Source organism: Aminobacter sp. MET-1 (assembly GCF_026521175.1).
Taxonomy (GTDB): domain Bacteria; phylum Pseudomonadota; class Alphaproteobacteria; order Rhizobiales; family Rhizobiaceae; genus Aminobacter.
In genome coordinates, this window is record NZ_JAMSHL010000023.1 from 1 (window position 1) to 82,014 (window position 82,014).

71 protein-coding genes, 1 tRNA gene and 2 riboswitches are annotated in these 82,014 nt (G+C 64.7%); of the genes, 42 read left to right on the forward strand and 30 right to left on the reverse strand.

Annotated elements, in window-relative coordinates; all coding sequences use genetic code 11:
• The coding region (locus tag NDO48_RS24150; protein ID WP_267322566.1) for a formate--tetrahydrofolate ligase at nt 1–168 on the forward strand (168 nt) is incomplete at its 5' end.
• Nucleotides 169–340: 172 nt separating this feature from the next.
• On the opposite strand, the gene NDO48_RS24155 is transcribed toward NDO48_RS24150, so the two are convergent.
• Nucleotides 341–1,510 carry an acyl-CoA dehydrogenase family protein gene (locus NDO48_RS24155; RefSeq protein ID WP_051091977.1) on the reverse strand — a complete coding sequence of 390 codons (1,170 nt, stop codon included), beginning with the start codon at nt 1,508–1,510 and terminating at the stop codon, nt 341–343.
• A gap of 165 nt (nt 1,511–1,675) precedes the next feature.
• Here NDO48_RS24155 and NDO48_RS24160 point away from each other — a divergent pair, with 165 nt between their 5' ends.
• Nucleotides 1,676–2,368 (forward strand): winged helix-turn-helix transcriptional regulator, encoded by a 693-nt coding sequence (locus NDO48_RS24160; RefSeq protein ID WP_018429079.1) that lies wholly within the window; start codon nt 1,676–1,678, stop codon nt 2,366–2,368.
• Here NDO48_RS24160 and NDO48_RS24165 read toward each other — a convergent pair.
• The 3 genes from NDO48_RS24165 to NDO48_RS24175 all read right to left on the reverse strand — a co-directional run bounded on the left by NDO48_RS24165 (nt 2,365) and on the right by NDO48_RS24175 (nt 4,280).
• On the reverse strand, nt 2,365–2,826 hold the full coding sequence (locus NDO48_RS24165) for a GFA family protein (RefSeq protein ID WP_018429080.1): 462 nt from the start codon (nt 2,824–2,826) through the stop codon (nt 2,365–2,367). The genes NDO48_RS24160 and NDO48_RS24165 overlap by 4 nt on opposite strands.
• A gap of 143 nt (nt 2,827–2,969) precedes the next feature.
• Nucleotides 2,970–3,443: a 6,7-dimethyl-8-ribityllumazine synthase gene (locus tag NDO48_RS24170; protein ID WP_267322533.1), complete on the reverse strand. Its 474-nt coding sequence runs from the start codon at nt 3,441–3,443 to the stop codon at nt 2,970–2,972.
• Nucleotides 3,444–3,519: 76 nt separating this feature from the next.
• Nucleotides 3,520–3,666, reverse strand: a riboswitch (FMN riboswitch).
• 59 nt (nt 3,667–3,725) lie between these two features.
• The gene (locus tag NDO48_RS24175) at nt 3,726–4,280 is read right to left on the reverse strand and encodes a sugar O-acetyltransferase (protein WP_026227416.1); all 555 of its coding nucleotides are present in this window, start codon (nt 4,278–4,280) and stop codon (nt 3,726–3,728) included.
• A 153-nt stretch (nt 4,281–4,433) separates the two neighbouring features.
• On the opposite strand from NDO48_RS24175, the gene NDO48_RS24180 reads away from it, so the two are divergent.
• Nucleotides 4,434–4,898: a DUF4126 domain-containing protein gene (locus NDO48_RS24180; RefSeq protein WP_267322534.1), complete on the forward strand. Its 465-nt coding sequence runs from the start codon at nt 4,434–4,436 to the stop codon at nt 4,896–4,898.
• Nucleotides 4,895–6,277 carry an FAD-containing oxidoreductase gene (locus NDO48_RS24185; RefSeq protein WP_267322535.1) on the forward strand — a complete coding sequence of 461 codons (1,383 nt, stop codon included), beginning with the start codon at nt 4,895–4,897 and terminating at the stop codon, nt 6,275–6,277. The genes NDO48_RS24180 and NDO48_RS24185 overlap by 4 nt, the downstream gene beginning before the upstream one ends.
• 103 nt (nt 6,278–6,380) lie before the next feature.
• On the opposite strand, the gene NDO48_RS24190 is transcribed toward NDO48_RS24185, so the two are convergent.
• Together NDO48_RS24190 and NDO48_RS24195 are read right to left on the reverse strand one after the other, a co-directional pair.
• Nucleotides 6,381–7,148 carry an isocitrate lyase/PEP mutase family protein gene (locus NDO48_RS24190; protein WP_267322536.1) on the reverse strand — a complete coding sequence of 256 codons (768 nt, stop codon included), beginning with the start codon at nt 7,146–7,148 and terminating at the stop codon, nt 6,381–6,383.
• Nucleotides 7,149–7,358: 210 nt separating this feature from the next.
• On the reverse strand, nt 7,359–7,814 hold the full coding sequence (locus NDO48_RS24195) for a MarR family winged helix-turn-helix transcriptional regulator (protein WP_267322537.1): 456 nt from the start codon (nt 7,812–7,814) through the stop codon (nt 7,359–7,361).
• Nucleotides 7,815–7,984: 170 nt separating this feature from the next.
• Here NDO48_RS24195 and NDO48_RS24200 point away from each other — a divergent pair, with 170 nt between their 5' ends.
• Nucleotides 7,985–10,447 (forward strand): membrane-bound PQQ-dependent dehydrogenase, glucose/quinate/shikimate family, encoded by a 2,463-nt coding sequence (locus tag NDO48_RS24200; RefSeq protein ID WP_267322538.1) that lies wholly within the window; start codon nt 7,985–7,987, stop codon nt 10,445–10,447.
• A gap of 48 nt (nt 10,448–10,495) precedes the next feature.
• Here the strand turns inward: NDO48_RS24200 and NDO48_RS24205 are convergent, their stop codons facing one another.
• Nucleotides 10,496–11,401: a DMT family transporter gene (locus tag NDO48_RS24205; RefSeq protein WP_267322539.1), complete on the reverse strand. Its 906-nt coding sequence runs from the start codon at nt 11,399–11,401 to the stop codon at nt 10,496–10,498.
• Between the two features lie 96 nt (nt 11,402–11,497).
• On the opposite strand from NDO48_RS24205, the gene NDO48_RS24210 reads away from it, so the two are divergent.
• The 8 genes from NDO48_RS24210 (at nt 11,498) to NDO48_RS24245 (ending at nt 20,701) form a co-directional block, all read left to right on the forward strand.
• Entirely contained in the window at nt 11,498–12,355 is an 858-nt protein-coding gene (locus NDO48_RS24210) for a LysR substrate-binding domain-containing protein (RefSeq protein ID WP_018429089.1), read from the forward strand.
• Nucleotides 12,356–12,489: 134 nt separating this feature from the next.
• Nucleotides 12,490–13,656: an MFS transporter gene (locus NDO48_RS24215; RefSeq protein WP_267322540.1), complete on the forward strand. Its 1,167-nt coding sequence runs from the start codon at nt 12,490–12,492 to the stop codon at nt 13,654–13,656.
• Nucleotides 13,657–13,688: 32 nt separating this feature from the next.
• Nucleotides 13,689–13,896, forward strand: a riboswitch (cobalamin riboswitch).
• A gap of 107 nt (nt 13,897–14,003) precedes the next feature.
• On the forward strand, nt 14,004–14,819 hold the full coding sequence (locus tag NDO48_RS24220; protein WP_267322541.1) for an ABC transporter ATP-binding protein: 816 nt from the start codon (nt 14,004–14,006) through the stop codon (nt 14,817–14,819).
• 18 nt (nt 14,820–14,837) lie between these two features.
• Nucleotides 14,838–15,782: an ABC transporter substrate-binding protein gene (locus NDO48_RS24225; RefSeq protein WP_267322542.1), complete on the forward strand. Its 945-nt coding sequence runs from the start codon at nt 14,838–14,840 to the stop codon at nt 15,780–15,782.
• Nucleotides 15,783–15,835: 53 nt separating this feature from the next.
• Nucleotides 15,836–16,843, forward strand: coding sequence for a FecCD family ABC transporter permease (locus NDO48_RS24230; protein WP_267322543.1), 1,008 nt, complete (start codon nt 15,836–15,838; stop codon nt 16,841–16,843).
• A gap of 243 nt (nt 16,844–17,086) precedes the next feature.
• A complete protein-coding gene (locus tag NDO48_RS24235) occupies nt 17,087–19,276 on the forward strand; it encodes an anthranilate synthase (RefSeq protein ID WP_018429094.1) in 2,190 nt (729 codons plus the stop codon).
• A gap of 68 nt (nt 19,277–19,344) precedes the next feature.
• Nucleotides 19,345–20,301, forward strand: a complete 957-nt coding sequence (locus tag NDO48_RS24240) for a cation diffusion facilitator family transporter (RefSeq protein ID WP_018429095.1) — start codon at nt 19,345–19,347, stop codon at nt 20,299–20,301.
• Between the two features lie 100 nt (nt 20,302–20,401).
• Nucleotides 20,402–20,701, forward strand: a complete 300-nt coding sequence (locus NDO48_RS24245) for a putative quinol monooxygenase (RefSeq protein ID WP_267322567.1) — start codon at nt 20,402–20,404, stop codon at nt 20,699–20,701.
• A gap of 115 nt (nt 20,702–20,816) precedes the next feature.
• On the opposite strand, the gene NDO48_RS24250 is transcribed toward NDO48_RS24245, so the two are convergent.
• On the reverse strand, nt 20,817–21,806 hold the full coding sequence (locus NDO48_RS24250; RefSeq protein WP_267322544.1) for a Bug family tripartite tricarboxylate transporter substrate binding protein: 990 nt from the start codon (nt 21,804–21,806) through the stop codon (nt 20,817–20,819).
• A 182-nt stretch (nt 21,807–21,988) separates the two neighbouring features.
• Here NDO48_RS24250 and NDO48_RS24255 point away from each other — a divergent pair, with 182 nt between their 5' ends.
• From NDO48_RS24255 to NDO48_RS24275, 5 genes are all read left to right on the forward strand, one after another.
• Nucleotides 21,989–23,071, forward strand: coding sequence for an AbrB family transcriptional regulator (locus NDO48_RS24255; RefSeq protein WP_051091914.1), 1,083 nt, complete (start codon nt 21,989–21,991; stop codon nt 23,069–23,071).
• Nucleotides 23,072–23,428: 357 nt separating this feature from the next.
• Nucleotides 23,429–25,096, forward strand: a complete 1,668-nt coding sequence (gene leuA / locus NDO48_RS24260; protein ID WP_018429100.1) for a 2-isopropylmalate synthase — start codon at nt 23,429–23,431, stop codon at nt 25,094–25,096.
• A 193-nt stretch (nt 25,097–25,289) separates the two neighbouring features.
• On the forward strand, nt 25,290–27,032 hold the full coding sequence (locus tag NDO48_RS24265) for a hypothetical protein (protein WP_040456298.1): 1,743 nt from the start codon (nt 25,290–25,292) through the stop codon (nt 27,030–27,032).
• Nucleotides 27,033–27,162: 130 nt separating this feature from the next.
• Nucleotides 27,163–27,963 (forward strand): alpha/beta fold hydrolase, encoded by an 801-nt coding sequence (locus tag NDO48_RS24270; RefSeq protein ID WP_267322545.1) that lies wholly within the window; start codon nt 27,163–27,165, stop codon nt 27,961–27,963.
• Between the two features lie 165 nt (nt 27,964–28,128).
• Nucleotides 28,129–28,737, forward strand: coding sequence for a hypothetical protein (locus tag NDO48_RS24275; RefSeq protein WP_018429103.1), 609 nt, complete (start codon nt 28,129–28,131; stop codon nt 28,735–28,737).
• Here the strand turns inward: NDO48_RS24275 and NDO48_RS24280 are convergent.
• Nucleotides 28,727–29,656, reverse strand: coding sequence for a metallophosphoesterase family protein (locus NDO48_RS24280; protein ID WP_018429104.1), 930 nt, complete (start codon nt 29,654–29,656; stop codon nt 28,727–28,729). The two genes, NDO48_RS24275 and NDO48_RS24280, sit on opposite strands and share 11 nt — an antisense overlap.
• A gap of 53 nt (nt 29,657–29,709) precedes the next feature.
• Between NDO48_RS24280 and NDO48_RS24285 the strand changes: the two genes are divergently transcribed.
• The gene (locus tag NDO48_RS24285; protein ID WP_026227421.1) at nt 29,710–30,210 is read left to right on the forward strand and encodes an NUDIX domain-containing protein; all 501 of its coding nucleotides are present in this window, start codon (nt 29,710–29,712) and stop codon (nt 30,208–30,210) included.
• Nucleotides 30,211–30,238: 28 nt separating this feature from the next.
• Here the strand turns inward: NDO48_RS24285 and NDO48_RS24290 are convergent, their stop codons facing one another.
• A complete protein-coding gene (locus tag NDO48_RS24290; RefSeq protein WP_267322546.1) occupies nt 30,239–31,228 on the reverse strand; it encodes a glutathione S-transferase family protein in 990 nt (329 codons plus the stop codon).
• Between the two features lie 271 nt (nt 31,229–31,499).
• Here NDO48_RS24290 and NDO48_RS24295 point away from each other — a divergent pair, with 271 nt between their 5' ends.
• The 5 genes from NDO48_RS24295 to NDO48_RS24315 all read left to right on the forward strand — a co-directional run bounded on the left by NDO48_RS24295 (nt 31,500) and on the right by NDO48_RS24315 (nt 35,063).
• The gene (locus tag NDO48_RS24295) at nt 31,500–32,036 is read left to right on the forward strand and encodes a GNAT family N-acetyltransferase (RefSeq protein ID WP_018429107.1); all 537 of its coding nucleotides are present in this window, start codon (nt 31,500–31,502) and stop codon (nt 32,034–32,036) included.
• A 66-nt stretch (nt 32,037–32,102) separates the two neighbouring features.
• Nucleotides 32,103–32,864, forward strand: a complete 762-nt coding sequence (locus tag NDO48_RS24300; protein WP_018429108.1) for a 3-hydroxyacyl-CoA dehydrogenase — start codon at nt 32,103–32,105, stop codon at nt 32,862–32,864.
• 146 nt (nt 32,865–33,010) lie between these two features.
• Nucleotides 33,011–33,775, forward strand: a complete 765-nt coding sequence (locus NDO48_RS24305; RefSeq protein WP_267322547.1) for a HugZ family protein — start codon at nt 33,011–33,013, stop codon at nt 33,773–33,775.
• A gap of 129 nt (nt 33,776–33,904) precedes the next feature.
• Nucleotides 33,905–34,201, forward strand: coding sequence for an ArsR/SmtB family transcription factor (locus tag NDO48_RS24310; protein WP_018429110.1), 297 nt, complete (start codon nt 33,905–33,907; stop codon nt 34,199–34,201).
• A gap of 58 nt (nt 34,202–34,259) precedes the next feature.
• Complete coding sequence (locus NDO48_RS24315) at nt 34,260–35,063, forward strand: TrmH family RNA methyltransferase (RefSeq protein ID WP_267322548.1); 804 nt, start codon at nt 34,260–34,262, stop codon at nt 35,061–35,063.
• Nucleotides 35,064–35,130: 67 nt separating this feature from the next.
• Here the strand turns inward: NDO48_RS24315 and NDO48_RS24320 are convergent, their stop codons facing one another.
• Nucleotides 35,131–36,258: a hypothetical protein gene (locus NDO48_RS24320; protein WP_018429112.1), complete on the reverse strand. Its 1,128-nt coding sequence runs from the start codon at nt 36,256–36,258 to the stop codon at nt 35,131–35,133.
• Between the two features lie 192 nt (nt 36,259–36,450).
• Nucleotides 36,451–37,032: an EipA family protein gene (locus NDO48_RS24325; protein ID WP_026227422.1), complete on the reverse strand. Its 582-nt coding sequence runs from the start codon at nt 37,030–37,032 to the stop codon at nt 36,451–36,453.
• 440 nt (nt 37,033–37,472) lie between these two features.
• On the opposite strand from NDO48_RS24325, the gene chpT reads away from it, so the two are divergent.
• Entirely contained in the window at nt 37,473–38,102 is a 630-nt protein-coding gene (chpT, locus tag NDO48_RS24330; RefSeq protein ID WP_018429114.1) for a histidine phosphotransferase ChpT, read from the forward strand.
• 218 nt (nt 38,103–38,320) lie between these two features.
• Entirely contained in the window at nt 38,321–38,689 is a 369-nt protein-coding gene (locus NDO48_RS24335; protein WP_018429115.1) for a response regulator, read from the forward strand.
• A 147-nt stretch (nt 38,690–38,836) separates the two neighbouring features.
• On the opposite strand, the gene ctrA is transcribed toward NDO48_RS24335, so the two are convergent.
• Nucleotides 38,837–39,532: a response regulator transcription factor CtrA gene (gene ctrA, locus NDO48_RS24340; RefSeq protein WP_018429116.1), complete on the reverse strand. Its 696-nt coding sequence runs from the start codon at nt 39,530–39,532 to the stop codon at nt 38,837–38,839.
• A 448-nt stretch (nt 39,533–39,980) separates the two neighbouring features.
• On the opposite strand from ctrA, the gene NDO48_RS24345 reads away from it, so the two are divergent.
• Nucleotides 39,981–40,358 carry a hypothetical protein gene (locus NDO48_RS24345; RefSeq protein WP_018429117.1) on the forward strand — a complete coding sequence of 126 codons (378 nt, stop codon included), beginning with the start codon at nt 39,981–39,983 and terminating at the stop codon, nt 40,356–40,358.
• Nucleotides 40,359–40,407: 49 nt separating this feature from the next.
• On the opposite strand, the gene NDO48_RS24350 is transcribed toward NDO48_RS24345, so the two are convergent.
• Nucleotides 40,408–40,812, reverse strand: coding sequence for a winged helix-turn-helix transcriptional regulator (locus tag NDO48_RS24350; RefSeq protein WP_267322549.1), 405 nt, complete (start codon nt 40,810–40,812; stop codon nt 40,408–40,410).
• A gap of 91 nt (nt 40,813–40,903) precedes the next feature.
• On the opposite strand from NDO48_RS24350, the gene NDO48_RS24355 reads away from it, so the two are divergent.
• Nucleotides 40,904–41,830, forward strand: coding sequence for an NADP-dependent oxidoreductase (locus NDO48_RS24355; RefSeq protein WP_267322550.1), 927 nt, complete (start codon nt 40,904–40,906; stop codon nt 41,828–41,830).
• A 91-nt stretch (nt 41,831–41,921) separates the two neighbouring features.
• Nucleotides 41,922–42,383 (forward strand): paraquat-inducible protein A, encoded by a 462-nt coding sequence (locus NDO48_RS24360; protein ID WP_267322551.1) that lies wholly within the window; start codon nt 41,922–41,924, stop codon nt 42,381–42,383.
• A 107-nt stretch (nt 42,384–42,490) separates the two neighbouring features.
• Here NDO48_RS24360 and NDO48_RS24365 read toward each other — a convergent pair whose 3' ends face one another.
• The gene (locus NDO48_RS24365; protein WP_026227425.1) at nt 42,491–42,766 is read right to left on the reverse strand and encodes a DUF1153 domain-containing protein; all 276 of its coding nucleotides are present in this window, start codon (nt 42,764–42,766) and stop codon (nt 42,491–42,493) included.
• 265 nt (nt 42,767–43,031) lie between these two features.
• On the opposite strand from NDO48_RS24365, the gene mnmA reads away from it, so the two are divergent.
• Nucleotides 43,032–44,222: a tRNA 2-thiouridine(34) synthase MnmA gene (gene mnmA, locus NDO48_RS24370; RefSeq protein ID WP_267322552.1), complete on the forward strand. Its 1,191-nt coding sequence runs from the start codon at nt 43,032–43,034 to the stop codon at nt 44,220–44,222.
• An 11-nt stretch (nt 44,223–44,233) separates the two neighbouring features.
• Nucleotides 44,234–44,611 carry a YkvA family protein gene (locus NDO48_RS24375; RefSeq protein WP_267322553.1) on the forward strand — a complete coding sequence of 126 codons (378 nt, stop codon included), beginning with the start codon at nt 44,234–44,236 and terminating at the stop codon, nt 44,609–44,611.
• Between the two features lie 55 nt (nt 44,612–44,666).
• On the opposite strand, the gene NDO48_RS24380 is transcribed toward NDO48_RS24375, so the two are convergent.
• Nucleotides 44,667–45,623, reverse strand: a complete 957-nt coding sequence (locus tag NDO48_RS24380; RefSeq protein ID WP_267322554.1) for a Gfo/Idh/MocA family protein — start codon at nt 45,621–45,623, stop codon at nt 44,667–44,669.
• A 232-nt stretch (nt 45,624–45,855) separates the two neighbouring features.
• On the opposite strand from NDO48_RS24380, the gene NDO48_RS24385 reads away from it, so the two are divergent.
• A tRNA-Met gene (locus NDO48_RS24385) sits at nt 45,856–45,932 on the forward strand.
• A gap of 110 nt (nt 45,933–46,042) precedes the next feature.
• Here the strand turns inward: NDO48_RS24385 and NDO48_RS24390 are convergent.
• From NDO48_RS24390 to NDO48_RS24410, 5 genes are all read right to left on the reverse strand, one after another.
• Entirely contained in the window at nt 46,043–47,122 is a 1,080-nt protein-coding gene (locus NDO48_RS24390) for a glycosyltransferase 61 family protein (protein WP_018429125.1), read from the reverse strand.
• A 151-nt stretch (nt 47,123–47,273) separates the two neighbouring features.
• Nucleotides 47,274–48,092, reverse strand: coding sequence for an ABC transporter permease (locus NDO48_RS24395; protein ID WP_267322555.1), 819 nt, complete (start codon nt 48,090–48,092; stop codon nt 47,274–47,276).
• The gene (locus tag NDO48_RS24400) at nt 48,089–49,333 is read right to left on the reverse strand and encodes an ABC transporter permease (RefSeq protein WP_267322556.1); all 1,245 of its coding nucleotides are present in this window, start codon (nt 49,331–49,333) and stop codon (nt 48,089–48,091) included. Before NDO48_RS24400 ends, NDO48_RS24395 begins: the two co-directional genes overlap by 4 nt.
• Before the next feature lie 88 nt (nt 49,334–49,421).
• A complete protein-coding gene (locus NDO48_RS24405) occupies nt 49,422–50,420 on the reverse strand; it encodes an ABC transporter substrate-binding protein (protein ID WP_416377221.1) in 999 nt (332 codons plus the stop codon).
• Between the two features lie 104 nt (nt 50,421–50,524).
• Nucleotides 50,525–51,604: an ABC transporter ATP-binding protein gene (locus NDO48_RS24410; RefSeq protein ID WP_267322558.1), complete on the reverse strand. Its 1,080-nt coding sequence runs from the start codon at nt 51,602–51,604 to the stop codon at nt 50,525–50,527.
• A gap of 244 nt (nt 51,605–51,848) precedes the next feature.
• On the opposite strand from NDO48_RS24410, the gene NDO48_RS24415 reads away from it, so the two are divergent.
• Together NDO48_RS24415 and NDO48_RS24420 are read left to right on the forward strand one after the other, a co-directional pair.
• Nucleotides 51,849–53,255 (forward strand): PLP-dependent aminotransferase family protein, encoded by a 1,407-nt coding sequence (locus tag NDO48_RS24415; protein WP_267322559.1) that lies wholly within the window; start codon nt 51,849–51,851, stop codon nt 53,253–53,255.
• A 1-nt stretch (nt 53,256) separates the two neighbouring features.
• On the forward strand, nt 53,257–54,591 hold the full coding sequence (locus NDO48_RS24420; protein WP_018429131.1) for an NAD(P)/FAD-dependent oxidoreductase: 1,335 nt from the start codon (nt 53,257–53,259) through the stop codon (nt 54,589–54,591).
• A gap of 93 nt (nt 54,592–54,684) precedes the next feature.
• Here NDO48_RS24420 and NDO48_RS24425 read toward each other — a convergent pair whose 3' ends face one another.
• The 9 genes from NDO48_RS24425 to NDO48_RS24465 form a co-directional block, all read right to left on the reverse strand.
• Nucleotides 54,685–63,834, reverse strand: a complete 9,150-nt coding sequence (locus NDO48_RS24425) for an autotransporter-associated beta strand repeat-containing protein (protein WP_267322560.1) — start codon at nt 63,832–63,834, stop codon at nt 54,685–54,687.
• Nucleotides 63,835–64,557: 723 nt separating this feature from the next.
• Nucleotides 64,558–65,463 carry an ABC transporter ATP-binding protein gene (locus NDO48_RS24430; RefSeq protein WP_018429133.1) on the reverse strand — a complete coding sequence of 302 codons (906 nt, stop codon included), beginning with the start codon at nt 65,461–65,463 and terminating at the stop codon, nt 64,558–64,560.
• Entirely contained in the window at nt 65,460–66,263 is an 804-nt protein-coding gene (locus NDO48_RS24435; RefSeq protein ID WP_018429134.1) for an ABC transporter ATP-binding protein, read from the reverse strand. Before NDO48_RS24435 ends, NDO48_RS24430 begins: the two co-directional genes overlap by 4 nt.
• Nucleotides 66,260–67,150 carry an ABC transporter permease gene (locus tag NDO48_RS24440; protein ID WP_026227429.1) on the reverse strand — a complete coding sequence of 297 codons (891 nt, stop codon included), beginning with the start codon at nt 67,148–67,150 and terminating at the stop codon, nt 66,260–66,262. The genes NDO48_RS24435 and NDO48_RS24440 overlap by 4 nt, the downstream gene beginning before the upstream one ends.
• 1 nt (nt 67,151) lies before the next feature.
• Nucleotides 67,152–68,132, reverse strand: a complete 981-nt coding sequence (locus NDO48_RS24445) for an ABC transporter permease (RefSeq protein WP_026227430.1) — start codon at nt 68,130–68,132, stop codon at nt 67,152–67,154.
• 52 nt (nt 68,133–68,184) lie between these two features.
• Nucleotides 68,185–69,834: an ABC transporter substrate-binding protein gene (locus tag NDO48_RS24450; RefSeq protein ID WP_018429137.1), complete on the reverse strand. Its 1,650-nt coding sequence runs from the start codon at nt 69,832–69,834 to the stop codon at nt 68,185–68,187.
• A gap of 40 nt (nt 69,835–69,874) precedes the next feature.
• Nucleotides 69,875–70,360 carry a GNAT family N-acetyltransferase gene (locus NDO48_RS24455; protein ID WP_018429138.1) on the reverse strand — a complete coding sequence of 162 codons (486 nt, stop codon included), beginning with the start codon at nt 70,358–70,360 and terminating at the stop codon, nt 69,875–69,877.
• A 59-nt stretch (nt 70,361–70,419) separates the two neighbouring features.
• On the reverse strand, nt 70,420–72,441 hold the full coding sequence (locus tag NDO48_RS24460) for a beta-N-acetylhexosaminidase (protein ID WP_267322561.1): 2,022 nt from the start codon (nt 72,439–72,441) through the stop codon (nt 70,420–70,422).
• Nucleotides 72,442–72,477: 36 nt separating this feature from the next.
• On the reverse strand, nt 72,478–73,986 hold the full coding sequence (locus NDO48_RS24465) for a M81 family metallopeptidase (protein WP_267322562.1): 1,509 nt from the start codon (nt 73,984–73,986) through the stop codon (nt 72,478–72,480).
• A gap of 567 nt (nt 73,987–74,553) precedes the next feature.
• On the opposite strand from NDO48_RS24465, the gene NDO48_RS24470 reads away from it, so the two are divergent.
• The 8 genes from NDO48_RS24470 to NDO48_RS24505 all read left to right on the forward strand — a co-directional run.
• Nucleotides 74,554–75,417, forward strand: coding sequence for a MurR/RpiR family transcriptional regulator (locus tag NDO48_RS24470; protein WP_018429141.1), 864 nt, complete (start codon nt 74,554–74,556; stop codon nt 75,415–75,417).
• Between the two features lie 136 nt (nt 75,418–75,553).
• Nucleotides 75,554–75,793 carry a hypothetical protein gene (locus NDO48_RS24475; protein ID WP_018429142.1) on the forward strand — a complete coding sequence of 80 codons (240 nt, stop codon included), beginning with the start codon at nt 75,554–75,556 and terminating at the stop codon, nt 75,791–75,793.
• Nucleotides 75,794–75,800: 7 nt separating this feature from the next.
• The gene (ligD, locus tag NDO48_RS24480) at nt 75,801–78,257 is read left to right on the forward strand and encodes a DNA ligase D (RefSeq protein WP_267322563.1); all 2,457 of its coding nucleotides are present in this window, start codon (nt 75,801–75,803) and stop codon (nt 78,255–78,257) included.
• Between the two features lie 25 nt (nt 78,258–78,282).
• A complete protein-coding gene (locus NDO48_RS24485; protein WP_267322564.1) occupies nt 78,283–79,155 on the forward strand; it encodes a Ku protein in 873 nt (290 codons plus the stop codon).
• Complete coding sequence (locus NDO48_RS24490; RefSeq protein ID WP_267322565.1) at nt 79,152–80,252, forward strand: tetratricopeptide repeat protein; 1,101 nt, start codon at nt 79,152–79,154, stop codon at nt 80,250–80,252. Before NDO48_RS24485 ends, NDO48_RS24490 begins: the two co-directional genes overlap by 4 nt.
• Nucleotide 80,253: 1 nt before the next feature.
• On the forward strand, nt 80,254–80,895 hold the full coding sequence (locus NDO48_RS24495) for an alpha/beta fold hydrolase (RefSeq protein ID WP_018429146.1): 642 nt from the start codon (nt 80,254–80,256) through the stop codon (nt 80,893–80,895).
• Between the two features lie 10 nt (nt 80,896–80,905).
• The gene (locus NDO48_RS24500) at nt 80,906–81,688 is read left to right on the forward strand and encodes an exodeoxyribonuclease III (protein ID WP_018429147.1); all 783 of its coding nucleotides are present in this window, start codon (nt 80,906–80,908) and stop codon (nt 81,686–81,688) included.
• Nucleotides 81,689–81,876: 188 nt separating this feature from the next.
• A partial coding sequence (locus NDO48_RS24505; protein ID WP_323848126.1) for a gamma-glutamyl-gamma-aminobutyrate hydrolase family protein occupies nt 81,877–82,014 on the forward strand: 138 nt, incomplete at its 3' end.

Below are 82,014 nucleotides of genomic sequence, written 5' to 3' on the forward strand. Positions count from 1 at the left end.
GCCCCCGTCGACCATGTGGTGCCGGTGCGTGAGGTCAGGCTGTCGGCCGGCGCCGGCTTCGTCGTCGCCATCTGCGGCGAGATCATGACCATGCCGGGCCTGCCCAAGGCGCCGTCATCGGAAAAGATCTTCCTCAACGAACAGGGACAGATCGAAGGCCTGTTCTGAGGCGAAACCAACATTCCAAGACGAAGGGGCGAGGCCGCAAGGCCCCGCCCCTTTTCATTTCAGAAGGCCAAGGTTGGTGTCTACGGCCCACCCATCTGCAAACCGCACCCGCCACGGGTGCCCGTGGCGGACGCATTTCAGGAACAACCTGGCATCAGCCGGGAGGCTGCCTTCAAAAGATCGTATCGACCGGCAACCCCAGCGCCATCGCTCCAGTGTAGCGGGCCTGCGGGCCGGCCTGCAGCGGGTGGAAACGCGCGGCCTGCATGTCGCGGAAGCGGCGCTCGAGGCCCTTGTCGCGGTAGAAGGAGGCGCCACCGGCGAGTTCCATGGCGAGCTCGACCACCTCGAGGCCATGGCGGGCGACCAGCGAGCGGCCGATCATCACCTCGTTGACGCTTTCCGCCGATGGCGTGTTGCGCTCGGCCGTCTCGATCATCGAGCGATGCGCCATCTGGGCCGCGCGCAAGGCGGTGTCCATGCGTCCGGCAAGGGTGAGCGTGGTCTCGCCTGCCTGCTTCTTCCTGGTGATCTCGACAGCGATGTCACGGGCGCTTTCGGCGACCCCGAGATAGACCGCATAGATCAGCGGAAAGGCGATGGTGGCGATGATCTGGAACACCGGATGCCAGTGGCCCGGCGCGCGTGAGAAGGCAACGGAAGCATCCGGCACGAACAGCCCGTCGATGACGACGTCGTTGGAGCCGGTGCCGCGCATGCCCAATGTATGCCAGTTGTCCATGACGCTGACCTCCGGCGCCCGCATCGGCACGCCGAAATGGATGACCTTTTCGGTGCCGTCCTCGGCGCAGGCGATCGCCCCGGTCATCAGGATGTCGCCGGCAGCCGCACCCGAAGTGAAGACCTTGCGCGCGGTGATGCGATAGCCGCCCTCGACCTTCTCGGCCTTGCCCGAGCCGCCGATCCAGTCGGACCCGCCGCTGGAGAGCAGGATGATCCTCTCTGTTGCGACGCGCTTGAGCAAGGGTTCGACGGCGGCGACATTCTGGTAGCGCCAGCGCCAGGCGGGGATCGCCACCTGGTGGGTGTGCATGGCAAAGGCCAGCGCGGTCGAACCGCAGGACTGCGCCATGATGCGCAGCATTTCCGAGAGTTCGCGCAGGCCGGCCCCGCCGCCGCCCAGTTCGAGCGGCACGCCCGCCTGAACCAGGCCGGCTTGCTTGAGAAGCGCATAGTTGTCGGCGACGAAACGGTCGCCCTCGTCGAACTTGGGAGCACGTTCGCCAAGGACGGAAGCGAGGTCGTGGGCCACGCCCACGACGTCGGTCGGCACTGCATGTCCGCCGGCGGTTGCCAGCGCGGATTCTGCTACATTCCTCATCATGCTGTCTCCAGTTGAAACGGCAGGCGGGCGGAGAATTGCGCCTGAGACGAGCGCGGTCCAGTTCAGGAACTGAATCGCCGTCTGGCCGGTCAGACTTATGGGCTAGATGCGGGAAAGCAGCTTTTGCGCTATAAGACGCACGTTGCCTGCGCATGGTGCGAGATGAGCGATCGCGGCGGTTACGGCCAGTTTTGCCCGGTTTCGATGGCGTCGGAGGTGCTGTGCACCCGCTGGACGGCTTTGGTCGTGCGCGAAATGCTGATGGGATCGAGCCGTTTCAACGATCTGCGCCGCGGCGTGCCGCGCATGTCGCCGGCACTGCTGTCCAAGCGGCTGAAGGAACTGGAGCGTGCCGGCGTGATCCACACCGAGCGCGGCGGCTCAGGCAGTGTCGAATACCGGCTGACCGAAGCCGGCGAAGACCTGCGGCCGATCATCCTCGGCCTCGGCGAATGGGGGCACCGCTGGGTCGAAAGCCAGCTAACCCTCAGGAATCTCGACCCTTCGCTCTTGATGTGGGACATGCGGCGCAACCTCAATCCCGAGCCTTTGCCGCCGCAGCGCTGCACGATTCACTTTCTGTACCCCGAAGTGTCGAAATCCCAGCAGAACTGGTGGCTGGTGGTCGATGACGGCACGGTCGACCTGTGCAATTCCGACCCCGGCTTCGAGGTCGACCTGCAGGTCACCGGCTCGCTGCGCAGCATGACGGCGGTCTGGATGGGGCTGGCGCGGCTGAGCCAGGAGATCGATTCCGGCCATCTCGAACTCGACGGCGACGACCGCATCGCCCGCGCCATGCAGGCATGGCTGGGCCTGAGCAGCTTCGCGCCGGTGGCGAGGCGGGTCCCCTAGCTCGCCGCCCAGGCCTGGTATTCGTGCATCAGCGGCTCAAGCTCTTCCATTCCAGGAAACTCCGGGAAGCTCCTGACAGCGCCGGTTTCGGCAAACGACATCCTGGTCTTGGTGAAGGTTTCCATGAACGGCCTGAACCAGGCCGTGTCCTCAAGCATGGTCGGCCGCACATTGACGAACCAGTCGACGCCGACGACGCGGGTGAACATCCACGTCTTGCAATGGTCGCAGAACTGGTGGTGCAACTGCTCGCCATGCGCCCCGCCGACGACGGTTTCGCCCTTGGTGACGGCAAAGCCGTCGGCAGGCACCATCGCCGTCAGCGAATAGGCCGAGGACGACATCTTCTGGCAGCCGGGGCAATGGCAGGCCGCGGTGCAGATCGGCGCCTTCGACACCTCGATCTCGACTCGCCCGCAGCGGCACGCGCCCTTGAGCGGCAGTGGAATGGACGGCATGGCGAACTCCCCTGATGATGCAGCGCGATCATGCGATGCGGGGGCTTGGAAGCCTAGGCCTACAATCGTCTTTTCGGTGCGGCGTGCCATCGCAGGGGCCGTCGGCCCTCCCCAAAAAGGGGAGAGCCGGGTGCGCGTTCGCGTCAGGCGGCGATCAGCGCACGCGCCTTGAGCAGCTCGACGCAGGCATTGGCGGCTTCCTTGCCCTTGACCTTGAAGTGGTCGAAGAAGAAGCGGTGATGCTCGGCGCTGTCATGGTAGTTGTGCGGGGTCAGCACCGCCGAGAGAACCGGCACCCCGGTCTGCAGCTGTACGTTCATCATGCCGTCGAGCACGGCATGCGCCACGAAGTCGTGGCGGTAGATGCCGCCATTGACGACGAAGGCAGTGCCGAGGATCGCCTGATGGCGGCCGGTTTCGGCCAGCGTCTTGGCAAACAGCGGGATCTCGTAGGCGCCGGGCACGTCATAAATGTCGACGGCGATACGGCCGTCCGACAGCTTCTCGATCTCGGAGCTGAAGGCCTTGACGCATTCGTCGACGATGTCGGCATGCCAGCGCGCCCGGATCACGGCAACGCGGGTCGTATCGAAGTCTTTCGGGGATTGCTGATTCATGGGTCCATCCTTCCGTTTCGAACCAGAATCAGGACGCACGAGACGGAATCCCGGCGGCTCGCGCCTCCGCTTTCCCGTTCGTTCTCTTCCATCCGGACTGTGACCGTCGGCTCCGGAGTCGCACCGGATCTGCTGACCCTCCAGTTGCCTGGAGGCGCTCGCGGGCTTGGATTCGAAAACCCTTACCGCCGGTGGGGACTTTCACCCCGCCCTGAGAACATTAACGCCATCCGATATGGCGGCGACCCGGCCCACTGTCAACGTCAGGAATAATAGTTTCCGCTATCTGGCGAGCGGACGTGCCGGATTGCCGACGACTGTCGCGCCCGCCGCAACGCTCTTCGTCACCACCGAGCCGGCGCCGACGATGGCGTTGTCGCCGATCTCGATGCCGCCAAGCAGGATGGCGCTGCCGCCGACCCATACGTTGCGGCCGAGGGTGACCGGCCTGCCGATCTCAAGGCCGACCCGGCGCAGCACCGGGTCCTTGTGATGCTCGGGGCAGTAGATCTGCACGCCGGGGCCAAACATCGTGCCCTCGCCTATGCGCACCGGCGCCGTATCGAGGATGGTGCAGCCGGCATTGAGGAACACGCCCTCGCCCAGATGGATGTTGAAACCATAGGCACAATGGAACGGCGCCTCGATGCGGCAGCCGGCGCTGGCCGCGCCGAGCAGCTTGCGGAGAGCGGGCGCGATGTCGCCGCGCGCTGACGGCGGCAGCGAATTGTGCTCGAAGATGGCGTTGGCGGCGGCAAGGCGCAGCGCGTCGAGTTCGGCGTCGACGCAATTGTACCACGCGCCGGCGGCCATCTTGTCGCGTTCGCTCGTTGCCATGTCAGCGTTCCTTTCCCGTTCGTCCAGCCAAACCACAGAAAGGCTCATGCTGCAAAGGTTGAAGCCCTGCTGCTCTGGCGAAACCATGTGGCTGTGCTAGCCTCCGGCAAAGTGCACTTTTGGTACCGGCCATAACCACCAGGGGGACAACGTATGGCAATCTACCTTCTCGCACTGCTCATCGGGTTGGTTGCCGGCCTCAGGGCCATGACCGCCCCGGCGGCTGTCGCCTGGGGCGCCTGGCTCGGCTGGCTGCCGGTCGCCGGTACCTGGGCAAGCTTCATGGGCCACTGGATCACGGTTGCGATCTTCACGCTTCTGGCGCTGGTCGAACTGGTGACCGACCAGTTGCCCTCGACGCCCAGCCGCAAGGTGCCGCAGCAATTCGGCGCACGTATCGTCATGGGGGCGCTTGCCGGCGCCGTCATCGGCACGCTGGGAGGGGCTGCGATCGGCGGACTGGCCGCCGGCATCATCGGCGCCATTTTGGGTACGCTCGGCGGCGCGGCTGTGCGGGCGAGCCTCGCAAAATCCTTCGGCAAGGACCTGCCGGCGGCGCTGATCGAGGATGCCGTGGCGATACTCGCCGCACTGCTGATCGTAAGCATGGCAGCATGAGCCCCGCCCAGAAATTCGACGCCATCATCATCGGCTGCGGCCAGGCCGGGCCGCCGCTGGCCGGACGTCTGGCGGCAGCGGGGCAGACGGTGGCGCTGATCGAGCGCAAGCTTGTCGGCGGCACCTGCGTCAACACGGGCTGCAAGCCGACCAAGACCATGGTGGCGAGCGCCTACGCCGCCCATCTCGCCCGATCAGGCGCCGACTATGGCGTTTCGACCGGCCCCGTCTCGGTCGACATGAAGGCGGTGAAGGCACGCAAGGACAAGGTGACGGTCGATTCCCGCGCCAGCCTGGAAGGCTGGATCGCCGGCATGAAGGGCTGCACGCTCTATCGCGGTCATGCCCGTTTCGAGGGACCGCATGAGGTGCGCGTCGGCGACGACCTGCTCCATGGCGAGCGCATCTTCATCAATGTCGGCGGCCGCGCCAACATCCCCGATATGCCTGGTATCGACGACGTCACCTACCTGACCAACACCTCGATGATGGAGGTCGACTTCCTGCCCCGCCATCTCGTCGTGGTCGGCGGCAGCTATATCGGGCTGGAATTCGCCCAGATGTTCCGCCGCTTCGGCGCGCAAGTGACCGTCGTCGAAAAAGGCCCGCGACTGGTCTCGCGCGAAGACGAGGATGTGTCGGACGCGGTGAAGGGCATACTCGAGAACGAGGGCATCGCACTCAGGCTCGACGCTGAATGCATCAGCTTCGCTCCTCACCCTGATGGCGTGACCGTCGGCGTCGACTGCACGTCAGGCGACCGCGCGGTGACGGGTTCGCATGTGCTTCTGGCCATCGGCCGCAAGCCCAACACCGACGACCTTGGTCTCGACCGGGCGGGCGTCGCCATGGACAAGCGAGGGTACATCGAGGTCGACGACCGGCTCAGGACCAATGTCCCGCACATCTGGGCGATGGGCGACTGCAACGGCAAGGGCGCCTTCACCCACACCTCCTACAACGACTTCGAGATCGTCACCGCCAACCTTCTGGACAACGACCCGCGCAAGGTCAGCGACCGCATCGAAGCCTATGGGCTCTACATCGACCCGCCGCTCGGCCGCGCCGGCATGACCGAGGCGGCGGCGCGCAAGAGCGGCCGCAAGGTGCTTTCAGGCCAGCGGCTGATGACACGCGTCGGCCGCGCCGTCGAAAAGGGCGAGACGCAAGGCTTCATGAAGATCCTTGTCGATGCCGACACAAGGCAAATTCTCGGCGCCTCGGTGCTGGGCACCGGCGGTGACGAGGCGATCCATGCGGTGCTCGACCTGATGTACGCCAAGGCGCCAATCGAGACGCTGCAGCGCGCGGTGCACATCCATCCAACGGTGTCGGAGCTTCTGCCGACGATTGCCATCGAGCTGAAGCCGCTGGACTAGAGCAATTCCAGGAAAAGTTCGCAGCGGTTTTCCCAGGAATTGCGCAAGCAACCTCTAGGCCAGGCCCGTCCCGACAACTCCGGGACGGGCCTTTCTCTTCGGTCTACTCGAAGGCAGCCCGCGCCTTGGCCTCCAGCCATTCGGCCATCTGGCGATAGGGCACCGGACCGTAGCTGATGCGGGCGACGCCGAGCTCGGCGAGCTTTGCCTTCGGCGGCACGTGGGCGAGCGCGATGATGTTGACGGGAAGCGGCACGGCCGCACACAGCCTGCCGATCAACCGCTCGACGCCGAGACCGGGAGCAAAGAAGCCATGCGCGCCGGCCTTGGCGTAGGCCTGGGCACGTTCGATCGCCGCGTCGACATGCGCGTCGTTGTGATCGTCGTATTTTTCCTTGAGGAAGATGTCGGTGCGGGCGTTGATGAAGGCAGGGATGCCCGACGCCTTGACGGCTTCCGCCACGGCCGAAATCCGTTCGGCCTGAAGCGCAATGTCGTGCAGGCCGCTGCCACCGACGACCTGGTCCTCGAAATTGAAGCCGATGACCCCTTCGGCCAGCGCCCGCGTCACGGTCGCGGCGACCGCCTCGGGCTCGATGCCATAGCCACCTTCGAGGTCCATGGTGACAGGCAGGTCGGTGGCGGCGACGATGCGGCGGATGTTGTAGAGCGCGAGGTCGAGCGGGATCTTTTCGCCATCGGCAAAACCAAAGGCGGCCGCCACCGGCCAGCTGCCCGTGGCAATCGCCTTGGCGCCGGCCTTGGCGACGATGTTGGCGCTGCCCGGATCCCAGATGTTGTAGAGCACCACCGGGTCGCCCTTCACGTGCAGGGCATGGAAGGCCTTGGCCTTGTCGATCTGGCTGGTCATGGAATTCGCCTCTTTGGGTGATTGAGGGCCGAAACCTATCAGCGTGAGGCATTCTGGCCATAGCACAGAACACGGTAAGTGAGTTGCCAGAAACAGGGGTAATCGCTGCTGACTGGGTCGAAGACATCGCGTCAGCTCTAACGGCATGGCCGCAACCGCCGCGACCCAAGTCCAGGTCGAGGAACACCCCTTGATCCCGGATGACGGGCGTCAGCTCTCGTCGGGTTCCGCCGCGAGCAGCCGCGCCTCGAGCCGTTCCAGCAGCGTGACGGCGATTTCCAGTTCGTGCTCGTCTTCGCCGGCAAGGAGATCGTTGCGCAGGCGCTCGAAGATCCGCTCGATCTTGATGACGCGGGCGCGCCCGGCATCGGTGAGCGACAGGATCTTGGCGCGGCGGTCGCCGGGATCGCCGACACGCACGATCAGCCCGTCGGCGGCAAGGATATCGACGATGCGCACCAGCGACGGCCCCTCAAAACCGAGATGATCGGCAATCACGCCCTGGCGGATGTTGTCGCCCAACCGCGACAGCGTCACCAGCGGCATGGCGGTGGCGTGCGACAGCCCGCAATCGTCGAGCGCATGGTCGGCCGCGCGCCGCCACAGCCGGGCGACCGATGTGACATTCTTGGCGAAATTGGCGCGTGCGGCGGAGGCATTGGACATTCGAGAAAGATAGCATATTATCTATTAGGATGCGATTAGATTCTTGAAGATAGAAAAAGCGCGACGGCCGGGCGAGGAGACGTACGCGCAAGACCTGCAAGAGCAATCGCAGCCGACGTCACCCATCCGGGCGGCGTCGAACCGTCCGATAATCTTCGCAGGTAACCAAAATGGCAGAACAACAGAAAAGCGGGAGCGGCGGCAGCTGGCTTCTGGTTCTATTCGGCCTGCTCATGGTCATCATCGGGGCACCGCTCGTTTATGGCGGCGTCCAGCTGATCGGCCTGGGTGGATCGTGGTATTACGCGCTCGCCGGCCTCGGCGTCATCGCTTCAGGCATCCTCTACATCATGCGCCGCAAGGCAGGCCTCTGGCTCTACGGCTTCGTCTTCCTGGCGACCGTCGCCTGGGCGCTGTGGGAATCCGGCCTCGAATTCTGGCCGCTGATCCCGCGCCTGGTGGCACCCGCCGTCATCGCCATCCCGGCGCTGTTGCTCGCCCCCCTCTTCCCGACCCGCGCCGGCACCCCCCGCCCCGGCAAGGCTGCTCCTTTCGCGCTCGCAGCCCTTTTGGTCGCGGCACTTGCGGCAACCGCCTTCTATGGCTTTACCCCGCATGGCGTTGTCAGCAACACGCTGGCTTCAGCCGAGCCCAAGCCGACGGTGCCGCCGGCCGCCGCAAGCGCCACCGACTGGCGCCACTACGGCCGCACCCCGGCGGGCACGCGCTATGCGCCGATCGACCAGATCAACCGCGACAACGTCCACAAGCTCGAGGTCGCCTGGACCTTCCGCTCGGGCGACACCCCTCAGGGCAGCGCGCAGGACCAGAACACGCCGCTGTTCGTCGACGACACGCTCTACACCTGTTCGCCCAACAACATCGTCCATGCGCTGAACCCGGATACGGGCGACGTGAAGTGGAAGTTCGATCCCAAGGCGAAGTCGCCGCTGTGGCAGCGCTGCCGCGGCGTGAGCTACTACGAGCCGGGTCCGGCGACGGCTGAGGCAGGAGCCGCCGCGCCGGCCAATGCGGCTGCCCCCGCCGATCCGCTGGCGCCGGCAAGCCCGGTCGCGCAGACAACGCCGGTCGCCCAGGCCAACGCCTGTGCCGCCCGCATCGTCATGACCACCATCGACGCCCGCCTGATCCAGCTCGACGCCAAGACCGGCGAGCTGTGCCAGGATTTCGGCACCGGCGGCATCGTCGATCTCAAGCAGGGCATGGGCGAGATCAAGGACGGCTTCTACTTCCAGACCTCGGCGCCCACCGTCATGCGCGACCTGATCATGGTCGGCGGCTGGGTGTGGGACAATGTCGAGACAGGCGAACCCTCGGGCGCAGTGCGCGCCTTCTCGGCCCGCACCGGCGAGCTGGTCTGGGCCTGGGATCTCGGCAACCCCGCAATCACCAAGCTGCCGCCGGAAGGCGAAAGCTACACGCGCGGCACGCCCAACGTCTGGTCGACGCCGGCCTATGACGAAGCCCTTGGTCTCGTCTACCTGCCGACCGGCAACGCGACGCCCGACTTCTTTGGCGCGCATCGCTCCAAGGCAGCCGAAGACTACACCGCCTCGGTCGTAGCGCTGGATATCGCCACGGGCCGCGAGCGCTGGAAGTTCCAGACCGTGCATCACGACATCTGGGACTACGACGTTCCTGCCCAGCCGGCACTCTACGACGTGCCCGATGGCAAGGGCGGCACCGTTCCGGCGCTGATCCAGATCACCAAGCGCGGGCAGATCTTCATGCTCGACCGCCGCGACGGCAAGCCGATCGCCGAGGTCGAGGAGCGCCCAGTACCGCAGACCGGCGGCGTGCCGGAGGACTTCCTGTCGCCGACGCAGCCCTATTCGGTCGGCATGCCCGAGATCGGCACCGCGCCCTTCACCGAGGCGAGGATGTGGGGTGCGACGCCCTACGACCAGCTCTACTGCCGCATCGAGTTCAAGAAGATGCGTTACGAAGGTGAGTTCACGCCTCCCGGCCTGACACGCTCGATCATCTTCCCAGGCTATTACGGCGGCATGAACTGGGGCAGTGCGGCGATCGACGAGGCGCGTGGCCTGCTGATCGTCAACGACATCCGCATGCCGCAGTTCGCCCAGCTGATGCCGCGCGAGGAGACCGACAACTATGGCGGCTCGGCAGCCCATGATGGCCTGTCGCAGCAGAAGGGCACGCCCTATGGCGCCATGAAGAACGGCTTCATGTCGCCGCTCGGCGTTCCCTGCCACCAGCCGCCTTACGGCACCTTCACCGGCATCGACCTGAAAACCCGCCAGATCGCCTGGCAGGTTCCGGCCGGCACGCTTGAAGATACCGGTCCGCTCGGCTTGAAGATGGGCCTGCAGATCCCGATCGGCATGCCGACGCTTGGCGGCCCCATCGCCACTTCGGGCGGCGTCGTCTTCTACGCCGGCACGCAGGACTACTATCTGCGCGCGCTCGACGTGGAGACCGGCAAGGAACTGTGGAAGGGCCGCATGCCTGTTGGCGCGCAGTCGACCCCGATGACCTTCGTCTCGCACGAGAGCGGAGCGCAATATGTGGTGATTTCCGCCGGCGGAGCGCGCCAGTCGCCCGACCGCGGCGACTACATCGTCGCCTACCGGCTGCCCAAGCAGAACTGATTGCTCAGGGCATAGATATTGAAAGGGGCGCCTCAGGGCGCCCCTTTTTCATTTCTGGCTGGCGAAGGCCGTGCCGCCCCGGCGCACAGGCAACCGCCAGCCGAGCCGCACGCCCAGCGTGGCGACCGCGATCAGGACCATGCCCAGTCCCTGGGCGATGCCGATGGGATGGTCGTAGATCGCCCAGTCGATGATGATGGCGACGACCGGATAGACGAAGGTGAGCACGCCGATGACTGGCGTCGAAAGCCTGGGATAGGACGAAAACATCATCACATAGGCGATGCCGGTATGAAGCACGCCGATGCCGACAAGCCAGCCCCATGAGGCGGGCGCGATGTCACCGGCAAAATTGGCGAAGGGCGCGAGCATGACCACGCCGACCACCGTCTGGCACAGCACCGTGATCTCGGGCCGCTGCTCGCCCAGGCCCTTGGCCAGGATCGTGACGACCGCGTAGAGGAAGGCGCCGCCGAGCGCCATGGCGATGCCGATCATCCAGGTCGTCGTGACCGGATTGTCCGAGACGACGAGGCCGCTGGCCAGCACGACACCGAAGAAGGCAGCCGCCATCCAGGCGATCTGGTCGGCGGTGATGCGCTCCTTGAGGAACAACACGCCGATCAGCACCACGAAGAACGGCTGGATGTGGTAGACGATGGTCATCACCGCAATCGAGGTCTTGGCGAAGCCGGCGAAGAAGGCCGTCCAGCTGAACACCATGCAGACGCCGCACAGCGCGGCGCGCGCCAGGCGGCTCCAGGACAGCGAATTGTCAGGCAGATAGCCGCGCAAAAAACACCAGGCGCCGAGAAACAGCGAGCCGAACAGGCAGCGCCAGAAGACCGTCGTGACCGGGTCGACGCCCGCCTCGGTGACGAAGGCGCCGACAGTGCCTGCAATCGCCATGGCGACAGTGAGGTTGAGGGCGGGAAAGCGGGAGATGTTGGTCATGCTGGTCTTCCTTGGCGACACCCAAACAAGCCCTGATTGACGATTTCATTCAAACGAATAGATTTGGCGAACCCTATTCGAAATGCTGATACCGCCATGGCAATGCCGCTCGACCTCGACCTGCTCAGGACCTTCGTCGCCGTTGCCGACAGCGGCAGCTTTTCCAATGCCGCCGCGCGCGTCGGCCGCAGCCAGTCAGCGGTCAGCATGCAGATGCAGCGGCTGGAGCAGAGCGTCGGCAAGCAACTGCTCGTCCGCGGGCCGCGCGCGGTGACCACCAATGCGATCGGCGAGGAGATGCTGGCCTATGCCCGCCGCCTGCTGAAACTGTCGGACGAAGCCTGGGCCAGCGTCACCCGGCCCGAGGAAGCCGGCAGCGTGCGGCTCGGCGTGCCTGATGATTATGCCGCCTTCCTGCTGCCGCCGGTGCTGTCCCGCTTTGCCGCAGCCCACCCGCTGGTCAATGTCGAACTTGTCTGCGAGCAGTCGACCTCGCTGATCAAGACCTTCGCCGACGGCAAGCTCGACCTTGCCATCATCACCCGCAGCCCCGAACAGGCCATCGAGGTGCTGCAGCGCGAGCGCCTGGTCTGGGTCGCCTCGCCCAACCATGTCGCCTGGGAGATTGATCCCCTGCCCGTCGCCCTGTTCGAGCCGGGCAGCTTGGCGCGACGCATCGTGCTGCAGGTGCTGGGTGCCGCCGACCGCTCGTTCCGCAGCACCTATTCCAGCGCCAGCCTGCTTGGGCTGATCGCCGTCGTGCAGGCGGGACTGGCAGTCGCCGGCCTCGCCCAGCGCAGCGTGCCGCCCAGCTTGCGCATCATCGGCGAAGCCGAAGGCCTGCCGCCCCTGCCGGAGATGGAAATCGGCATCCTGCGCAACCCGCAGGCCGGCAATTCGGCCGTCGAGCGGCTCTACGAATTCCTTCGCCGCGACCTGACGCAACAGTCCTGACCTAAGCCGGATTGCTGCCGCCAAATGGCTGCCATGCACGGTACGCATTGCTGCAATGCACCAACATCGCTTGCGCCGTGGCCGGCATGAGGAAAAAGTAGACCTAAATCGTTTCAGCTCCCCCGAGTCCGCCCATGCCCTTGCCGATCCTCGCTCTGGCCGTTGCATCCTTTTGCATCGGCACCACCGAATTCGTGATCATGGGGCTGTTGCCTGAGGTCGCAGCCGACCTCGGCGTATCGATCCCGGCCGCCGGCCTTCTGGTCACCGGCTACGCGCTCGGCGTCGTCATCGGCGCCCCGATCATCGCCATCGGCACGGCGAAACTACCGCGCAAGCCGGTGCTGATCGGCCTTGCCATGCTGTTCGTGCTCGGCAACCTGCTCTGCGCCGTAGCTCCCACCTACTGGACGCTGATGGCGGCGCGCGTCATCACCGCGCTTGGCCACGGTGCCTTCTTCGGCATCGGCTCGGTCGTGGCGGCAAGCCTTGTGCCTGCCAACAAGCGCGCCAGCGCCATCGCCCTGATGTTCGCCGGCCTGACGCTCGCCAACATTTTGGGCGTGCCCGGCGGCACCGCGCTCGGCGAGGCCTTCGGCTGGCGCATGACCTTCTACGCCGTCGTCGTCATCGGCCTGATCTCGGTCGCGGCCATCGCCTTCATGGTGCCGGCCGGTGTCGCCCCTCCCGGCAAGGGCGGCGTGGCGGGCGAGGTCAAGGTGCTGGGCAAGCTGCAGGTCTGGCTCGCCATGATCATCTCGGCCTTGGCATCGGGCAGCCTGTTTGCCGTCTTCACCTACATCAAGCCGATCCTGACCGACGTCACCGGTCTGTCGGTTGAATCAGTCACCTGGATCCTGCTTTTGTTCGGCGGCGGCATGACTATCGGCAACATCATCGGCGGCAAGCTGGCAGACTGGAAGCTGATGCCGACGGCCATCGGCGCACTGGTGGTGATGGCGGCGATCCACGTCGCCTTTGCCGAACTCAGCACTTCGGCGCCGGCGGCGATCCTGCTCGTCTTCATGTGGGGCGTCATCACCTTCGTCATCGTGCCGCCGATGCAGATGCGCGTCGTCGAAACCGCATCCGAAGCGCCGAACCTCGCCGCCACCCTCAACCAGGGCGCCTTCAATGCCGGCAATGCCGCCGGCGCCTGGGTCGGCGGTGCGGCAATTTCGATGGGCGTAAGCTATGCCGACCTGCCGCTCGTCGGCGCCGCCATCGCGCTCTCCGCCTTCGGCGTCGCCGTGTTTTCCTTCGCCATCGAGCGCCGTGACGCAATTCAGCAGGCGGCATGACGCTTTAGCGATTGTCAGCATCCCGTCGCTGCTGTAGCGACGACAGTGATGGTTCCTGCCGTCTCCAGGCGGCAGGTTAAATGGGAACACGGTGAGACGTCCTCGACGCGAAACCGTGGCTGCCCCCGCAACTGTGAGCGGATAGCAATTCGGAAAACTGCCACTGGTCGTCAGGCCGGGAAGGCTCCGAGGCGCGATCACCCGCAAGCCAGGAGACCTGCCATCATCCGATTAACTCAACCGGCCGGGGTGTGCCGCGGAGATGATGATGGTTGCGACTGCCCTTTTCGGTACCGGCGCGCTGACCGGATCGTTCTGCCTGCTCCGCCTGATCGCGGAGACAGGGCATGCTCGATCGCGTCCACGCCGCTAGCCGCCTTGTCGGCTCGACCCCGGCACTTCTCGAACTCGACGGCGTAAGCTGGGGGCCGCGCGCTTCCAGGCCCATCCTCGAACCGGTGACGTTGTCGGTCGCGCCTGGCGAGTTGCTGGCCATCGTCGGCCCCAATGGCGCCGGCAAGTCGAGCCTGCTGCGCTGCCTCTACCGCTACCACAAGCCGGTTACGGGCACTGTCCGGCTCGACGGCGCCGACATCTGGAAAATGAGGCCGCGCGATTGCGCCCGCCGCATCGCAACCGTGCTGCAGGAAAGCGCCTCCGACTTCGGCCTGACGGTCGCCGAGATCGTCGAGCTTGGCCTGACACCGCATGCGGCCGGCTTCGGCACCAACGGTGACGACTACGAAAAAGTCGAGGCCGCTCTTGCCCTGCTCAGCCTGACCGCCCTTGCTGCGCGCGATTTCAACTCGCTGTCCGGCGGCGAAAAGCAGCGCGTCATGATTGCCCGTGCGCTGGTGCAGCGGCCCGATCTTCTGATCCTCGACGAGCCGACCAACCATTTGGACATCCGCCACCAGCTCGAGGTGCTGGAACTGCTCGGCACTCTCGGCTGCACCGTCATCGTCTCGCTGCACGATCTGGCGCTCGCCTCCGCCCATGCCGACCGCGTGCTGGTGATGGATGGCGGCCACGCGGTCGCCTGCGGCAAACCTGCCGAGATCCTGACGCCCGAGCGCATCCGCCGGAGCTTTGCCGTCGGCGCCACCCTCGACGACCATCCCGTCACCGGCCGCCCGCGCTTTTCCTTCCATCTCGAACGCTGACAAACCAAAGGAGCCCCAATGCGCCTGCCCCTCATCGCCGCCGCCCTGTTCGCCACCTGCGCCTCCTCAATGGCCAGCGGCTTCCCCGTCACCGTCAAGAGCTGCAACCGCGACGTGACCTTCGAAGCCGCGCCCAAGCGCGCCGTCTCGCACGACGTCAACCTGACCGAAATGATGCTGGCGCTCGGCCTCGCCGACCGCATGGTCGGCTATTCCGGCATATCGGGCTGGAAGACGCTGGACGAAAACCTGCGCAAGGGTGTGGGCGAACTGCCCGAGCTCGCGCCGAAATACGTCACCAAGGAAGTGCTGCTCGGCGTCGACACCGATCTGTTCTTCGCCGGCTGGAATTACGGCATGAAGGTTGGCGGCGACGTGACCCCCGAGACGCTCGCGCCCTTCAACATCGCGGTCTACGAGCTGACCGAGAGCTGCATCCACATCATGAAGAAGGACAAGTCATCGCTTCAGGACATGTATGCCGACCTGCTCAATCTCGGCGCGATCTTCGGCGTGCGCGAGAAGGCCGATGCGCTGGTATCCGGCTACGAGAAGGAGCTCGCCAACTTCCAGGCGACGCTGCCCAAGCTCGACAAGCCGGTGAACGTGTTCCTCTACGATTCCGGTGAGCAGAAGCCCTTTACCGCCGGTCGTTACGCCATGCCGACGGCAATCATCGAGGCTGCCGGCGGCAGGAACATCGCCGACGACGTCGAGTCGAGCTGGGCCGAGATCGGCTGGGAGCCTGTCATCGAGCGCAACCCCGACATGGTGGTGATCGTCAACTATGGCGAAGTGACCGCAGAGCAGAAGATCGAGTTCATGCGCACCAACCCGGCCTTCAAGGACATCGCAGCGGTGAAGAACAACCGCTTCTTCGTGCTCGAATACAACGAGGCGACGCCGGGACCGCGCAACATCGCAGCGATCAAGCGACTGGCCGCCGCGATGCGGGCCGGCTGACCGTGTCGCACCGCCACCTCGTCGTAGGGCCGCGACATGTCCTGATCCATGCCATGCCGGCCCTGATCCCGGGGCTGGTGGTCGTGCTCGTCATCGCCATGGTCATCGCCGTCGGCGTCGGCCCGGTGGCGATTCCGCTCGAGACCGTGTGGGGCGTGATCGCCAACAAGCTGATGCCTGGCAGCGTCGAGGTGGTCTGGTCGAGCGGCCGCGAAAACATCGTCTGGGACGTGCGCGCGCCGCGCGTCATCCTGGGAGCTGTCGTCGGCGCATCGCTGGCACTGGTCGGAGCGGCACTGCAATCGGTGACGCGCAACCCGCTTGCCGACCCGCATCTGCTGGGCATTTCGTCGGGCGCGGCCTTCGGCGCCATCATGGCGCTGATCCATGTCGGCATGGTGTTCGGCACGGCAACCGTGCCGGTCTTCGCCTTTGCCGGCGCAATGGCAGCGACGGCGCTGGTGCTGGCGATCGCCAACCTGACGCGGGTGCAGTCTGCCGGGCAGCTGATCCTTGCCGGCGTGGCGGTGAGTTTCATCATCTCCGCCGCTGCCAACCTGTCGATCTTCATCGGCGACCCAAAGGCCGCCCATGTGGCGATCTTCTGGATGCTCGGCGGCCTCGGCCTGGCGCAATGGAGCCACCTGCCCTACCCGCTCATCGCCCTGCTGCTTGGCGGCGCCTGGCTGCTGATGCAGACCCGCAACCTCAACGCCATGACGCTCGGCGACGAGAGCGCGACTGCGCTCGGCATCCCGGCTCGTCGCTTCCGGCTCAAGGTCTTCGTCGTCTGCGCACTGCTGACCGGCTGTGCGGTCGCCTATTCGGGCGTCATCGCCTTCGTCGGCCTGATGATCCCGCACATCGTGCGCTTCTTCGTCGGCGGCGACTACCGCCGGGTTCTGCCGCTGTCGGCGCTGGTCGGAGCCATATTCCTGATCGCCGCCGACATGGCCGCCCGCACCGTGATGCCGCCGCAGGACATGCCGCTCGGCATCGTCACCGGACTGATCGGCGGCGTGGCTTTCGTGGTGCTGATGCGCCGCCGGACAACAAATTGACGGACAGTTGGTAATGCAATGCAACACGACGCAAATCCGGTTGCGCCGCCGATTTTTCGCCGCTATGCATTTGCCCATGAACACGACTTCGCTCCAGAACACTTGGTGGCGGGCCAGCTGACAGCGGCCTCTTGAAGCGCGTGCGCGTGAAAATTGTGGTGGCCGCAACGGGAATTCCGGGCGGCCATTTGCTTTTTTCGAACCAGGCTCCGGAACCTCCAGCGGCAAGAGATGGAGACGGGAATGACGGTGGAAATCCTCGAAAATGGCGCTGAGCGCTTTGTCACCGGAGGTGGCATTGCGATCACGAGAGAGCGCCACGAGACCGCCTATGCCGGGGCGATCGAGACCTATCTCGACGGACTCAACAGCCGGCGTGGCGCGGTCTTTTCCTCGAACTACGAATATCCTGGCCGCTACACCCGCTGGGACACCGCCATCATCGACCCGCCGCTGGTGATCTCGGCCCGCGGCCGCGCCATGAAGATCGAAGCGCTCAACGCGCGCGGCGAAGCCCTGTTGCCCGTCATCGGCAAGACGCTGGCTGCCCTGTCGGAAGTGACAATCGGCGAAACCAGCGCACGCCTGATCAAGCTCGAAGTCGAAACGCCCGGCCGCGTCTTCACCGAGGAAGAGCGCTCGCGCGTGCCTTCGGTGTTCACCGTGCTGCGCGCCATCACCGCCCTGTTCAAGACCGACGACGACAGCAATCTCGGCCTCTACGGCGCCTTCGGCTACGATCTCGCCTTCCAGTTCGACCCCGTCCAGCACAAGCTCGAACGCAAGGAAAGCCAGCGCGACCTGGTGCTGTTCCTGCCCGACGAAATCCTTGTCGTCGACCACTATTCGGCCAAGGCCTGGCACGACCGCTACGACTATGCCGGCGCAGACTTCTCGACCATTGGCGTCGCTCGCGACAGCGTCGTCGAACCGTTCAAGACCTCCGACCGCATTCCGCCGCGCGGCGACCATGAGCCGGGCGAATACGCCCAGCTGGTGCGCCGGGCGATGGACAGCTTCAAGCGCGGCGATCTGTTCGAGGTCGTGCCCGGCCAGATGTTCTACGAGCGCTGCGAGACCGCACCTTCGGAGATTTCGCGTCGGCTGAAGAACATCAATCCCTCGCCCTACTCGTTCTTCATCAACCTCGGCGAAGGCGAATACCTGATCGGCGCGTCGCCCGAAATGTTCGTGCGCGTCAACGGTCGCCGGGTCGAGACCTGCCCGATCTCGGGCACCATCAAGCGCGGCGACGACGCCATCTCCGACTCAGAGCAGATTCTCAAGCTGCTCAACTCGAAGAAGGACGAATCCGAGCTCACCATGTGCTCCGACGTCGACCGCAACGACAAGTCCCGCGTCTGCGAGCCGGGCTCGGTGCGTGTCATCGGCCGCCGCCAGATCGAGATGTATTCGCGCCTGATCCACACCGTCGACCACATCGAGGGCCGCCTGCGCGAGGGCATGGACGCCTTCGACGCGTTCCTCAGCCACGCCTGGGCGGTGACGGTGACGGGCGCGCCCAAGCTCTGGGCCATGCGCTTCATCGAGAACAATGAAAAGAGCCCACGTGCCTGGTATGGCGGTGCGATCGGCATGGTGCATTTCAACGGCGACCTGAACACGGGCCTGACCCTGCGCACCATCCGCATCAAGGACGGCATCGCCGAGGTGCGCGCCGGCGCCACCCTGCTCTACGATTCCGTTCCCGAAGAAGAAGAAGCCGAAACCGAACTGAAGGCCTCAGCCATGCTTTCCGCCATCCGCGACGCCAAGACCGGCAACTCCGCAGGCACCGAGCGCACCACCGCGCGCGTCGGCGAAGGGGTGAAGATCCTGCTCGTCGACCATGAGGACTCCTTCGTCCACACGCTCGCCAACTACTTCCGCCAGACCGGCGCTGACGTCTCGACCGTGCGTTCGCCGGTGCCGGAGGAAATCTTCGACCGCATCAAGCCAGATCTCGTGGTGCTGTCGCCCGGACCCGGCACGCCCAAGGATTTCGACACGGCGGCGACGATCAAGAAGGCGCGCGACCGCGATCTGCCGATCTTCGGTGTGTGCCTGGGCCTGCAGGCGCTGGCCGAAGCCTATGGCGGCGAGCTGCGCCAGCTGGCGGTGCCGATGCACGGCAAGCCGTCGCGCATCCGCGTCTCCAAACCCGGCATCGTCTTCTCCGGCCTGCCCAAGGAAGTGACCGTCGGCCGCTATCACTCGATCTTCGCCGACCCGGTGCGGCTGCCCTCGGACTTCGTCGTCACCGCCGAAACCGAGGACGGCGTCATCATGGCGTTTGAACACAAGAAAGAGCCGATCGCGGCGGTGCAATTCCATCCCGAATCGATCATGACGCTCGGCCATGACGCCGGCATGCGGATGATCGAGAACGTCGTCGCGCACATGCCGCGCAAGGCCAAGGAAAAAGCGGCCTAGCCCGAAATCAAGACCTTTCGCCTCGTGGCCACGCGCCGCGGGGCGAAGCCAGTTACCGAAGCGAGATCATGATCCAGACCGAAACCCAGAGTTCGTCAGCCACCGTTGGCAAGTCGACATCGGCCAAGCAGCGCATCGCCAAGCTTGCCTTCTGGTCGATCATCATCGGCTCGCTGGTGATGGGCCTGAAGTTCCTCGCCTGGCAGCTGACCGGCTCGGTGGCGCTCTATTCGGACGCGCTCGAATCCATCGTCAACGTCGTCGCCGCCATGGCCGCCTTCTGGGCGATCAAGGTCAGCCACAAGCCGGCCGACATGGATCACCAGCACGGCCACCACAAGGCCGAATATTTCTCGGCCGTGCTCGAAGGCGTGTTGATCGTCGTCGCCGCCCTGCTCATCCTGTTCGAGGTCTGGCGCAGCTGGGGCCACCCCATGGACACCCAGCAGTCCTGGCTCGGGCTCGGCATCAACGGCACCGCTGCCGTCATCAACGCGGTGTGGGCAAGCATGCTGATCCGTGTCGGCCGCGCCGAGCGTTCGCCGGCCATGGTCGCCGACGGCCATCACATCATGACCGACGTGGTGACATCGGCCGGCGTGCTGATCGGCCTGGTCGGCGCCATCGCCACCGGTTGGACGATCCTCGATCCGGTTCTCGCCGTCATCGTGGCGCTCAACATCCTGTGGCAGGGCTGGCACGTCATCAGCTCGTCCATGGACGGGCTGATGGACCGCGCCGTCGAACTGGACGAGCACATGCGCATCCGCGACATCATCTCGTCCAACTCGAAGGGCGCCATCGAGGTCCACGACCTCAAGACCCGCATTGCCGGCCGCGCCACCTTCATCGAGTTCCATCTCGTGGTCGACGCCGACATGAGCGTGGGCGACAGCCACGTCATCTGCGACCGCATCGAGGACGCGCTGAAGGAAGAGATCCCCTCGGTGCGCGTCATCATCCATGTCGAGCCCGAGGACGAGGCCAAGCTGCCCAAGGGCACGGTCGCGGTGCCGTTCGCGTAACTGTCAGCAATGACGGCCTCGCTTGTCCCATACGGCTGGACAAATCCGTCAAATGGAAGCTCCATCCCGTCGAACGGATAGGCATATGCGAGGTCCAGAAATGTTCGGCCTGATCGGAAAGATGCGGGCGCAGCCCGGCAAGCGCGACGAGCTGCTTGATATCCTGCTCGCCAGCATCGACGCCATGCCGGGTTGCCTGAGCTATGTGATTGCAAGGGATCCTTCGGATGCCGACGCGATCTGGGTCACGGAAGTCTGGGACAGCAAGGACAGCCACAAGGCGTCGCTGCAGCTGCCCGCGGTGCAAGCCGCGATCAAGCAGGCGATGCCGCTGATCGCAGGCTTCGACACCAGCATCGAGACGGAGCCGGTCGGCGGTTTCGGCCTCGCATCGGTCTGACCCGGGCAAACCAGCCGTTGAATCGGATTGGCAGGCGATTGAGCCAACCGCCTGCCGGACAAGAACAATTCGAGCGGCCATGCCTTCAAGGCTCGAGCATGGCCGGCCCGCAGCATCACTCCATGCTGATGTTGGCGTTCTTGACCACCGGCGCCCATTTGGCGAGCTCGGCCTTCACATGAGCGGCCAGTTCCTCCGGCGTCGAGCCGACGATCCTGGCGCTGAAGCCGTTCATCTTTTCGATGACAGCAGGGTCCTTCATCGCCTTGTTGGCCGAGGCGTTCAGCCGGTCGATCACCTCCTTGGGCGTGCCGGCCGGCGCAAACAGCGCATTCCACGTATAGGTCTCGTAATCAGGCACGCCTGATTCAGCGATGGTCGGAATGTCGGGAAAGGACGCCGCCCGCTCGGCAGTCGTCACGCCCAGCGCCCGCAGCGTGCCGCCCTTGATGTGGGCCGAGGACGACGGCAGGTTGTCGAACATGATCGGCACCTGGTTGCCGACGACATCGTTGAGCGCCGGCCCAGCCCCCTTATAGGGAATGTGCTGTATGTTGACGCCGGCCATGGCCTTGAACAGTTCGCCCGACAGGTGCAGGGGCGTGCCGTTGCCCGACGAGGCATAGGAGTATTTCTCCGGGTCGGCCTTGAGCAGCGCGATCAGTTCCTCGACGTTCTTGGCCGGAAGCGCGGGATTCACCACCAGCACGTTCGGCACCACGACCAGCAGCGACACGGGGGCGAAATCCTTCTCCGGATCGTAGGGCTTGGTCTTGAGGATCAGCGGGTTCAGCGCATGCGTCGCAACCGTGCCCATCAGGATGGTGTAGCCGTCGGGATCGGCGCGGGCGACACGGTCGGCGCCGATGTTGCCGCCGGCGCCGGCAACGTTCTCGACCACCACCTGCTGACCGAGATCGTCGGACATCTTCTGCGCGATGATGCGCCCGACAACGTCGGTCGACCCGCCGGCGGCGAACGGAATGACAAGGGTGACCGGACGGTCGGGGAACTGCTGGGCACCGGCGCCAGGGGCCATGGCGAGCAGCGAGGCAGCGGAAAGCCCGAGGGCCAGCGCCGCACGGCGAGTGAACTTCGAAGTCATCAGTGCGCATCTCCCATCTTTGCGGCAGCACCTCCTTGCCACCGCCTGGACTGCCGAACGTATGAGCTTCGCATACGCTGTCAATTCAACGTTGGGGGCAGATCGAAACACAGCTTTCGATCGCCATCATTCGGCGCCGGCCGGGCCTGACATTTCCGAGCGAATGGGTCTAAGAGGGCATCATGAAGCCCGAACCGCAGCCATCAGCCCCATTGTCCGCCATCAGGCCCTGGCAGCAATGGCTTTTGCTGCTTGCCTGTTCGGTGCTGCTCGCCGGTGCGCTGGAAATGGTCCATCTGCCGGCTGCACTTCTGGTCGGGCCGATGCTGGCGGCGATCGCGCTCGGCAGCAATGGCGCGACCGTCAGGGTGCCGCGATCGCTGTTCATCGCAGCACAGGCGTTGATCGGCTGCCTGGTCGCCAATTCGATCTCGCCGGGCATCTTCTCGACCTTCCTGTCCGAATGGCCGCTGTTCCTGGGATCGGCGATCGCCACCGTCGTTGCCTCGAGCTTCCTCGGCTGGTTCATCTCGCGCCTCAAGGTGCTGCCCGGCACGACCGCTGTGTGGGGTTCGGCGCCGGGCGCGGCCACCGCCATGGTGCTGATGGCAGATGCCTTCGGCGCAGACGCCCGGCTGGTTGCCTTCATGCAGTATCTGCGCGTCATCATGGTTTCGGTGGCGGCAGCCCTGGTGGCGCGCCTTTGGGTCGACACGTCTGATGTAGAGCTCGCAGCCATCGAATGGTTTCCCGCCATTCACTGGCAGGCGTTCGGCGCGATGATTGGCGTTGCCGTCGTCGGCGGTGCGCTCGGCCATGTCCTGCGCATCCCCTCGCCCTATTTCGTCGGCGCGATGATCCTGGGCACGGCACTGCATCTCGGCTTCGGATTGGAGCTGCAATTGCCGGAATGGCTGCTGGCCGTCGGCTACGGCCTGATCGGCTGGTCGATCGGGCTCAACTTCACCCGGCCGATCCTGCGCCACGCCGCGCGCGCCCTGCCCCAGGTGGTAGGCTCCATTGCCGCCCTGATGGCCTTCTGCGGCATGCTGGCCTGGGGCCTGCACCACCTGCTCGGCGTCGACCCACTAACGGCCTATCTGGCCACCAGCCCAGGGGGCATGGATTCGATTGCGATCATCGCCGCTGCCGCCTCCAACGTCGACCTGTCCTTCGTGCTGACGCTGCAGATGCTGCGCTTCCTGCTCGTGCTCATCTTCGGCCCCGCATTGGCGCGGCTGGTGGCACGGACGATCAAGACGTGAGAACAACAGGTCTTCCCCAGCTTGCCCTTGCGCCAGCCGGTGCCCTCCTGTAAGGAAGCGCCATGACTTCGCGCCAGGTTAACAACACCTCCCGTCCGGCCGCTTTTGCGGGCGAGACGCTGCGCGCCCTTTCTTCGGCTCTTCTTCTTCTCGGCCTTATCGGCGATCGCCGGGCTCGTTAAGGGAGCGTCCGGCGGTCGAATTTGCCGCCGAGGCATGTGCTCCTTTGCTCTTCACAACAGAACCGAATTTCTGATTTAAGACCGCTGAAGCATGTGCGCTCTGTCGTGCATGGCGGCCAAGAGAACGAGACCGACAATGAGCAAGACCACTCCCGCGTCCAGCCGCAGCGCCGGCATGCCGTCCGCCGCAGTCAAGTACCAAGCCTATCACAAGATCGACCTGCCGGACCGGACCTGGCCCTCCAGGATCATCGACAAGGCCCCGATCTGGTGCTCGGTCGACCTGCGCGACGGCAACCAGTCGCTCGTCGACCCGATGGGCCACGACCGCAAGGCGCGCATGTTCCAGCTGCTGCTCGACATGGGCTTCAAGGAAATCGAGATCGGCTTCCCATCCGCCTCGCAGACCGACTTCGATTTTGCCCGCTGGTGCATCGAGGAAGGCAACATCGCCGACGACGTGTCGCTGCAGGTTCTCGTTCAGTGCCGGCCGGAACTGATCACCCGCACCTTCGAGGCGCTCGACGGCGCCCACAAGCCGATCGTGCATTTCTACAACTCGACCAGCGAGTTGCAGCGCCGCGTGGTGTTCGCCAAGGATGTCCAGGGCATCAAGCAGATCGCCACCGACGCCGCCAAGATGATCACCGACATGGCCGCCAAGGCCGGCGGCGGCTATCGCTTCGAATATTCGCCCGAGAGCTTCACCGGCACCGAGCTGGAAGTCGCGCTGGAGATCTGCAACGCCGTTGCCGAAATCGTCAAGCCGACGCCCGACAACAAGCTGATCATCAACCTGCCGTCGACCGTCGAGATGGCGACGCCAAACATCTATGCCGATCAGATCGAGTGGATGTGCCGCAACCTCGACAATCGCGACAACCTGATCATCTCGCTGCACCCGCACAACGATCGCGGCACCGGCATCGCCGCCACCGAACTCGGCCTGATGGCGGGCGCCGACCGTGTCGAAGGTACGCTGTTCGGCAATGGCGAGCGCACCGGCAACGTCGACGTCGTGACGCTGGCGCTCAACATGTTCACCCAGGGCATCGACCCCATGCTCGACTGCTCCGACATCGAGCGGATCAAGCAGGTCTACGAATATTCGAACCAGATGGTCATTCCGGAGCGCCACCCTTATGTCGGCGAGCTGGTCTACACCGCCTTCTCCGGCTCGCATCAGGACGCCATCAACAAGGGCATGAAGGCGATCAAGGTTGCCAACAAGCCGTTGTGGGAAGTGCCTTACCTGCCGATCGACCCGCAGGACGTAGGCCGCAGCTACGAGGCGATCATCCGCATCAACTCGCAGTCCGGCAAGGGCGGCATCGCCTATGTGCTCCAGGCCGATTACGGCCTCAATCTGCCGCGCTCGCTGCAGGTCGAGTTCAGCCAGGACATCCAGGCGATCACCGACAGCGAAGGCAAGGAAGTCTCGCCCAAGCGCATCCATGAGCGTTTCCTCGAGGTCTATGTCGACCAGCCGGCCGCGCGCCTGAAGTTCGTCGATCACCAGACCTTCCCCGACACGGTGCTCAAGGGTCGCCGCGTCGTCGAGGCGACCATCACCGACAACGGCAAGGAAATGGTGATCTCCGGCACCGGCAACGGCCCCATCGACGGCTTCGTCGACGCCCTTTCCCGCCACCTCGGCATCGACCTGTCTGTGCTCGACTATTCCGAGCACTCGATCCAGCGCGGCTCGAACGCCGCCGCCATCTGCTACATGGAGGTGGAATATCCCGGTGGCCGCCTGTTCGGCGCCGGCATCAACACCAACATCGTGGCGGCCTCGCTCGAAGCGGTGGTATCGGCAGCCAATCGAATCCTGGCGCGCTGAATGCAGGCACGGCAAGCCGTCGGGAAATCGATCCCGGCTTTCGGACAGGCTTGTTAAGGTTAATGCCAGATCAAATGCGCCTCGCCCGTGGATAACGGGCGGGGCGTTTGTCCATCTGGTGCCGGCGCGCTTGTGCCCAAGCGCCAGCCGACTATGATCTGGCTGTTCGTACCGGTTCGAAAAGGGTCGATACTTGGTTGCCTCCACGCCTGCTGCCCCCGCAGTGCGCGAAGCGCTTGAGCGGCTTGTTGCCAGCGAGACCTTTGCCCGGTCCGATCGGGCACGCAAACTGCTACGCTATCTCGTGGAAAGGGAGCTCGCCGGCGACGCCGAGCGGCTGAAGGGCTTTGCCATTGCCGTCGACGTGTTCGGCAAGGACGCCGAGTTCGATTCCGCCACCGATGCCGTGGTGCGCGTCCAGGCAGGTCGCCTGCGCGAACTTCTCGCTCAGTATTACGCAGCCGAGGGAACCAGCGACCCGATCCGCGTCTCCATCCCGCGCGGCAACTATGTGCCGACCTACGAGGCCGTGGTCGAATGCCCGCCCGAAACGACCGAGACGCCCGCGGAAGAGCCGGCAGCGGCCGAAATAGCCGAACCCGAGCATCGACACAGCGATGAACAGGGCCTGGACCCTGCCCTGCAGGGATCGAGCGTCACCCGCCAGCTGCGCTATTTCTGGGCGGCGATGGCGCTCGTCATCGTCATGCTCGGCATCCTTTTGTTCCGCAACATCGGCGGTCCCATCGGCGCCGAAATCGCCGGCATGACCGATTTCCGCAATGCCACCTCGAGCATCAGCAACGCGGTCGACCAGCTGCCCGCGGTGCATATCCATCCGGGCTCGGAAGGCGGCGATACGGCAAGGGTAGCGACCGTGCTGAGAACCGCCCTCTCCGGCTTCGACACGATCGACCTGATTGCCCGCGACCAGACCGACCGGCAGCGCCGCGTCGATCCGACCGACTTCGACTTCACCGTCAATCCAGGCCCGAGCGCCGGTTCGGTACTGATCGAACTCCAGCATATGGCCAGCGGTCGCATCCTGCTGTCGCGGGTGCTGACGCCTCAGGACATCAGGCCCGACGCCATCGACGACCGCATCGCCGAGATCGTCACCTCGGCTGTTCCCGTCTCCGGCATGATCTATGCCTATATCGAGCAGAACGGCCTGCAGCGCGGCCTGATGACCTGCCTGCTGCTGAGCGACGACTATTATATGGACCAGAGCTCGGCCAAGCACCGCGCCGCCTACCAGTGCCTGGAAGACCTGTCGAGGCGCGGCGCCAAGTCGCCGGTCATCTATTCGGAAATGGCGTCCCTGCAGCTGGAGAGCGTGACCGACAACTACACCTATCCGCCCGACGCCACCGCCGAGGGTGCCTTCGCGCTCGCTCATTCGGCCGTGCAGACCGGCGCCACCAGCCCCTTCGCCCACCGCTCCTACGGCTACCTTCAGTCGCGCGTCGGCGATCCCGCGGAATCGATCCGCTGGATGCGCAAGGCCTATGAACTCAACACCTACGACCTGACGATGGCGGCCGCCTATGGCTATGCCCTGGTGCTGTCAGGCAGCTACAGCGAGGGTGTGCCGATCATCAAGCGCGCCGTCGAAAGCTCGAGCGCCCATCCGAGCTGGTGGGATTATGGTCTGTTCCTCGGCGAGTTCATGCTCGGCAATCGTTACGCAGCAGCACGCTCCGCCAACGCGCTGACCACCGCCAAGCGGCCGCATTACCTGGCCGCCCGGCTGATCGCCGCGAATTTCGTCAACGACAAGAAGACGGCCTCCGATCTCGCCAAGGAGATTGCCGCGACCTATCCGGCCTTTGCCACGGACCCCGCCGCCGCCTTCGCCAAGGGCAGGTATCCGGAGGAGCTGACCAAGTCGCTGACGAAAGCGTTGCGCGCCGCGGGTCTGGGCCAGCAAAGCTGAGTTAACGGTCTTTTAATCGGACCCATTTTCTGCATAATAACGCCCGAATACGCTCATACAGCGTATTGCATTTGCATACTTCATATTTAAAGTTTCTAACCGGGGTCGGGCTTAGGTTTTTTCAAGGAAGATGAATTACTCCATCCATGCGGCCGTTCGAGGGGACGGCAAGAATGTGGTGGTCTTGCTTCACGGTTTCGGTGGTTGCTGCGACATCTGGAAGGATGTCGTCGATTGCCTGGACGGTGCATTCACGACAATCGCTTATGATTTGCCGGGACACGGCCTGTCGATCGACTATCCCAAGGCTGGGTCGGCGAAGGTCGCAGCCAATGCCGTGCTTGCCGATCTTGCCGAGCGCGGCATCGAGCGCGCCCATTTCATCGGCCATTCCATGGGCGGAGCAGTCGCAACCCTTGCAGCCCTCGCCCAACCCTCACGCGTCGCGTCACTGACGCTCTTGGCGCCAGGCGGCTACGGCCCGGACATCAATGCCCCCCTGCTCCGGCGATTTGCGGCCGCCACCGCGCCCGAGGATATCCGTGCCTGCCTCGCCGAAATGTCGAGCCCGGACAGCCGCGTCAACGAACACGCCGTTGCAACGCTGGCCAAGATGCGCAGCCGGCCCGGCCAGTCGGAAAAGCTGATTGCCTTCGCCGACACCATGACCGCGGGCAACCGCCAGGGGGTCATTCCGCGTGAAGCCATCGCCGCCCTGCCGATGCCTGTCATGGTGGTGTGGGGCACCGACGATGCAGTGCTGCCTTACAGCCAGGCCGACGGGCTACCGGCCCGCTTCATGATCCATCACGTGCTCGAGGTCGGGCACATGCTGCCGGAAGAAACGCCTGAGCTGGTAGCCGAGATCATCCGCCGCATGAGCCGCCGCCGGCAACGCGCGGTGCCGATTGCGACCGGCTGCGAAGCCTGAATCAGTTCATGCAGGACAGCGGCTAAGCGCCTGCGCAGAAAACCTTTTGCACGCTCGGCGATTGACCGCGTCGGATACAATTCCGCCGCGATCGCAACTATGTTAACTCTTGCTTAACGAGGTGACGCCGGCGAAATTCGGCGCGCCGTGCAAGGAACCGGAGCGATGAAGGACGACAACGTGAGCGCGATCCGGACAGCACATGCGCTGTCGGATGCCATTCGCGACGTCAAGAACGCCGCGGCCGACCGCACCGATGTGGTGGTCGACCTGCGCGACGCCCATCGCATGCGGCTGGAACTGCTGGCCGCCGAGCTCGAGCAGGTGTTTGCCGACGTTCCCAAGGACATCGACAATTTCGACTTCGCGATTTCGTCCGGCCTGCAGCCGAGATTGTGGATCGACGCGGTCAGCCACGTCGCGCTCGGCCGCGACCGCCGCACCTTCCGCTTCGTGCGCGACACCCGCATTGGCCGCGTCGTCCTGGCCGAGACCACCGACGTCAAGCGCGTTGCCGAGCAGGTGACGCGTTACATCGCCGAACGCATCGTCGAGCGCCAGCAGATGATGGAGGGCGGCGCGATGCCGGCGACGCAGGGCTTTGCCCGCGAGCCGGTGATGGAAGCCGAACCGGCGATGCGGCGCTTGCGCCACCCCGCCTGGCCGGGCCTGCTGTCCGGTTTCGGGCTGCTGGTCGCGGGTGCTGCCGCAGGCATTGCACTCATGGCCGCACTCTACTGGCTGCGGGTCGCCGCGACCGGCGTCAGCTTCTGACCAGCGCCTCCGGGCGCGCGGCGGAACTCAGATCCACCGTCGAAATCTGAACCGGCGCGGCCGCCGACAGCAGGCCACGCCGGGTCAGCGAGACGTTCCATGCATCGGGCTCGCCCGAGATGTCGATCAGGTTGAACTGCGCCGCCGGCTTGAGCGCGCCGGGCGCCTGACCGGCTGCGGCGACGCCGACCACCGGCACCGCACCCTTGGTCCCCGGAATCCAGTACAGCGTCGGCAGGTGCGAATGGCCATGCACCACAAGCTCGGCGCCATGCCCCCTGACCACCTTCTGGAACTTGCCGATGCCGAACAGCCGCTTGTGCGGGCCGACCGCTCCGCGCACCGGCGGATGATGGATCATGATGACCCGGAACAGCCCCTGCCTGCCGGTTTCGTCGAGGATCGTTGCGAGCCGGTCGGCCTGGCCATCGCGAAAGAAGCCGCTTGCCATGAAGGGCGCCGTGGCGCGCGCGGTCGACACGCCGATCAGCGCGACATTGCCGCGTATGCGAAGATAGGGAAAGCTGTGCTGGTTGACCGGCCCCACGGCATTGTCGCCGCGCATCCACGGCGCCCAGGCCACGCAGGCCTTGTCGAAGGCTCCGGGCACATAGGCATCATGGTTGCCGGGCACGACGGAGACATCCTCCGGCACGCCCAGCGTTTCGAGCCACATCCGGGCGAGCCCGATCTCGCCGTCGAGCGCCAGATTGACGAGGTCGCCGGTGACGGCGAGATGGCTGGGCGACTGCGCCTTGAGGTCGGCGACGATGGCGTCGACGACGCCGTCATGATGATGGCGACGACGGTTGCGTTGCCAGTTGACGTAGCCCACCGCCCGCTTGGAGGCGAGTTCGCGATAGGTTACATCCGGAAGCGGACCAAGATGGGCGTCGGAAATATGCGCAAGCCTGAACATTACTCCCTTGTAGGTCAGGCGATGGCCGCTTTCCACCCATGGCGGTGGCGCTGATGGCAAATGCTGCAAGGCAAGATCAGCCGCGCCAGAGTATGTGGTCACGGCTGCGCGGACGCCTCTTCCACGTCTATTTCCTGATGCGGCGACCGATGACGCTTGGCGTGCGCGGTCTTGTCCACGACACGGCGACCAACTCCGTCTTCCTCATTCGCCACACCTATGTGCCCGGCTGGCAGCTACCCGGCGGCGGCGTCGAGATCGGCGAGACTTTTGCCGAGTCACTTGCCCGCGAACTGGAGGAGGAAGGCAACATCGCGCTTGCCGGTCCGCCCGTTCTCAGGTCGATCCACCTCAACAACAAGGCGACGAAACGGGATCACGTCGGCTTCTATCTGATCCAGGCCTTCCGGCAGGACAGGCCGAAGCTGCCCGACCACGAAATCGCCGAGGCCGGCTTCTTCCCGCTCGATGCGCTGCCGGAAGGGACGACGCCGGCGACGCTGCGACGGATCGCCGAGGTGTTCGAAGGCAAGGAAGCGTCGCCCTATTGGTAAGTTTTTGGCGACGCGCGCGCCAAGTCCCTCACGCCGCCTTCAGCAACTTCCCCCTGTTGTGCGGGGCGTCGAGGTTCAGCTCCGGCCCGAGCGGGATGATGCCGGTCGGGTTGATGGTGGCGTGGCTGCCGTAATAGTGCGCCTTGATGTGCAGCATGTTGACCGTCTCGGCCACACCGGGCACCTGATAGAGCTCGCGCAGGTAGTTCGACAGGTTGGGATAGTCGGCGATCCGGCGCAAATTGGTCTTGAAGTGGCCGACATAGACGGCATCGAAACGCACCAGCGTGGTGAACAGCCGCCAGTCGGCCTCGGTCATCCGCTCGCCGACCAGATAGCGGTGGCGCGACAGCCGATCCTCAAGCGTATCGAGGGCGGCAAACAGCTCGTTGAACGCCTCCTCATAGGCCACCTGGCTGGTGGCGAAACCGGCCCGGTAGACGCCATTGTTGATCGAGCCGTAGACGAGTTCGTTGACCGCATCGATATCGCTGCGCAGGCCTTCCGGATAGAAATCGACCGATGCGTCGCCCCATTCGTCGAAAGCCGAGTTCAACATGCGGATGATCTCGGACGATTCATTGGAGACGATCGTCTTTTCCTTCTTGTCCCACAGCACCGGCACGGTCACGCGGCCGGAATAGGTCGGATCGGCCATGGTGTAGATCTGGTGCAGGTAATCCAGGCCATAGAGCGTGTCGCCGGTCGCGCCGTCGTCGGTGCGGAAGGTCCAACCGTTTTCGCCCATATAGTGGTGGACGACTGAAACCGAGATGATGTCCTCGAGCCCTTTCAGCGCGCGGAAGATCAGCGTGCGGTGTGCCCACGGACAGGCGAGCGAGACATAGAGGTGGTAGCGCCCCGGCTCGGCCCTGAAGCCGCGCGTGCGGCCCGCCGCCGGCTTGCCGTCGACGGTGATCCAGTCGCGCCACTGCGCATGCGAACGCACGAATTTGCCGCCCGTCGACTTGGTGTCGTACCAGCGGTCCTGCCATTTGCCTTCAACCAGCAATCCCATCGCGAAATCCTTTCGTTTGCCACGATGTAGGACACCAAGGGCGCAAACCGAAGGGCAACAGTTTGAACGGATCGTCAACGCCGGACGCACATCGGCCAAATGCACGATGGACGGACGCGAAAAATGATGGTAGCGGGCTTTTCATGTCGCAGACCTTTGCACAGATCCGGATCGACCGACGACGAATGAGCGCACGCGCTTGAAGCGCTGACTTGCGACTGCTGCGGCATGCCCGCGGCACCTCATCCTCGGATACCGGACTGCAAAGACCATGAAACTCTCCGACGTCACCTACATGCCGGAAGCACCGGCGCACGATCTCGAAATCGACGAAATCAACGCTGAGGCCTTCGGCCCCGGTCGGTTCACGCGCGCTGCCTACAAGATCCGCGAAGGCGGCCCGCATGATCGCTCGTTGTCCTTTGTCGCCATGCAGGGCGGCCAGGTGATCGCCTCGGTCCGGATGACGCCGATCGCCGCCGGCGCCGGCCGTGCGCAGATGCTGGGCCCTCTCGCGGTGCGGCCCGATTTCAAGAACATGGGCATTGGCCGTAGGCTTGTTGCAATGGCGCTTGCCGCAGCGGCCGAGGCCAGCGAACCGGCCGTGATCCTTGTCGGCGACGAGCCCTATTATGGCCCGCTCGGCTTTGTGCGCATCCCGCGCGGCCAGATCGAGATGCCCCGCCCCGTCGACCTCAACCGGCTGCTCGCACATGAGATCGTGCCGGGTGCCGTGGCCGAACTTTCGGGCGAGGTCTGCCACGCCAATCTGGCAAAGACCCCGCGACGCACGACCGAGCCGGCCTAGCCGCCGATGACTTGCCCGTGCCGCCCATCTTCCTAATTCATCAACAGTAGAAGAGGACAGGCTGACATGAATCCAAACGGGCAAATCGCAGCAGTCACCGGCGCCGGCTCCGGCCTTGGCGAAGCAACCGCACGGGCACTTGCAGCCAAGGGCGCCAAGGTTGCGATCCTCGACCTCAGCCTGGAGCGCGCCGAAAAGGTCGCCAATGAAATCGGCGGCATCGCCGTGCGCTGCGACGTCTCGAACGAGGAAAGCGCTGTCGCAGCCTTCGCCGAGATCGAAGCCAGGCTCGGCACGGCGCGCATGCTGGTCAACTGCGCCGGCATCGCCGTCGGCGTGAAGACCATCGGCAAGGACGGCCCGCACCCGCTCAGCGTCTTCCGCCAGGTGATCGAGGTCAACCTGATCGGCTCGTTCAACATGATCCGCCTGTTTGCCGACGCGGCAGCCAAGCTCGAGCCGCTGGCCGGCGGCGAGCGCGGCGTCATCGTCAACACCGCCTCCGTTGCCGCCTATGACGGCCAGATCGGCCAGGCCGCCTATTCTGCCTCCAAGGGCGGCGTCGTCGGCATGACCTTGCCGATCGCGCGTGACCTCGCACGCTCGGGTATCCGCGTCTGCACCATCGCGCCCGGCATCTTCAAGACGCCGATGATGGCCGCCATGCCGCAGGAAGTGCAGGATTCGCTCGGCGCTGCCGTCCCCTTCCCGCCGCGCCTGGGCGAGCCGTCCGAATATGCCGCCCTTGCCACCCACATCGTCGAGAACCAGATGCTGAACGGCGAGACCATCCGCCTCGACGGCGCGATCCGCATGGCGCCGAAATAACGGCCGCCTGTTGCCCGGATCGATTATTCTGCAGCCCCGGCAGCGCAAGCTTCCGGGGCTGTTTCGTTTGCGACAATGCTGCCTCTTGCCAAACGGCGGCGACCTGACTGATAAGTGGATTTCAACAGTCATATTTTGGTGATGCCGTGGAAGAGCGCAAGAAGGATGTCATTCGCGAGACCGATGCCGAGGCGATTGCCCTGGCACGGTCACTGATGCGGACGGCGCGCTACGGCGCACTGGCCGTCATCGAGCCCGAGACCGGCGCCCCTCTCGCAAGCCGGGTCGGCACCGCCACCGACGTCGACGGCACGCCGCTGATCCTGATCTCGGGACTTTCGGCCCACACCAAGGGCATCACGGCCGATCCCCGCTGCTCGCTGCTTGTCGGCGAGATCGGCAAGGGCGATCCCCTCGCCTATCCGCGCATCACCCTGTTCTGCCGTGCCCGCCGCCTCGAGCGCGGCACGCCGGAACAGGCCCGCGCCGAGCGGCGCTACCTCAACCGCAACCCGAAGGCCAAGCTTTATGTCGGGCTCGGCGACTTCGCCATCTTCCGCCTCGAACTGGAACGCGCCAACCTCAACGGCGGCTTCGGCAAGGCGTATCTCCTGACGCGCGATGATCTGCTGCTGCAGGGGCCGGCGGTGGAAGCGATCGCGGCTGCCGAGCAATCTGCGCTCGACCACATGAATTCGGACCACCGCGAGGCGATCGACATCTATGCCGCGCATTTCGGCCGCCTGCAGGGCACCGGCTGGTCGCTTACCGGCTTCGACCCAGAAGGCATGGATCTTACGTTGGGGGATGAGGCCGGACGCGTGCTTTTTCCTCAGATACTTGGCGAATCTGCCGATCTTCGCCGGAGCCTCGTCGAAATGGCCAAACAGGGGCGCGCAGCAAGGTCTTGATTTTTTGAAGGAAAGCTGATTTCTCCTTGAATTGCTAATTCGTCAAACGATTCACTGGCGAATTGGTATCGTGATCTGGCGTTATTGCCCCCATGGCGCCGGAGAGCATTGCGGATACACGGGGTACCCATGAAACCGAAGAAACTGACGGCCAATGCGGAAGCCGCTGCCTCTTTGCTGACGCTTATGGGCAACGAAAAACGGCTGTTGATAATGAGCCACCTTCTCGACACGGAGATGTCGGTGGGAGCTATCGCCGAGAAGGTCTCTCTGAGCCAATCGGCGCTTTCGCAACACCTTGCACGCCTGCGAAACGAAGAGCTGGTCGAGACCCGTCGCGACCGGCAAATGATCTACTACACCTGCAAGTCCGAAGCAGTGCGTAAGCTGCTCGGCACGCTTGAAGGTATTTTCGAGGACGCCTGACACACGACCAGGCTTCTCAGGGCTCCCATGGCGGCCTGCCCTCCGCTATGGAGCATGGATGAACATTATCCGCATAGACGACCCGGCCGACCCGCGCGTCGCGCCTTATCTGGACATACGCGAGCGTGATCTCGTCGGGCGCGAGGGCCGCTTCGTGGCCGAAGGCAAGGTTGTCCTCAACGTGCTGTTTTCAGCACGCCGCTTCGAGGCGGAGTCGGCGCTCGTCCTGGAAAACCGCTTGGACGGGCTGGCGGCGACGCTGGCGCTCGCTCCAGATCACCTGCCTGTCCATATCGTGTCTGGCGCGGTAATGGATGCCATCGCCGGCTTCCACATGCATCGCGGCATCCTTGCCATCGGTCGCAAAGGAGAGCCCGCCACTGTCGACGGCCTGCTGGCCGCCCTGCCCGAGCGCGCGCTCGTGGCGGTGCCTGTCGGCATTTCGAACCACGACAATATCGGCTCGATCTTCCGCAACGCGGCTGCCTTCGGCGCAGATGCCGTGCTGCTCGACGAAACCTGCTGCGACCCGCTCTACCGCAAGGCAATCCGTGTGTCGGTGGGGGCCGTGCTCAAGGTGCCCTTTGCCGTCGGCGGTTCGGCGGGCGAGATCGCGGACGCGCTGTCGCGCCACGGCTTCGGCCAGCTGGCGCTGTCTCCGGCGGGACAGGCCGACATCAGGGACATCGCCCGCCCGGCACGGCAGGCGCTTTATCTCGGCACCGAAGGCGAAGGGCTGCCGGAGGCGCTGATGGCGCGGCTGACCACGGCGCGGATCAGGATGGCGCCCGGCTTCGACAGCCTGAACGTCGCCGCCGCCTCGGCAATCGCCCTGCACCACTTTACCGACGCGACCGACTGAGCCGCCGCACGCCGGTACATCCCCTCGGACGCAGGGCGGCCTGGACGACGCAACTGCCTGGATTTGCCTATTCGGCCGCCGGTGCCTTTTGCAGCGCCCGGACGCGGTCGGCGAGGCTGACCACGGTGCCGCGGTCGCTTGCGGCCGGCACAGGCGCTTCCACGACCTTGTCCAGGGCCTTTGAAATCGGCGATTCCGGCCCTTCGAGGCGCGCAGTCAGCGCCACGACCTCGGCCGCCAACTCATGCATCTGTTCACGCAGGACGGCGTCCTGGCCGGCGCTCGGCACGGCATCGCCCGAGCGCGAAAGTTCGCCCTTCAGCCGCTTGTTCTCGCGGATCAGGGTGGCGATGCGCCCCTCGAAGCGCTCGCGCTCGGCCGTCTGGCCGCTGCCATTGGCCGTCGGCACCGCTGCCGGCTGTTGCTGCGCGGCCTTGGCCTGCTCGCGCAGGCGGGCGAGTTCTCTTTCGCGCCGTTCGATCTTTTCGTCCCGGTCGCTCAGCGTCGACACCATCTTCTCGATCTTCTTGTCCAGGTCGGAGGCGCGCTTGGTTTCTGCCTTCAGCGCATCGCGCACCGCCTTGTTGTCGGCCTCGATCTCCGCCACGCGCTTGTCGAAGACCTTGCGCTGCTGGCGCAAGCTCGACATGTCGTCCGTCAGCTTGCCGAGTTCGCTTTCGCGGCTGACCAGCTCGATCTGGCGATTGGAGGAGGACAGGCTGGCCTCGTCATAGAGGCGGCCAAGCTCCTCGAATTCCACGGCGCGCTTGTCCAGCAGGCTTTCGGCCTCGGCAAGCTGGCCCGCGAGCGCCTTGATCTGTTCGTCGCGCTTTCCGACCTCGTCATGCAGGCTGCCGTGCCTGGCTTCCAACTCGTTGACCGTGCGGTCCTTGTCGGCATGTCCGTCGGAAAGCAGCTTCTGCGCCTCGTGCAGGCGGCTGAGTTCCACCGCCTGGGAAAGCGCCTTTTCTTGCGAGGCCTTGAGCTGAACCTCGACCTTGCGCAGCGCCATCGCATGTTCGGCCCGGAGGCTGTCCTTGTCGGCGCGGATTTCCTCGAGCGTCATGGGCAGCTTCGCCTCGACGCGCTGGCGCGTCACCGAGACCGTGCGCCGCCACACCGCCGGTGCGATCAGCAGCACGAGGAACCCTGCGGTCAGGAAGCCAAGAACGAAAAACAGGATCGACTGGACCAAGGCACTTTACCCGTTACGGACAGGTGCGAGTTTGCCATGATCCCATGGCAGGAATCCAGCACCGCTGCAAATGCTCCACCGCACTTGGCAGGCCTTCGCGCGGTTTTCTCACAAGATCGTGCACAGCTTTTGCGTGTATGCGCTCCGACAGGCGAGGCATTGCCGGGCGGCGCGGACGCCGCCCGGACAGGCTCAGAAGGGATTCCAGGTCGGCTGCTGGGTCAACTTCAGGTAGCCGACATTGATACCGAGACGCGCGCCGACACCGGTGCGCACCGGCACCAGCAGGATGTTGCCGCGCTTGAGCACGTTGAAGCCGACGCCGGCGATCACATAGGCCGAACCGGCGACACCGGCATAACGGTCATAGAGATTGTTCACGTCGTCGAGATTGTAGACCAGCATCATGATGCGCGAGCCCTGGCCGCCAAAGTCCCAGCCCAGCGACGGACCCTGCCAGAACACCTTATGGTCGCCGGCATTCTTGGTGTAGAGCGAGCCTTCGCCATAGGTCAGGCCGCCGACGAAGGCGCCGGAACCCTCTTCGCCCAGCACATAGCCATTGGGCAGGCCATAGGACGCGAAAATCTTCTCGACGACGCTGGCCAGTCCGCCCGAGGTCGAACCGAAGAAGCGATGACCGGAATCGAGGATCTCCTGCGCAGTGTATTCCTGTGCGCGAGACGCGGATGTCGAAAATGCCAGAACGCCGGCCAGGACGAACATCGCGGCAAAAAGCCGGGTAAACGCCCGGCTATAGAATCGGGAAATCATGCTTCCAAATCTCCGTCAGGGAGCACACTTTCTCCGACGCCCCGGACCCGCTGCCACTCTTTTTGGTGGCTCGCCTGTCCAACTCGGCAAACTATGCCGTAATCCTTTTTCAACCATTAAACTGCCTTAAGAAGATGGCATATCGAAGGCGACATGAGGCCGTAAAAAGGCCTGTTATGCGCCAAAGTGCGGGCATTTTAACCATCTTGCGCCCCCTGTTTCTTGCCGCGTTAACCAGCCCTGTGTAACCAAGGGTACAGTTGGCCAGCCCTGATTCGCGCAAGGGCGCCGTGCGTCCATGAGGACACACAAAAGGCGTCCTAGCCTGTTGAGTCGGCGCATCGTGATTTCCGAAAACCGGTCGCGGCTTTCGGGCCGATACGCTCCGGGGTCCTGGTCTCGGAATTGAGCTTGAAGCCACCGCTCTAAGGGATGCCCACATGGCCGAATTGTTGTCGCTTTCCGCCCCCGATCTCGCGGCGCTGCTGTGCAGCAGGGTCTGCCACGACATCATTTCGCCGGTCGGCGCCATCAACAACGGCCTCGAACTGCTCGATGAGGGCGGCGCCGACGAAGACGCGATGCGCCTGATCCGCACCAGCGCCCGCAACGCCTCGGCGCGGCTGCAATTCGCCCGCATCGCCTTTGGCGCGGCAGGCTCCGCCGGCATGCTGATCGACACCGGCGACGCCGAAGCGGTCGCCACCGCCTTCCTCAAGAACGAAAAGCCGGAACTGACCTGGACCGGCGGCCGCGCGCTGCTGCCCAAGAACAAGGTCAAGCTGCTGCTCAACCTGCTCCTGGTCGCCAATGCCGCGATCCCCAGGGGCGGCAAGCTGAACGCCACGCTCGAAAACCTCGAGACCGCGCCGAAGTTCACGCTGTCGGCCTCGGGTCCGATGCTGCGCGTGCCGCCGAAGTTCCTCGAGCTGCACTCCGGCCAGAAGCCCGAAGAGCCGATCGACGCCCATTCGGTGCAGCCTTACTACACCCTGCTTCTGGCCCGTGAGGCCGGCATGACCATCTCGGTTCACGCCACGCCGGAAGAGATCCTGTTCACGGCCGAATAAATCCGGCCGGACGTCGAATATTCCAGACGTTTCCGACAGTCCCGCCAGCATCCGGCGGGACTGTTTTCGTTTGGGCACAGTCTTCGCCGGCAACTGGCGGCCCGAATGTTTCCAAGAATTTTACCATCCGGCTTTTCGGCTTCTTTACCGGACCGCACTACGGTCCGCAGACAACGCCGAACGCCCTTGTGTCCGGCTCCCGCAGAGAGGTCCGGGATATGAAGCGCTGCCTGTTCGTCGATGATTCCAGCGTCATCCGCAAAGTCGCCAAACGCATCCTGAACGGCCCCGACATGCTGGTGGTCGAGGCTGCCACGGGCGCCGAGGGCCTGGATGTCTGCGCTTACGACATGCCGGACATCATCGTCGTCGACGGCGCGCTCGAAGACATCACCACGGTCGACTTCATCCGCCGCGTGCGGGCGATGCCGAGCCCGGTCAAGCCGCAGATCGCCATCTGCCTGACCGAGGTGGACATCGGCGCGATCATGCGCGCCAAGCGCGCCGGCGCCCAGGGCTATCTCTTGAAGCCGTTCACCCGGCCGCAGCTGCTCGACCGCTTCCGCGCCTTCGACGTGGCCGCCTGAGCGCAGCCGAAAACCGGAACCGGTTTCCGGGAGACAAGCGCGTCGATTCAATAGGTTAGTGCATCCAACGGGCGCAGGGCGCTCCATTCGGCACAAAAAAGAAAGCCCGGCACAGAGGCCGGGCTTTGACTGAAGGTAAAGCAGATATCAGGCGATTTCGCGCAGCTCTTCCGGCTCGCGCAGCACATAACCGCGGCCCCAGACCGTTTCGATGAAGTTCTGGCCGCCGGATGCAGCGTCGAGCTTCTTGCGCAGCTTGCAGATGAAGACGTCGATGATCTTCAGTTCCGGCTCGTCCATGCCGCCATAGAGGTGGTTGAGGAACATTTCCTTGGTAAGCGTGGTGCCCTTGCGCAGCGAGAGCAGCTCCAGCATCTGGTATTCCTTGCCCGTCAGGTGCACGCGCTGGCCACCGACCTCGACCGTCTTGGCGTCGAGATTGACGATCAGGTCGCCGGTCATGATGACCGACTGGGCGTGGCCCTTCGAACGGCGCACGATGGCGTGAATGCGCGCCACCAATTCGTCCTTGTGGAACGGCTTGGTCATGTAGTCGTCGGCGCCGAAGCCCAGGCCGCGCACCTTGTCCTCGATGCCGGCCATGCCGGAGAGGATCAGGATCGGCGTCTTGACCTTGGACAGGCGCAAAGTGCGCAGAACCTCGTAACCCGACATGTCGGGCAGGTTCAGGTCGAGAAGGATGATGTCGTAGTCATAGAGCTTGCCGAGATCGACGCCTTCTTCGCCGAGGTCGGTCGTGTAGACGTTGAAGCTCTCAGACTTGAGCATCAGTTCGATGCTCTGTGCGGTTGCACTGTCGTCTTCTATCAGCAGAACGCGCATTCAAAATCCCCTTTTCTGCTGCCGGATGCCTTCGCGGTCCTATCCATCCCGGCCCAGTGCTTACCTGAATCGCAGGCTGCCACCGAATGGTTAACAAAACCTAATTTCGTATGGAAGACCATATCAGAAATTTTAACCGGCGCATACACCCACTTGAATCCAAACATGAATCACAAGGTCAACATCTTAACGCGCTGCATTAACTAGGTTGCCTAAGCGACTCTGGAAACGGACCCGCAGGTTCACAGCGAAAACTGGAATCTTTACCGGGTCTTAAGTCTCGGTAGGTATGATTAACGATGCCCGTAAACGAATGGTTACCAACGGTGAAAAACTTTAAAAGTTTGTTTTCCATCATTGGGGATCAGGGTCCGTTCGGTTGCGGCAGGTCCTTCGGGGCCAGAGTGACAGTAAGAGTGCGTTTTTCGGTGTTCGGGAGTATCGGGTCATGAAGTCACGGGAGAACCTGGTCAGGCTCAAGCAGTTCCAGGTGAACGAAAAGCGCCGGCAACTGATGCAGCTTGATTCGATGATCGCCGAATTCGATCGAATGGCGAACGAACTGGAATTGCAGATCGTCGCTGAGGAGAAGAAGGCTGGGATCACCGATCTCAATCATTTCGCTTATCCGACATTCGCCAAGGCCGCGCGCCAGCGGCGCGACAATCTGAAAAACTCCCAACACGATCTGGCGCAACAGCGCGCCGCAGCAGAAGCCTTACTCGCTGAAGCTGAAGCGGAGCTGTCCAAGGCGGAAATGCTGGAATCGCGCGATCGCACCAACCGCGAGGCCGAAACCGGCGGCCGCAGCGCAATGATCGGCTGAAAAGCCTGATTTCAAGGCAACCGGCACGCCGGCGTCAGCCGGCAAGGCCTCAGAGTTCGGCGAACTGCCCCTCGCCGGCCTGCGAACGTGCGCGCGCTTCGCGAATCTCGGGCGCATGCCTCTCCGACCAGACCCTGATCTGATTGAGCAATTCGGCGACGTTCTGGCCGAGTTCGGTGAGCTCATATTCGACGCGCGGCGGAATGACGGGAAATATCTCGCGCCGCACCAGGCCATCGCGCTCCAGAACCCGCAGGGTCTGTGTCAGCATCTTCGGCGTGATGCCTTCCACCTTGCGCGACAGGTCGCCATAGCGACGCCTGCCCGTCTTCAAAGCCCCCACGACAAGATAGACCCACTTGCTCGCCAGCATCTCGAGCACGGTGTGCGACATGCATGTGCGCTTGAAGGCGTCATAGCCGAAGGGGGTGTCGGGGGCGCAATCACTATCCATGGGGTACCTATATATCGAAAAGGTACATACTGGACAAGATACCTATACTATCCAAATGATAGTGGAACATCGTCCCAAGGAGAACATCACGATGCGAGCCATTACCCAGAACACCGTCGGCGGCCCCGAAGTGCTGACGCTTGCCGACCTGCCCGCCCCGCAGCCGAATCCCGGCGAGGTGCTGATCCGCACCAGGGCGGCGGGCGTCAACCCGGTCGATGCCGCCGTACGCGGCGGCTACTACCCGCTGCTCGGCGAGCCTCCCTTCGTGCTCGGCTGGGACGTTTCCGGCACGGTCGAAGCCATTGGCGCCGGCGTCACCGACCTTGCGCCGGGCGACGAGGTCTTCGGCATGCCGCGTTTTCCCGCCGGAGCGGCCGCCTATGCGGAACTGGTGGCGGCGCCCGCGTCGGAAGTCGCCCGCAAGCCGGCGAGCCTCGACCATCTCGACGCCGGCGCATTGCCGCTGGCCGGCCTGACCGCCTGGCAGGGACTGGTGACGTTCGGCCGCATCAAGGCCGGCGACCGCGTGCTGGTCCAGGCCGCGGCGGGTGGGGTCGGCCACCTCGCCGTGCAGATCGCCAAGGCGCGCGGCGCTTACGTCATTGCCACGGCCAGCCCCGGCAAGATCGACTTCGTCCGCTCGCTCGGCGCCGACGAGGTGATCGACTACACCAGGGACGACTTTGTCCAGAAGGCGGGTACGGTCGATCTCGTCTTCGAAGCGCTCGGTGGCGAACATCCCGAAAAGTCGCTGAAGACGCTAAAGACGGGCGGCACGCTCGTCGTCCTGCTCGGCACAAGCGACAAGGTGGCGGCCGAGGCTGCCGAGCGCGGCATCAGGATCGAGCGCATTTCCGTGCGCCCCGACCGCGCCGGCCTGGAAGAACTGGCGAAGCTGATCGACGCGGGCAAGCTCAAGGTGCATGTCGCCAAAAGCTTCCCGCTGGCGGAGGCTGCCGCTGCCCACGACTTCCTTGCCGGCAAGCCCATCGGCAAGGTGGTGCTGACGGCCTGAGGGCAACGCCCTCAAGCGCGATGATGAAGAAGCCGGACAGCAGGCGGCTGCCCGGCTTCTCTGCTGTTCACCCGTCCGTTATAGCTTGGCGATGCGATCGCTTCTGCCACTGATCCTGTTTGCAGCCTCCATCTGCTTCTCGCTCGGCATCGTCCTGCCGCTGATCCATGTCGACCGGCTGTATTTCTTCTCCGACGAACCTTCGCTGATCGGCATGATCGCAGCACTGTGGAGCGGCGGCGACTGGCTGCTGGCGGCTGTCGTGGCGCTGTTTTCCGTGGCGTTCCCCTCCATGAAGCTCGGCCTGCTGCACAACGCAGCCTATGGCCGATCGGGCGCAGGCATTCCCGGCTGGTTTCGCGCTTTGTCAAACTGGTCGATGCTGGATGTGATCCTGGTCGCGCTCGTGATCTTCGCCGCCAAGACCTCCGGCCTGGCAACTGCCTTCACCAAGCCCGGACTGTGGTTCTTTGCGGCGTCGGTGGTGCTGACGGCCACCGCCTCCGCCATGATCAAGCGCGCGCCGCGACCGGAAGACCGGACGGCTCACTGATAACCGAGCTCTCCGCCCTCAAAGCCAGGGCTCGGAAAACCCCGCCGAAAAGCAAAAAGGGTGCGGTTTCCCGCACCCTTTTCTTTGATTGGCCCTAACGGCCGGTGTCAGTGACGATACTGCTGGATGCGCGTGGTGCGCAGGCCAGCAAGACCGTATTCGTCAATGGATGCCTGCCAGGAGAGAAACTCCTCGGTCGTCAGCTTGTAGCGCTGGCAAGCCTCTTCGAGGCTGAGCAGCCCACCCCTGACGGCGGCAACCACCTCCGCCTTGCGGCGGATAACCCACCGGCGCGTGTTGCTCGGGGGCAGATCGGCAATCGTAAGCGGGCTGCCGTCCGGCCCGATAACATATTTGACACGCGGTCTAACCAGATCGGTCATCGTACTCTCTACTAAAAACTCAAAGACCCAATCATCCGCCACACTAACGCCACAGCTTTAAAAATTGCCTAAGCGTTCCCTAAGGGGTAAGTAACGAACGTGAATGGATCGTTAGACTCTTGATCCGCAATTTAACCACCTGCCCAGAGCTTTGTATTTGCAGCGCAAAAAGCGCGCACACGGCGCGGGTGGCACTGCGGCCGGGGTTGACCTATATTGCAGCCATTGGCATGCAGCCGACCAAAGACAGCGGAACGCAATCCCGATGAACAGCCTGGACCTGCCCGGACGCCCCGAAGACACCCGCGTGGTTGTAGCCATGTCGGGTGGTGTCGATTCTTCAGTGGTCGCGGGCCTGCTCAAACAGGAAGGCTACGACGTCGTCGGCGTGACGCTGCAGCTCTATGACCATGGCGCCGCCACCCATCGCGCCGGCTCGTGCTGCGCCGGCCAGGACATCGCCGATGCCCGCCGCGTCTCCGAGACGCTCGGCATTCCGCATTATGTGCTCGACTATGAGGAGCGCTTCCGCAAGGCCGTGATCGACCCGTTTGCCGAGAGTTATGTCGCCGGCGAAACGCCGATCCCCTGCGTGTCGTGCAACCAGACCGTCAAGTTCGCCGACTTGTTGGCCACCGCCCGCGAGCTCGGCGCCGATGCGCTGGCCACCGGCCACTACATCCGCTCGGGCCAGAACGGCGCCCACCGCGCCCTTTATCGCCCTGTCGATGCCGACCGCGACCAGAGCTATTTCCTCTTCGCCACCACGCAGGAGCAGATCGACTATCTGCGCTTCCCCCTCGGCGGCATGTCCAAGCCCGACGTGCGCGCCGCCGCCGAGCGCATGGGCCTGACGGTCGCCGCCAAGCAGGACAGCCAGGACATCTGCTTCGTGCCGCAGGGTAAGTACACCGACATCATCGCCAAGCTGCGTCCGTCGGCCGCCAACCCCGGCGACATCGTCCACATCGACGGCCGCGTGCTCGGCCGCCACGAGGGCATCCTGCGCTACACCATCGGCCAGCGCCGCGGTATCGGCATCGCCTCGGGCGAGCCGCTCTACGTCGTCCACATCGACGCCGAGCGGGCCCGCGTCATCGTCGGCCCGCGCGAGGCGCTGGAGACGCACAAGATCTTCCTGCGCAACATGAACTGGCTGGGCGACGGCTCGCTTGCCGATGTGCCCGCAGGCGGCCTCGAAATGTTTGCCAAGGTGCGCTCATCGCGCCCGCCGCGCGCTGCCGTCCTGCATCACCAGAACGGTGCGACCTGGGTCGAGCTGTCGGACGGTGAGTCGGGCATCGCCCCCGGCCAGGCCTGCGTGCTCTATTCCGATGACGGCAACGAAGCGCGTGTCTTCGGCGGCGGCTTCATCGAGCGCTCCGAGCGGCGCGCCGATGCCGAGGCCATGCTGACCAGGCTGGCCGCCATGCCGGGCCCGATCGCAGCCGAATAAGCCTGGACACCATGCTGGAAGCAGCCAAGCGCTGGGCGCGGCTTCTGAAGCGCGATGTCGTGGCGCTCTATCTTGCCGCGCGCAGCCCGCTGACGCCGTGGCCTGCCCGCGTGGCGGCTGCCTGCGTCGCCGCCTATGCGCTCAGCCCAATCGATCTCATTCCCGATTTCGTGCCGGTGCTCGGCTATCTCGACGACCTGCTGATCGTGCCCCTGGGCATCTGGCTGGTGATCCGCATGATCCCGGCCGAGCAGATGGCGGGCTTCCGCGCCGAGGCGGCAGACATTACCGCCAAGCCACGCAGCATGGCCGGCCTCGCCTTCATCGTGGTGGTGTGGCTGGCAGCAATTGCGCTTGCCGGCTGGTGGGTGTTGACCAAGCGAGGGTAATAGCGAAAAAGCCGGGGAGCACGACGCATCCCCCTATTCGCTATTCCCTACTCACTCAGTCGTGCGTCACCGTGCCCGCCGTCAGGATCCTCAGCACCCCGATCGCCTCGTCGCCGCCCGTGCGCGGCTCTTCGCGCATCTCGATGCAGTGGATGAAATGCTCGAGCTCGCGCGTCAGCGGCATCGCGTTCTCGATGGCAATGTAGGTCGGATCCTTCATGGTCGACGTCCACGACCCGCCATCCTCCTGCCAGACAGCGTGGCGGTAGACGGCGAGCTTGCGCTCCTGCGGCTCGACATCGTCGAACACGGCCATCGCCTTGGTGCCGACCACCGACAGCCGGCGCTCGCGATAGGGATTGAGGCGCGAGGCGAAGAGATGGCCGCGCAGGCCATTGGGAAAGCGCATGTGCAGATGCGCGAAATCGCTGAGATGGTTGAGAAGCGCGGCCCCCTCGCCCCTGACCTCGACCGGATCGGTGCCGGTGATCGCCAGGATCATCGACAGATCGTGCGGCGCGAGATCCCACAGCGCATCGTTCTCGGCGTGGAACTTTCCAAGGCCGAGGCGGTGCGAATGAATGTAGCCGACCTCGCCCAGCTCGCCGCTGTCGACCAGCGCCTTGAGGCCTTCGAAGGCCGGATGAAAACGCAGCACATGGCCGGTCATGAACACGCGGCCATTGTCGCGCGCCGCCTGCACCGCGCGCTCGGCATCGGCCACCGTCAGCGCGATCGGCTTTTCGACCAGCACGTCCTTGCCCGCCTGGACGGCACGCACGGCGAAATCGGCATGGAACTGTGGCGGCAAGGCCATGACGATGGCATCGACATCGTCGCGTGTCATCAGTTCGTCCGGGGTGAGCGCGATACATCCATGTTCGCCGGCAAAACGTGCGGCGCGGGCCGGATCGACGTCGGAGACGGCATGGAGAGCACCGAGCGACTTCAGGGTGCGGATGTGGTTACCGCCCCAATATCCGCATCCAAGGACAGCAATACGCGGTTTCATCAGGCTCTTTCCCGGGAAAAATCTGCGGCAGACATAATGGCCAAGGGGTGCGAACTCAACCCCGCAGCCTGTGTCCTAACGGCTCAGGACGGGCTGAAACAGCAACTTGCGAATTTCGCAAATGAAGGTGTTGACAGGTTCGCCCTGCCAACCTTATATCCGCCCGACCTTGGCGAACGCTTCGACGCCCGCCCCGAAATCGGGACAGAAAGTCGAACATTTTGCCGGCCCTGGCGGGGTAGCTCAGTTGGTTAGAGCACGGGAATCATAATCCTGGGGTCGGGGGTTCAAGTCCCTCTCCCGCTACCACTTCCATAGATGATTTTATGTGAAGCCCGCAGAGCAGTCTGATGGGCCGATCTCGTTTGCACGAGATGATGCCGGCCTGGCACATCAGGAACTGCGCAGGGATGCCTCGATCACCCGCGCTGCAGGCTTTCCCCCGTTCGGGCCATGTCGTCCTGCGCTCGGTCTATCAGCGCCAGAAGGCGTTGGACATCGACATGATATCCATCTTCCGCCTTGTCGGCGACGATGGTCGCCATGCGCTGGCCAAGCGCCGGCACCATATCGGCGATCAGGGCATTGAAGCGGTCGGCAGGATTGATCACCACGATCAGCGCTCCAAGCGCGGCGCCAAAGTGGCCATGCACCCACTGGCTGCCTTCGACGGTCACGACGACAGGCACCTGCGCCAGCGCTGCCAGCAGCTCCGGCAATGGCGAGGTGACATCGCAGACAACATAGCCGCGGGCAGCCAGAGCCTCGGCCACCTCGTCTTCATTTTGCAGGCTGCGGCTGGCGCCGGTTCCGCCCCGCCGCAAGAATACCCCGGCGTGCCCTGATGGCGCCAACTCTGCATGCAGCCTTCCATGCAGGTCCCGCGTACGGGCGCGGCGGTGCGTGTTCATTCCACGGTCGTCGGTCAGCCACATCTCACGGGCATAGACCAATGGAGCGGGTGCCGGCGACAGGCCGAGCATCTCGCAATAGCCGCGGGCGTGATGCCAGAACGGGTTGTAGGGCAGGCAAAGGATCTCGTCTGGCCGGGCAAGCAGGGAGGCTGGCAAGGAATCGTTTGCCAGGTGGCCAAAATAGGCAAGCGCCACCGAAGTCATCGCGAAAAATGCCTTGTCCACATGCAGCATGGGCTCGGTCAGCACGGCTTGCAGAGGTGCGGGACCATGGCGCTGCAGGCTACGCAACAGGCTGAACACCCCGCGAGGGGTCGCCAATGCATCGCCGAGTCGATAGCGCGTGGTCGCACCATGTTGTCGCAACCCGCCCGCGATCCGCAGCCTTTCATTGTCGAGCGTCGTCGACTGCTCCGCGCCCCGGACGCGATCCCAATCGGCTGGGTCCATGTAAGCAGGCGCCTGTTCGAGCGTTTCAGCTTCGGCAACAAGCTCGGACGGAAGCCCTGCCAGCGTGCCCCGCACTTTGCGGAGCCGCTCGAAAATCGAGCCTGAAAGAGGATAGAGCCGTGAAATGGCCGACATGCACCCGCCTCTCTGACAAAGAGCTTGGGCATTTATAGACGCATGGACTGCTCATCTCCATCGTTGTTCGCACCATCTCTCCGCCGAACGAACACTATCCGAAGCCGAGGCAAAACCGTGCGGTGCCGAGGCCTGGACGAACTCATCCGGTCTAGGCCGTGACTTTCTGCCGCTCGGCGCGCCGCTGCAGCCATTGCACGGTCATCAGAAACACGGTCGAGAACAGGATCAGGAGCGTGGCGACAGCCGCAATCGTCGGCGACAGCGTTTCGCGCACGCCGCTCCACATCTGCCGCGGCAGGGTGCGCTGTTCGGAGCCGGAAATGAACAGGGCGATAACCACCTCGTCGAATGAGGTGACGAAGGCGAACAGCGCGCCTGACACGACGCCTGGCGCGATGATCGGCAGCATGACGCGCATCACCGCCTCGACCGGGGTGGCGCCCAGGCTCGCTGCCGCCCGCATCAGGTTGTGGTCGAAGCTCGCCAGCGTCGCCGTCACCGTGATGACGACGAAGGGCGCGCCGATGGCGGTGTGGGCAAGCACCAGCCCCGTCAGCGAGTTGAGCAGGCCGACGGCTGCGAACGCGTAGTAGATGCCGACCGCCGAGACGATGACAGGCACGATCATCGGCGAGATCAGGATCGCCGTCAGGGTTGCCCTTGCAGGGCAGTCGGGTCGCGTCAGGCCGATGGCGGCGAGCGTGCCCAGAACAGTCGACAGGATGGTGGCCAGGACGGCGACGATGATGCTGTTCTTCAGCGCCAGTTGCCAGACCTCGGAGCCGAAGAACTCCTGGTACCAGCGCAGCGACAGGCCCGGCATCGGATAGGTGAAGAACGGCTCGGCATTGAACGACAGCGGCACGATGGCCACGATCGGCGCGACCAGGAACAGGATGACCAGGCCGCCGGCGAGCCAGAGCAGGATGGGAAAGAGGTGGATCGGGGAGCGCGCGTTGATCATCATCCAATCCTCAGGCGGTCGATACCGACCAGGCGGTTGTAGACGGCATAGAGGATCAGCACGGCGACCAGCAGGATGCCGCTCAGTGCCGCCGCCATGCCCCAGTTGGTCACCTGGTTCGAATAATAGGCGATGAAGTAGCTGACCATCTGGTCGCGCGGGCCGCCGACAAGGGCTGGTGTGATGTAGTAGCCGAGCGCCAGGATGAAGACGAGCAACGCGCCGGCGCTGACGCCCGGCAGGCTCATCGGCAGATAGACCCGCCAGAACGCCATGAACGGCGGCGCGCCCAGCGACGAGGCAGCGCGCAGATAGACAGGCGGGATGCCGCGCATGACGCTGTAGATCGGCAGCACCATGAAGGGCAGCAGGATGTGGGTCATCGCCACCAGCACGCCGATGCGGTTGTAGATAAGCTCGAGCGGCTGGGCGGGATCGATGATGCCGATCCACGCCAGCGCCGAGTTGACCACGCCGCGGCTCTGGAGCAGCACCACCCAGGCGCTGGTGCGCACCAGCAACGACGTCCAGAACGGCAGCAGCACGAGCACCAGCAGCGTGTTGGCAACGACCCCTTTCGAGCGCGCGATCAACGCGGCAAGGGGGTAGCCAAGCACCAGGCAGATCAAGGTCACTGATGCGCTGACGACGAAAGTGCGGTCCAGGACATCGAGGTGGACGGCGTTATCCGGCGACACGCTTGCCACATTGCCGCTTGCGTCGCGGGTCAGGTCGAGCGCGCCGAGCAGGTAGAAATCGGTGTAGCGGGGCATCGCCTGCTGCAGAACCTGCCAGGCGCGCTGCGTGCCCCACATCTCGTCGATGTCGACAAAGGCCTGCTGGAAAGGCGCTTCGGCATTGCGGATCGTGCGTGCCGTCTTCAGCAGCCTGGAGCGCATGCCCGTTTCGTGATAGTTGAGCCGCTTGGCGATCTCGGCGACATCCTCACGCGACGCCGCCTTGAGATCGGCGGCGAAGGCCGCGAACACGGCTTCGCCGGGCACGCTTTGCCCGTCCCAGCCCGCCAATGCCGAAACCGTCGCCGGCAAGGTGCGCGAGACGTCGCTGTTGTCGACGCTCCTGGTCAACAGCATGCCGATCGGCAGGACGAAGATCGCCAAGAGGAACAGCATGAGCGGGGCGACAAGGAGCAGCGCCTTCACCTGCCCCTTGCGCCTGAGGCCACGCAGGCGACGCGCCAGCGCTGCCCCGTCGACATTCGTCCTGGCGGTGTGATCCGTCATCGCTATCGTCATTGTCCGGCTGCCTTCCGAGCTGGTCCCGGAGAAAAATGCGGGCGAGTCCGGAGAGGCGACCCGCCCGCCAAGGGGACTACTGCGCGAGCCACTTGTTGAAGCGCTCGGTCAATTCCTCGTCATGGTCGGCCCAGAACTCGGCATTCACGACGAAGGCCGTCTTGGTGTTTTCGGGCGCGGTCGGCAGGTCGGGCAGGATTGCGGCCGGAACCTTGGCGATCGCCGCCTTCAGCGTCGGACCATAGGAGATGTATTGCGACTGCCGCGCCATCACGTCGGGGTTCATCGTATAGGCAATGAACTTGTCGGCGGCCGCCTTGTTCTTCGAGCCCTTGGGCTCGGCCCAGAGGTTGAAGTCCATGCCCTGGCCGTCCCAGACGATCTTGAAGTTCTTGCCGCTGTTCTTGACCGCGTCATAGATGCGGCCGTTCCAGGCGGTGGTCATCAGCACTTCACCGTCGGCCAGGAGCTGCGGCGGCTGCGCGCCGGCCGACCACCAGACCTTCACGTCCTTCTTGATGGTGTCGAGCTTCTTGAAGGCACGGTCGACGCCTTCTGGCGTTCCAAGCACCTTGTAGACGTCGGCAGGCGCCACGCCGTCGGCGATCAGCGCGAATTCAAGCGTTGTCTTGGGCGACTTGCGCAGCGCGCGCGGCCCAGGGAACTTCTGCGTGTCGAACAGGTCGGCCATTGTCTTGGGGCCGCCGTTCGGGAACTTGTCGGCATCATAGGCAAAGATGGTGCCGAAGACGATGGTGGCGGCAGCACAATCCATCGCTGCGCCGTCGATGAACGCCCCCTTGCCGCCGAGTTTCGAGTAGTCGATCTCCTCGAGCCAGCCTTCGTCGCAGCCCTGCAGCGCATGTCCAGGTTCCACATCGACGACGTCCCAGGTCACCTGACCGGTCTCGACCATGCCCTTCAGCTTGGCGGTCGACCCGTCCCACTCATCCTGGAGGATCTTGACGCCGGTCTCCTTGGAATAGGGCGCCATGAACGCCTGCTCCTGGCTCTTGGTGTAGGCGCCGCCCCAGGAGGTGACGGTCAGCGTTTCCTCGGCCAGAGCCGGCATCATCAGAGCGAGGGAAAAGGCAGAAGTCTGAAGCAGCAAGGCAATGCGTGTCATGTCGGTTCCCCTGTTGTTGTTGGTCTGCGTTGGACGAGCGGCGGCCTTTGTCCTCAAGACAGCGCCAGCGCCCGGCAATCTTCCTGCCGCCAGCCGATGGCGATCTCGCCGCCCGGTGCGGGGGTGACGCCTGTATGAGCCGGCACCTTGATGCGGATGTCGGTGCAGCCGCAGGTCGCCACTCGGAGGCGGATATGGTCGCCGTGATAGATCAGCTCCTCGACCCTGGCGGTGAAGCGGTTGGCAACATCGGTCGTTGGCGCCAGCACGATACGCTCTGGCCTGAGCACCAATGTCGTCTTCGCCCCCTGCCGCAGCCCCTCCCCGGCAAGCGCCGAAATTGTGGCTCCATCCGAAGTCCTGATGCGGCAGGCGCCGGCGCCAAGGTCCACCACGTCGCCCGCAATGGCGTTGTTCTCGCCGATGAAGGTGGCGACGAACGGGTTGGCCGGAGCCTCGTAGAGCGCTGCGGGCGGCGCCACCTGCTGCAGCGTGCCGTCGTTGAAGACGCCCACCCGGTCGGACATGGTCAAGGCTTCGCCCTGATCGTGCGTGACGTAGACGACATTGATGCCAAGCCGGGCATGCAGGTGCTTGATCTCGAGCTGCATATGCTCGCGCAGCTGCTTGTCGAGCGCGCCCAGCGGTTCATCCATCAGCACCAGCTCGGGCTCGAAGACGAGCGCCCTGGCGAGCGCTATGCGCTGTTGCTGGCCGCCGGACAGCTGGGCCGGCCGTCTCGCCTCGAAATTGCCCATACGCACCATGTCGAGCGCGCGTCGCACGCGTTCGGCGACTTCCGCCTTGCCCAGCCGACGCATCTTCAGCGGAAAGGCGACGTTCTCGCCGACCGTCATGTGCGGAAACAGCGCGTAATTCTGGAACACCACACCGATGTTGCGGCGATGCGGCGGAACGCTGTCGATGCGCCGGCCGCCGAGCGTGATGCTGCCTTCGGTCGGCATCTCGAATCCGGCGAGCATCATCAGCGTGGTCGTCTTGCCCGACCCCGACGGCCCGAGAAGCGTCAGGAACTCGCCCTGGGCCACATCGAGATCCAGCCCGCGCACGACATAGCTCGCGCCGTCATAAGATTTGCGCACGCCTTCGAAAGCGATGAAGCGCTCGTTCATGTCGTGATCCTCCGTGCGCCGGAAGGCTTCAGCCTCTTTTTTGTCCCGGCACGCCCTCATATTGTCTTGGTCAATAATTTGTTGTCAAGCCACACAAATACATTGCCTCAAAAATCATCGAATGACACTCGATCATCGCCAGAAATGATGATACGTGGATAAATATGGCTCGGCCGGGCTTGCCCCCACTCTTTCCGAGAACGCTGGCCAAGAACGCTGGCAATGTGTGGTGACGGTTATTTGTATGGATGACAACGAAAGCCAGAGCGAGACAAAAGCGGAGACGGACAGGAAGACCGTCCGTGTACCGACCTATCTCGAACTGGCAACCGAGCTCGAGGCCAAGATCCGCTCCGGCGAATTGCAACCCGGCAGCCAGCTGCCGCCGCAACGCGACCTGGCGCGCGAGCGGGCACTCAACGTCTCGACAGTCACACGCGCATATCGCGAGCTGCAGAACTGGAGCCTTGTCACCGGCAGCACCCGGCGCGGCACCATCGTCAATGCCGAGAGTGCGATGCCGCGTGTCGACCGGGCATCCAATCCCTCGGGGATCATCGACCTCACGGTCAACAGGCCTGCCGTTGACGACTTTCAACAACGCCTGGCCGAAGAACTGCCGAAACTATCGTCCGACAAGCGCTTCCGCGAGCTGCAGGAGTATCAGCCGCCGGAAGGCCCGGCCTGGGCCCGTGCGGCCGGGCGACGCTGGATAGGCCTCAACGGCTTCGACCCGGCCGCCGAGGACATTGTCGTCACCTCGGGCGCACAACATGCACTGCTGGCCGTCATCAGCGCATTGATAGAGCCCGGGGATGTCGTCGTCTCCGACCGCCTCACCTATTACGGCCTGAAGGCGCTGGCGCAGATGTACCGGTTCCGGATCGTCGGCGTCGATGCCGACGACGAAGGCATGTCGGCCGAGCAACTCGACAGCGTCTGCAGGCAGGAACGGGTGAAGGCTGTCTTCACCGTGCCGTCGATGCACAATCCGACCGTCGTCACCATGAGTGACAAGCGGCGGCGGGAGCTGGTGGATATCGCGGCCCGCTACGATCTCGCCATCATAGAAGACGACGTCTATGGCCCGATGCTCGGCAACCGCCAGGCCGCCATCATCACGCGGGCACCGGAACGCACCTACCACATATCAGGGCTTTCCAAGGCGCTCGCGCCGGGCCTGCGCGTCGGCTACCTTACCTGCCCGCCGGGCAAGGCGGTGATGATGGCAGAGGCGGTCCGCACCACCGCCTGGATGCCGGCACCGCTGCCGCTGCTGATCGCCACGAGGTGGCTCGAGAACGGCACGGCCAATTCCATCCTCAAGGCCCAGCTGGCCGAACTCAGGGCGCGCCATGCCCTGGTCATGTCGATCCTGGCAGGCCATTCCTTCAATGCCGATGCACGCTGCATGTTCATCTGGCTGCGCCTTCCGCCGCCCTGGCGCGCCGAGGATTTTGCCACGAATGTCCGTGCCCATGGTGTCGCCGTGATGCCGTCGACTGCCTTTGCCAGCGACCGCGAGGCTGTCGAGCACGCGGTCCGCGTCAACATCGGCTGCGCCACCTCGCGCGAGGAACTGGCGACGGCGCTGCGCATCATCGCCTCGACGCTGGCCGACCGACCGCGTTCGCTGTTCGGGAGCGTCTGAGATGAGCGAGCTCGACGTGGATCTCGAGGTCGCCCCCCTCCCCGAGGCCGAACGGCGCGACGTTGTCGTCATTGGCGCCGGCCTCGTCGGGCTGTGCTCGGCGATGTGGCTACAAATGGCCGGACACAAGGTGACGCTTGTCGACCGCGAGCCGCCGCTGCCGGGCAATGCATGGGAGCAGGCCTGTTCCTTCGGCAATGCCTGCACCGTTGCCCCGCAGAGCATCATTCCTGTCGCGACCCCGGGCATTGCCCGCCAGGTGCCGGGCATGCTCGCCGATCCGCTTGGCCCGCTGGCAATCGTCTGGCGCTACCTGCCGCAATTGGCACCATGGCTGCGCGCGTTCCTGGCCGTCAGTTCCAAAGCCGAGGTCGAGCGCATTTCAGCAATCCTTGCCGGATTGCTTGGACAGGCCGACGCGGCATGGCGCCCGCTCGTCCGGCAGGCTGGTGCCGGGCATCTGGAACAGCGCAAGGGGGTTCTCTACCTCTACAAGAGCGAGAAGGAAAAGCTTGGCGCAGAGACCTTCAACCGGCTGCGTGAGCGGCATGGCGTCAGGCTCGAACGGGTCGACGCCAGCACCATCCGGGAGCTCGAGCCCAACCTCGCGCCGCATTACCACAGCGGCACCCTCTACAACGACGCCTACACATTCTCGAACCCGAGAGCGCTGGCTCAGGCACTCGCACTGGACATCGTCGGCCGTGGCGGGCACTTCGTCAGCGGTGAGGCAGCGCTGAAACCGCTGGCTGACGGTGTCGAAATCCGTGTCGCCGAACAGACGATCAAGGCGGATCACGTCGTTGTCGCCGCCGGCGCCTGGTCGGCGCAGCTCGCGCGCCAGATAGGCGACCGGATTCTGCTGGAAACCGAGCGCGGCTATCATGTGCTGTTCCCGGACGCAGGCGAACTGCTCGGCCGACCGGTCTGCTACACGGCCCATGGCTTCTACATGACGCCGATGGCCGACGGCCTGCGCGCCGCAGGCACGGTCGAACTCGGTGGCCTCAAGGTGAAGCCGAACCGTGCCCGCGCCGACGCCATCGCCCGCACCGTCGAAACCCTGCTGCCGGGCGCCGGACATGCCGGTTCGCGCTGGATGGGTTTCCGCCCGTCCCTGCCCGATTCATTGCCTGTCATAGGTCATTCGCCCCGGGCCAGGCGTGTCACATATGCATTCGGCCACGGTCATGTTGGCCTGACGCTCGCAGCAATCACCGGCCGGCTGGTTGCAGGGTTGGTCGGGCGCGAGCAGGTACCCGACCTCGATGCGTTTCGGCCGGACCGGTTCAGCTGGCTGGGCGGCCGCAACACCCCGGTCGACCGCTCCCGATAGCGGCTGCAGCGTTGCAGCCTTGTTCATAAGGCCGCGCTCCGGGGGCTTGGAGCGCGGCCTCGTGCTGTGCGTTGTTGTCGTGCTTGCCCCACGTCAGAAACGCACTGCGAGATCGGCCTTGAAGCTCTGGTCGACGGCGCCGCCGCCGAGCTGGCCTGTGTAGGAAAGTCCGAGCGTCGCTGCCGGCGACAGGTCGAAGTCGACGCCGGCCTCGACCACGACTGCATCCCTTGCAACCGGGGCGCCGGCGATGGTGAATGCGTTGCCGCCGGCAAAGGCGACCGACGTCAAGGGCGTGATCTCGCCGAAGGCATGCCGCCAGCCGACCATGCCGCGCAGCGTGGCTTTGGCATCGCCCAGCACGACATCCCTGCTGGCCCTGACGCCGAGCGTCGCAAAAGTCGTCTCGGTGGTCGAAGCGGATGCGGTCAGCGCCGCCGGACCGCCCTTCTCGGTGAAGCCGTCAGTCCTCACATTGATATAGGCAAGGTTCGCAAACGGCTCGACGATGGCGTCGCCGCGCTCCAGGCGATAGCCGGCTTCGGCGAAGACCTGGGTGGTGGCCGCGTCATATTCGGCAGTCAGGTTGTCCGAGAAGCCGCCGAAGGCGACCTTGCGGCTGGTGTCGATGCTGTTCCAACTGTAGGCGGCACCGCCGCGCAGGCCGAACGCGCCCCACTGCCCACCGGCGAAGACGCCGGCATGATAGCCGTCGCTGCTGCCATTGGACTTCAGGGCATCGGTATCGAACGAGCTGTGGCTGTAGCCGCCGAAGACGCCGAGGCGGATGTTGTCGCCGAACGCCGCATCGGCCCCCGCAATGAGGCCGCCGGTGGTGCTGTCGAAGCCCGACGCATTGCCGTCGCTGCTTATGTTGCTCCAGGCGCCATAGGCCTGCGACCAGAACGCCATGCGCTCGGTCGCCGCATCGGCGAGCTCCAGACCGCCGGGTCCGTATGCCATGACCGGCAGCGCCGCCGGCACGACGTCGCCGAAGGCCGCGCGGATACGGTCATTGGCGGCATTGGCGAGGAAGCGGCTGTCCTCGGCCAGCATGCCGCTCACCGAGCCATGGATTTCGCCCGACAGTGAATCGAGCGCCCTGCGGGCACCGTCCTCGTCGAGGTTGACCATCGCCTTGTAGATCGCATGCTTGTTGTCGAGCGCCTCGGTTGCCTTGCCGGTGGCGAACTGATTGCGGGTCAGCGCGATGTCAGAGAACTTGATGTCGTTGCGGTCGAGCGACAGGCCGACGGAGTTGGCGGTGTAGGTCAGCGTCGGCGTCAGGAACGCCAGGTTGGTGGTGACCGAGGCAAACTGGCCAAAGACGCCGGATGCCGCGGTCAGGATCGTATACTGCGTCGACGGTGCGTAAGTGCCGCTGCCCGCGAGCACCCGCACGGCGCCGCCCGACATCGTGGCCTTGCCCTCGACCTCGAGCCTTCCCGACTTGGTGGTGTCGACGTCGACCTGGAAGGTCGAGCCCGAGGCGAAGCTGGCGTCGCCCTTGATGGTGAGCTTGCCGAGATTGCTGCCGGCCGCGACCGTCGCCCCCGAAAGCGCCGTGATCTTGCCGACCGTGCCGTTGCCGCCAAGCGCCGCGCCCCCTTCTACCGTGACGCTCGACGCCGCCAGCGAGCCATCGACGGCGAGCTTGCCGGCACTGACCGTGGTGGCGCCGGAAAGCAGGCTGATCCCGGTCAGGGTCAGTGTTCCCGTGCCCGACTTGGTGAAGGTGCCGGTGCCGTTGATGACATTCGCCATGCTGGCATTCGTGCCCTGGTCGACGATGAGGGCCGCATCGTTGAGGATCGTGCCGGTGCCGAAGCTCGTCGCCGAGCCCGACAGCGTGCCTGCAGAGATGGTGGTGCCCCCGGTGTAGGTGTTGGTTCCCGTCAGCACGGTCTTGCCGGAGCCGACCTGCCTGACCGACCCGCTGCCGGAGATCGCGCCGGCAAGGGTCATGAGGTTCGACCGGTTGAGGGCAAGCACGGCATTGTTTTCAATGGCGCCCGATATCGAGCCGCTTGTGCCGCCGCCACCCAGCTCCAGCGTGCCGGCGCTGATCCTGGTGCCGCCTTCGTAGGTGTTGGCGCCAGTCAGGATCAGCTTGCCATCACCGGTTTTGGTAAGCTTGCCCTGGCCCGAAATGACACCCGAGGCCGTAAGGTCGTCCTCCGTGTCGAAGGTGCCGCCCGCCAAGCGCAGCTCGATGCCGCGCGCGGTCGTCATCTCGGCCGTGTTGGTAAGGATGCCGCCGAGAAAGACCAGGCCGCCGGAGGCAGCACCGAGATTTGCGTCGGACGAAATCGACAGCGTGCCGCCCTTGATGACCGTGCCGCCGGTGTAGGTGTTCGCACCACTCAGGACCAGGGTGCCATAATCGTCCTTGACCAGACCGCCCGATCCGGTGAGCTCGGACTCGATAGTGGCGGTGGTGCCGGCGCTGGAGACGGTGCCGTCGCCGACGCGGATGGTCGTCGCCGCATCGGCAAGACCGATCGCGTCGCCCTTGATGGTGTAGCCGCTGGTGACAAACTGCATGCCGGTGACGGCGATGTCGCCCTCATCGTCTTCGACGGTCACCGTGCCGGCAGTGCCCTGGAAGATGGCATAGCCGGGCCTTGGCGCCATCGCCGCGTTGTAGGCGCCGTCCTGGCGCGTCCAGTTGCCGCCGCCGGCACTCCATGTGCCGTCGCCGCCGTCGATGATGCCGTTGTTGAGATTGGCATTGGCGCCGCCGTCCCAGAACGACAGGGCCGTGCCGCCGGTGTTGATCAGGTTGACCTGGCTGGCCACCTGCGTCTGGATGCTGAGGTCGCTGGCCTGGAAGGCCCCGGGCACCGTGCCAATCACCAACCCGTTGTCGACAAGCGTGCCGCCATAGTTGATCAGTCGGTAGATGCCGGCGCCGAAATCATTGCCGCCGCTGACGTTGAGCGTGCCATCGAGCGTCAGGTTGCCGTCGACGTCGATGCGGTCGCTGTCTTCGCCCAGCTCGAAGTCGAGATTGGCGCCGCTCCGCAGCAGGAGCGAACCGACTGACAGTGTGCCCTTGCCGGCGCCGGGCGCGATATGGCCGCCATCGGAGACCGTGACGCTGCCGGCGATGGTGCCCGAACCGGACAGTGTCGCCCCGCTGTCGACAGTGACGGCGGTGCCACCAAGCTTGCCGTTGACCTGGAGCTCGCCTGCATTGACCGAGGTGTCACCCGTGTAGGTGTTGTCGCCGGACATTGTCTGCTTGCCCGTTCCCTGCTTGGTGAAACCGCCGGTGCCCGACATGACGCCCGAGAACTCGGTGTCGTTGCCGTTGCCTGCCGTCAGCGTGCCGCTGCCGAGCTTGACGTTGCCGGCCCCGGCCAGCGAGGCAATGGCCTGGTTGTGGCCATTCAGGTCGAAGGTGGCCCCTGAGCCGACGCTGACGGCGCTGGCCGAGTCGATCGTGTTCGCTGCCCCGGCCCTCAGCGTGCCGGCATCGACCTTGGTGGCGCCCGTATAGGCGTTCGCGCCCGACAGGGTGAAGGTGCCCGTGCCTTTCTTGATCAGCCCGCCCGTGCCGTTGATGATGCCGGAAAAATTGGTCCAGCTGTCGTCTCCGCCAGTGGTCAGGGTGCCCGCGCCCAGCGCCACTCCGCCCGCGCCGGTGAGCGATCCGATGATCTGGTCGTAGCCGTCGAGATCGAGCGTGGCGCCGGAGGCGACGTCGATGGAACTGCGCGAGGAGAAACTGTTGGTCGCGCCGGCCTTGAGCCTGCCGGCGTCGACCCAGGTGGGACCGGTGTAAGTGTTGGCGCCGCTGAGCGTGAAGACGCCGGTTCCCGCCTTGCTGAGGCCGCCGCTGCCTGAGATGACACCCGAGAATTCCGTGGAGCCGTCATTGCCGCCCGTGGTCAGGTAACCTGCGCCGAGCGTGAGCGAACCTGCCCCGGCGAGCGACCCGATGGTCTGGTCGAAGCCGTCGAAATCGAGCGTCGCGCCGGCCTTCACGGTTACGGCGCTGTCGAGATCAAGCGCGCCCGAATTGCCGGCCTGGAGCGTGCCTTCACTGACCACGGTGTCGCCGCCATGCTGCATGGCCTTGACCACGAGCGTGCCGTCGCCGGTTTTTTCCACGGCGCGCGGTTCGCTGCCACCGCCGAGAATGTAGCCCGAATGCGTCGCCGTGCCCGACGCGACCGACAGCACGGTGTTTTCCTGCTGCAGGATCATGGTGTTGGCGAGGTCGACATCGGCGCCGTAATCGAGGCCGCCGCCGAACATCATCAGATAACCGGTGCCCGCGGCCGAGCTGTTTTCGACGCGCAGCGTGCCGGCGTTCATGTAGACGATGCCGTCGAAACCGCTGCTGTCACCCGAAAGCGTAAGCTTGCCGGCACCATACTTCTTGAGATCGCCTGAACCGCTGATATCGCCGCCGAAGGAGGAGTCGTCGGAGCGATCGAACACCAGTTGCCCGGAGTTGCTGACGTCCCCCGACAAGGTGCCGCTGGTCTCGGTGTCGCCGATCTGCAGGACACTGCCGCTGTCGATGGTGGTGCCGCCTGAGTGGCTGACATCGCCGCTCATCACGACGATGCTGTTGCCGGTGACCAGAACCGTTCCGGTACCGGAGATGTCGCCTTCGAACTCGCCATTGGCGACCGTGTCGTTGAAGACGAGCGCGCTGTTGTTGAACACGTTGCCCTTGATCGAACCACCATTGCCGATCTGCAGGGTGCCGGCGTTGATGTAGGTGCCGCCGGTGTAATAGTTGTAGCCGGTCAGCGTGGTCGTGCCGGTGCCGTTCTGCTCAAGACGGCCGGTGCCCGCGATGTAGCCGTCGAACACCAGGGCGTCGTCGGAGCGGTTGAACGCCAGCACGCTGTTGTTGATGATGTCGCCGGCCACCGAACCCGACGTGCCGCCATTGCCGATCTGCAGGGTGCCGGCCGAAATGGTCGTCTTGCCCGTGTAGGTGTTGTCTGCTGCCAGCACCAGCGTGCCGAGGCCGAGCTTGTCGAGACTGGTCTTGTCGCCGTCTGCGATTACCGACGAAATGACAGCCTTCACGCTGCTGTCGGTGTTGATGAAGCTCGCATCCTCATTGTCGTAGGGATTGCCCGACAGGGCCAGGATGCCACCGGTCAGTGAATAGCCGTTCGTCGCGAACTGCAGCCCCTGGAAGGCAAGCGTACCGCTGACCGTGACCGTGCCGGCCGTGCCCGCGAAGACGCCGACCTCGCCGCGCCAGCCGTCGTTGAAGTTGGCCTCACCCGGAGCGCCGGTCCAGTTGCCGTTCGAGGCATTCCAGGTGCCGCTGCCGCCATCGACGGTGCCGTTGCCGGTCAGGTCCGAGCCATCCCAGAACTGCAGCAACTGGTCGCCGTTGCGGATGAGCAGGTTGACCTGGTTGGCGACCGCCGTGCTGATGAAGGCGTCCGTCGGCAGCGTGTCGAACGAGCCGGTGACCGTGCCCGAGACGTTGAACAGTCGGTAATAGCCGGTCACGGCATCCGGCGTTTCCAGCGTGCCGCCGAGGGTCAGGTCGCCGTTGACGATGACGAGGTCGTTGGTCGGACCGCCGGCCACGCCCGATGTGCCGAGCTCGAACACGCTGGTCGAGCTGGCGTCGAGCGTGAGGTTGCCATCGACGGTCAGCGTGCCCGGGCTGTTGCCGGCCGAGAGCGTGCCGTAGACATAGGTGCTGCCGATCGTGCCAGCGCCGCCGATCGCGCCATTCGCCCCGACGGTGATGCCGGAGGACGAGGCGATGGACCCGTTGACCACCAGCTTGCCGCTCGTGACGCTGGTCGTGCCCGTATAGGTGCTGGTCCCTGTCAGGACGGTCGTGCCCGAGCCCTCCTGCCTGAACTGGCCGTCGCCCGAAATGAAGTCGTCGATGGTGACGACATCGGAGCGGTTGAAGGCGATGGTGCCGTAGTTCTCGATCTCGCCGCTGCCAAGCGTGCCCGACGTCGCCCCGTCGCCGACGACGAGCGTGCCGCCGGTGATGGTCGTGCCGCCGGTGTAGCTGTTGGCCCCGGTCAGCGTCATCTTGTTGTTCTGGCTCTTGACCAGCGAGCCACTGCCGCTGACGACGCCGCCATAGGTGGTTTCGTCGGAGCGATTGAAGGCAAGCCGGCCGTTGTTTTCGACGTCGCCTGCGATCCAGCCGGTGGTCGAGCCCTGGCCGATCTGCAGCGTGCCGCCCGAGATTTTGGTGCCACCGGTGTAGGTATTGTCAGCGGCCAGCGTCGTGGAGCCGGTGCCCTTCTGCTCGAACCCGCCGCTGCCGCTGATGACGCCGCTCAGCACAGTCGATGCGGCACGGTCCACGACCAGCTTGCCGTTGTTGGTGACAGCGCCGGCCAGCGCCCCACCGGCGCCGCCATTGCCGACCTGCAGCGTCGCGCCGGTGATGGTGGTGCCGCCCGTGTAGCTGTTGGTTCCTGCCAGGACGAGCGTTCCAGTGCCCGTCACGTTCAGCGCGCCGGCGCCGCTGAAGCCGCCCATCCAGGAGGTCAGGCTGTTGCTGCCGAGCGCAATCGTGCCGCCGCCTGCCCCGATCGTACCCGAACGGGTCATGTTGAAACTCGACCCGACGTCGAGCGTGCCGCCGTTGAAGTTAAGCGCACCGGTGCCCAGGTTATCGTCGGCGACGACGGACAGCGTTCCACCGGCAAGCGTGGTGCCGCCGGAATAGGTGTTTGTACCTGACAGCGCCAGCTTGCCGCTGCCGCCGACGGTGAGGCCGCCTGCGCCACTGAGCACGCCAGAGAGCGACAGTGTCGTGTCGGCAGCCGTGGTGATCGTACCCGAACTCGACAGGCTGACCGCCCGGCTGATGGTCGAGGTGGTGGTCGAGGCGAGCGTGCCGCCGGCGAACGTCAGCCCGCCGGTGCCCAGCGTGCTGTCGCCGGCGATCTCCAGCGTGCCGGCGCTGAGCGTGGTGCCGCCGCTGTAGCTGTTGGTTGCATTGGTGAGCTTCAGCGTGCCGGCGCCGTTGACGTTGAGCGCGCCGGTGCCGGTGATCTGGCCTGCCTGGGTCAGCGTCGTTCCCGAGGCAGCCGCCAGTCCTCCGCCCGGGCCCGCAAGCACGATGCTGCGGTTGGCGGTCGTGGTGCCGCGCGTCTCGAGCGTCCCGCCCTGCAGCGTGAGCACGCCGACGGCATCGCCAAGGCTGGAGTCGTCGAGGATGGAGAGCGTTCCGCCAATGAGCCTGGTGCCGCCGAGATACGTGTTTGCGCTGCTGAAGACGACCTTGCCGACCCCGGACACTGTGAGCGCGCCAGCTCCGCTGAGCAGGCCGTTATAAGTCAGCGTCGCCCCCGCCGACGCCGCGAGCCCGCCGCCTCCGGAACCGAGCGTTGCGTTGCGGCTGGTCGTCAGCGTCGATGTCGCCTGCAGGGTGCCGCCGTCGAAAGTCAGGTCCCCGCTGCCGAGGCTCGCATCCGACGATATGGCGAGGGTGCCGGCGCTGATGACGGTGCCGCCGCTGTAATCATTGGTTCCGCTCAGCGTCGCCGTGCCGGTGCCGGTCTTGTAAAGCGCTGCCGCGCCTCCGAGTTTCGCTGCGAAGGAGCCGGTATCCAGGTTGAAAGCGCTCGACGCCTCGATGGTTCCGGCGCCGGTCGCGCTGCCGCCCAATGCGGTGAAGGTGCCGACGGAGAGCTTGCGTCCGGCAGCGATGTCGACCGTGGCGCCGGTGCGATTGACCAGCTCGCTGATGCCGGACAGGCTGCCGCCCGACAGCGACAGCGTGCCGCCATCGTTGTTGAAGATGCCGGCGCCAATCACATCGCCATTCTTGACGTTGAACTGCCCGAGATTGGTCACCGCCCCCCAGCTGGACTTGACCGTCGCGGTGCCGTTGAGATTGAGAACCGATCCGGCATAGTTGAAAAAGCCGGTTCCCGCGTCGATGATGCCCTGATCGGCAACGTTGATCGTGCCTCGGTTGTTGAATTCGGCATAGGTGGTTTCGAGTTTCGCTCCAGAGCCGATATTGATCGTTGCGTAATTGGTGCCGGCGCCGAGGCTCAGCCACCTCGATGCACCGAGCGTGACCAGGCCATAGTTCTGCAGGTCGTGGATCGCCTTGGCATCGTTGGCAGCCGTGCTGCCTTCGACCTTCATCTCGGCCCCGCCGTCCACCAGTATCCAGGTCGGGCGCGTGCCGCCCGAATAGTTGCCCGAAATCGTGGTCGTGCCGGCGCCCAGGTGGATCGCGCCCTGTACGGTGCCCTGGTTGGGTGCGGTGCCCAGGCTGTTGACCCTGTTGGTGCCGCCTGTGATGTAGATCGCGTCCTGACCGTTGTCGGCTCGCCGGATCGCCCCCGCAGTACCGATGGTGATGTCGAGATTCTGGCCGCGAATACCGACGCCCGCGCTGCCGTTGGCGGCCTTGTTGGAGCCCCAGCCGCCGCCGGAGCCGCCACCACCGGGAGCAACATCGCCATTGACGATAATCGTTGCGCCATTCGGATCGGTGACGGAGATGCCGTGGCCGCCATGGCCGCCGGCGCCCATGTCGCTGGCTCGCAGGGCGCCACCCGGCCCGCCATTGGTATTGCCTTCGGTCCCGTCGCCGCCGGCTCCTCCGCGCACAAACACGCCGGCGCCTACGGTTATGGTCGCAGCGCCACTGGTGCCGCCGACGAGAATACCGCTGCCGCCACCGCCGCCACCGCCGCCACCGGCAATCGAAGTGCCACCGATCTGGACACCACCGTAACCACCCTTGCCGCCAATGCCGCCAGACGAATTCTGGCCGACAGTGACGTTGCCGGAGTTGATGACCAGCCCCGCGCCGCCGCCGCCTCCGCCACCGCCGCCGCCCGCACCGTTGTAGCCGGCGCCACCGCCGCCGCCGCTGTCGGCAGCACCTCCACCGCCGCCGCCAAACCCCGAAGTACCGCCGTTGCCGCCGCTGCTGCCGGAAGGTTGGCCGTTGCCGGACTGGCCGCCGCCGCCGCCGCCGCCGCCAGCAGCCAAGACCGCCGGGAGGCCGGTACCTCCGGCCCTGGTGCCGGAACCATTGCCGCCAGCTCCGCCATCATTGCCCCGTGTCTGCGCCGATGCGGACTGGATTGCGGGCGACAGCACCAACGGCGCGACAAGCGCCGTGCAGGCAAGCAAGGCGAAGCGGTAGCGGCCGTAACAGGAAGGCCCTGCCGCCCTGCCGGCGGCCTGGCTCCGAGGCTCCGGCGCGACACGTTCGTCATGGCCGGCGTTCGGTCGGCGGCTGCGGATGCTGCTCACGTGGTCTTCCCTGGCTCGCGGACGCAGACCGTCAGCCGGCGAAGCGCAAAGCTCCGCCACCGCCGAAAACAGCAGGGCTGTCGGTCGCAGGTCACACTGATTTCAAGTTCACTGCGGCGCTCGCCCCAAAACCCCAAGCACCGACGCGCCGGACCCTATGCCTGCCCAAAAATGCGGTCAATTGTTAGAGGTTGACTATTATTGGGGCCATTTTTGCCAGCATTCCTAGATGCTTAAGCAAAATCTAATGCATCGAATACAGCGGTCGCCGCGATGCCTACCAGTTCCCAAACAAGGTGACTCTTGGCGTCGATGCCGATGCTGCGTGGAGCGATGCAGACTACAGAAGCACGGTTTTCAACCCGGCAGGACTTACCGGTCGGAAATCCAGATGCGCTGGATATCGACGCGGTCGGAGCTGCCAGAATTCGGCTTGGTTATGCTGTTGAGCGGTTCTGCCCTATGTCGCCGACGGTGTCGCTTTCGCGGGCGCATAAGACGATATTCGCATAGGCGTAGCGTACAAGTTTTGATCGGATCATCGGGCGCGACCCGATGATCGGCCGGAGAAAGCTGTCGAACCGATCCGCGCCGAATGCTCGTGCGGCTGCCGCGACATCGGCAGTTCAATAGACATTCGCCGGCAGCCAGACTCAGCCATGGATGTCCCGGCGACAACGACCAAAGCGCGGCTTCGGGCGGGCGCCCGGGCGAAATCCCACGCTATCCCGCACTCGCCAGTGCAAAGTGATTGTCGCCGGCCCTCAGGACCTCGCGCCCATCCATGGCAGCAGCACGGCGGACGGCGTCGGCCTCTTCAGGATCGAGCCGCGAGGCCATGTCCGTGAAGCGACGCTCCGGGTCGGGAACGGCCGACAGCAGAAGCCTGGTGTAGGGATGCTGCGGGTTGTCGATGATCGAGCCGCAATCGCCCCACTCGACGATCTGGCCGCTGTACATGACCGCGATGTCCTCGGCGACATAGCGCGCGGTGGCGATATCGTGGGTGATGTAGAGGATGCCGAGGTTGCGGCTCGTCTTCATCTCGTTGAGCAGGTTGAGCACGCCGAGGCGGACGGAGACGTCGAGCATCGACGTCGGTTCGTCCGCTACCAGCACCTGCGGCTGGGCCGAGAGCGCGCGCGCAATGTTGACACGCTGGCGCTGGCCGCCCGAAAGCTCGTGCGGATATTTCGCGGCGACGATGGCAGGGTCGAGCTTCACCGCTTCGAGCTGCTTGTTCACCTCCGCGTCGATGTCACGGGAAGCGATGTCGGGGCGGTGCAGGCTCAGCGTGCGCTTGAGGTGATAGGCGATGGTGTGGACCGGGTTCAGCGAGGCGAACGGGTCCTGGAAGATCATCTGCACGGCGCGCCGGTAGGCGGCGAGATCGCGGCCGCGCAGGCCCGCGGTCGGCGCGCCCTTGAACAGCACCCGGCCGGCGCCGGGCATGTATTCCAGCATCGCCATGCGCGCGCAGGTGGTCTTGCCGCTGCCGGATTCGCCGACGATCGCCAACGCCCGGCCGCTGTTGAGCGAGAAGTTGATCGAGCGCGCCGCATGGACGGCAAAGCTGCCGTGACCGAACGACTTGCTGACGGCATCGAAGCGCAGAAGCGGTTCGCTCATCCCAGCACCCCTCCCTTGAGCGATGGGAACGACGCCCACAGCTTCTTGGTGTAGTCATGTTGCGGGCGACGGAAGATCTCGTCCGACGGACCCTGTTCGACGAGCTTGCCCTGCAGCATCACGCCGATGCGGTCGCAGAACTGCACCATCAGCCCGAGGTCATGGGTGATGAACAGCACCGAGAACCCCATCTGTCGCCGGAGTTCGTCGATGCGCTGCAGGATCTCGCGCTGGACGACCACGTCGAGCGCCGTCGTCGGCTCGTCCATGATCACGAGCTTCGGATTGAGCGCCATGCAGATGGCGATGACGATGCGCTGGCGCATGCCGCCTGAGAACTGGTGCGGATAGTCGCGCATGCGCTCGGGCTTGATGTCGACCAGCCTGAGCATCTCGGCGGTCCGCTCGCGCGCCTGCTTGCGCGTGCAGCGGTTGTGGGTGGCGAGCACGTCGTAGAACTGCTCTTCGATGCGCAGCACCGGGTTAAGCGAGTTCATGGCGCTCTGGAACACCATCGCCACCTCGCGCCAGCGGAAGTCGCGCAGCGCCTTGTCGTCGAGCCCGAGCACATCGCGGCCGGCGAGCCGGATTTCGCTGCCCTTGCGGATCAGCGCCGGCGGCCCGTGCAGGCGGCTGACGGCGAAGGCAACCGTGCTCTTGCCGCAGCCGGATTCGCCGGCGAGACCGAACACCTCGCCCGGGGCCACGTCGAAGGACACCTGGTCGACGGCGCGGAAGTCCTTTTCAGCGCCGATATAGTCGATGGTGAGGTTCTTCACCGAGAGCAGAGCTTCATTCACAGGCGGCCCTCCCCCGACTTGACCAGGCTTGCCCAGCGGCCGAGGCTGCTGCCGGTGCGCAGGCGCGGATTGGCGATCTCGTCGACGGCGAAGTTGAGCAGCGACAGGCCGATGCCCAAAAGCGCGAGCGCGATACAAGGCGCAAGGATATCCCACCAGGCGCCGACCGACAGAGCCGAGGCCTTCTGCGCGTTGTAGAGCATGGTGCCCCACGAGATGACGTTGGGGTCGCCGAGGCCGAGGAATTCGAGCGTCGCCTCGGTGATGACGGCGAAGATCACGCTGCCGATGAAGTTGATGCCGACAATGGACAGCACGTTCGGGAAAATCTCGAAGGCCATGATGCGCCATTGCGGTTCGCCCATCATCTCGGCGGCCTTGACGAAGTCGCGCTGCTTGACCGACAGCGTCTCGGCGCGCGTGACGCGCGCGCCCCAGGCCCAGGACGTGATGCCGAGGATGACGGCGATCACCATGGGGCCGGCCTGGCCGACGAAAGCTGCGATGACCAGCAGCAGCGGCAGGTTGGGCACCACCAGCACCATGTTGGTGAGGAAGCTGATGACCTCGTCGGTCTTGCCGCCGCGATAGCCGGCGATGATGCCGAGCGCGGTGCCGACGACGGTTATCAGCAGGCCGGCGGCGAAGCCGACAGCAAGCGAGGTGCGGGCGCCGTAGATCAGCCGCGCCCAGACGTCCTGGCCGAGTCGCGTCGTGCCGAGTATGTGGTCGGCAGACGGCGGCTGGTGCGGCCGGCCGGTGCGGGCGGCAGGCGCATATTCGGTCAACAGCGGCGCAAAGATGGCGATCAGGACGATGATCGTCACGATCGTCAGGCCGACGGCCGCCTTGCGGTTGCGCTTGAGGCCAATGAGCAGTTGAGCCATGTCAGCCACTCCCCTTCAGGCGTGGGTCGAGCAGGACATAGGTCACGTCGACGATGAAATTGGCGACCAGCATGGCAGCCGTCATGACGAGCAGCTGGCCCTGGATCACGGGATAGTCGCGGGCGAGGATCGCCTGGTAGAGCGTGTTGCCGAGACCCGGATAATTGAAGACGACCTCGGTCACCAGCGAGCCGCCAAGCACGGTGCCCAGCGCAATCGCGAGGCTGGAGACGGCCGGCAGCAGCGCGTTGCGTGCGGCGTACCACACCATCACGCGCCGGTCCGACAAGCCCTTGGCGCGCGCCATGACGACATAGTCCTGGCCGAGCAGGTTGATCATGTTGTTGCGCATGGTGACGGTGAAGCCGCCTGTCAGGACCACGCACAGCGTAATCATCGGCAGAAGCGCGTGATAAAGCACGCTGCCGGCAAACTGCAGGGTAAAGGACGGATCGAGCGCCGGATCATGCGCATAGCCGGTCGGGAACCAGCCGAAGGTGAAGCCAAAGAAATAGAGCGCCACCAGCGAGGTCACCACGGCAGGGATCGAGGTGGCGAAGATCGAGCAGACCGATATGACCACGTCGATCCGGGTGCCGCGCCGCCACGCCGCGACCATGCCGAGGAAGCTGCCGAGGATGAAGCTGATGATGGTGGCGGTACCGACAAGCCCCACGGTCCAGACCAGCGCCCGGCCGAGCAGCTCGGTCACCGGCAGCGGGAAATACTTCACCGACATGCCGAGATCGCCGGTGAAGATGCTGGCGAGGTAGGTCAGGTATTGCTGCCAGATCGGCCCGTCGACGAAGCCGAAGGTGAGCTTCAGCGCCGCAAGGCTTTCCGGCGGCAGCTCCGTGGCCGCGCTCGAAAACATCAGCGCCACCGGATCGCCCGGCATCATGCGCGGCAGGAAGAAATTGATCGTCGCCGCCGCGATGAACGCGGCGAGGTAGAACAATGTCCGTCGGAGAAGGAATGGCATCGGCTCAGATTGGCAGGGCCGTTTCCGGCCCCGCCAACTCCCTAGTAGGACGTTACTTCACCGGGCGCAGGGCCAGGAGGTTCAGCAGACGTGCAGGATTGTTCCTGGTGATCGACGGATTGGCGAAGGCATTGTCCTTCGTCGACCAGCCGGTGAAGCGCGTGGTGTTGTACTGGTACCAGTTCGGGTTGTTGAACACCGGCGCCAGAGGCATGTTCTCGGCAACGATACGCTGCGCCTTGTTCATGGCCTCCTTCTGCTTCTCGAGGTCGGCGGTCTGGGTGAACTCCTTCACCAGGTTCTCGACTTCAGGATTGAACCAGCGCTGGGCTGTGAAGCGGGTCTTGCCCTTGTCGGCGGCCGTGAAGGCGCGCTTGTAGGGGTAGTAGGGCGAAGCCGATGCCGGCAGGCTGTTGATGGCGCCATCGAACTTGCCTTCGATCAGGCTCTGGGTCCAGACGGCCTCTTCCGGCGTCTCGATCTTGGCGTCGATGCCGACCGCCTTCATGTTGTCGACGGCGATGTTGACGGTGTCGATCCAGTCGGTCCAGCTTGCCGGCACGATGATCGAGAAGGCGAGCTTGGTGCCATCGGGATTCTCGCGCATGCCGTCGCCGTCCTTGTCGGCGTAGCCGGCCTCGTCGAGCATCGCCTTGGCGGCGGCCTCATCATAGGTGGCGTACTTGCCGAAGTCGGCCTTGACCGTCTCGTCGGACCAGCTCTTGTAGAGCTCGCCCATCAGGCCCGGATCCTCGTTCAGCGTCGGATAGCCGTAGCCGGCAATATCGATCATGCCCTTGCGGTCGAGCGCCATCGACACAGCGCGACGGAAGTTAAGGTCGGTGAACGCCTTCCGGTTGTTCTCGTTGGCCGTCTCCTGGTTGAAGATGAAGGCCACCATCGAGCTCGGCGAATACCAGTAGTGGAAGTGCTCGGGGTTCTTGGCGACGTAGACCTTTTCGATGTCGGGAATGAAGGACACACCCCAGTCCAGCGTGCCGCTGACGGTCGCGGTCAGGATCTGGTTGTTGTCGGCCAGCTGCGGGAAGCGCATGCAGTCGACCTTGAGGGTCTCGGCGTCCCAGTAGTGCGGGTTGCGGCACTGGTCGTAGGTCTGGCCGGTGAAGCGCGGCACCTCGGTCATCGGGCCGCTGCCGACGGGCTTCTCGTTGGCGTAGGTGACCGGGTCGGCGATGTCCTTCCAGACATGCTGCGGCACGATCGGAATCTGCGACAGGGTTTCGGCCGCGAGCGAGCTCGGGTTGTTCAGCGTGAAGCGGACCTTCTGGCCATCGACGACTTCGACGCCGCCGATCTGCGACCAGATGCTGACGAAATCGAGCGCCGGGAACTTCTTGAGCAGGTCATAGGTGAACTTGACGTCTTCCGAGGTAAACGGCTTGCCGTCCGACCACTTCAGGCCCGCGCGCAGCTTGAACTCGATGCTCTTGAGGTCGTCGGCAAGCTTGAAGCTCTCGGCCAGGCGGTAGACCGGCTTGTTGCTGTCGAAGCGGTTGAACACCACCAGCGGCTCGTAGATGAAGTCGAGCGTGCTCTGGCGCGCCGAGGCCTGGTTGAACGGGTTGAAGTTGCGCACCCAGGTCGTCGCCGGCTCGACATTGACGGTCAGGATGTTTTCGGCAGCAGCCGGCGCAATGCCGAGCAGAAGCGCCGAGATGGCGGTAAGTGTATGCAGTTTCACGTCAGTTCCCCTTTCAGTCGTATTGTCGTTGGTTTGGTAATCAGCGGTCTGCCTTCGGACGGCGGAGCATGCCTTCGTAGACACCCTTGTCGGGTGCCGGGATCGGAACGGCGCCGACCGAATTGACGTAGAAATCGACGGGTCCGGCATCGCCGATGATGGCGTAGGCGTAACCGTCGGCCTTGAGCGCTTCGAGGGCGGCGGCGAGCAGCGCCACGCCGACACCCCTGCCCCGAGCCTCCGGGCCAACACCGGTCGGCCCGAAAAAACCGCGCGCGACGATGTCGTAGCAGGCAAAGCCCAGGAGCTTGCCGTTCTCGACTGCGACGAGGCAGGCGACGGGCCGCCGCGCAAACGCCACCGTCACTTCGCTGGCCCAGTTGTCGCTGAAGTGTTCGCGCACCCAGTCGACGACCAGCGCCATCTCCGGCGCCAGCGCCGGGCGGATCGCCACGCCCGCCACATGGCGACGCGAACGCAGGTCCTCGAACTTTGCCGAATGGAGACTGACGAGCAGATCAGGCACCTTGTTTCTCCCTTGTCGATCCCAGCGCGCATCGGCTTCAGGCCGCGCGCCGGCTCGCGCTATTCCCAGTGTCCGTAGAGGTTGGGCATCAGGCCTGCCGTGGCCGCGAACCGGTCCCACGACTTCCGCTCCCATGGCGTCCACGCCGTCTCGGCGATGGCCGACAGGCGCGGGAAGACCAGGCGATCGAACACGGCGCGATCGGTCATGGACTCGCTCCAGATGCAGGCCTGGATGCCCTTGAAATGCTTGAGCTGTTCGGCGGTCCAGCCACCGACAGGGTCGAACTCGTAGGTCTCGCGCGGCAGCGGCGCTCCGGCCCAGCCAGCACCGGGCTCGTTCCAGTCGGTCGACTGGGACATGTCGAGATAATAGGCCTGCCCCGGGGCGACGACGATGTCGTAGCCTTCGCCGGCCAGACGACCGCAGATCGGCACGTCGCGCCAGCCGACAAGATACGAAGCATCCTTGTCGAGCGCGCCGCCATGGGCGGCCTCCTGCCAGCCGCCGGTCACGCAGCCGAGCGACTTGATGAGCTCGTGGATCTCGCGGACGAACGCCGCCTGAAGGATCGAGGTGGTAGCGCCCTCGATGTCGTCGGCGCCGTCATGGTTGGTCAGTGTGTTGGTGAGGCCCGCATGCGAGCGCGCGGCATTGTCGCCGGCAAGCTGGCGCAGCATGTCGAGCGCCATCGGCGAACCGGACCAGGCGCCCAGCGGCACCTCGTCAGCGCCGATATGCAGCACCTTGGACGGGAACAGCTCGGCCAGCTCGCGGAACACCTCCTTGATGAAGGCCACGGCCTTCGGCTGCGCCGGGTTGATACAATTGTTGGGCACGCCCTGAACCGAGGCGTATTCGCCTGTTTCGCCGGGATCGCGCAGTTCGGGCAACGCCTCGAGCAGCGCATAGCTGTGGCCGGGGATGTCGATCTCCGGGATCACATCGATGCCATAGCTGCCGGCAAGGGCAACGATCTCGCGCACCTCTGTCTGGGTGTAGTAGCCGCCGGTCGGCTGCGGGCCGGAACCCAGCATCGGCGGCACGGGCAGGCCATGGCCACGCCAGGCTGCGCGCGTGCACAGCTCAGGATAGGCCACGATCTCGATGCGCCACGCCTCGTCGTCGGTCAGGTGCCAGTGGAACTGGTTGAGCTTGTTCCAGGCCATGACGGCCAGGAACTGCTCGACCTCGCCGCTTGAGTAGAACTGTCGCACGACGTCGAGATGGCAGCCGCGGAAGCCCATGCGCGGGGCGTCCTCGATGGTGCCTGCCGCCGGGAAGACAAACGACTGGCGGTGGCGCCTGGCGCCACGCAGCATCTGGCCGAGCGTGATCAGGCCATAGAGATAGCCGGTGACGCCTGACGCCGTGACGACGACCTCGCCTTCGCTGAAATCGATGCGATAGGCTTCGGCATCGCCGCTGCGTTCGACCAGACGGACCGTGCGGCCGCCCTGATGGGCCTCGCGCACCAGCGCCTCGCCTGGAAACAGGCGCTGGGTCAAGTCGGCGAATGCCTGGCAGGCCCCGCGCTGGGCCTGGGTTTCGGGCGCGAGTGCCAGCCCGTCTGGCGTCTGGCCCGGCACGATGGCCTCGACGCTGCCCGGCCATGGGATGATGGAGAGCGGAACCGGCGACGAGGCGGGATCGCCAAGGGTCGCAGTTCCGCGCTTGGGCGCGTTCTCGACGACTGTCGACACCGTAGGTTTCGTGCCGGCAACGACAATCGATCCGTCCGATTTCACGACATAGGCGCTGGTGGCGCCGTCGCTCCAATGCCGCAGCGGATAAGACAGCTGGCGGGCCGAGCACTCCCAGACGGCGCCCGGCTGCAGTACGAAGTCCTTGGGAGGTGCGACTTCGCTGTGATTGGAGAAACGGCGAACGAGACGGCCGTTTTCGATGGCCGCATTGGCTTCCAGCCGTGCCGGCCCGCTGAAGCAAAGGACGAAATCGGCGAGCGGCGCATCGCCCCTGTTGGTGAGACGCATCGTGTAGATCGGTGCCTTGCCCTCGCTGGCCGGCGTCCAGATCGTTTCGAAAACCAGGGAATGTGAAGGCTCGAAAGGCGCAGTCATCTCGTTCTCGTCCTCAAGTGATCTTTGCCGCAATCGTCAACTGGCCAGCCGCGATTGGGCCTCGGGGCTGTCCAGCCCCAGCGGATCGGCGACGCGCGGCCACATCTGCAGGCTCGCCTTGCGATAAGGCGTCGTCGCCGGATCGGTCGGATAGGAGGTGGGGGCCGCGACATAGACGATCTCGGACGCGACCGGCTGGAAGCCCGCATGGAAATGATTGGTCGACTTGACCAGGAGGTAGGCCTTGGCGGCGAAATCGATGCCCTGGTTGGAAAAGATGTCGGGTTCGTAGGTCTGGGTGCGGCTGGTGATCAACAGGATGTCGATCGACGTGCCGAGCGGGCGCACCACGGCGGTGTTGCCAAGCGTCACCCGGCTGTTGCGGAAACTTTGCCAGCCGGCGTCGGCTGTGCTCATGACCGTCACCTTCAGATCGAGCGGCTCGCCACCCTCCGGGCTCGACTTGCCGCCGATGCGCAGGTCGAGCACCGCGCCTTCGCCCGCCGCGTGGCAGAAGGAGACGGCAATCGGGTCCCAGATCGTGGCGACGGCAACATCATCAAGACCGCGCGCCAGGATCTGGCGCAGGATATAGGTCGCATCGCCGGCGACGCCGCCGCCGGGATTGTCCCAGACATCGGCAATGACGACGGGCTGGTCCGGATTGGTGTCGCGCAGTTCGATCGCGCGATTGAGGCCGGCCTCCGTATCGAGCATCGGCATGGATGTCCGCTTGCGCAGGCCGTAGAGCTCGTGCCCGAGCGTCCGCGCCAGGACATCGCCCTTCGCCTTGTCGTTGTCGGTCACCACCACGATGCGCGTTCCCATGTCGGGCACATCGCCGGCCATGAAGCCATGGATGACCGAGATCGACAGCACCCCGTCCTTGCCCTCCAGGTCAGTCAGCCGGTCGACAAAGGAGCGCATCGGCTCGCGGCTGGTCGGATAGATGGTGATCATGCGGCAGTCGAAGGTCGAGATCGCGGGCTTGATCTCGCCGCGCAGCGCTTGCAGCGCAAGTTCCACGACGTGCTCGCCGCGCTGCTCGAAATCGGTGTGCGGGAATTCTAGAAACGTGGCCATCAGATCGAGATTGGCGACGCGCAGCCCCGTCAGGTGGCTGTGCGGGTCGAACTCGGCGGCGACAAGCACGTCGGGTCCGACAAGGCCGCGAACCCGCAGCAGGAAATCGCCTTCCGGATCGTCGTACCCCTGGGCGACCATGGCGCCATGCAGGCCGAGCACGACGGCATCGACGGGCATGGCCGCCTCGAGCTCGGCCAGGATCTGGTCGCGCAGCATTTCATAGGTCTGGCGCTGGATCAGGCCGGCTGGCTCGGCCCAGCAGGACGTTCCCTCGATCACCTCGAACCCCTCGTCGCGGCCACGGCGGCGCAGGATCGGCACCACCGACGAACACAAGGTCGGCGTGTCGGGATGCTCGCCCGGTTCGGCATAGAACGCAGCCTTGAACGCGTTGATGTCCGTCGGCACGGGAGAGAACGTGTTTGTTTCCGTTGCCAGCGAGGCCGTGAAAATGCGCATTGAACCGACGATCCGAGTGGTTTCGACACGGCGGCACGGCATTGTCCCTCCGTGAGAAGGTCCATGCCCGCAGCAGCCATTCCTGATTGTTGGGCGCACGCCACCTGCCGCAGGACGCTGCGCGCCGCTCGAACCTTTACCGGTTGTCGCGAGCAGCATGCCGACTGCGCTCATGAGCGTGCGATTTTAGTGTTTTTCCTCCCTGCACCGTCATGCGGTGTAATTAATTTTCATATTAGGGCGACAATCTCGCTCTCGTCAACGAGATTCTGGCTATTTTTCCCCAAACATGTAATTCACTTACGTAACTGAAAAACATGCCGCCGGATCGACACGGTTCCGACTGACAAAAGGAACGAGTTCTCGGCAAGGCGGAACTGATGGCTTTTGTGGTTTTATTTCAATTGGGTAGCGCCAATCGACATGGACGCCTCGACGCCGGCTGAGCATATCGGGTGGCGTTGCTGAAGAGGCTTCCTGTGTTATGGAGGCATGTCTGAAAGAAATTCCTTTTCACGATTGAGTCGTTCGACAACCGCGCCCGCGCACTCGAACTGGAGAGCTTTGATGGACCTCTATCACGCCCTGTCGGACGAGGAAGGCAAGCTCTCGGGCCTCGAGCAGAAGCTTGCGCGGCTGGTGATGGAAGATGTCGATTTCGCCGTGAACTCCTCGATCGGAGACCTTGCCGCGCGCGCCGAGGTCTCGCCGCCGACGGTGACGCGCTTCTGCCGCCGGCTGGGCTGCCAGAGCTTTTCCGACTTCAAGGTCCAGCTGGCCAAGATGCCTTATGTCGGGCTGCGCTATGTGATGCCGGAGGCACAGACCGCCACGCCGGCGGAGGTTGCCGAAGACATCGTCGCCAAGGCGCAGAATGCCTTGTTCCAGCTGCATCGCCAGCTCGACCCCGAAGCCCTGGGCAAGGCGGCCCAGCTCCTCCGCGGGGCCGAATTCATCTACGCCTTCGGCGCCAGCGGCAATTCGTCGATGATCGTCAACGAACTGCACAACAGGCTGTTCCGGCTGGGGTGCCGCATCAACGCCTCCAACGACCACAACCTCAACATCATGCTGGCCGCCGCAGCCCAGCCGGGCACGGTCGTGTTCGGCTCGTCCTTCAGCGGGCGCGACCCCGGCCTGGTTCAGAGCCTGGAACTGCTGCGCAAACGCGCCATTCCCACTGTCGTCATCACCCAGAGCAATTCGCCGGTCGCCGCCGCGGCCGACGTGGTGATCACCATCGACCTGCCGGAAGGCAAGAACATCTTCCGGCCGACCTCGACCCGCTATGCCTATCTGGCGGCGATCGACATCCTCGCCAACCTCGTCGCCTATGCCGACCGCAACAAGGCGGCAAAGGCCCTGCGCACCATCAAGGAAGAGCTCGTGCGCCGCCGCGACGGCGACGACCGGCAGGTGCTGGGCGACTGATTTCAAACCCTGTAGGCCGCCCGACCTCGCTCCTGACACCACGGCGACGACGGGATGTCAGGTGAAAAATCGCTTCATGTTGATCGCCAGCCGGCTTTGAACGATACTCGCCTCGTCCCTTGGGAGCCGCAGGCGCATGCGTACACCGGTTGCCAATCAGATCGCCAAGCGCAAGGCCGTCGCGGAGGCTCGCGAGCGGCAGAAGGTTTTCGTTGCCTCCAGGCGCTTCAGGGGCGACGGGCAGCCGATCTCCCGGGTACTCGTGTCCGGCCGCTACTACGACGTCGGCGATACCCTGCTGCAGCAGCTTCTCGACGGTGCTTCACCACGCGAGCTGGAGCTCGATCCCGCTCCCGACGAGCCCGGGCCGGCCTAAGTCTCGCATGGCAGCCGAAAAGCTTCGCAGCTACCGCGACAAGCGCGACTTTTCCAAAACCCGCGAACCGCGCGGCGGCACACCGGCGAGCAACGGCAACCGCTTCGTCGTCCACAAGCACCACGCCACCGCCGACCATTACGACCTGCGCCTCGAACTCGACGGCGTGCTCAAGAGCTGGGCCGTGCCGCGCGGGCCCTCGCTCAACCCCGCCGACCGGCGGCTGGCGGTCGAGACCGAAGACCACCCGCTCGAATATATCGACTTCGAGGGCATGATCCCGGAGGGCGAATATGGTGGCGGGCCGATGATCGTCTGGGACGCCGGCAGCTGGGCGCCGATGGACGATGCCCGCTCGGCTCTCGACAAGGGCGCCTTCAAGTTCCGGCTGTGGGGCGAAAAGCTCAAGGGCGGCTGGATGCTGACACGGCTGAAACCCAGGCCCGACGAGGACAAGCGCAACTGGCTGCTGATCAAGGAGCACGACCAGGCCGAGGACACCGAGACCGACATCCTTGCGGTGCGCCCCGAGAGCGTGAAATCAGGCAGGCTGATCGAAGAGCTGGTGCCCCAGAGAAAGCCGCCGACGAAGCCCGAGGATCTCAAGCCTGAAACGCTTGCCGGCGCTGTTCGCTCGGCCATGCCGGCGCGGATCGAGCCACAGCTCGCCACCGCGACCGAAAGGCCGGCAGCCGATCCAAAGAAGTGGCTGCACGAGATCAAGCTCGACGGCTATCGGACGATGGCCCACATAGCCGACGGCGCTACCAGGCTGATCACGCGCAGCGGGCTCGACTGGACGAAGCGCTATGGCACGCTGCCAATGTCATTTCGCCGCCTGCCCTGCTCGGAGGCGATCATCGACGGCGAGATCGTCGTGCTCGACGACAAGGGCATCAGCCGCTTCGCCGCGCTGCAGGACGCACTCGCCGGCGGCCACGACCGGCAGCTTGTCTTCTATGCCTTCGACCTCGTCTTCCTCAATGGCTGGGACCTGCGCAAGGTGACGCTCGAACAGCGCAAGGCGCTGCTAGAAAAGCTGCTTGCCGGCCAGATCGATGCCCGCAGCGCCATCCAGTACAGCGACCATGTCGGCGGCGACGGCCGGAAGTTTTTCGAAAGCGTCAGCGAGATGGGGCTGGAAGGCATCGTCTCCAAGCAGCTTTCGGCACCCTATGTCTCCGGCCGCACCCACAGCTGGACCAAGACCAAGGCGCTGCAACGAGGCGATTTCGTCATCGCCGGCTACACGACCTCGGAAGCGGCCGAGGGACTGGCGGCCCTTGCGCTCGGCGAATGGATCGACGGCGAACTCGAATATCGCGGCAAGGTCGGAACCGGTTTCGACACCGAGACGTTGGACACCCTGCTGCCGCGCCTCGAAGCGATCAGGGATGGCGCGGCACGGCTCGACGGAGCCCCCAAGGAGGTAATCCCGGTGCGGCCTGTGCTGACAGCCCGCATCCACTACGCCAACCGCACATCGGACAACGCCTTGCGGCATGCGGTGTTCAAGGGACTGCGGGAAGTGGAACTGAGCGCCAAGGAGACCCAGGTGGAGCGCAAGCGCCTGATCTCAGATGCCGACCTTGCCGGCATCTCGATCACCAACCCGACCCGCCGGATTCTCGGCAAGGCGGGGCCGACCAAGCTCGACATCGCCGTCTATTACGCGGCTGTCGGCGACTTCATGTTGCCGCATATTCTGGGGCGGCCGGTATCGCTGTTCCGCTGCCCGTCGAGCCGGCCGCAGGACTGCTTCTTCCAGCGTCACGCCTTCACCGGCATGCCCGCCACCATCGCCTCTTTCGAGACCAGCAATTCGGATGGCGAGACCAAGACCTACATCGCCGTCGAGGACGCCAAGGGTTATCTGGCGCTGGCGCAGTTCGGTGTCGTCGAGTTCCATGCCTGGGGCGCATTGCGAAAGCAGCTGGACAAACCCGATCGCGTGGTCTTCGACCTCGACCCCGGCGAAGGCATCGGCTGGCGCGAGGTCGTCGAGGCGGCAGTCCATGTCAAGGGCGAGCTGGAAGCCATCGGCCTCGTGCCGTTCGTGAAGACCTCGGGCGGAAGCGGCATCCATGTGGTGGTGCCGGTGAAGAAGAAACTCGGCTGGAAGCAGATCCATCAGGCAAGCAGCGCCATCGCCTCCCGTATCGCCGCCACCGCACCCAAGACGTTCACAACAGTGATGGGCAAGGACAACCGCAAGCAGCTTATTTTCATCGACTTCCATCGCAATGCGCGAAGTGCAACGGCAGCTGCCCCCTACACGCTGCGGGCGCGAACCCACATGCCGGCTTCGACCCCACTTGTCTGGAGTGATCTCGAGTCCATCGACGCTCCGCAGGATTTGAACTATTCTTCGCTTCCCGGACTTTTGGCTACGTCAGGCGATCCCTGGGCCGATATCGACGATCACGCCCGAGAATTGCCGGCAGCGTTCACAGGTAAAGCTTAGTTGTGTCGTCGCGTAGGAGACAAGCATGGCGCCCAGGGCATCTTGGAAGGGATATCTCAAGCTCAGTCTGGTCAGTTGCCCGGTAAGGCTGTACCCGGCAACGAGCTCGAGCGAACGCATCGCCTTCAACCAATTGCACAAGGACACCCACAACCGGATCAACATGAAGCCGGTCGACCCCGAACTCGGGCTCGTCGAACGCACCGATCTGGTCAAGGGCTACGAATACGAAGACAAGAAGTACATCATCATCGACGAGGCCGACCTCGACAGCGTCAGGATCGAGTCCAACCACACGATGAACATCGAGGCCTTCGTCGAGGAAGGCTCGGTCGACGTGATCTACCAGGACGCACCCTACTATCTGGCGCCTGACGGGGCCATGGCCGAGGAGACTTTCGCGGTTCTGCGCGAGGCGCTGCACAAGACGGGCAAGCTCGCCATCGCACGACTGGTGCTGTCGAGCCGCGAACGCGTCGTCACCATCGGCTCGCGCGAGAACGGCATGTTCGTCTGCACGCTGCGGAACCCGAGCGAAGTGCGCGGCACAGCCGAGTACTTCGGCAACATCCCCGCCGGCGATCCGGACCCCGAGATGCTGCAGCTTGCGGAAGCTCTGATCCAGCAGAAGCTGACGACCTTCGATCCGAAGAACTATGAGGATCGCTACGAGATCGCCCTGATGAAGATGATCAAGGAAAAGCTGAAGGGCCACAAGCCGATCATCGCAGCCGCCCCCGAACGCGGCAATGTCATCAACCTGATGGACGCGCTGAAGGCGAGCCTAGGCCAGTCCAAGCCACCGGCCAAGAGCAAGCCCAAGGTGGATGCAGCAGCCAAGCCGGTCGAAAAAGTGGCGGCATCGGGCGGCAAGCCGGCAGCCAAGGGCAAGAAGTGACAGATCCGTCATCGTCTCTCCAGGGCACGACCTTCGGTCTCGTGGGCGCACTGGAAGCGTTTCCACGGCGCCTCGCCCTGCGCGAGGTCAGGCGCCTCGGCGGCGACCTCCAGCACGGCGTGACCCGGCGGACGACCCATGTCGTGTTCGGGCGCGGCCTGCTTGAGCGTGAAAGCGATGCCCGTATCGCCGGCAAATATGAGGCCGTGTCAGGCGGCCAGATGACTGTGCTCAGCGAGAACGGCTTCCTGCGCATGCTCGGCCTGCTCGATCCGCCCGAAGCCGCGGCCCTTTCGCAGGCATCGATCGGCGAGCAATCGAAGCTCGATCCCAAGGCGCTCGCGCTTCTCGGCCTGTTCGACGCCTTCGAGCACCATATGGAGCCCTACTCCTTCCGCGACCTGATCCTCGCCAGGAAATATGCCGGGCTGCTGGTTGGCGGGGCGAGCTGGGGACGGATCGCACGGTCCGTCCGTCGTTCCGGGCCGGTCGCCTCGCTGACGGCGCTGAACCTGCACACGGAGGATGGGGACGCGATCTACGCGCGCCAGGGGACCGAACTGACCGAACTGGACGGCCAGGGCCTGCTGCCGCTGGATCGGACCAACGACACTGAAATCGAGGCCCTTTTTTCCCTCGCCGAAGAAGCCGAGGACGAAGGCCGCCACCTCGAGGCGGCGGCACTCTACAGGCGCTATCTGGCAGCCGACCCCGGCGACGGCATCGCGGCCTTCAACCGGGCAAACTGCCTGCGCGCCGGCGGGCTGACGACAGAGGCAGCGGGTGCCTACATGCAGGCAATCAAGCTCGACCCGAATTTCGTCGAAGCCTGGTTCAATCTCGGCGGGCTTTTCGCCGAACAGGGCAAGGTCGCAACGGCCCGGCGTCATCTCAAGGCAGCCGTGACGCTCGACCCGGGATATGCCGACGCCGTCTACAACCTCGCCAATCTCGAATACCAGGCTGGCGATCTCGCGGCGGCCCGGCACTGGTGGTCTGTCTATATCCAGCTCGACAGCACGTCGGAATGGGCGCGCACCGCCGAAAAAGGCATCCAGTATGCCGACCTCCACCTCAGGAAACGTTCAGCCGGCTGACATGGACACGCAATTTCTCTTCAACGGCGACGAAGACGCCGCCGTCACCATCCTTTTGGCGCATGGCGCCGGCGCGCCGATGGATTCGGCGTCGATGGAAGCGACTGCCAAGGCGCTGGCCGCACAAGGCTTCCGCGTCGCCCGCTTCGAGTTTCCCTATATGGCTGCCCGACGCACTGAGGCCGGGCGCAAGCCGCCGCCGCGCGCGGAAACGCTGAACCCGGAATACAAGGCTGCGATCGAAAAGCTCGGCGCCAAAGGCCCGCTCATCATCGGCGGCAAGTCGATGGGCGGGCGCGTCGCCAGCATGGTCGCCGATGAGCTGTTCGCAGCAGGCAGGATCGCCGGCCTGCTCTGCCTCGGCTATCCGTTCCATCCGCCGGCCAAGCCCGAACAATTGCGAACGAAGCATCTGGCGGGACTGAAGACGCCGGCGCTGATCGTGCAAGGCACCCGTGACGAATTCGGCACCCGCGACGAGGTTGCAGGCTACGACCTGTCCGACCAGATCGAGCTGTTCTGGCTGGAAGACGGCGACCACGACCTCAAGCCGCGCAAGAGCATCTCGGGCTTCTCCGCCGCCGACCATCTGAAATCGATGGCCGACAAGGTCGCGTCTTGGTCGGCGCAGCTGAAGCGTTAGGTCGAATGGCGTGAAGATCGCCACGTTCAACATCAACAACATCAACCGTAGGCTCGGAAACCTGCTGGCGTGGTTGAAGCAGGCCAAACCCGACGTCGTCTGCCTGCAGGAACTCAAGGCGGCCGACGATGAGTTCCCTGCCAAGGCGCTCGAAGACGCCGGTTACGGCGCCGTATGGCGCGGCGAGCGCGCCTGGAACGGCGTGGCGATATTGGCCAGGGACGGAAAACCTGTGGTGACGCGATGGGAACTGCCCGGCGACCCCGACGATGACCAGAGCCGCTACATCGAAGCTGCGGTGGGCGGCATTCTCGTTAGCTGCCTCTACGCGCCCAACGGCAACCCGCAGCCGGGGCCGAAATTCGACTACAAGCTCGCCTGGCACAAGCGCTTCAATGCACACGCCGCAGCCCTGCTCGCCGCCGGCATACCTGTCGTGCTCGCCGGCGACTACAACATCGCGCCCGAAGTGCGCGACGTCTATGCGACGCAGTCCTATGACGACAACGCGCTGGTACAGCCTCAGAGCCGCGCGGCGTTCCAGGCACTGCTCGAGCGAGGCTGGACCGACAGCATCCGCAGGGCATTTCCCGGCGACGGCGTCTACAGTTTCTGGGACTATCGGCGAAACAGGTGGCAGCGCAACGCCGGCCTGCGCCTCGATCACCTGCTCCTGAGCCCCGATCTCGCCGGCCGCCTCTCAGCCGCCGGCATCGACCGCGACGTCAGAGGCCTCGCCGACGCCAGCGACCACGCGCCGGTCTGGATCGAGCTCGGCGCGCCGCAGGCTTAGAGCGCACTTATCCTGGAACTCTGGCCTCGATAGCGCTCGCTTATGCGGCGCATTGCCAATGACGATTGGACAGCGACCCGACCGCGAGCAGATAAGCTGACATCCAGGATGCGGTGGTTTGGCCGAAAGGCAGCCGCCGCGACAAGGCATTCCTGCCTCGTTACCTCAGTTGTTTGGAAGGTCCCATCATGCACCAGCCGCTCGTCGCCGTGTCGACAGACGTCAAGCAGTTCGAGAACTACACCTGGTATGCAGCGCCCCAGCAATATCTGGAGGCGGCAATTTCGGGTGCCGGCGTGCTGCCTGTGCTGGTGCCGTCCTTCGGC

Excerpts from the sequence above, each read along its gene's own strand:
- NDO48_RS24155 (WP_051091977.1), bottom strand. The coding sequence starts at position 1,510 with ATGAGGAATGTAGCAGAATCCGCGCTGGCAACCGCCGGCGGACATGCA.
- NDO48_RS24160 (WP_018429079.1), top strand. The coding sequence starts at position 1,676 with ATGAGCGATCGCGGCGGTTACGGCCAGTTTTGCCCGGTTTCGATGGCG.
- NDO48_RS24165 (WP_018429080.1), bottom strand. The coding sequence starts at position 2,826 with ATGCCGTCCATTCCACTGCCGCTCAAGGGCGCGTGCCGCTGCGGGCGA.
- NDO48_RS24170 (WP_267322533.1), bottom strand. The coding sequence starts at position 3,443 with ATGAATCAGCAATCCCCGAAAGACTTCGATACGACCCGCGTTGCCGTG.
- NDO48_RS24175 (WP_026227416.1), bottom strand. The coding sequence starts at position 4,280 with ATGGCAACGAGCGAACGCGACAAGATGGCCGCCGGCGCGTGGTACAAT.
- NDO48_RS24180 (WP_267322534.1), top strand. The coding sequence starts at position 4,434 with ATGGCAATCTACCTTCTCGCACTGCTCATCGGGTTGGTTGCCGGCCTC.
- NDO48_RS24185 (WP_267322535.1), top strand. The coding sequence starts at position 4,895 with ATGAGCCCCGCCCAGAAATTCGACGCCATCATCATCGGCTGCGGCCAG.
- NDO48_RS24190 (WP_267322536.1), bottom strand. The coding sequence starts at position 7,148 with ATGACCAGCCAGATCGACAAGGCCAAGGCCTTCCATGCCCTGCACGTG.
- NDO48_RS24195 (WP_267322537.1), bottom strand. The coding sequence starts at position 7,814 with ATGTCCAATGCCTCCGCCGCACGCGCCAATTTCGCCAAGAATGTCACA.
- NDO48_RS24200 (WP_267322538.1), top strand. The coding sequence starts at position 7,985 with ATGGCAGAACAACAGAAAAGCGGGAGCGGCGGCAGCTGGCTTCTGGTT.
- NDO48_RS24205 (WP_267322539.1), bottom strand. The coding sequence starts at position 11,401 with ATGACCAACATCTCCCGCTTTCCCGCCCTCAACCTCACTGTCGCCATG.
- NDO48_RS24210 (WP_018429089.1), top strand. The coding sequence starts at position 11,498 with ATGGCAATGCCGCTCGACCTCGACCTGCTCAGGACCTTCGTCGCCGTT.
- NDO48_RS24215 (WP_267322540.1), top strand. The coding sequence starts at position 12,490 with ATGCCCTTGCCGATCCTCGCTCTGGCCGTTGCATCCTTTTGCATCGGC.
- NDO48_RS24220 (WP_267322541.1), top strand. The coding sequence starts at position 14,004 with ATGCTCGATCGCGTCCACGCCGCTAGCCGCCTTGTCGGCTCGACCCCG.
- NDO48_RS24225 (WP_267322542.1), top strand. The coding sequence starts at position 14,838 with ATGCGCCTGCCCCTCATCGCCGCCGCCCTGTTCGCCACCTGCGCCTCC.
- NDO48_RS24230 (WP_267322543.1), top strand. The coding sequence starts at position 15,836 with ATGCCGGCCCTGATCCCGGGGCTGGTGGTCGTGCTCGTCATCGCCATG.
- NDO48_RS24235 (WP_018429094.1), top strand. The coding sequence starts at position 17,087 with ATGACGGTGGAAATCCTCGAAAATGGCGCTGAGCGCTTTGTCACCGGA.
- NDO48_RS24240 (WP_018429095.1), top strand. The coding sequence starts at position 19,345 with ATGATCCAGACCGAAACCCAGAGTTCGTCAGCCACCGTTGGCAAGTCG.
- NDO48_RS24245 (WP_267322567.1), top strand. The coding sequence starts at position 20,402 with ATGTTCGGCCTGATCGGAAAGATGCGGGCGCAGCCCGGCAAGCGCGAC.
- NDO48_RS24250 (WP_267322544.1), bottom strand. The coding sequence starts at position 21,806 with ATGACTTCGAAGTTCACTCGCCGTGCGGCGCTGGCCCTCGGGCTTTCC.
- NDO48_RS24255 (WP_051091914.1), top strand. The coding sequence starts at position 21,989 with ATGAAGCCCGAACCGCAGCCATCAGCCCCATTGTCCGCCATCAGGCCC.
- leuA (WP_018429100.1), top strand. The coding sequence starts at position 23,429 with ATGCCGTCCGCCGCAGTCAAGTACCAAGCCTATCACAAGATCGACCTG.
- NDO48_RS24270 (WP_267322545.1), top strand. The coding sequence starts at position 27,163 with ATGAATTACTCCATCCATGCGGCCGTTCGAGGGGACGGCAAGAATGTG.
- NDO48_RS24275 (WP_018429103.1), top strand. The coding sequence starts at position 28,129 with ATGAAGGACGACAACGTGAGCGCGATCCGGACAGCACATGCGCTGTCG.
- NDO48_RS24280 (WP_018429104.1), bottom strand. The coding sequence starts at position 29,656 with ATGTTCAGGCTTGCGCATATTTCCGACGCCCATCTTGGTCCGCTTCCG.
- NDO48_RS24285 (WP_026227421.1), top strand. The coding sequence starts at position 29,710 with ATGGCAAATGCTGCAAGGCAAGATCAGCCGCGCCAGAGTATGTGGTCA.
- NDO48_RS24290 (WP_267322546.1), bottom strand. The coding sequence starts at position 31,228 with ATGGGATTGCTGGTTGAAGGCAAATGGCAGGACCGCTGGTACGACACC.
- NDO48_RS24295 (WP_018429107.1), top strand. The coding sequence starts at position 31,500 with ATGAAACTCTCCGACGTCACCTACATGCCGGAAGCACCGGCGCACGAT.
- NDO48_RS24300 (WP_018429108.1), top strand. The coding sequence starts at position 32,103 with ATGAATCCAAACGGGCAAATCGCAGCAGTCACCGGCGCCGGCTCCGGC.
- NDO48_RS24310 (WP_018429110.1), top strand. The coding sequence starts at position 33,905 with ATGAAACCGAAGAAACTGACGGCCAATGCGGAAGCCGCTGCCTCTTTG.
- NDO48_RS24315 (WP_267322548.1), top strand. The coding sequence starts at position 34,260 with ATGAACATTATCCGCATAGACGACCCGGCCGACCCGCGCGTCGCGCCT.
- NDO48_RS24325 (WP_026227422.1), bottom strand. The coding sequence starts at position 37,032 with ATGATTTCCCGATTCTATAGCCGGGCGTTTACCCGGCTTTTTGCCGCG.
- chpT (WP_018429114.1), top strand. The coding sequence starts at position 37,473 with ATGGCCGAATTGTTGTCGCTTTCCGCCCCCGATCTCGCGGCGCTGCTG.
- NDO48_RS24335 (WP_018429115.1), top strand. The coding sequence starts at position 38,321 with ATGAAGCGCTGCCTGTTCGTCGATGATTCCAGCGTCATCCGCAAAGTC.
- ctrA (WP_018429116.1), bottom strand. The coding sequence starts at position 39,532 with ATGCGCGTTCTGCTGATAGAAGACGACAGTGCAACCGCACAGAGCATC.
- NDO48_RS24345 (WP_018429117.1), top strand. The coding sequence starts at position 39,981 with ATGAAGTCACGGGAGAACCTGGTCAGGCTCAAGCAGTTCCAGGTGAAC.
- NDO48_RS24350 (WP_267322549.1), bottom strand. The coding sequence starts at position 40,812 with ATGGATAGTGATTGCGCCCCCGACACCCCCTTCGGCTATGACGCCTTC.
- NDO48_RS24355 (WP_267322550.1), top strand. The coding sequence starts at position 40,904 with ATGCGAGCCATTACCCAGAACACCGTCGGCGGCCCCGAAGTGCTGACG.
- NDO48_RS24360 (WP_267322551.1), top strand. The coding sequence starts at position 41,922 with ATGCGATCGCTTCTGCCACTGATCCTGTTTGCAGCCTCCATCTGCTTC.
- NDO48_RS24365 (WP_026227425.1), bottom strand. The coding sequence starts at position 42,766 with ATGACCGATCTGGTTAGACCGCGTGTCAAATATGTTATCGGGCCGGAC.
- mnmA (WP_267322552.1), top strand. The coding sequence starts at position 43,032 with ATGAACAGCCTGGACCTGCCCGGACGCCCCGAAGACACCCGCGTGGTT.
- NDO48_RS24375 (WP_267322553.1), top strand. The coding sequence starts at position 44,234 with ATGCTGGAAGCAGCCAAGCGCTGGGCGCGGCTTCTGAAGCGCGATGTC.
- NDO48_RS24380 (WP_267322554.1), bottom strand. The coding sequence starts at position 45,623 with ATGAAACCGCGTATTGCTGTCCTTGGATGCGGATATTGGGGCGGTAAC.
- NDO48_RS24390 (WP_018429125.1), bottom strand. The coding sequence starts at position 47,122 with ATGTCGGCCATTTCACGGCTCTATCCTCTTTCAGGCTCGATTTTCGAG.
- NDO48_RS24395 (WP_267322555.1), bottom strand. The coding sequence starts at position 48,092 with ATGATGATCAACGCGCGCTCCCCGATCCACCTCTTTCCCATCCTGCTC.
- NDO48_RS24400 (WP_267322556.1), bottom strand. The coding sequence starts at position 49,333 with ATGACGGATCACACCGCCAGGACGAATGTCGACGGGGCAGCGCTGGCG.
- NDO48_RS24405 (WP_416377221.1), bottom strand. The coding sequence starts at position 50,420 with ATGATGCCGGCTCTGGCCGAGGAAACGCTGACCGTCACCTCCTGGGGC.
- NDO48_RS24410 (WP_267322558.1), bottom strand. The coding sequence starts at position 51,604 with ATGAACGAGCGCTTCATCGCTTTCGAAGGCGTGCGCAAATCTTATGAC.
- NDO48_RS24415 (WP_267322559.1), top strand. The coding sequence starts at position 51,849 with ATGGATGACAACGAAAGCCAGAGCGAGACAAAAGCGGAGACGGACAGG.
- NDO48_RS24420 (WP_018429131.1), top strand. The coding sequence starts at position 53,257 with ATGAGCGAGCTCGACGTGGATCTCGAGGTCGCCCCCCTCCCCGAGGCC.
- NDO48_RS24430 (WP_018429133.1), bottom strand. The coding sequence starts at position 65,463 with ATGAGCGAACCGCTTCTGCGCTTCGATGCCGTCAGCAAGTCGTTCGGT.
- NDO48_RS24440 (WP_026227429.1), bottom strand. The coding sequence starts at position 67,150 with ATGGCTCAACTGCTCATTGGCCTCAAGCGCAACCGCAAGGCGGCCGTC.
- NDO48_RS24445 (WP_026227430.1), bottom strand. The coding sequence starts at position 68,132 with ATGCCATTCCTTCTCCGACGGACATTGTTCTACCTCGCCGCGTTCATC.
- NDO48_RS24460 (WP_267322561.1), bottom strand. The coding sequence starts at position 72,441 with ATGACTGCGCCTTTCGAGCCTTCACATTCCCTGGTTTTCGAAACGATC.
- NDO48_RS24465 (WP_267322562.1), bottom strand. The coding sequence starts at position 73,986 with ATGCGCATTTTCACGGCCTCGCTGGCAACGGAAACAAACACGTTCTCT.
- NDO48_RS24470 (WP_018429141.1), top strand. The coding sequence starts at position 74,554 with ATGGACCTCTATCACGCCCTGTCGGACGAGGAAGGCAAGCTCTCGGGC.
- NDO48_RS24475 (WP_018429142.1), top strand. The coding sequence starts at position 75,554 with ATGCGTACACCGGTTGCCAATCAGATCGCCAAGCGCAAGGCCGTCGCG.
- ligD (WP_267322563.1), top strand. The coding sequence starts at position 75,801 with ATGGCAGCCGAAAAGCTTCGCAGCTACCGCGACAAGCGCGACTTTTCC.
- NDO48_RS24485 (WP_267322564.1), top strand. The coding sequence starts at position 78,283 with ATGGCGCCCAGGGCATCTTGGAAGGGATATCTCAAGCTCAGTCTGGTC.
- NDO48_RS24495 (WP_018429146.1), top strand. The coding sequence starts at position 80,254 with ATGGACACGCAATTTCTCTTCAACGGCGACGAAGACGCCGCCGTCACC.